The sequence below is a fragment of the Microbacterium sp. Se63.02b genome (assembly GCF_014171575.1).
GTDB lineage: Bacteria > Actinomycetota > Actinomycetes > Actinomycetales > Microbacteriaceae > Microbacterium.
In genome coordinates, this window is record NZ_CP050453.1 from 2,953,015 (window position 1) to 3,062,414 (window position 109,400).

At 67.6% G+C, this 109,400-nt stretch carries 123 protein-coding genes, 5 tRNA genes and 13 pseudogenes (2 of these 141 only partly in view); 71 read left to right on the plus strand and 70 right to left on the minus strand.

The window, feature by feature from the left end; genetic code table 11:
• Positions 1-360: the 3' portion of a response regulator transcription factor gene (locus tag G4G29_RS14470; RefSeq protein ID WP_183150586.1), read on the plus strand. 312 nt of this gene lie to the left of the window's left edge; only the last 360 of its 672 coding nucleotides appear in the window; its start codon lies beyond the left edge, outside the window; it ends in the stop codon at positions 358-360.
• 13 nt (positions 361-373) lie between these two features.
• On the opposite strand, the gene G4G29_RS14475 is transcribed toward G4G29_RS14470, so the two are convergent.
• The 6 genes from G4G29_RS14475 to G4G29_RS14500 form a co-directional block, all read right to left on the minus strand.
• Positions 374-1,327: an aldo/keto reductase gene (locus G4G29_RS14475; protein ID WP_183150587.1), complete on the minus strand. Its 954-nt coding sequence runs from the start codon at positions 1,325-1,327 to the stop codon at positions 374-376.
• 72 nt (positions 1,328-1,399) lie between these two features.
• Positions 1,400-2,221 (minus strand): polyphosphate kinase 2, encoded by an 822-nt coding sequence (ppk2, locus tag G4G29_RS14480; protein WP_183150588.1) that lies wholly within the window; start codon positions 2,219-2,221, stop codon positions 1,400-1,402.
• Positions 2,222-2,436: 215 nt separating this feature from the next.
• On the minus strand, positions 2,437-2,724 hold the full coding sequence (locus G4G29_RS14485; protein ID WP_183150589.1) for a hypothetical protein: 288 nt from the start codon (positions 2,722-2,724) through the stop codon (positions 2,437-2,439).
• Positions 2,725-3,014: 290 nt separating this feature from the next.
• Positions 3,015-4,196 carry a tyrosine-type recombinase/integrase gene (locus tag G4G29_RS14490; protein ID WP_183150590.1) on the minus strand — a complete coding sequence of 394 codons (1,182 nt, stop codon included), beginning with the start codon at positions 4,194-4,196 and terminating at the stop codon, positions 3,015-3,017.
• A gap of 1 nt (position 4,197) precedes the next feature.
• The gene (locus G4G29_RS14495) at positions 4,198-4,638 is read right to left on the minus strand and encodes an ImmA/IrrE family metallo-endopeptidase (RefSeq protein WP_183150591.1); all 441 of its coding nucleotides are present in this window, start codon (positions 4,636-4,638) and stop codon (positions 4,198-4,200) included.
• Positions 4,638-5,060, minus strand: a complete 423-nt coding sequence (locus G4G29_RS14500; protein WP_183150592.1) for a helix-turn-helix transcriptional regulator — start codon at positions 5,058-5,060, stop codon at positions 4,638-4,640. The genes G4G29_RS14495 and G4G29_RS14500 overlap by 1 nt, the downstream gene beginning before the upstream one ends.
• 65 nt (positions 5,061-5,125) lie before the next feature.
• On the opposite strand from G4G29_RS14500, the gene G4G29_RS14505 reads away from it, so the two are divergent.
• The 9 genes from G4G29_RS14505 to G4G29_RS14545 are packed head-to-tail and all read left to right on the plus strand — an operon-like array spanning position 5,126 to position 8,999.
• Entirely contained in the window at positions 5,126-5,374 is a 249-nt protein-coding gene (locus G4G29_RS14505) for a hypothetical protein (RefSeq protein WP_210274179.1), read from the plus strand.
• Positions 5,371-5,559: a helix-turn-helix domain-containing protein gene (locus tag G4G29_RS14510; RefSeq protein WP_183150594.1), complete on the plus strand. Its 189-nt coding sequence runs from the start codon at positions 5,371-5,373 to the stop codon at positions 5,557-5,559. Before G4G29_RS14505 ends, G4G29_RS14510 begins: the two co-directional genes overlap by 4 nt.
• 60 nt (positions 5,560-5,619) lie before the next feature.
• Positions 5,620-5,937: a hypothetical protein gene (locus G4G29_RS14515; protein WP_183150595.1), complete on the plus strand. Its 318-nt coding sequence runs from the start codon at positions 5,620-5,622 to the stop codon at positions 5,935-5,937.
• On the plus strand, positions 5,934-6,173 hold the full coding sequence (locus G4G29_RS14520; protein ID WP_183150596.1) for a hypothetical protein: 240 nt from the start codon (positions 5,934-5,936) through the stop codon (positions 6,171-6,173). Before G4G29_RS14515 ends, G4G29_RS14520 begins: the two co-directional genes overlap by 4 nt.
• Positions 6,170-6,367: a hypothetical protein gene (locus tag G4G29_RS14525; protein ID WP_183150597.1), complete on the plus strand. Its 198-nt coding sequence runs from the start codon at positions 6,170-6,172 to the stop codon at positions 6,365-6,367. Before G4G29_RS14520 ends, G4G29_RS14525 begins: the two co-directional genes overlap by 4 nt.
• Complete coding sequence (locus tag G4G29_RS14530; RefSeq protein WP_183150598.1) at positions 6,354-6,509, plus strand: hypothetical protein; 156 nt, start codon at positions 6,354-6,356, stop codon at positions 6,507-6,509. Before G4G29_RS14525 ends, G4G29_RS14530 begins: the two co-directional genes overlap by 14 nt.
• Complete coding sequence (locus G4G29_RS14535) at positions 6,506-7,444, plus strand: YqaJ viral recombinase family protein (protein ID WP_183150599.1); 939 nt, start codon at positions 6,506-6,508, stop codon at positions 7,442-7,444. Before G4G29_RS14530 ends, G4G29_RS14535 begins: the two co-directional genes overlap by 4 nt.
• Positions 7,441-8,265 (plus strand): recombinase RecT, encoded by an 825-nt coding sequence (locus G4G29_RS14540; RefSeq protein WP_183150600.1) that lies wholly within the window; start codon positions 7,441-7,443, stop codon positions 8,263-8,265. The genes G4G29_RS14535 and G4G29_RS14540 overlap by 4 nt, the downstream gene beginning before the upstream one ends.
• The gene (locus G4G29_RS14545; protein WP_183150601.1) at positions 8,262-8,999 is read left to right on the plus strand and encodes a phage antirepressor KilAC domain-containing protein; all 738 of its coding nucleotides are present in this window, start codon (positions 8,262-8,264) and stop codon (positions 8,997-8,999) included. Before G4G29_RS14540 ends, G4G29_RS14545 begins: the two co-directional genes overlap by 4 nt.
• A 2-nt stretch (positions 9,000-9,001) precedes the next feature.
• On the opposite strand, the gene G4G29_RS14550 is transcribed toward G4G29_RS14545, so the two are convergent.
• Positions 9,002-9,259, minus strand: coding sequence for a hypothetical protein (locus tag G4G29_RS14550; RefSeq protein WP_183150602.1), 258 nt, complete (start codon positions 9,257-9,259; stop codon positions 9,002-9,004).
• 9 nt (positions 9,260-9,268) lie between these two features.
• Positions 9,269-10,021, minus strand: a complete 753-nt coding sequence (locus tag G4G29_RS14555; protein WP_183150603.1) for a hypothetical protein — start codon at positions 10,019-10,021, stop codon at positions 9,269-9,271.
• Between the two features lie 26 nt (positions 10,022-10,047).
• Here G4G29_RS14555 and G4G29_RS14560 point away from each other — a divergent pair, with 26 nt between their 5' ends.
• From G4G29_RS14560 to G4G29_RS14590, 7 genes are all read left to right on the plus strand, one after another.
• Positions 10,048-10,350, plus strand: a complete 303-nt coding sequence (locus G4G29_RS14560; RefSeq protein ID WP_183150604.1) for a hypothetical protein — start codon at positions 10,048-10,050, stop codon at positions 10,348-10,350.
• On the plus strand, positions 10,347-10,604 hold the full coding sequence (locus G4G29_RS14565) for a hypothetical protein (RefSeq protein ID WP_183150605.1): 258 nt from the start codon (positions 10,347-10,349) through the stop codon (positions 10,602-10,604). The genes G4G29_RS14560 and G4G29_RS14565 overlap by 4 nt, the downstream gene beginning before the upstream one ends.
• Before the next feature lie 133 nt (positions 10,605-10,737).
• Entirely contained in the window at positions 10,738-11,133 is a 396-nt protein-coding gene (locus G4G29_RS20715) for a hypothetical protein (protein WP_202045289.1), read from the plus strand.
• Positions 11,111-11,791, plus strand: coding sequence for a hypothetical protein (locus G4G29_RS14575; protein WP_183150606.1), 681 nt, complete (start codon positions 11,111-11,113; stop codon positions 11,789-11,791). The genes G4G29_RS20715 and G4G29_RS14575 overlap by 23 nt, the downstream gene beginning before the upstream one ends.
• Positions 11,791-12,132 carry a hypothetical protein gene (locus tag G4G29_RS14580; protein ID WP_183150607.1) on the plus strand — a complete coding sequence of 114 codons (342 nt, stop codon included), beginning with the start codon at positions 11,791-11,793 and terminating at the stop codon, positions 12,130-12,132. Before G4G29_RS14575 ends, G4G29_RS14580 begins: the two co-directional genes overlap by 1 nt.
• Entirely contained in the window at positions 12,129-12,770 is a 642-nt protein-coding gene (locus tag G4G29_RS14585; RefSeq protein WP_183150608.1) for a hypothetical protein, read from the plus strand. The genes G4G29_RS14580 and G4G29_RS14585 overlap by 4 nt, the downstream gene beginning before the upstream one ends.
• On the plus strand, positions 12,770-13,255 hold the full coding sequence (locus G4G29_RS14590; protein WP_183150609.1) for a single-stranded DNA-binding protein: 486 nt from the start codon (positions 12,770-12,772) through the stop codon (positions 13,253-13,255). Before G4G29_RS14585 ends, G4G29_RS14590 begins: the two co-directional genes overlap by 1 nt.
• 21 nt (positions 13,256-13,276) lie before the next feature.
• Here the strand turns inward: G4G29_RS14590 and G4G29_RS14595 are convergent, their stop codons facing one another.
• Complete coding sequence (locus tag G4G29_RS14595) at positions 13,277-13,969, minus strand: hypothetical protein (protein ID WP_183150610.1); 693 nt, start codon at positions 13,967-13,969, stop codon at positions 13,277-13,279.
• 86 nt (positions 13,970-14,055) lie between these two features.
• Between G4G29_RS14595 and G4G29_RS14600 the strand changes: the two genes are divergently transcribed.
• On the plus strand, positions 14,056-14,664 hold the full coding sequence (locus G4G29_RS14600; RefSeq protein WP_183150611.1) for a hypothetical protein: 609 nt from the start codon (positions 14,056-14,058) through the stop codon (positions 14,662-14,664).
• Between the two features lie 80 nt (positions 14,665-14,744).
• Here G4G29_RS14600 and G4G29_RS14605 read toward each other — a convergent pair whose 3' ends face one another.
• On the minus strand, positions 14,745-15,278 hold the full coding sequence (locus G4G29_RS14605; RefSeq protein WP_210274180.1) for a hypothetical protein: 534 nt from the start codon (positions 15,276-15,278) through the stop codon (positions 14,745-14,747).
• A gap of 52 nt (positions 15,279-15,330) precedes the next feature.
• Here G4G29_RS14605 and G4G29_RS14610 point away from each other — a divergent pair, with 52 nt between their 5' ends.
• A complete protein-coding gene (locus G4G29_RS14610) occupies positions 15,331-15,540 on the plus strand; it encodes a hypothetical protein (RefSeq protein ID WP_183150613.1) in 210 nt (69 codons plus the stop codon).
• A 182-nt stretch (positions 15,541-15,722) separates the two neighbouring features.
• The gene (locus G4G29_RS14615; protein WP_183150614.1) at positions 15,723-16,100 is read left to right on the plus strand and encodes a hypothetical protein; all 378 of its coding nucleotides are present in this window, start codon (positions 15,723-15,725) and stop codon (positions 16,098-16,100) included.
• A 241-nt stretch (positions 16,101-16,341) separates the two neighbouring features.
• Here the strand turns inward: G4G29_RS14615 and G4G29_RS14620 are convergent, their stop codons facing one another.
• The 5 genes from G4G29_RS14620 to G4G29_RS14640 form a co-directional block, all read right to left on the minus strand.
• Positions 16,342-16,905 (minus strand): hypothetical protein, encoded by a 564-nt coding sequence (locus G4G29_RS14620; protein ID WP_183150615.1) that lies wholly within the window; start codon positions 16,903-16,905, stop codon positions 16,342-16,344.
• Between the two features lie 97 nt (positions 16,906-17,002).
• A complete protein-coding gene (locus tag G4G29_RS14625) occupies positions 17,003-17,512 on the minus strand; it encodes a hypothetical protein (RefSeq protein ID WP_183150616.1) in 510 nt (169 codons plus the stop codon).
• An 81-nt stretch (positions 17,513-17,593) separates the two neighbouring features.
• Complete coding sequence (locus G4G29_RS14630; protein WP_183150617.1) at positions 17,594-17,770, minus strand: hypothetical protein; 177 nt, start codon at positions 17,768-17,770, stop codon at positions 17,594-17,596.
• Between the two features lie 82 nt (positions 17,771-17,852).
• On the minus strand, positions 17,853-18,125 hold the full coding sequence (locus G4G29_RS14635) for a hypothetical protein (RefSeq protein WP_183150618.1): 273 nt from the start codon (positions 18,123-18,125) through the stop codon (positions 17,853-17,855).
• Between the two features lie 164 nt (positions 18,126-18,289).
• Positions 18,290-18,577 (minus strand): hypothetical protein, encoded by a 288-nt coding sequence (locus tag G4G29_RS14640; RefSeq protein WP_183150619.1) that lies wholly within the window; start codon positions 18,575-18,577, stop codon positions 18,290-18,292.
• 87 nt (positions 18,578-18,664) lie between these two features.
• On the opposite strand from G4G29_RS14640, the gene G4G29_RS14645 reads away from it, so the two are divergent.
• The 3 genes from G4G29_RS14645 to G4G29_RS14655 are packed head-to-tail and all read left to right on the plus strand — an operon-like array spanning position 18,665 to position 22,086.
• Complete coding sequence (locus tag G4G29_RS14645) at positions 18,665-19,168, plus strand: hypothetical protein (protein ID WP_183150620.1); 504 nt, start codon at positions 18,665-18,667, stop codon at positions 19,166-19,168.
• Positions 19,158-20,474, plus strand: coding sequence for a PBSX family phage terminase large subunit (locus G4G29_RS14650; protein ID WP_183150621.1), 1,317 nt, complete (start codon positions 19,158-19,160; stop codon positions 20,472-20,474). Before G4G29_RS14645 ends, G4G29_RS14650 begins: the two co-directional genes overlap by 11 nt.
• 19 nt (positions 20,475-20,493) lie before the next feature.
• The gene (locus tag G4G29_RS14655) at positions 20,494-22,086 is read left to right on the plus strand and encodes a hypothetical protein (RefSeq protein ID WP_183150622.1); all 1,593 of its coding nucleotides are present in this window, start codon (positions 20,494-20,496) and stop codon (positions 22,084-22,086) included.
• Here the strand turns inward: G4G29_RS14655 and G4G29_RS14660 are convergent.
• Positions 22,054-22,383, minus strand: a complete 330-nt coding sequence (locus G4G29_RS14660) for a GNAT family N-acetyltransferase (protein ID WP_183150623.1) — start codon at positions 22,381-22,383, stop codon at positions 22,054-22,056. The genes G4G29_RS14655 and G4G29_RS14660 overlap by 33 nt on opposite strands.
• Positions 22,384-22,405: 22 nt before the next feature.
• Here G4G29_RS14660 and G4G29_RS14665 point away from each other — a divergent pair, with 22 nt between their 5' ends.
• Positions 22,406-23,587, plus strand: a complete 1,182-nt coding sequence (locus tag G4G29_RS14665; RefSeq protein ID WP_183150624.1) for a phage minor capsid protein — start codon at positions 22,406-22,408, stop codon at positions 23,585-23,587.
• A 110-nt stretch (positions 23,588-23,697) separates the two neighbouring features.
• Here the strand turns inward: G4G29_RS14665 and G4G29_RS14670 are convergent, their stop codons facing one another.
• Positions 23,698-24,120 carry a hypothetical protein gene (locus G4G29_RS14670; RefSeq protein WP_183150625.1) on the minus strand — a complete coding sequence of 141 codons (423 nt, stop codon included), beginning with the start codon at positions 24,118-24,120 and terminating at the stop codon, positions 23,698-23,700.
• A 123-nt stretch (positions 24,121-24,243) separates the two neighbouring features.
• Between G4G29_RS14670 and G4G29_RS14675 the strand changes: the two genes are divergently transcribed.
• The 15 genes from G4G29_RS14675 to G4G29_RS14745 all read left to right on the plus strand — a co-directional run bounded on the left by G4G29_RS14675 (position 24,244) and on the right by G4G29_RS14745 (position 35,597).
• Positions 24,244-24,933 carry a hypothetical protein gene (locus tag G4G29_RS14675; RefSeq protein ID WP_183150626.1) on the plus strand — a complete coding sequence of 230 codons (690 nt, stop codon included), beginning with the start codon at positions 24,244-24,246 and terminating at the stop codon, positions 24,931-24,933.
• A 22-nt stretch (positions 24,934-24,955) separates the two neighbouring features.
• Positions 24,956-25,957 carry a major capsid protein gene (locus tag G4G29_RS14680; RefSeq protein WP_183150627.1) on the plus strand — a complete coding sequence of 334 codons (1,002 nt, stop codon included), beginning with the start codon at positions 24,956-24,958 and terminating at the stop codon, positions 25,955-25,957.
• A gap of 13 nt (positions 25,958-25,970) precedes the next feature.
• Positions 25,971-26,378: a hypothetical protein gene (locus tag G4G29_RS14685; RefSeq protein WP_183150628.1), complete on the plus strand. Its 408-nt coding sequence runs from the start codon at positions 25,971-25,973 to the stop codon at positions 26,376-26,378.
• A 44-nt stretch (positions 26,379-26,422) separates the two neighbouring features.
• Positions 26,423-26,481 (plus strand) — tRNA-OTHER (locus G4G29_RS14690).
• Complete coding sequence (locus G4G29_RS14695) at positions 26,472-26,885, plus strand: hypothetical protein (protein WP_210274181.1); 414 nt, start codon at positions 26,472-26,474, stop codon at positions 26,883-26,885. Before G4G29_RS14690 ends, G4G29_RS14695 begins: the two co-directional genes overlap by 10 nt.
• A 1-nt stretch (position 26,886) precedes the next feature.
• On the plus strand, positions 26,887-27,312 hold the full coding sequence (locus G4G29_RS14700) for a hypothetical protein (protein ID WP_183150630.1): 426 nt from the start codon (positions 26,887-26,889) through the stop codon (positions 27,310-27,312).
• A gap of 8 nt (positions 27,313-27,320) precedes the next feature.
• Complete coding sequence (locus G4G29_RS14705) at positions 27,321-27,668, plus strand: hypothetical protein (RefSeq protein ID WP_183150631.1); 348 nt, start codon at positions 27,321-27,323, stop codon at positions 27,666-27,668.
• Between the two features lie 9 nt (positions 27,669-27,677).
• A complete protein-coding gene (locus G4G29_RS14710; protein ID WP_183150632.1) occupies positions 27,678-28,043 on the plus strand; it encodes a hypothetical protein in 366 nt (121 codons plus the stop codon).
• Between the two features lie 161 nt (positions 28,044-28,204).
• Entirely contained in the window at positions 28,205-28,615 is a 411-nt protein-coding gene (locus G4G29_RS14715) for a hypothetical protein (protein ID WP_183150633.1), read from the plus strand.
• Positions 28,616-28,659: 44 nt separating this feature from the next.
• Positions 28,660-29,409, plus strand: coding sequence for a hypothetical protein (locus G4G29_RS14720; RefSeq protein WP_183150634.1), 750 nt, complete (start codon positions 28,660-28,662; stop codon positions 29,407-29,409).
• Positions 29,410-29,429: 20 nt separating this feature from the next.
• Positions 29,430-29,984, plus strand: coding sequence for a hypothetical protein (locus tag G4G29_RS14725; protein ID WP_183150635.1), 555 nt, complete (start codon positions 29,430-29,432; stop codon positions 29,982-29,984).
• A 198-nt stretch (positions 29,985-30,182) separates the two neighbouring features.
• Positions 30,183-33,155 (plus strand): phage tail tape measure protein, encoded by a 2,973-nt coding sequence (locus G4G29_RS14730; RefSeq protein WP_183150636.1) that lies wholly within the window; start codon positions 30,183-30,185, stop codon positions 33,153-33,155.
• Positions 33,155-33,898, plus strand: a complete 744-nt coding sequence (locus G4G29_RS14735) for a hypothetical protein (protein ID WP_183150637.1) — start codon at positions 33,155-33,157, stop codon at positions 33,896-33,898. The genes G4G29_RS14730 and G4G29_RS14735 overlap by 1 nt, the downstream gene beginning before the upstream one ends.
• Positions 33,899-33,906: 8 nt before the next feature.
• Positions 33,907-34,971, plus strand: a complete 1,065-nt coding sequence (locus G4G29_RS14740) for a hypothetical protein (RefSeq protein WP_183150638.1) — start codon at positions 33,907-33,909, stop codon at positions 34,969-34,971.
• Entirely contained in the window at positions 34,971-35,597 is a 627-nt protein-coding gene (locus G4G29_RS14745; protein WP_183150639.1) for a hypothetical protein, read from the plus strand. The genes G4G29_RS14740 and G4G29_RS14745 overlap by 1 nt, the downstream gene beginning before the upstream one ends.
• Here G4G29_RS14745 and G4G29_RS14750 read toward each other — a convergent pair.
• On the minus strand, positions 35,594-36,010 hold the full coding sequence (locus tag G4G29_RS14750) for a DUF732 domain-containing protein (protein WP_183150640.1): 417 nt from the start codon (positions 36,008-36,010) through the stop codon (positions 35,594-35,596). The two genes, G4G29_RS14745 and G4G29_RS14750, sit on opposite strands and share 4 nt — an antisense overlap.
• Before the next feature lie 194 nt (positions 36,011-36,204).
• Here G4G29_RS14750 and G4G29_RS14755 point away from each other — a divergent pair, with 194 nt between their 5' ends.
• From G4G29_RS14755 to G4G29_RS14785, 7 genes are all read left to right on the plus strand, one after another.
• Positions 36,205-36,993, plus strand: a complete 789-nt coding sequence (locus G4G29_RS14755) for a hypothetical protein (RefSeq protein ID WP_183150641.1) — start codon at positions 36,205-36,207, stop codon at positions 36,991-36,993.
• Complete coding sequence (locus tag G4G29_RS14760; protein WP_183150642.1) at positions 36,993-37,295, plus strand: hypothetical protein; 303 nt, start codon at positions 36,993-36,995, stop codon at positions 37,293-37,295. Before G4G29_RS14755 ends, G4G29_RS14760 begins: the two co-directional genes overlap by 1 nt.
• Entirely contained in the window at positions 37,288-37,689 is a 402-nt protein-coding gene (locus G4G29_RS22440) for a hypothetical protein (protein WP_244632059.1), read from the plus strand. Before G4G29_RS14760 ends, G4G29_RS22440 begins: the two co-directional genes overlap by 8 nt.
• A 265-nt stretch (positions 37,690-37,954) precedes the next feature.
• Positions 37,955-38,395, plus strand: a complete 441-nt coding sequence (locus G4G29_RS14770; RefSeq protein WP_183150643.1) for a hypothetical protein — start codon at positions 37,955-37,957, stop codon at positions 38,393-38,395.
• Entirely contained in the window at positions 38,396-38,839 is a 444-nt protein-coding gene (locus G4G29_RS14775; RefSeq protein WP_183150644.1) for a hypothetical protein, read from the plus strand.
• Positions 38,840-38,844: 5 nt separating this feature from the next.
• A complete protein-coding gene (locus G4G29_RS14780; protein WP_210274182.1) occupies positions 38,845-40,632 on the plus strand; it encodes a sialate O-acetylesterase in 1,788 nt (595 codons plus the stop codon).
• Entirely contained in the window at positions 40,629-40,799 is a 171-nt protein-coding gene (locus G4G29_RS14785) for a hypothetical protein (RefSeq protein ID WP_183150646.1), read from the plus strand. Before G4G29_RS14780 ends, G4G29_RS14785 begins: the two co-directional genes overlap by 4 nt.
• Here G4G29_RS14785 and G4G29_RS14790 read toward each other — a convergent pair.
• From G4G29_RS14790 to G4G29_RS14820, 7 genes are all read right to left on the minus strand, one after another.
• Complete coding sequence (locus G4G29_RS14790) at positions 40,756-41,631, minus strand: hypothetical protein (protein ID WP_183150647.1); 876 nt, start codon at positions 41,629-41,631, stop codon at positions 40,756-40,758. The genes G4G29_RS14785 and G4G29_RS14790 overlap by 44 nt on opposite strands.
• 49 nt (positions 41,632-41,680) lie before the next feature.
• Complete coding sequence (locus tag G4G29_RS14795; protein WP_183150648.1) at positions 41,681-42,091, minus strand: hypothetical protein; 411 nt, start codon at positions 42,089-42,091, stop codon at positions 41,681-41,683.
• A 325-nt stretch (positions 42,092-42,416) separates the two neighbouring features.
• Positions 42,417-43,112: an SOS response-associated peptidase gene (locus tag G4G29_RS14800; protein WP_183150649.1), complete on the minus strand. Its 696-nt coding sequence runs from the start codon at positions 43,110-43,112 to the stop codon at positions 42,417-42,419.
• Between the two features lie 10 nt (positions 43,113-43,122).
• Positions 43,123-43,455, minus strand: coding sequence for a hypothetical protein (locus G4G29_RS14805; protein WP_244632060.1), 333 nt, complete (start codon positions 43,453-43,455; stop codon positions 43,123-43,125).
• A 140-nt stretch (positions 43,456-43,595) separates the two neighbouring features.
• On the minus strand, positions 43,596-43,991 hold the full coding sequence (locus G4G29_RS14810) for a hypothetical protein (protein ID WP_183150650.1): 396 nt from the start codon (positions 43,989-43,991) through the stop codon (positions 43,596-43,598).
• 103 nt (positions 43,992-44,094) lie between these two features.
• Positions 44,095-44,167, minus strand: a tRNA-Thr gene (locus G4G29_RS14815).
• 41 nt (positions 44,168-44,208) lie between these two features.
• Entirely contained in the window at positions 44,209-45,153 is a 945-nt protein-coding gene (locus tag G4G29_RS14820) for a thioredoxin domain-containing protein (RefSeq protein WP_183150651.1), read from the minus strand.
• Between the two features lie 231 nt (positions 45,154-45,384).
• Here G4G29_RS14820 and ugpC point away from each other — a divergent pair, with 231 nt between their 5' ends.
• Positions 45,385-46,488 carry a sn-glycerol-3-phosphate ABC transporter ATP-binding protein UgpC gene (gene ugpC / locus G4G29_RS14825; protein WP_183150652.1) on the plus strand — a complete coding sequence of 368 codons (1,104 nt, stop codon included), beginning with the start codon at positions 45,385-45,387 and terminating at the stop codon, positions 46,486-46,488.
• 81 nt (positions 46,489-46,569) lie between these two features.
• Complete coding sequence (locus G4G29_RS14830) at positions 46,570-47,874, plus strand: DUF4032 domain-containing protein (RefSeq protein ID WP_183150653.1); 1,305 nt, start codon at positions 46,570-46,572, stop codon at positions 47,872-47,874.
• 60 nt (positions 47,875-47,934) lie between these two features.
• On the opposite strand, the gene G4G29_RS14835 is transcribed toward G4G29_RS14830, so the two are convergent.
• The 6 genes and pseudogenes from G4G29_RS14835 to G4G29_RS14870 all read right to left on the minus strand — a co-directional run bounded on the left by G4G29_RS14835 (position 47,935) and on the right by G4G29_RS14870 (position 53,460).
• The gene (locus G4G29_RS14835; RefSeq protein ID WP_183150654.1) at positions 47,935-48,576 is read right to left on the minus strand and encodes an NAD(P)H-binding protein; all 642 of its coding nucleotides are present in this window, start codon (positions 48,574-48,576) and stop codon (positions 47,935-47,937) included.
• 21 nt (positions 48,577-48,597) lie between these two features.
• Positions 48,598-49,605: a 23S rRNA (guanosine(2251)-2'-O)-methyltransferase RlmB gene (rlmB, locus tag G4G29_RS14840; RefSeq protein WP_183150655.1), complete on the minus strand. Its 1,008-nt coding sequence runs from the start codon at positions 49,603-49,605 to the stop codon at positions 48,598-48,600.
• Positions 49,598-51,000 (minus strand): annotated as a pseudogene (cysS, locus tag G4G29_RS14845) (cysteine--tRNA ligase). Before cysS ends, rlmB begins: the two are co-directional and overlap by 8 nt.
• A gap of 70 nt (positions 51,001-51,070) precedes the next feature.
• The gene (locus G4G29_RS14850) at positions 51,071-51,661 is read right to left on the minus strand and encodes a short chain dehydrogenase (protein WP_183150656.1); all 591 of its coding nucleotides are present in this window, start codon (positions 51,659-51,661) and stop codon (positions 51,071-51,073) included.
• 65 nt (positions 51,662-51,726) lie between these two features.
• Positions 51,727-52,906 (minus strand): annotated as a pseudogene (gene ispD, locus G4G29_RS24140) (2-C-methyl-D-erythritol 4-phosphate cytidylyltransferase).
• A 71-nt stretch (positions 52,907-52,977) separates the two neighbouring features.
• Complete coding sequence (locus G4G29_RS14870) at positions 52,978-53,460, minus strand: CarD family transcriptional regulator (RefSeq protein ID WP_017201416.1); 483 nt, start codon at positions 53,458-53,460, stop codon at positions 52,978-52,980.
• Positions 53,461-53,594: 134 nt separating this feature from the next.
• Between G4G29_RS14870 and G4G29_RS14875 the strand changes: the two genes are divergently transcribed.
• Complete coding sequence (locus tag G4G29_RS14875; protein ID WP_183150658.1) at positions 53,595-54,128, plus strand: DNA modification methylase; 534 nt, start codon at positions 53,595-53,597, stop codon at positions 54,126-54,128.
• 58 nt (positions 54,129-54,186) lie between these two features.
• On the opposite strand, the gene G4G29_RS14880 is transcribed toward G4G29_RS14875, so the two are convergent.
• Positions 54,187-54,870 (minus strand): response regulator transcription factor, encoded by a 684-nt coding sequence (locus tag G4G29_RS14880; protein ID WP_183150659.1) that lies wholly within the window; start codon positions 54,868-54,870, stop codon positions 54,187-54,189.
• Positions 54,867-56,080: pseudogene (locus G4G29_RS14885) on the minus strand (ATP-binding protein). Before G4G29_RS14885 ends, G4G29_RS14880 begins: the two are co-directional and overlap by 4 nt.
• A 219-nt stretch (positions 56,081-56,299) precedes the next feature.
• Between G4G29_RS14885 and phoU the strand changes: the two are divergent.
• On the plus strand, positions 56,300-57,010 hold the full coding sequence (gene phoU, locus G4G29_RS14890) for a phosphate signaling complex protein PhoU (protein WP_183150660.1): 711 nt from the start codon (positions 56,300-56,302) through the stop codon (positions 57,008-57,010).
• Between the two features lie 70 nt (positions 57,011-57,080).
• On the opposite strand, the gene G4G29_RS14895 is transcribed toward phoU, so the two are convergent.
• Positions 57,081-57,830, minus strand: coding sequence for a phosphoglyceromutase (locus tag G4G29_RS14895; RefSeq protein ID WP_183150661.1), 750 nt, complete (start codon positions 57,828-57,830; stop codon positions 57,081-57,083).
• A 59-nt stretch (positions 57,831-57,889) separates the two neighbouring features.
• Between G4G29_RS14895 and G4G29_RS14900 the strand changes: the two are divergent.
• Positions 57,890-58,724, plus strand: a pseudogene (locus G4G29_RS14900) (class I SAM-dependent methyltransferase).
• Here the strand turns inward: G4G29_RS14900 and G4G29_RS14905 are convergent.
• From G4G29_RS14905 to G4G29_RS14915, 3 genes are all read right to left on the minus strand, one after another.
• Positions 58,717-59,844, minus strand: coding sequence for a folate-binding protein YgfZ (locus tag G4G29_RS14905; RefSeq protein WP_183150662.1), 1,128 nt, complete (start codon positions 59,842-59,844; stop codon positions 58,717-58,719). The pseudogene G4G29_RS14900 and the gene G4G29_RS14905 sit on opposite strands and share 8 nt — an antisense overlap.
• A gap of 1 nt (position 59,845) precedes the next feature.
• Positions 59,846-60,448, minus strand: a complete 603-nt coding sequence (locus G4G29_RS14910) for an FABP family protein (RefSeq protein ID WP_183150663.1) — start codon at positions 60,446-60,448, stop codon at positions 59,846-59,848.
• Between the two features lie 150 nt (positions 60,449-60,598).
• Positions 60,599-60,889, minus strand: a complete 291-nt coding sequence (locus G4G29_RS14915) for a hypothetical protein (protein WP_183150664.1) — start codon at positions 60,887-60,889, stop codon at positions 60,599-60,601.
• A 73-nt stretch (positions 60,890-60,962) separates the two neighbouring features.
• Between G4G29_RS14915 and G4G29_RS14920 the strand changes: the two genes are divergently transcribed.
• From G4G29_RS14920 to G4G29_RS14955, 8 genes and pseudogenes are all read left to right on the plus strand, one after another.
• Entirely contained in the window at positions 60,963-61,646 is a 684-nt protein-coding gene (locus tag G4G29_RS14920) for a response regulator transcription factor (RefSeq protein WP_183150665.1), read from the plus strand.
• Between the two features lie 52 nt (positions 61,647-61,698).
• Positions 61,699-63,864, plus strand: a complete 2,166-nt coding sequence (locus G4G29_RS14925) for an RNA degradosome polyphosphate kinase (protein WP_183150666.1) — start codon at positions 61,699-61,701, stop codon at positions 63,862-63,864.
• On the plus strand, positions 63,861-64,850 hold the full coding sequence (locus tag G4G29_RS14930) for an NUDIX hydrolase (protein ID WP_183150667.1): 990 nt from the start codon (positions 63,861-63,863) through the stop codon (positions 64,848-64,850). Before G4G29_RS14925 ends, G4G29_RS14930 begins: the two co-directional genes overlap by 4 nt.
• A 150-nt stretch (positions 64,851-65,000) precedes the next feature.
• Positions 65,001-66,107 (plus strand): phosphate ABC transporter substrate-binding protein PstS, encoded by a 1,107-nt coding sequence (pstS, locus tag G4G29_RS14935; protein ID WP_183150668.1) that lies wholly within the window; start codon positions 65,001-65,003, stop codon positions 66,105-66,107.
• Positions 66,108-66,199: 92 nt separating this feature from the next.
• Positions 66,200-67,150, plus strand: a complete 951-nt coding sequence (gene pstC, locus G4G29_RS14940; RefSeq protein WP_183150669.1) for a phosphate ABC transporter permease subunit PstC — start codon at positions 66,200-66,202, stop codon at positions 67,148-67,150.
• Position 67,151: 1 nt separating this feature from the next.
• Positions 67,152-68,255, plus strand: a complete 1,104-nt coding sequence (gene pstA, locus G4G29_RS14945; protein ID WP_183150670.1) for a phosphate ABC transporter permease PstA — start codon at positions 67,152-67,154, stop codon at positions 68,253-68,255.
• A gap of 28 nt (positions 68,256-68,283) precedes the next feature.
• Positions 68,284-69,063 carry a phosphate ABC transporter ATP-binding protein PstB gene (pstB, locus tag G4G29_RS14950; protein ID WP_028503355.1) on the plus strand — a complete coding sequence of 260 codons (780 nt, stop codon included), beginning with the start codon at positions 68,284-68,286 and terminating at the stop codon, positions 69,061-69,063.
• Positions 69,064-69,209: 146 nt separating this feature from the next.
• Positions 69,210-70,252 (plus strand): annotated as a pseudogene (locus tag G4G29_RS14955) (NAD(P)-dependent alcohol dehydrogenase).
• Positions 70,253-70,315: 63 nt separating this feature from the next.
• Here G4G29_RS14955 and G4G29_RS14960 read toward each other — a convergent pair.
• The 5 genes and pseudogenes from G4G29_RS14960 to G4G29_RS14980 all read right to left on the minus strand — a co-directional run bounded on the left by G4G29_RS14960 (position 70,316) and on the right by G4G29_RS14980 (position 75,202).
• Positions 70,316-71,200: an aminodeoxychorismate lyase gene (locus G4G29_RS14960; RefSeq protein WP_183150671.1), complete on the minus strand. Its 885-nt coding sequence runs from the start codon at positions 71,198-71,200 to the stop codon at positions 70,316-70,318.
• Positions 71,201-71,374: 174 nt separating this feature from the next.
• Positions 71,375-72,005: pseudogene (locus G4G29_RS14965) on the minus strand (DNA-directed RNA polymerase subunit beta).
• A 29-nt stretch (positions 72,006-72,034) separates the two neighbouring features.
• The gene (locus tag G4G29_RS14970) at positions 72,035-72,862 is read right to left on the minus strand and encodes an anti-sigma factor (protein WP_183150672.1); all 828 of its coding nucleotides are present in this window, start codon (positions 72,860-72,862) and stop codon (positions 72,035-72,037) included.
• Positions 72,859-73,458, minus strand: coding sequence for an ECF RNA polymerase sigma factor SigK (gene sigK / locus G4G29_RS14975; protein WP_183150673.1), 600 nt, complete (start codon positions 73,456-73,458; stop codon positions 72,859-72,861). Before sigK ends, G4G29_RS14970 begins: the two co-directional genes overlap by 4 nt.
• A 31-nt stretch (positions 73,459-73,489) precedes the next feature.
• Positions 73,490-75,202, minus strand: a complete 1,713-nt coding sequence (locus G4G29_RS14980) for a cytochrome c biogenesis protein DipZ (RefSeq protein WP_183150674.1) — start codon at positions 75,200-75,202, stop codon at positions 73,490-73,492.
• Between the two features lie 164 nt (positions 75,203-75,366).
• Here G4G29_RS14980 and G4G29_RS14985 point away from each other — a divergent pair, with 164 nt between their 5' ends.
• Complete coding sequence (locus tag G4G29_RS14985) at positions 75,367-76,026, plus strand: fasciclin domain-containing protein (protein WP_183150675.1); 660 nt, start codon at positions 75,367-75,369, stop codon at positions 76,024-76,026.
• Between the two features lie 137 nt (positions 76,027-76,163).
• Positions 76,164-76,236, plus strand: a tRNA-Lys gene (locus tag G4G29_RS14990).
• Between the two features lie 28 nt (positions 76,237-76,264).
• Here the strand turns inward: G4G29_RS14990 and G4G29_RS14995 are convergent.
• Entirely contained in the window at positions 76,265-76,723 is a 459-nt protein-coding gene (locus G4G29_RS14995; RefSeq protein ID WP_183150676.1) for a hypothetical protein, read from the minus strand.
• 171 nt (positions 76,724-76,894) lie between these two features.
• Here G4G29_RS14995 and G4G29_RS15000 point away from each other — a divergent pair, with 171 nt between their 5' ends.
• The gene (locus tag G4G29_RS15000; protein ID WP_183150677.1) at positions 76,895-77,440 is read left to right on the plus strand and encodes a type 1 glutamine amidotransferase domain-containing protein; all 546 of its coding nucleotides are present in this window, start codon (positions 76,895-76,897) and stop codon (positions 77,438-77,440) included.
• Between the two features lie 21 nt (positions 77,441-77,461).
• On the opposite strand, the gene G4G29_RS15005 is transcribed toward G4G29_RS15000, so the two are convergent.
• Positions 77,462-77,977: a CGNR zinc finger domain-containing protein gene (locus tag G4G29_RS15005; RefSeq protein WP_183150678.1), complete on the minus strand. Its 516-nt coding sequence runs from the start codon at positions 77,975-77,977 to the stop codon at positions 77,462-77,464.
• A gap of 25 nt (positions 77,978-78,002) precedes the next feature.
• Here G4G29_RS15005 and G4G29_RS15010 point away from each other — a divergent pair, with 25 nt between their 5' ends.
• Complete coding sequence (locus G4G29_RS15010) at positions 78,003-78,218, plus strand: hypothetical protein (protein ID WP_183150679.1); 216 nt, start codon at positions 78,003-78,005, stop codon at positions 78,216-78,218.
• Between the two features lie 63 nt (positions 78,219-78,281).
• Here G4G29_RS15010 and G4G29_RS22450 read toward each other — a convergent pair whose 3' ends face one another.
• The 13 genes and pseudogenes from G4G29_RS22450 to G4G29_RS15070 form a co-directional block, all read right to left on the minus strand.
• Positions 78,282-78,476: a hypothetical protein gene (locus G4G29_RS22450; RefSeq protein WP_244632061.1), complete on the minus strand. Its 195-nt coding sequence runs from the start codon at positions 78,474-78,476 to the stop codon at positions 78,282-78,284.
• 76 nt (positions 78,477-78,552) lie between these two features.
• Positions 78,553-78,753, minus strand: a pseudogene (locus G4G29_RS22455) (DUF1697 domain-containing protein); the annotation flags it as partial.
• 56 nt (positions 78,754-78,809) lie between these two features.
• Positions 78,810-79,391, minus strand: coding sequence for an isochorismatase family protein (locus G4G29_RS15020; RefSeq protein WP_183150680.1), 582 nt, complete (start codon positions 79,389-79,391; stop codon positions 78,810-78,812).
• Between the two features lie 67 nt (positions 79,392-79,458).
• Positions 79,459-79,531, minus strand: a tRNA-Thr gene (locus tag G4G29_RS15025).
• Positions 79,532-79,600: 69 nt separating this feature from the next.
• A complete protein-coding gene (locus G4G29_RS15030; RefSeq protein WP_183150681.1) occupies positions 79,601-81,154 on the minus strand; it encodes an alpha/beta hydrolase in 1,554 nt (517 codons plus the stop codon).
• Positions 81,151-82,308 carry a DNA polymerase III subunit delta' gene (locus G4G29_RS15035; RefSeq protein ID WP_183150682.1) on the minus strand — a complete coding sequence of 386 codons (1,158 nt, stop codon included), beginning with the start codon at positions 82,306-82,308 and terminating at the stop codon, positions 81,151-81,153. The genes G4G29_RS15030 and G4G29_RS15035 overlap by 4 nt, the downstream gene beginning before the upstream one ends.
• A 69-nt stretch (positions 82,309-82,377) precedes the next feature.
• A complete protein-coding gene (tmk, locus tag G4G29_RS15040; protein ID WP_183150683.1) occupies positions 82,378-83,007 on the minus strand; it encodes a dTMP kinase in 630 nt (209 codons plus the stop codon).
• Entirely contained in the window at positions 83,004-85,865 is a 2,862-nt protein-coding gene (topA, locus tag G4G29_RS15045) for a type I DNA topoisomerase (protein WP_183150684.1), read from the minus strand. The genes tmk and topA overlap by 4 nt, the downstream gene beginning before the upstream one ends.
• 79 nt (positions 85,866-85,944) lie before the next feature.
• Complete coding sequence (locus G4G29_RS15050; RefSeq protein WP_345941089.1) at positions 85,945-86,172, minus strand: hypothetical protein; 228 nt, start codon at positions 86,170-86,172, stop codon at positions 85,945-85,947.
• A gap of 97 nt (positions 86,173-86,269) precedes the next feature.
• Positions 86,270-86,641 (minus strand): hypothetical protein, encoded by a 372-nt coding sequence (locus tag G4G29_RS15055; protein ID WP_244632062.1) that lies wholly within the window; start codon positions 86,639-86,641, stop codon positions 86,270-86,272.
• Positions 86,642-86,665: 24 nt separating this feature from the next.
• On the minus strand, positions 86,666-86,863 hold the full coding sequence (locus G4G29_RS15060; RefSeq protein WP_183150685.1) for a DUF4244 domain-containing protein: 198 nt from the start codon (positions 86,861-86,863) through the stop codon (positions 86,666-86,668).
• A gap of 603 nt (positions 86,864-87,466) precedes the next feature.
• Positions 87,467-87,811, minus strand: a pseudogene (locus tag G4G29_RS24145) (pilus assembly protein TadB); the annotation flags it as partial.
• Positions 87,805-88,812: a TadA family conjugal transfer-associated ATPase gene (locus G4G29_RS15070; protein ID WP_183150686.1), complete on the minus strand. Its 1,008-nt coding sequence runs from the start codon at positions 88,810-88,812 to the stop codon at positions 87,805-87,807. The gene G4G29_RS15070 and the pseudogene G4G29_RS24145, both read right to left, overlap by 7 nt.
• Before the next feature lie 401 nt (positions 88,813-89,213).
• Between G4G29_RS15070 and acs the strand changes: the two are divergent.
• Positions 89,214-91,180, plus strand: a pseudogene (gene acs / locus G4G29_RS15075) (acetate--CoA ligase).
• Between the two features lie 87 nt (positions 91,181-91,267).
• Here acs and G4G29_RS15080 read toward each other — a convergent pair.
• Positions 91,268-91,729, minus strand: a complete 462-nt coding sequence (locus tag G4G29_RS15080) for a RidA family protein (protein WP_183150687.1) — start codon at positions 91,727-91,729, stop codon at positions 91,268-91,270.
• Positions 91,726-91,950 carry a hypothetical protein gene (locus G4G29_RS15085; RefSeq protein WP_183150688.1) on the minus strand — a complete coding sequence of 75 codons (225 nt, stop codon included), beginning with the start codon at positions 91,948-91,950 and terminating at the stop codon, positions 91,726-91,728. The genes G4G29_RS15080 and G4G29_RS15085 overlap by 4 nt, the downstream gene beginning before the upstream one ends.
• Positions 91,951-92,060: 110 nt before the next feature.
• Here G4G29_RS15085 and G4G29_RS15090 point away from each other — a divergent pair, with 110 nt between their 5' ends.
• From G4G29_RS15090 to G4G29_RS15115, 7 genes and pseudogenes are all read left to right on the plus strand, one after another.
• Positions 92,061-94,202, plus strand: coding sequence for a transglycosylase domain-containing protein (locus tag G4G29_RS15090; protein ID WP_244632063.1), 2,142 nt, complete (start codon positions 92,061-92,063; stop codon positions 94,200-94,202).
• Positions 94,203-94,210: 8 nt separating this feature from the next.
• The gene (locus tag G4G29_RS22460; protein WP_244632064.1) at positions 94,211-94,597 is read left to right on the plus strand and encodes a PASTA domain-containing protein; all 387 of its coding nucleotides are present in this window, start codon (positions 94,211-94,213) and stop codon (positions 94,595-94,597) included.
• On the plus strand, positions 94,588-95,529 hold the full coding sequence (locus tag G4G29_RS15095; protein WP_183150689.1) for a metallophosphoesterase: 942 nt from the start codon (positions 94,588-94,590) through the stop codon (positions 95,527-95,529). Before G4G29_RS22460 ends, G4G29_RS15095 begins: the two co-directional genes overlap by 10 nt.
• Before the next feature lie 57 nt (positions 95,530-95,586).
• Positions 95,587-95,663 (plus strand) — tRNA-Pro (locus G4G29_RS15100).
• A gap of 66 nt (positions 95,664-95,729) precedes the next feature.
• Complete coding sequence (locus tag G4G29_RS15105; RefSeq protein WP_183150690.1) at positions 95,730-96,206, plus strand: VanZ family protein; 477 nt, start codon at positions 95,730-95,732, stop codon at positions 96,204-96,206.
• Positions 96,203-96,957 (plus strand): annotated as a pseudogene (locus tag G4G29_RS15110) (HAD-IIB family hydrolase). Before G4G29_RS15105 ends, G4G29_RS15110 begins: the two are co-directional and overlap by 4 nt.
• A gap of 49 nt (positions 96,958-97,006) precedes the next feature.
• Entirely contained in the window at positions 97,007-97,849 is an 843-nt protein-coding gene (locus G4G29_RS15115; RefSeq protein ID WP_183150691.1) for a DUF1295 domain-containing protein, read from the plus strand.
• A 27-nt stretch (positions 97,850-97,876) separates the two neighbouring features.
• On the opposite strand, the gene G4G29_RS15120 is transcribed toward G4G29_RS15115, so the two are convergent.
• The 11 genes and pseudogenes from G4G29_RS15120 to G4G29_RS15165 form a co-directional block, all read right to left on the minus strand.
• On the minus strand, positions 97,877-99,136 hold the full coding sequence (locus G4G29_RS15120) for an alpha-hydroxy acid oxidase (protein ID WP_183150692.1): 1,260 nt from the start codon (positions 99,134-99,136) through the stop codon (positions 97,877-97,879).
• A complete protein-coding gene (locus G4G29_RS22465; protein ID WP_244632065.1) occupies positions 99,105-99,566 on the minus strand; it encodes an FCD domain-containing protein in 462 nt (153 codons plus the stop codon). Before G4G29_RS22465 ends, G4G29_RS15120 begins: the two co-directional genes overlap by 32 nt.
• A 157-nt stretch (positions 99,567-99,723) precedes the next feature.
• A pseudogene (locus tag G4G29_RS22470) lies at positions 99,724-99,867 on the minus strand (GntR family transcriptional regulator); the annotation flags it as partial.
• 99 nt (positions 99,868-99,966) lie between these two features.
• Positions 99,967-100,620, minus strand: coding sequence for a thymidine kinase (locus G4G29_RS15130; protein ID WP_183150693.1), 654 nt, complete (start codon positions 100,618-100,620; stop codon positions 99,967-99,969).
• Positions 100,621-100,629: 9 nt separating this feature from the next.
• Positions 100,630-102,060: a malate dehydrogenase (quinone) gene (mqo, locus tag G4G29_RS15135; RefSeq protein WP_244632606.1), complete on the minus strand. Its 1,431-nt coding sequence runs from the start codon at positions 102,058-102,060 to the stop codon at positions 100,630-100,632.
• 104 nt (positions 102,061-102,164) lie between these two features.
• On the minus strand, positions 102,165-103,235 hold the full coding sequence (locus G4G29_RS15140) for an aspartate-semialdehyde dehydrogenase (RefSeq protein ID WP_183150695.1): 1,071 nt from the start codon (positions 103,233-103,235) through the stop codon (positions 102,165-102,167).
• Between the two features lie 240 nt (positions 103,236-103,475).
• On the minus strand, positions 103,476-104,756 hold the full coding sequence (locus G4G29_RS15145; protein ID WP_183150696.1) for an aspartate kinase: 1,281 nt from the start codon (positions 104,754-104,756) through the stop codon (positions 103,476-103,478).
• Positions 104,757-104,793: 37 nt separating this feature from the next.
• Positions 104,794-105,786: an EamA family transporter gene (locus G4G29_RS15150; RefSeq protein WP_244632066.1), complete on the minus strand. Its 993-nt coding sequence runs from the start codon at positions 105,784-105,786 to the stop codon at positions 104,794-104,796.
• Complete coding sequence (recR, locus tag G4G29_RS15155; protein ID WP_183150697.1) at positions 105,783-106,376, minus strand: recombination mediator RecR; 594 nt, start codon at positions 106,374-106,376, stop codon at positions 105,783-105,785. Before recR ends, G4G29_RS15150 begins: the two co-directional genes overlap by 4 nt.
• Positions 106,376-108,662, minus strand: a pseudogene (locus G4G29_RS15160) (DNA polymerase III subunit gamma and tau). Before G4G29_RS15160 ends, recR begins: the two are co-directional and overlap by 1 nt.
• A 45-nt stretch (positions 108,663-108,707) precedes the next feature.
• Positions 108,708-109,400: pseudogene (locus G4G29_RS15165) on the minus strand (glycosyl hydrolase family 65 protein); it runs 1,813 nt beyond the window's last position.

Consider the following 109,400-nt stretch of genomic DNA (forward strand, 5'->3'; position numbering starts at 1 on the left):
CTCCTGAAGGATGCGCAGCGGCACGAGATGATCTCCGCCGTGCGCGCGGTGCACCGCGGGGATGCCGCGCTCTCGCCGCGGATCACCAGGATGCTGCTGGATCACGTGACCCCGCAGCTCGATACCTCTTCCGCGAGCGCCGACACGGAGGAGAGCGCGGCGCTCGCATCGCTCACGGAGCGTGAGCGTGACGTCTTCCTCGCGATCGGACGCGGCCTGACGAATGCCGAGATCGCGCAGACGCTCTACGTGGGAGAGTCGACGGTGAAGACGCACGTCGGTCGTGTGCTGGCGAAGCTCGGGGCCCGCGACCGCATCCACGCGGTGATCCTGGCGCACCGGCTCGGTCTCGCGGGATAGCGACCCTTACGCGTCAGGCGCGGGTGGGAGTCCACTCCGAGACGCGGTCGAGGAGCTGCACCTCGTCGGCGGAGAGTTCGAGGCGGGCTCCGGCGAGCAGGTCGGGCACCTGCTCGACCGTACGCGCACTCGCGATGGGGGCGACGACGGTCGGCTGCGCGCGCAGCCATGCGAGCGACGTCGCGGCGATCGACGCGCCGTGCGCATCACCGATCTCCTCGAGCGCGTCGATGATCCGCAATCCGGCGGGCGTCGCATACTTCGCGGCGCCCTGCGCACGAGGCGAATCCTGACCCGCAGCGTCCGTCGAACGGTACTTCCCGGTCAGGAAGCCGCTCGCCAGCGAGTAGTACGGGATGAGCCCGAGGTCGAATTCCTCGGCGACGGGGATGATCGCGTCCTCGACCTCGTTGCGGTGCACGAGGTTGTAGTGCGGCTGCACGGCGACCGGCACGGCGGCTCCCGTGCGACGCGCGATCTCGACCCACTCCCTGATGCGGTCAGCCGAGTAGTTCGACACGCCGATGTGGCGGACCAGGCCGTCGGCGACCAGCGCGCCGAACGCCGCCACCGTCTCCTCGAGGGGAACGGTCTCGTCGTCGAAGTGGGCGTAGTACAGGTCGATCTCATCGACGCCCAAGCGGAGCAAGGACGCCTCAGCCGCCTTCCGCACCGTTGCTGCGGAGAGTCCGCGGAACTCCGGGTGCTGGCTCACCTTCGTCGCGACGACGACCCCGGACGGCTTGCGCGAGGCGAGCCAGGCGCCGATGATGCGCTCGCTCTCGCCGCCTTCGTTTCCCGGAACCCAGGCGCTGTAGGAGTCCGCCGTGTCGATGAAGTCGCCGCCGCCGTCGATGAAAGCGTCGAGCACCTCGAAAGACGCGTCGCGGTCGGCGGTCCAGCCGAACACGTTGCCGCCGAGGGAAAGAGGGAGAACGTCGAGATCACTGCTGCCGATGCGAGTCATGTCGTTCACAACCGCCGACCCCGGTGTCCGCATTCCCGGATGACGCCCCGTTGCGACGGCCCGCCGCTCGCGTCAGCCCGGTGTCTCACCGTCGTCATACATCTGCGATGGACGGCCGACCAGGCGCGCGTCGGGAGCGTGCGCCACCATCGGGTCCTTCCCCGGATAGTCGAAGCGGGAGAGGACGAACCTCATCGCCTCGAGCCGTGCGCGCTTCTTGTCGTTCGACTTGATGACGATCCACGGGTCGGCCGGAGTGTCGGTGTGGAAGAACATCTCCTCCTTCGCCTTCGTGTAGTCCGCCCATCGGTCGACGCTCGCGAGGTCGGTGGGGCTCAGCTTCCACTGCTTGACGGGGTCTTCACTGCGTCGCGCGAACCGCCGCCGTTGTTCTGCCTCTCCGACCGAGAACCACAGTTTGATGAGACGGATGCCCGACCCGACCAGCATCCGCTCGAACTCTGGAACGGTGTGCATGAACTCGTGATAGTCGTCGGAGGAGCAGTACCCCATGACGCGTTCGACACCTGCGCGGTTGTACCAGGATCGATCCATCAACACCATCTCCCCGCCCGACGGCAGGTGTGCGACATAGCGCTGGAAGTACCACTGCGTCCGCTCGGCGTCGGTCGGCTTGTCGAGCGCGACGACCCGCGCGCCACGCGGGTTCAGGTGCTCCATGAAACGCTTGATCGCGCCCCCCTTGCCCGCGGCGTCGCGCCCTTCGAACAGGATGAGCACGCGTTCGGACGAGTGCTTGACGTGAGCCTGGAGCTTGAGGAGCTCGATCTGCAGCAGCCGCTTCTCGCGCTCATAGGCCGAGCGCGAGAGCTTCTTCGAGTACGGGTATCCGTGCTGCCATTCGGGTCTCGCGGTCGCCGGCGCGCTGCTCATGATGGGCCCTCCCCAGGGTGCTCCGGAACCTCGCACACAGGGGGTGGGCGCAGGTGGCCGGGCGGGGTGGCGGCCACCTGCGCCGTCTCCGACCTGGCGAATCCATCGACCACCAGGAAAACCGACACGTGAGTAACATATCACCTTATAAGGCGATACACAAAAAGGCCGCGGAGATCGGCCTCCTCGACCTGCGGCGCGATGGGATGCCTCAGCTACTGGCGGCCGGCGTCCGTGCCGTGGCGCGCTTCGAAGGCCCGCACGTCTCGCAGGACATGTCGGAGCGTGAACACCTGCGCGATGGCCAACATCACGCTCACCGCACCGATGATCACCCGCATCACATCGAGGTCACGCATTTCCGTCAGCAGCCCGGAACTCAGCCACCAGGCGGCACTCACGGTCCAGAAAACGGCGAGCACGATCGCCCATGTCTTCCGTCGCTGCAGAGCGAGGCGCTGCTGGATCAACGACGGTGTGCGCTCGGCATCGGGCTCACTCATGGCATGGCCCATGCGTCGTCACGAGTCAGCGGCATATCCGAGGTCGCGTGACAGCCGTCGCCGATCTCAGACGAGAGCTGACGCTCTTCGGCCCCGGACTCCCCCACCGATTCGCTCATGCGCAGAGCATAGCTGTGCCCACTCGTGCGAGGACTCAGAGAGCCGACTACGGGACTCGAACCCGTAACCCCCGTTTCCCGGGCAGCATTTCTGGAGACTTACCGTTATCTACGCTGACCTGGGAGTCAGCAGTGTCGTTCTTACGCGCTGATCCTCGTCCTTACCCCGCTCTACTTCTCAATTCGCTGGGTAAGTGCTGGATCGGTCGCGAACTGTTCCAGGATCTCGCGGACGTCCGGTCCCAGGTGTAGCCGCTTGATGTAGTTCTTCCGAGTGACAGTCGAACCCTTCACGTGACCCAGCTGGTCGCCGGCCACATCGTCGCCAGCCACGGTGGCCACCAGGGTCGCTACGGCCTTCCGGAATGTCTTCGGCACGACCCAGTCCTCGTACCCGCTCGCCGCGCGGAAGGTCCTCCACTGGGTGCGGAAATTGTTGGGGCTGCGCAAGGTTCCAGCGGTCGAGTCGAACACGTACTCGCTGGTCGACTCGACGCGGCGGCGCAGCAGCATCTCGACGACGAACTGCGGGAGCCGAAGCGATCGGTTCGACTCCTCGGTCTTCGGATAGGGCTGGCGAACGAGTCCCACCTTCGGCTTGTGCACGGCCGTTCCGGTAACGTGCACCAGCGGAACGTCGAGGTCCAGCTCGAGGTCTTCCCATCGGACAGCGAACAACTCACCGGTGCGGATACCGGTGCCGACGATCATGTCGACGGGATCCGCGAGATCGGTGACACGAGCGCGGCCGCGGGCGTCCCGACCAGCGTCCCACGCGCGCAGCTGCGATCGGACGATGCCGACCGCCTCGACGTCGAGCGTCTCCACGACCGGCTTCTTCCGCGGGATAGTGTCGGCGTCGCGCACAGGGTTCGTAGCCATCGCGCCCTTCCTCACGGCGCGCTGGCAGACACCCGACAACACCACTCGGGTGATTCGCGCGGTCTCCGGCCCCGACGACGCCTGCAGCGCCGTGAGGAAGCGATCCACCGCCTGCACGGTCACCTCGCGGAGTTGCAGGGAACCCATGGCTTTCCTGACGTGCCTCAACTGGCGCCGGTACGTAACACGGCTTCCGTCGGAGAGGTCGCGGTCGTCAAGGTGCTTGTCCCAGTCATCGATGACTCGGTTCAGTCGTGTCTCGGGTGTGAGGTCTTCGTTCGGGAGGCGTGCACGGTCGCGGAGCGCGGCGAGGAGCGCGCGTTCCGCCGCCGCGCCGGTGTGTCCGCCTCGCTCAACTTGCCGCGTGACGCCGTCGTAGTCGCGGAACCGAGCGTAGGCGATCCATGACCCGCCGCGCTGCGCGCGCTTGATTTTCCCCCACGTGCCGAGCACGAGAGGTGGGCGGGCCATCTCAGACCTCGACCTTGTGCACCCACTGGCCCACACCCATCCGAGGCGCGACGTAGGAGGTATCGCCGATCCGGTGGAGGATGCGCTGGAACGCCTTCACCAGCCCCACCGTGACGGCGAGGTCATAGGCCATAGCGGCAATGTGACCGTCCCAGCGCTGCTCAGACTCGCGATAGCCGTCGAGAGTGATTAGGCGCAACGCCGCCCACTCGTCAGCTCGGCGTTCCTGACGCGCGTTGACGGGCCCGAAGCGCGAGGGGACGTCTTCCCAGATCGCGTGCGCCAGCTCGTGCGCGAGCACTGAGCGTTCTTTGCGAAACGTCATTTCGTCGCGCAAACGGATCCGCTTGAGATCGTGCCTGTACTCCCCATCACGGCTCTCCAGCTTGGCGTACTCAACGGTCACTCCGATGGCATCCGCCATCTCCAGAAGTTCTTCCACTACCCCTCGTACCCTTCGTCGGTCTCGTCCTCTCCGGTCCGCTCCGACGCGACGGCGAGCATGTCGTCCTGCGCTCGATCCTGCCGACGAGCTCGGACATTGAGCGCGGTCACGTTCGACGGCGCGGACACACCGGCAATGAACGACCCTGCGTTCAATCCGAGGGCGCTGCAGATTGCGTCGACGTCGGTCAACGTGAACGCCGCTTCATGCCGGAAGCGCATCGCCACGTAGTTGTTCGAGCGGTTGATCCGCCGCGCGAGTTCACGCTTGGAGATGTTCTGCTCCTCGATGACGGCTGCCAGCGCATCCGCAATCTTGCGGGCGAAGGATGACACCTCGGGCTCGGAATCTCTGGGGCTCATGTCGATCACTGTACCGATATAAGTGCAATTTTGTCTATGCGGAAGCGGAATTACCACCTTCCTGAACCTTGATGGGTGCAGATGACTTGACAGTGAACCGAGATAGGTTCACCATGGGAGCCATGACACCCGAACTCCCCCTCCCCCAAAGAGTCGCCGCCGAAGTGCGCGCCGAAATGGGGTGGCAGAAGAAGCCCGTCCGCGAGCTCGCCGAAGTGCTCGACGTGGTCTATCGGGGCGCGAAACAGCGCTACGACGGTGACCGCGAGTATCAACTCGACGAACTCCCCAAGATCGCCGAGTGGCTTGGCGTCTCCGTAAGTCAGCTGACTACCGGCCGCCGCGACCGAGAGCGCCAGGACGCAGCATGAGTGCCGCGGTTCTCGACATCAAGCAGGTGGCAGAGAAGACCGGACTCGCAGTGCAGACGCTATACAACCTGCGTAGCACCGGCGGTGACGGGCCGAAATCGTTCACTCTGCGCGGTCGCGTCCGGTACTACGAGGCCGACGTTGACGCCTGGATCGCTGCCGCCGCGGAGCGCAGCGCTGCCTGACCAAAAAGATTCACCCCCGCGGCAACGGGGGCGAATCACGAAATGAAAGGAGCACCACAGATGCTCACGAAGATCCTACCGGGCGACGTCAAGCCCGTGTCAGCACGCGCCGTGTCGCGCGTCCACCCTCTTCCGGATCTGGGGTCCGGGAAGCCGGCTGGGGCTCCCGGCAAGACCGATCTGGGCACGGCAGGGACCGCTGCCCCGGTCGAGTCGACCGCGGACCCTCGCCCCTACCTCAATCCGAACAACGGAGAGCGCACGGCGTTCCCCCACGCGGTCAGTGAGTACCGACCTCGGTCCCGCAGGCAGATTGCCAGGGACGACGCACGGCATGCGGCCGCTCAGGAGACGTACGACGGCGGTGACGCAGCGTGAGCACCGCGGCTCAGGTCAACATCCTGCCCGACTACCTCAGCGAGGCGAAGCGGATCCGCGAGGACCGGACGCCACTCGATGTCGACCCATTCAAGGGCGCGTTCCTCGCGACCACCTGCCCTGGCTGCGATCACGACGTGAGCGCGTTCGTGGTGGACGGTCCGGATCCCGTGTTCGTGGACCTGGTGTGCCCCCGCCCCTCATGCAGCCACGAGTTCACGGAGGCGATCACTTGATCCTCCTCCGCTGGGTCGCGATCCTCTGGGCGGTCATCTGCCTGGGCGGTCTGTTCTTCGCCCCGCACGGCTGGCCCTCGACCATCCTCGCCGGCATCTTCGCCCCCCTCTTCCTCTTCATCTGCTGGACCTTCGGCGCGTTCGCCAGGTCCGACCCCAACTCTCGAAAGGCAGACCCCGATGTCCGCTCTTGATGCCGCCCGTGAACGACTTTCCGCCGCCCGCTCCGCTGTGATCCGCGCCGAGGCTGCGCTCGACAACGCGACCCGTCGCCGCGATGAGGCCGAAGAGGCCCTGTACCGCGCCGAAGAGGAAGACCTCGGAGGCGTCGCATGAGCTTCACGATCATCGACGTCCAGCCCGACACCGACGAGTGGCTGCGGGAGCGTCGCGGCTCCATCGGCGCGTCGGAGGCCCCCGCAGTCATGAACATGTCGGCGTACGGCAACACCCCGCTCGACGTGTACAAGGCGAAGCAGGGTCTCGACCGGGAGTTCGACCCCGTGCTCGGTTTCATCGGGCACGCGTCCGAACCGATCATGCACGAGTGGGTCGAACGATTCTCCGGCCTCGGCCTTCGCCTTCTCACGGGATTCATGGCACGCAGCGTCGAGCACCCTTTCCTGCACGCGACGTTCGACCGGGTCACTGAGGACGGTGTGAAGGTCCAGATGAAGACGGCGCACCAGTACGCCGGCCACCACTGGGACGAGGGCGTGCCGACCGACATCCGCGTGCAGGTACAGGCCGAGCTCGCAGTGTCTGGTGACCCGCGCGCACTGGTCGTCGTGTGGATCGGTGGGCGTGAGTTCCGCCACTACTGGGAGCCGCGCGATGACCGGTTCATCCGCGACCACCTTCTCCCGACGCTCGGTGCGTTCTGGCACGACAACGTCCTCGCTGGAGTGACGCCGGACCCGTCGACCACCGCCGAGCTGAACGAGATGGACGTCGAGGAGAGGAAGACCATCGAGGTCACGGACACCGCGCTGGAGGCGATCGAACGCCGTGCGGTGCTCCTCTCCGACGCCGAATCGATGGTCGCGGAAGCCGACGCGCTCAAGGTCGCGATCGGCGCGTGGATGGGCGACGCGGACACCGTCACGAAGGACGGCCGCAACGTCCTCACCTTCCGTTACCAGAAGGGCCGCGCCGGGTTCGACCAGAAGTCGTTCCGGGAGGCGTACCCGCAATTGCACAACCAGTTCGTGACCCAGGGGTCCCCGTTCCGCGTGATGCGGACGGTCAAGCAGAAGGAGCAGGCGAAGTGACGAAGGACCTGTCCACGGCCGCTGCGGGGGCAAAGTCCCAGCCGACGATGAAGGACCTCGTCGAGGCGCAGCTTCCCGCGATCGAGCGTCAGCTCGGCGGGGCCATGAACTCGGCCGCGTTCGTCCGGGCCGTCCTCTCCGAGATCGGGAAGTCGCCCGACCTCATGCAGGCCGACCCGAAGACGCTCCTCGGTGGTGTCATGCTCGCCGCGCAGCTCCGGCTCGAGATCGGTTCAGGGCTCGGCGAGTTCTACCTCACCCCGCGGAAGGACCGCGGACGTCAGATCTGCCTCCCGATCATCGGGTACCAGGGCCTCATCAAGCTCGCGCTGCGCTCCGAGTTCGTGATGAACGTGCAGTCGTTCCTCGTCCGCCAGGGTGACCAGTTCTCCTACGGTGCAAACGCGGAGCGCGGCATGTTCTACGACTGGGTGCCGCAGGACTTCGAAGAGACCCGCCCGTGGATCGGTGTCGTCGCAACGGCACGCATGACATCGGGTGGGACGACGTGGGTGTACCTGACCCGCACACAGGTCATGGACCGGCGCCCTTCCTACTGGAACTCCACCCCGTGGAAGACCAACGAGGACGAGATGGTCAAGAAGACCGCCGTCCGCGCGCTCGCGAAGTACCTCCCCAAGTCGACCGACCTGGGCCATGCGCTCGAGGCCGACGAGGCGAAGGTGCAGACCCTCAAGGGACTCGACGAGGTCGAGGTGACCCGCCTCGACGATGAACCGGAGACGGTCGTCGTCCAGGAGCAGAGCCCGCGCGCTCGCACCCCTGAGGAGCAGGCCGAAGACCGGGAGGCACAGCGATGAACGCTCTCGAGGTCTTCAACTACGACGGTGCCGACGTCCGCACGATCCTCATCGACGGCGACCCCTGGTTCTCCGCGGTCGACGTGTGCGCGGCACTGGAAATCGGCAACACGACTCAGGCGATGACCCGTCTCGACGCCGATGAGCGCACCCTCATTTCAAATGAGGGTCGCGATATCAACGTCGTCAGCGAGGCGGGGTTGTTCTCTCTCATCCTCGGGAGCCGGAAGCCCGAGGCGCGCGCGTTCAAGCGCTGGGTGACGCACGAAGTGCTCCCGTCGATCCGCCGCACCGGCTCGTACGTCGTGGAGACGCCCGAGCAGCTGATGTCGCGTGCGCTCGTCACCGCCCAGGGGATCATCGCGTCGAAGGATCAGCAGATCACCGCGCTCGCGCCTCGCGCTGAGGCGTGGGATGAGCTCGCGTCTGCTGAGGGCGACTACTCGGTGGCTGATGCCGCGAAGATACTCGCCCGGGCGGGTGTGAAGACCGGCCCTCAGCGCCTGTTCGACCAGCTCGCCGGCATCCGCTGGATCCACCGTGCTCACGACGGGAAGTGGCGCGCGTACGCGTCCGCCGTCGACAACGGCTACCTGACGGAGAAGCCGCAGTCGCACTACCACCCGCGCACGAGCGAACTCATCCTCGATGCCCCTCAGGTGCGCGTCACGGTCCGCGGCCTCGAGCGGCTACGCCAGCGCCTCGGCGCGATCGAGACAGGTGCCGCAGCGTGATGTCAGAAGTGCTCGTGGAAGAACGCCCAGGAGTCCCATCCGCCGCCGACTGCCGCTACACCCGGGTCGGGGCTCAAGAAGAACGAGTCCCTGCCGTCTTGCTTCAGCGTCGCACGGTACGACGGATTCAGGTCGTAGAGAACCTCGAAAGTGTCGTCGGAGATCCGCGTGATGGTCACGGGGTGACCCGAGGAACCTCCGCTGAAATTCACCGAGTCGCCGATGGTTCGAGGAAGCTCGGGCAGCACGTTTTCGGTCATGCCCGCACTCTATCGCTGCGGCGTCGAGCTGCTCTTATCCGAAGGTCTACGCCGGCGCCGGCGGGGCTTTTGCTTGGGCATTTGATCTATGCAGTCGGTGTCGTCGGCGATCAGATTACGGCGCCGTTTGAGCTTCCCGCTAAATGTCGGCCCGGATATAGACCCGTCTCGCCACTTCCGAATTTCTGCCATCAGGAACTTGCACCTGCGCGCGGTCTTCCAAAACGAAGAGCTCTTGAGTGTGTCCCGGACGAGGCCGTCGATCTGGGCCAGATAAAGCCGGTCCTCTTCGTGGGCCACGAGCATTGCGGCTTGAAGGGACGACTCGAGTACGGCCGTCGAAGGGCGATCGGGGTACGGCGCCTCGTCGGGATGCCCGCTCCAGCGCATGTCGACAGCGTCGACAGCGCTCACCCATTGATCGGCTGCCTCGCCGTAGAGCCCGAGAGCCTCGATCAGGTAAATCAGACGTTCGTCGAGTCGCTTCTGATAGTCGCGCTCGACCTCCCGCTCGGCGTGAGCACGCTCATGATCGCCGCGCGCCGTCTCAGCTTCGACGCCCTGCTTCGCGATCTCGGTCGCCTTGTTCGCGGATCGGTTAGCCGAGATTGCAACCGCGAAGGAAGCCACCGCAGCGAGAAGAGGAACGAGCAACTGAGCAAAGGTCTCGAAAGTTGTTGGACTCGCGTCCTGGATTTCTCCCAGGATGCAGAGAAGCACCCCACTGATCCGGCCCGAATCGTCGGCGATGTCGCAGTTCACAGCCGAATCGTATCGGCAGTGACCCCATGAGCATCATCGGTGATGCGTTCAACGCGTGGCGCGAGTGCCGCGCCGAGTACGACGACACTCTCTACGCGCAGTACGAGGCTGCCGAGGAGGCGACGAACGGCGCGATGCTGAACGCTCGTGGCCGGGAGAAGGGTGTCGACCCGTTCTCGCTGTTCATGGGGAACGAGACGCGCGCTCTCGCGTACGCGTCGGAGGAGCTCGTCGAGCACTGGGCGGCGCACCCGCGGATCACGTTCGCGAAGTTCGAGAAGCAGTGGCAGGCGCAGCGTGAGGCTGAGCTGATCGAGGATGCGGCATGATCGCCACGCTCGAGGCAAACATCGCCCACGCGCTGATCTCAGTCGAGGAGAAGGTGTGGGAGCCGAACCGTGAGGTGACGCTCGAGCGTCTTCGCATCGTTGAGATGATGCACGAGGGCTGGCCGCAGTGTCGCCTGTGCGGTCAGACGGTCAACCGCCTCGACTCCGCCGGCCTCTGCTCGAAGACGTCCCCCGCGCACCAGGAGCGCCGCGGCATCCCTGTCCCGAAGAAGAAGGCGGGGAGCCGATCGTGAAGAACCTGCCACCGGGTGCCGCCCCGGATACCCAGCCCCACGAGCCCCGGATGCCGTGTCGTCCGTCGTGCTGCAAGACCCCGTACATGTGCGCCCGGAACAGGGCGTGTGACTGCCATCGAGAGGAGAAGCGATGACCACCACAGCGATGTTCGAGCAGATCCGCGAGCGCGACGGCGGCTTCTGCCTTCTCGTGCTCCCCGGATGTCTCGGCGAGGGGAACGTGCCACACCACCGCGCGAACCGCGGCTCGGGCGGATCCAAAGTCCTCGACGACCCGCGTGTGCTCGCCCTGGCGTGCTCGATCTGCAACGGGCGCGCGGAGGACGCGAGCGGCATCGTCCGTGCGGATCTCATTCGCCGTGGCCTCCGGGTCGAGAAGGCGGCCACAAACGCGCAGACGCTGCAGCGGTGCATCGATACGCCGGTGGAGTACCTCGACGGCGAGCTGTTCTATCTCGTCTCCGCGACCGAGCGGCGACACATCAGTGAAGGGAGGCCCGACCGTGACGTGGTTCAAGGTCGATGACGGGTTCTGGTCTCACCCGAAGACGGCGACGCTGTCGGATGCGGCGGTGACGCTATGGGTGCGAGCGGGCGCGTATTCGTGTCAGCACCTCACCGACGGCGTGATCAAGCGGCCCGTGCTGCGGCTCGTCGGTACGGCCGAGGCTGCGTCCGAGCTCGTCGAGGTGGGGCTGTGGCTTTCCGAGGCGGACGGGTGGCGTTTCCATGACTGGGCGGAGTATCAGGAGACTTCGGAGGCGGTGAAGAAGCGCCGCGAGGATGCTCGCGATCGGCAGCGGAAGGCGCGGGAGTCACGGGAGCAGAAGCGTTCACGGTCACAGGGTGAGTCACGCGTGACAGACGCCGTGACAGACGGTGTGAGTTCGCAACCCCCGACCCGACCCGACCCGACCCGACCCGACCTCCCCTCTACTGACGTAGAGGGGGCGCGCGAGGCGCCCTCCCCCTTCTGCTCGAAGCATCAGCCCAACGGCCCCGATGGGAAGTCGTGCCGGGCGTGCGGCGACGCCCGCATGGCCTACACGCTCGCCCCGCCGGTGGTGAAGTCCGCGCCGATCCCGTTCACGGTCGTCCCTGGGTCAATCTGCCCAGACGGGAAGCACAGGCTTCTCGGCGACGGCACGTGCATCCGCTGCGAGTACCGGGCGGAGGTGGCGTGATGGATGGCTACCTGCCCGTGAGGGTGAACGTCCCGCTCGACGAGTACCGACGCCTGAATGCGGAGGCGGAGGCACGCGGCATCAGCATCGCAGAGCGGATCGCACAGGTGCTCAGCCCGCCGAAGCATGGCGGGCGCCGCCGGGGCTCGGGTCTGCGGAGCGGCTACACGACCAGCGCCGGTGAGGAGATCGCCGCGGGCCGCCGCTTCAACATGTCGTGGGCCGAGATCGCCCGCCAACTCGGAGTCTCCGACTTCACAGCGAAAGCGTGGGCGGCGAAGTACGAGAACGAAGTCAGAGAACAGAACATGCGCGAACGCGCAGAAAGGAGAGCATCATGAATGCTCAAAAGCTCCGCACCAAGACGAACCGTCTCCGGTACAAGACACGCGACGGCAGTCTCGCCCACCGAGTGCTGACCATGATCGGCGACCGTCACCGCTGGTATGACTGGGGTCACCGGCTGATGATCCTCGTCGGCGACTACCGCACCGGTAGCTACGACGCCCCTCGCGGCCGGGACCTCTGGTACCGCTTCGCAGACGAGAACGAGGCGCACGGCCGCATTATCACCACGCACCACTACGCCGACGTCCGTGCGACCGAAGGTCAGGACGTGTCCTGGCGGATCTTCGACGTGCAGGATGAGGGTGGCACGGTCAAGCTCGGCTTCTGGGGTGAGCGCATCGCTCACTACGGGCTGAGCCGCCGCGAGCTCGCGCTGTTCCGTCGCTGGGACTTCTGGGAGTGCCGCGCCCGGGGCGAGTGGTTCGGCCTTCGGCGGTGGCTGTACTTCAAGGGCCTGCACGCAGCGGTCTACCTCAAGAGGCCCTTCGCCTGCAACGAGGTCCCGCCGAATGGAACGGGCGGCTACTCGCACTGGCACTGCGAGCTCCGCGGCAAGCACGACACGCACCGATTCCGGAACTACACCTGGGCAGACGACGCCAAGCGCGTGCAGTACGAGGGGGTGCGCTGATGGCTGGCGAAACCGTGATCACCGTCGTCGGCAACCTCACTGCCGACCCCGAGCTGCGATATACGCAGAACGGCCTCCCCGTCGCGAACTTCACGATCGCGAGCACCCCGCGGAACTTCGACCGTGCGAAGAACGAGTACGTCGATGGCGAAGCGCTGTTCCTCCGTGCATCCGTGTGGCGCGAGTTCGCCGAGCACGTGGCGGGCTCGCTGACGAAGGGCATGCGCGTCATCGCGCAGGGCCGTCTGCGTCAGCGCTCCTACCAGGACCGCGAGGGCAACCAGCGCACCGCGATCGAGCTGGAGGTCGACGAGATCGGCCCCTCGCTCCGCTACGCGACCGCGCAGGTCACCCGCGCGGTCACTGCTGGCGGGCAAGGCGGGCGCATTAGCCCGACCGCCTCCGAAGAGCAGAGGCAGACGCCCACCGCTCAGATGGACGCGTGGTCAACGGCGGGAGGGTTCGGCGATGACACGCCGTTCTAAGACTCGTAGCTTTCTTCCCCTCTACGACGCTGAGGCCGTGTCTTCAATGTCCGTATCGATGTCCGGGACACCCCGAGCAGGCATTCCTCGCACGATTGCGTCATGGTCCCCGAGGTCCATGAAGTCGATCCATGCCGACGGGCCGGACGGCATGTTGTCGATGAAATCTTTCGTTCGAAGAGCGCCTCGCAACCAGAGCTCAATCGCTGTTGCGAGCCACAGCATCGTGCGATATGTGAAGGAATCCGGCTGGTCTTCTGATCTGTGGACCACTGCATTGATGTACTTCACCACCGGAACATCACGACTCCGCAGGTGGGCGCCGAACGCGTTGACCTCCTGTTCGTACCGTGCATTTGCGCGGTCCATCTCGGCGGTGTCCCGCACTGCGTACGCCCGCCCAATCGCGTTCAATGCCTTGATCAGCTCGGCAGCCTGGGCGCGAAGCGCGGCTTCCTCCGCTCGAACTCGCTCACGGCTGACTGCCCAAAGCGCGATTCCAGCGCTGACCAAGACAGATAGGGACGGCACGAGCACCGCTCCGACAAAGTCGAACGGCATCTCGACGGTCACATTGATTGGCATGCCCCGAACTCTACTGGCAGGTGAACCATGAGCTTCCGGGCGAAGTACAACGGGGTGTGCGGGAACGAATGCAGCGACCGGATCCATGAGGGCGACGAGGTCGAGTACGTCGAGCAGGTTCTCGTCCACGTCGACTGTGCGCCAGCGTCCGAACCGGAGCCCCGTCCCGTCTGCCCCACCTGCTTTATGGAAATCGCACTGAACGGAGCCTGCTCATGCTGAACCAGATCCTCTGCGTCGCCGCCTGGCCCGGTGTCCCGTCGGTGGCACCGTGCAAGGCCTCCGACGTGCACCTGGAGACGTGCGCGAACGACGACTGCCGCGGTTGCTTCCCTCGACAAGCCGAGCGCGGGTTCCTGTGTGCGTCGCATTTCGACCGCGTCGAGCACGCCCTCGCCCGCTGGTCGGAGTTCGCGATCCGTGCCGGCCGCCTCGGCCTGACGAAAGCCGTCCAGCGCGACAACGCCGGTGTCCGCACGACCGCCGAAGGGCACGTGAACCTCACGGGCGTGTATCTCGCATTCGACGAGTGCCGCCGTTTCCTCCGCTCGAGCCCCGACACCGCCGAGATGTGGGTGCAGACCGAGGCGGGCGCCGCCGACGCGATCCAGTTCGCCGCCGCCGCAGAACGCGCCTACCGGTCCCACGAAGTCGAGGAGCGCCCCCACCGCATCCGCCGGGTCCGCTGTCCCGAATGCCAGCAGCAGATGATCTGGCACCCGCCCGCCTGGTACGAGGGCCACGTGACCGTGAAGTGCACGAACGACGAATGCAGGCACGTCCTCAACCAGGACGAATACGAAGAACTGGAGCAGAGCGCGTGATAAGTACGAGCGACGCCCACCCCTCGCTACGGAAAGGCGCATCTGTTACCAGCCGGTCAGGGCTCTTCGACCGACGCGGCTTATTTCGCCAACGGGTGTTCCCAAGGGCCGACCACGTGGTCATCCGTGAGCTTCTTTCGCCAGACGCGCCGAGTTGGCCGGAGAAGCCAATTCCGGGTCAGATAGATCACCTTCGTTTCGTGCCCAGCCTCGATCTCGTCGTCCATCCAAAGTTGAACCGAATGGCCCGGCTCAACGACGAGAGGAAAGCCCGGGTTCGTGGTCCCCGTCAGGGATTCCTTGCCAATAGCCAGCAGCCGGACGTCTTCGCCGCGCGGCTCACCGACACCCACACGAGGCACGGCAAGGGCCTGGCGACCCACGTTAAACAGGGTGAGCATCACGCCTCGGTTATGCCACCCGTCCGACTCGTATTGTTTGACCACATGGAAGTCCACGAGCAGCCGTGGCCCACCCGAGTAGAAGGAGTGAAGCAAGGCAGCCACGGAGACCGCGAGCGCCACGAGACTCAACGCCGACGCGAAGTCGAAAGCCGCAGGCTCGTTCACGAGCTCGACGGGGAAGGGCGTCTGAGTAGTAGCGATTGTCGGCATACCCAGATATTAGGGCCGTCGGGCTGTCTCGCGACGCGAGCAGGGATCGCGAATGACTGAACTGAAGGAGTGGGTCACGGTCAAGGAGGCCGCGTTCCTCGCCGGCCGCGACGTCCGCCAGATCTACCGCTGGATCGACGCAGGGCGCCTCGCCTCCCGCACGAACACCAGCGGCGTCACTATCGTCCTGTCGAAGGCCGTGCAGCGCATCGAGACGGAGGTCAAGCGCGGGCGGCCGAAGGGATCACCTAACAAGCGCTAGACGGCGACCGAGAGTGATCGCGGTAGCGATCGTAAGACTTCGTGCGCAATCTGGCGAATGGCGGCCGGGACAGGACTCGTCTTGGGGGGCTGTCCCGGCACTTGGTCAGTACCCCCCGTCAACCAACCTAGAGAGTTACCACGAGACAACCGGTGATAGGCCTCGTCTACGGATGGGTCAACGTGGGCACCGCCGTCCTGGTTCGCGACCACGAGAACGAGATCCTTGCGGCTGAAGTCCACCCGCAAACCGTCCCGGAAGACCGGCATACTCCACCACTCATCGAACACAAGGAATCGACCGGCGGCCGGCGCCCGGCCCACTCCGAAATTCGTTCGTTGTCTCAGGTTGGTGCGGTGCTTGAAGTCATCCAGGATGGGCACCCAGACCAGCTCCGTGTTCCCCTGGTCGTCAAGAACTGTGACCTGCGCAGCCACGAGGTTGCTCGTCGCTGCGAGATTCGTCTCGATCACCTGTCCGGCAGTATCAAGCCACCGCGTTCGGTCGAGTCGGTCGATCTGATCGAGCAAGGCGTGGCTTTGACCCCTGTTATGCAATAGCACCCGAAGACTCGTCGCCATTGGGCGGGCGTACGACAGCGAGCCTGAGTCGTACCGCCCGGCGTAGTCGCTAAGCAATTGAAGATGCTCTGCGACATGATTCTTCAGGTCGTCGGGAGTCTGCGTAATTCGGGCCACGATCTAATTCTGGGGGAATTGCACCCAGACATGCGGATATTCGTCAAAGCCGTCATGATGGAAACAGCAGGACGACTCTGTCCACAGCACGAAGCCCCGGCCCTCACACGAGGATCATCGGGGCTTCGCCAGTCTCATCCACCCCGGCCTCCGGCGGCAGCGTGCCCACGATGATCAAGCCGGCCGTCACCTCGCGCGCGTTCCACAGGCGAATCGCGCGGCGGACGAAGTACAGGTAGTCCATCGCGTGGAGGCGATCGTCTACGGTAACCCCGGGGTATGCGACAGCATGCAACGCGCTCTCGATCCACGGCCGCAGCTCAGCATCCTCCTTCGTCGTCGAGTACAGCTCCACGTGCGCCAGAGCCTCTGCCCGCGTACGATGCATCTCCTGCTCAACCTCAGCCACAGTCTCCTGCCATACAGCCACGGAATTTCCCGGGTCTTGGAGGTTCGCGAACTGCTCCGCCGCCGATACCGAGCGCATCATCGCCAGTGCAACCTGGGCGCGCTCCTCACGCTCACGCTGATCGACCTCTCGCTGTCGATGCGCCTCGTCCCGCAACGATGCTTCCTCAGCGATCAGCGTCGCCTTGCGGCCATTCGCGTATGCCAGCCAGGCCAGGAAACCGGTGACAACCACGGACCCGAGCGTGATCCACACCATCCACCAATCAGCAGTCATCCCCACAGCATCCCAGACCGCGCTGGTTCCCGCCCAGACCGAAGCCCCGGCCTCACGGGGGACACTGGGGCTTCGATCGTCACAGCGAGATGTGGAAGATGCGCTGGTCGTCTTCAGGGTCAGATTCGCGGCGATACCGGATGGTGAGCTTCTCTGGGGATGGTCCCCAGATCTGCGCCACGTAGAACGTGAAGGTGTCGCCGTACTCGTACCGGCCGTCCTGATGGCTCGACTCAATCGTCAGCAGGTTCGCCGTGGCGTCCGGGGTGACGTCAAACTCACTCACAAGAAGCGCCTCGCCCGACGAGTTCGAGACCCGATACTTCGACTCGCCCACCTCGCCGGCTGACCAATCCTTTGGAGTCATCTCCTCACGCTTGATCCGATTCGCTTCCTCCTGTGCCTCCGCCTGACGGATAAACGCGGTATTCGCCTCACCCGCGAGACGCGCGGACTCATCCCTCGCCTCGCGAGCCTCATCACGCGCGTCGCGAGCATCGCGCAGAGTGTCTGTAGCCGCCCTCGCCTGCACATACGTGAACACCGCACCCGCGAGGGTTGCGCATGCGGCAACGAGCGCGATCCACAATCCAGCTGCTTCCATCCCCACAGCATCTCAGAGCGAAGCCCCGGCACCTCGAGAGGGGACGCCGGGGCTTCGCACATTCGGTCACTTCCCGTCTACGAAGATCCCGCCAGGCTGCTGACCACCGATCACGGCGCGATAGGCATATGCCGCATCCCGAAGCATTGTGGTTCCTGCAACACCACCCCGCTCTGCGGCCTCGTCGGCCAGCTTCTTCACCGAGTCAAGGATCGCGTTCTGCGCCTCCTGCGAACTTGCCATGTGCTCCCGCCCTTCTATTCCCCGAGCCCTGCGCACGGGTAGCGGTCAGCATAGAAGCTGCCGCCGACACTCTGCACTTGCGTCAGAACGCCCCGAGCGGCGGCTCTTCAGAGCGCACCGTCGCCGGACCCACGTACGGTATCGGCCGAGAGATCGCCGCAGCGTCCCGCACAGCCCGCCAGCGCTCTACCGCCCGCTGAGCCGCATCTAACTGCTCGACCACGTCATCGAACGTGCTCGAGTCCTGCGCACCGCGCCCGATCATCTCCGCCAGATACGACGCACACCGCGACGCCTCATGCGACGCGGCATCGAGCCGCTCCTGCGCGAACCGCACCGCAGTCATGTCCGACATGTGATCCTCTCCGTCAGGCGCCCGCGCACGAGACACCCACAGCATCCCAGAACCACAGCGGCCAGGCCAGGCGCCAACCGCGAACGCGTACAGGCTGCGCACGATGAGGTAGCCAGTAAAGGCTCGCGCGTCGAGGACGAACCTGCGCGATGAGCTTGACCGCCCTATTCGTCAGCGCCGCTCTGGTGCTTCGCGACCCCCATCCAAATCTCGAGTGCGAGCCACACGGCCAGCCCCACCGGAACCAGGACCGCTGAATCCCCCAGCGCCCCCGCGACCTCGGCGACAAAGTCCTGCCCGGATATGACCGCAGCGATGAACGCACAAGCCCCCAGAATGACGACACTTCGGAGCCAGACCACTGGAATGTGCAGACGGTCGTACACCGCGAGCGCCCGCCTCTGCTTCCGCGCGGCACTCTCGAGCTCTCGCCGCCACTCCGCGTTCGTCATGCCTGAATCGTAGTGCCGTCCCAACCAGACCGCGTCCGATCGACGCATCCCGCACAGGGCAAGAGGCCCGAGTCGAGGTGAACCACCATGGCGATCTCCGACGACCAGAAGGCCCAAGTCCTCGCACTCCACGCCCAAGGACTCGCACGCAACGAAATCGCCCGCCGCGTCGGCATCAGCGCCGGCTCCGTCACAAACATCTGCCGCGCCGCCGATCGCGACTTTGACCGGTCAGAGACGAAACGGGCGACCGAGGCACGCCAGGTCGATCTCGCTGCTGGTCGTATCCGTCTGGCGAAAAAGATGCTCGCGGCGTCCGAGGCGATGCTGGACGACATCGACGGCGAGTACCTGGTGTACAACTTCGGCGGCAAGGACAACGACTACAACGAGCATCTGCTCGCAGCGGCGCCTGTCGAGGTGAAGCGGAACATCATCACGACTGCCGGCATCACGTTCGACAAGCTCACCCGCATCGTGGAGAAGTCGGACACTGGCCTTGAGCAGGCTGTCGGGGTCCTCGACACTCTCGCCGAGGGATTCCGGACGGCAGCGGACATATACCGAGGCGAGACGCCGAATGAGGCTTGACGAGATCGAGCGGTCGGCATCCCGCGCGCAGATCTTGTCCCTCGTCGATGCGACGAAGTTCAAGCTCGCGCTGTGGTTCGGTGCTGTGTCCTCCGGGAAGACCGTGATCAGCCTGTGGGCGTTCCTGCTCGCTGTTCGCATGGCCCCCCGTACGGGGATCATTGTGATCGTCGGGCGGACGATGACGACCGTTTACCAGAACGTGTTCGTCCTGTTCCAGAACACCGCGATCTTCGGCACGGTCATCGCCTCTCAGATCCACTACACGCCCGGCGCGTCGTCGGCGCGGATCCTGGGCCGCGAGGTCATGGTCATCGGGGCACACAACACCGAGGCCGTGGGCCGCATCCAGGGCTCGACGATTGCTCTCGCGTACGTCGACGAGGCCGCGCTGCTGCCCGAAGCGTTCTGGAACATGCTCGTCTCCCGACTCCGCGTCGAGGGCGCACGTCTCCTCGCGACGATGAACCCCGCATCCCGCAACCATTGGATCCGCAAGAACTGGATCGTCCCCGGCGCCGCGAAGAACCTCGTCAGCTTCCATTTCACCATGAAGGACAACCCGAACCTGCCTGCCGAGTACATCGCCGACATGGAACGGTCCTTCTCCGGAGTGTTCTACGACCGGATGATCAAGGGCGAGTGGACGAACGCCGAGGGCGCCGTCTACCCAATGTGGGATCCCGCCCGTCACGTCATCCGCTTCGACGACATGCCCCGCCTGCGCGATGTCATGGGTATCGGGATGGACTACGGCACGACGAACACGACCGCGGCTCTGATGCTCGGCGTGACCGATGAGACGAAGGTCGACCGGTACGGGCACACAGTCCCCCACTCACGCCTCGTGCTGATGGACGAGTGGCGGTACAACCCGAAGGATCACGGCGACGTCCGCCTCACGGATGCCGCCCTGTCGCAGCGGTTCCGCGAATGGCTCCCGAAGGATCACACACCGTACCCGTTGACCATCGCACCACGGTTCCTCATGCTCGACCCCGCCGCTGCATCCATGCACATGCAGATGCAACAGGACCTCCGAGGTACCGGGCTCTCCCCCTGGCCTGCCGTTAACGATGTCCTCCCGGGCATCAAGACGATCGCGAACCTCCTCGACAACGACGACATGATCGTCACCGATCGCTGCGAGGGCTGGAACGCCGAGGTCACCGAGTACCGGTGGGACGCGAAAGCGACCGACGCCGGCGAGGACGTCGTCGTGAAGGAAGACGACCACTCGCTCGACGGTGGCCGGTACATCACCCACTCGACCGAGAACTACTGGCGGCCCCAGCTCGCCGCCTGATGCAACCGGAAGGGGAGCCATGCCGATCCCCGAACCGAACACCCCCTGGCTTCCCGCTCCGTGGGACTTCGCATACAAGTCGTTCGCGGAGAACGACGCGTGGTACACGGGCGACACCGCCGCCCTCGCGAAGATGTACGGACGTGAGGGCGCGACCCGTTCAACGCATGTCCGCCACGGGCAGCAGATGCATGGTGGTCTCGTCGGTGCCGCGTCCCGCATGTTCTGGGGTCGCCCGGTGCCAGCGAACGAGAACCGTGCACGCCTCCACGTCCCCGCCCCGGCGGACCTCGCCGCGCTCGCATCGAATCTCGTGTTCGCTGAGCCGCCCGAGGTGCGCCTCGAGTCGCCCGGGGAGACGAAGCTCCGCCGCGACGGGAAGGCGCAGACGCGCCTCGACCTGATCGCAAACGGTGACGAAGCGCACGCGACGTTCAACCAGATGGGCGAGCTCAAGTCCGCTCTCGGCGCTGTCGCGCTCGTCACCCGCTGGGACACGGAAGTCGCCGATCACGTCTGGCTGGAGCCGTCCGCGGCCGACGTCATCATTCCCACGTTCCGCATGGGGCGTCTCGTCGAGTGCACGATGTGGTCCGAGTACGTGAAGGGCTCGGTCTACTACCGTCACCTCGAGCACCACGTCGTCGGTGCGATCGAACACGCGCTCTTCGCTGGCTCCGAGAACAACCTCGGCCGCCGCGTGCCGCTGGCCGAGATCCCCGAGACAGAGACGTACGCCGCTCTCGTCGACGCGGACTCCCGCATCCTTACGGGCATTGACCGCCTCACCGCTGTCTACAACAAGAACATGCCGACCGCGGCCTGGCGTAAGAAGGGCGTTCTCGCTTCGACGGGACGCTCCGACTTCGCGCAGCTGCACTCGCTGTTCGACTGGCTCGACGAGACATTCTCCTCGTGGATGCGCGACCTGCGTCTCGGCGCCGGCAAGATCCTCGTCCCCGAGGCAGCCCTCGATGTCGGGCTCATCGGGCAGGGTGCATCGTTCGACTCTGGCCGAGAAGTCTTCGCTGGCCTGAACATGCCTGGCAAGCCGGGCGAGATGGCGTTCGACAAGGTGCAGTTCGATATCCGCGTCGAGGAGCACGAGAAGACGGCGTTCGGCATCTACCGGGAGATCCTCCGCAAGGCCGGGTTCTCCCAGTCGGCGTGGGGCGACTACGCCGGTGAGCGCCAGCAGACCGCGACGGAGGTCGACGCGAAGGACAAGGCGTCTGAGCGCACGCGGGACAAGAAGATCCTGCAGGAGCGGGTCGCGATCTCTCGTGCCGCATCCGTGGCGCTCGAGATCGACGGGCTCGTGTTCCCCGGAAAGGGCGGCGGCCGGTACGACCAGCCATCCGTGATCTTCCCCGACGTGTCACAGGAAGACCCGGAGAAGCTCGCCCGCACCCTGACGCTCCTTGAGACAGCTTCGGCGATCTCGCTCGAGCAGAAGGTGCGACGTGCCAATCCCGATTGGGATGACGACAAGATCGACCCTGAGGTGAAGGCGATCCGCGCCGAGCGTGGGCTGTCCCCCGACCCGGCCACCTTCGACGGCACCGACCCGGCAGCCGAATCAGGGGAGATCGAACTCGACGTCAGTCGTTAGCGCTCGTGCCTTCGCGAAGACTGCATCGGCCTCGCCGTTGACAATGTGCGCTTGCACAGTGCGCGCGCCGACTACCTCGATGGCGTGGACCAGCAATCGAGTCGCGAAGCCCTGACCACGCAGAGCGGGCTGCGTGCTGATGGACCCGACGTAGAGCGTGCGGTCGCGGAACAGATCGCCCTCCAACTCGGATACCTGCTGATCGAGGTTCTCGCCGTCATCGACATACAGAGTCGCGGTGACGTATGCGAGCTCTTCGGCACCCGAGGTGGTCGTGTGTATCTCGATTCGCTCCATACGGAGAGCGTAAGGGGGCATCGTGGCCGCATATGTGCCCGACGTCGACGGAATCCCCGCTGATGAGTTGCTCGAGCTCCTCGGCTGGGAGCTCGCGGAACGGTTCACGGACGCCGAGAACGTGATGCTCGCCGAGATCGCTCGCCGTGCACGCCGCATCATCATGCTGGAGGCTGACGCCCAGGCTGCGGACGTGGTCGCACGGATGCGGATCTCGCAGGAGCTGTCAATTGAGCGGGCGCGCGCGTACCGCGACCTGCAGGGCCTCGCACGCCAGGTGGTCCGCGACCTCCGCGAGCAGGATCTCGCGGAGTGGCTGATCGACATCGCCGCGAAGGAAGGCGAGGCTGCAGCCGCGGCCCGTCTGCAGCTCGCACGCCGCATCCCCGGTCGCGTGTTCCCCGGCTCGTCAGTGCAGGCTGTCGGCGCGCTCACCCTCGACCTATCGTCCCGACTCGAAGCGCTCGAGCAGCGCATCCTCCGCTTCCCGCAAGACGTCTACCAGCGGGTGATCTCCGAGACCGCACCCCGCGTGCTGCTCGGCGCCGAGAACTACGTCCTCAACCAGCGGCAGGCCGTGCAGCGTTTCCTCGACCGCGGCATCACCGGGTTCGTCGACAAGTCCGACCGCCGCTGGACGATCGGCGCGTACGCCGAAATGGCAGGCCGCACCGCAACCGCCCGCGCATGGAACGACGCCGGTGTGTGGCGGATGCAGCAGGCGGGCCAAAACCTTGTCACCGTGCAGGGCGGGTACGACGCGTGCCGGGCGTGCGCGCCGTGGATCGGGAAGATCCTCTCCACCGACGGCAGCACCGGCACGATCGTCCTCCCCCACGCGACGCAGGACCGCGAGGTCACGATCACGATCCACGGCACCGTCGAGGAAGCACGCGCCGCCGGGTGGGGTCACCCCAACTGTCGCGACCGTCTCACCGTCTACCTCCCCGGGCTGTCCGTCCCTCAGGCCGACTTCGAGTACAACGAGGCGGCCGAGAAGGAACGAGCACGGCACCGGGAGCTCGAGCGCGAGGTGCGCGCTGCGAAGCGCCGCGAAGCGACAGCGATGGACGACATCGAGCGCCGGAAGGCCGCCCGCGATGTCACCGACGCTCAGGCCGAGCTACGCGAGTTCGCACGTAGGACCGGCCGGAAGCGCCAGTCCTACCGCGAACAGCTGCACTTCGCCGACGGGCGCTCATAGACCATCCCGGCAGGGGTCAACGCGGCATCGGTTCCATGTGCTGCTCCCCGCGAAGGCTGCTCATCACTGCGTCCACCTTTCGGCGCTAGGCAGACCTGCCCCCGCCGGGATCATCTCGAGAAGAACAGCGTCAGGAACACCGACGCAATGTTGGAAGCCACGATCGACACGATTGCCCAGATGATCGTCGTCTTCTTGCTGTCTCGCTGTCGGCCCTCTGCGCCCTCATCGAGGATCGCCGCGACCGCTTTCGCTTGTCCTTCTGTCAAGCTCGCGAGCTCTTGGTTTTTCGCGGCAGTCGCGGCCGCCGTCTCGGCGATGACTGTCTGAGCCTCCGCCTCAGCAGTTACGTCGGCGGCCATATCGCGCAGGTCTGCTGCCGCGCGCCGAAGTTGATCCAGCTTCTGATCGAGAGTGACCGGCTGCACCGTCGACGGATGCGTCCCGCCGCGCGCTCCGCTGACGAACGCAAACACCGCTACTGCCGCCGAAACCGCGCCCGCGGCTAGCGCGGCCCACCCCGAATAATCCACGAGTTCAACCTAGTGGAGCGCTCGCCCTCATGCCCCGTGCCGTCGTTGGCCCTGCACAGCGACGGCACGGTCTTTCTCCTCACGCGCAGGGCGTCGAGGTCACCGATGAGCAGGAGGCTCACCATGGCAACACCCACGAAGTACCGCCACCCGGTCGCGATCAACCGCGACGGCATGGCGCAGATCGGCCCGACGCAGTTCGAGCTGCGCGGCATCCGCTTCGCCGACGACCCCGCTGGCGCACCGCCCGCCGCAGCGCCCGCGTCCCCGGTCGCACCGGCACCCGCAGCACCCGCCCCCGCCCCCGCGGCCCCCGCCGCCCCCGCCGTGTCTGCACCTGCCCCGGCGGCTCCCGCAGCGCCAGCGCCCGCTCCCGCACCTGTGGCCCCGGTTCAGTACCGCGGAGATCCCGACGAGTACGTGCGCGAGCTGCGAGGCGAGGCGCGCACGCACCGCGAGGCGAAGGAAGCGGCAGAGACACTGGCCGCCGAGCGCGCGCAGGAGAACACCACCCTCGCCGCGGAGCGCGATCAGCTTCGCCGTGAGAACACGGTCATCCTCCGCGCCGGCGAGCTCGGAGCGAAGGCCGCCGCTCTCCTGGACTCGAAGGAGTTCACCACAGCTTTCGCCGCTGTCGACCTCGCGGACCCCGCGGCCGTCGACAAGGCGATCACCGACGCGCTCGAGAGGAACTCGGCGTTCAAGGCAGGACCGTCCCTCCCCGGCACAAGCGGTGGCGGGCATCAAGGCGGCGCTGCACCCACCACCACCCCGACCATCGAAGGCGCCGTGAAAGCGCGCCTCGGTGGCTAGCTCCCCGGAAGGGAGATGAATCATGCCCGTCACCCTCAATGAGGCGAAGAGCAACGCTGTCGAAGACCTCGACGTCGCGGTGATCGACGAGTTCCGCAAGGAGTCCGCGATCCTCGACGAACTGATCTTCGACGACGCGGTGAACCCCGTCGGCGGAGGCGCAACGCTGGACTACGGCTACCGCCGTCTGGCCACGCAGCGCTCCGCAGCGTTCCGCGCCTACAACACCGAGTACACGCCCGAGCACGTCACCACCACGAAGGTCAGCGTCACGCTCGCCCCGCTCGGTGGATCGTTCGAGGTCGACCGTGTCCTCGCCAAGATCGGCCCCGCCGCCAGCGGTTCCGTCGCCCTGAACCTTCGGCAGACCGTGAAGAGCACGGTCACGAAGTTCCAGGACGCCGTGATCAACGGTGACACCGCGGTCGAGGCGAACGGCTTCGACGGTCTCGACAAGGCCCTCACCGGCTCGACGACCGAGATCAACGCCGGAGTCGTCACCGACTGGCGCAGCTTCGCCACGGCGGACTCCCAGCACGCCGCGCTCGACGTCATCGACGAGTTCCTGTCATCCCTCGACGGCGCGCCGACCGTGATCTTCGGCAACGCGAAGGCACTCGCCAAGATCCGCGCGGCCGCCCGCCGCGCAGACATGTACGTCCGTTCCCCGCTCGAGAACCTCGCCGGCCCCAACGGCCGCCCGATCGTTCGCGAGCAGTACGGCGACATCGTCTTCATGGACCCGGGCGCGAAGGCCGGATCCAACGACCCGATCATCCCGATCGAGACCCGCACCGTCGCGACCGTGTCCACCACGGGCCTGACGGACCTCTACGCGGTCCGCATCGGCATGGACGGGTTCCACGGCGTCTCGACCGCGGGCGGCCAGCTCGTGCAGACGTGGCTCCCCGATTTCACCACCGCTGGTGCCGTGAAAAAGGGCGAGGTGGAGCTCGGCCCCGTCGCCGTCGCCCTCAAGTCCACCAAGGCCGCTGCGGTCCTCCGCAACGTCCGAGTCCAGTAAGGAGATCTGGATCATGGCGAAGAAGACCATCAAGACGCCCGTCGAGGGCTTCGACGGGATCGTCGTGGGTGTCGCGTTCAGCAACGGCGTCGGTCACACCGACGACGAGAGCGCGATCTCCTACTTCGAGCGTCACGGCTACGAGGTCGCCGGCCACGTCGACGAGGACGCAGATCGGGAGTACCCGCTCGGCGACCCGTCCGACAAGTGGACGGTGAAGCAGCTCCTCGCATACGCGAAGGACCGCGGCATCACCATCGAGTCCGACGTGAAGACGAAGGACCAGATCTGGGCTGCGATCCAGCCCGGCGGCACCCCCTACAAGGGAGTCACCACCCCCGAGGGAGAGGCGCTCGTCAACGACAGCACCGACCCCAAGGACAAGACCGTCAAGGACCAGGCAGACCTGCCGGTCAAGTGACGTCACCGCTCCCCGCACGGCTCCGGTCGTGCGGGGAGCACCACCGACACGTAGCTCAGCAGGCAGAGCCACGGCGCAGGTTCGAATCCTGCCGTGTCGACCAGCACGAACACACCACCGGCTGAGGAGGCCATCATGCGCATCAACCACCCCCGCCCCCAGCTCGGCCGTCAGCGCGACCTGGGCGTCGAGTTCATCGACGGCGTCGCGATCGTCGAGTCGTTGCACCCCGAGCGTGAGCGTGCGCTGCTGCAGCACGGCTACACGATCACCGCGGACCCCGAGATCGAGGCACCCTTCCAGGAGTCGATCGGCGAGCCCATCGTCGACCTCGAGAAGCTCACCCGCGCCGAGCTACGCGGGATGCTCCCGGAAGATGCGGACGTGCCGGCGAAGGCATCGCACAGCGAGCTCGTCGATCTCGTTGCCGCGCTGCCCGCGGATCCGATTCCGGGCAGCGTCGACAACGGCGACGGCAGCTTCACCATGCCGGCACTCGAGGGCTGACATGCCCCAGCGCGTATACGCCACCCCCACGGACTACACGAAGTATGCCGAGGAGGACTGGGACGGCGACCCCGACGTGCTCGAGAAGCGACTCCGATCGGCTTCCATCGAGGTCGAGAAGCTGACCCGCCTCGCCCGCTACGACGTGGACGACGACGGGTACCCCACCGACGCCGACGGGACCGAGGCTTTCGCTGAGGCGACGTGCGCGATCGTCGAGTACTGGTCGCCCGCCGGCACCGACGACCCGCTCGGCGTCGATGCGTCCGCCGGCGCGGTGAAGATACTCTCGGTCTCCCTCGGCACCACCTCATCGAACAACGACGCCCGCACCGGGCACGACAAGCTCGTCAGCCGCATCGGCGAACGGGCGATCGACATCCTCGCGAACGCGGGCCTCCTCAGGGCGGCCGTCTACCACTCGTAGGAGGACTGATGCCTCGGCTGAGGAAGAAGCACCTCCCGCAGCGGGTGACGGTCACCCCGTTCGTGGGTGATGGCCCCGAGGGCGACATTTGGGGCGACCCGATCCCGAACGTCCCGGCGTACGCGGAGCAGAAGACGTCACTCAAGGTCGACCGCCGTGCGACGTCACCGTCTGCCGGTCAGGAGATCGTGTCCCGCACGACGGTCGTGCTGCTCCCCGAGCACGACTACCCGCCGCGGACCCGCGTCACCGTCTTCGCGGGCACGCCCCGCGAGCGCACGTCTGAGGTCATCGACTCCGCCCTTGGCATGTACAACGCCCGCACCCCGAACCACGTCGAGCTGTACCTCGAGTAGGAGGCCGCCATGGGTGTTCGCGCAGACGTTTCGATGACGAACAACTTCGGCACCGTCACGGAGCAGATCCTGCAGCGGCTCGTCGCCGGTGAGAACAAGGCCGCCGAGCGCGGCGTCGCCCTCGCCGTGGACCTATCCCCCATGGATCAGGGCAACCTGCGCGCCGCGCACCACGTCGAGCCGGCCACGAACCCCACCGAGGGCGCGCAGGTCGTCGTGGACGCCCCCCAGGCGGCCCGTCTGCACGAGCACCCCGAGTATGACTTCTCGACGGACGCGAACCCGAACGCCCAAGGCAAGTGGGTCGAGACGGCGATGGTCGAGAACAAGAGCGAGCTCGGCGCGATCATCGCCAAGGAGGTCCGCGGTGGCTGACAGCGGCGTCCCGATGTGGGACCCAGCCGACGACATCGAGTGCTTCATTCCCATCGACCCCGACCGTATGGGCTCCCCAGAGTGGTTCAACCGCGTGTCCCCTCCCTCGGCGCGCTCTGAGGCGATCTGGGCCGAGACTGCACGCCGCATGGGGGTGTCCGATGGCTGACGCACCGGAGATCATCCTGAATCGCGCGCTCGCGCAGCTCCTCAACGATCGCGGCCTCGCTGTCTACGCGACCACTGGTGTGATTCCGCCTCGCGGCATCCGTCTCGACGGCGTTATGCCGCTCATCGACGAGTTCACCCTCCTCACGCCGCTCCGTCCCATCCCCGACGGCCGAGCCGACATGACCTACCGGACGCAGATCTACACGCGACGGAAGGGCTCAGTCCTCGTCGCTCGCAACTGGGCCGCGGACCTCCGGGCCGTCCTCGACCAGAAGGAATACACGCCCGCGGTTCTTGGCATCTCGTGGGCGTGGGAGTTCTCCGGCGACGACCACGAACCCGACTCGCAAGGCCGCTCCGCCGCGGTCTCGACCTACTACTTCCGCGGGCGCCGCCCGTAGAGCCGCCGGAGCTCCCGGCACCCACCCACCGAAGGAGACGACCCATGGTCGATCACACCCTCTACGACACGACGGTCCCCTCGGCGGGGTCCCTCGCGCTCGCTCACCAGAAGATCCTCCGCATGAAGGTCGCCGGCGTGTTCATCAACGTCGCCGGCGACATCAACAACCTGGCCGGCAACCCGACACCGATCACCGTGCAGCGCGAGGTGTACGGCACGAAGGGCCGCCAGTCGCAGGACATCATCGGCTACAACTTCGCGCCGTCGTTCTCCGTCGAGGGCGTCCGCGACCCGCAGACGAAGCAGCTCGTCGCCGCGCAGGCGTGGCTCGTCGACCTGCTCAACGCGGCCTACGCCGAGGGCGAGGACAACAAGCGCGAGTTCCAGTGGTTCGACGCGCTCGACCCCCGCCTGCCCGCCTTCGAGGGCAAGTTCTCCGTCGCTGTCGCGGACCTCAACACCGGGTACGCCGACAAGGGCGGCTGGACATTCACCCTCACGAACGACGGCGTCGTGGAGCGCATCATCTCCCCGATCACCGGCGACGGCGCAGCGATCCTCGAGTCCGCGTCCCCCGCGGGTCAGGCCCCCGGTGACCTGATCGTCGTCCGCGGCTACAACCTCCTCGGCACCATCTCCGCGACGATCGACGGCATCGAGGTCGACGAGATCCGCCCGGTCGACGACAACGCCGTGGTCATCGCGATCCCGGCCGCGGTCGCCGGTTCCGCGCCGATCATCCTCACGACTGCTGCCGGGGCATCCGAGCCGCTGCCGTACGCCGCGGCCTGACCACAGGAAGCAGGGTTCCTATGGTCACCGCATCAGAGGTCGGCCGCGACCTGCATCTGACCGTGGAGGGTGTCGCACCGTACATCGTGCGGCCCCTCCCCGGTCGGGTCGGCGAGCAGATCACCTCCACCTACCTCCTCGCCGCCGTCGGCCGCGCCACTGCCGAGGAGATGACGGACGCGTTCCGTATGGCCCTCGACGGGGCGGTGAAGGATGGCGACCGGTTTGTGCCTCTCCCCGACGGGGAGCAGCACAACTACAACCGCCTGCAGGACGAGCTCCGCACCGCGGAAGCTGAATCGATCCTCATGCCGGCGTTCCTCTGGCAGACCGTGCTCGGCCTGTCCGGCGTCACCGCGTTCATCGAGGGCGGTGAAGGCGTCGCCGGTGGGGTAAAAGCCCTGTGGGCGCTGACCGCACGTTTGGGAGCCTCTCCCTCGCGGACATCGCCCAGTTCGGCATTGGACGAGCTGACCCGGCTACAGGCCGTTTCCCCGAGTACGTCTTCCCCCCAGGGTGGCGTGAAGCCCGGGAGGCAGCCGCGCGACAGGCAGCCGAAGCAGAGCAACGACTGACGGGTGCCACTGCCCGCGACATCTGGACGCACGCGTTTCCGCAGCTGTACGGCGAAGTCGAACTCGACCTCGCGCAGAACCACCTGATCTCCGACCTGGACCGCGCTCTCGACACGAGGACATGGCATTTCGTTCGCTCTGCCGTGCACCGGCTGATGGACGCCGACGCCTCATGGCTGCGAAGGACGGTGGTTGCGGATGTTCGACGCCGGAGCGATCGTATTCAGCATCAGGGCAGCGGGAGCCCGAGTCTTCGACCAGGATCTCGCGAGTAACGACCGCTCGGTCACGAAGCTCGGACAGTCGTCGAGGACAGCGGCGGACAAGACCGAGGACCTCGGCAAGAAGCAGGACAAGACCAGCGAGTCGACCCGCCGCCAGGCGAAGGCTCAGCAGGATGCCGCGGCGAAGGCGCGCGACCTTGCCGACGCGCAGGACCACGTCGGCAAGGTGCTCGTCACCGCGGGCGCCGCGATCGTCGCCACCACTGCGCTCACCGTGCGCTCCGCGATCCGGTGGGAGTCCGCATGGGCGGGCGTCACGAAGACCGTCGAGGGCACCCCTGAGGTGCTCGCCGAGGTCGAGACGGGCCTCCGTGGGCTCGGCGAAGTGCTGCCCGCATCGCACGACGAGATCGCGGCGGTCGCTGAGGCTGCCGGTCAGCTCGGCGTGAAGACGAAGGACGTCGTCGGCTTCACGCGCACGATGATCGACCTGGGCGAGACGACGAACCTCTCGTCCGACCAGGCCGCGACGTCGCTCGCCCAGTTCATGAACATCATGGGCACCGCGGGCGAGGATGTGGACCGGCTCGGCTCCACGATCGTCGCGCTCGGCAACGACGGTGCCTCTACGGAGGCGGAGATCGTCTCCATGGCGCAACGCATCGCGGGATCCGGCAAGCTCGTCGGTGCCACTGAAGGCGAAGTGCTGGCCCTGTCGAACGCGCTCGCGTCGATGGGTGTCACCGCTGAGCTTGGTGGCGGGGTCGCGTCCCGCATCCTTCAGGATCTGTACTCTGCGGTCGAGACCGGTGGCGACAAGCTCGAGGGTTTCGCCGACGTTGCAGGGATGTCCGCGCAGGAGTTCGCCACCGCGTTCGAGAACGACCCGATCCGCGCCATGGGGGCGTTCGCGACCGGCCTGAACGGTGTGGAAGCGTCCGGCGGCAACGTCGTCCAGACGCTCACCGACCTCGGTTTCAAGTCGACTGAGGAGCAGCGGGTGCTCCTGCAGTTGAAGTCCGCCGGGGACCTGCTCACGGATTCCCTCGACCTGCAGAACACAGCGTGGGACGAGAACTCTGCCCTCACTGACGAAGCCGCGAAGCGGTACGACACGGTCGAGTCGAAGCTCGGCATCATGCGGAACCGCATCAATGACGCCGCGATCGATCTCGGCTCCGTGTTCCTCCCCGCACTCGCTGACGGAGCGGAGGTCGTCGGCGATCTCGCGAGTGGGTTCGCTGCGCTCCCGGCACCGATCCAGCAGGCGATCACGGTGGGCGGGCTCATGGTGGGCGTCATCGCTCTCACCGCGGGTGCAGCCTTCATCGCTGTCCCGAAGGTTGTCGCGTTCCGTGCCGCGCTCGCTCAGCTAAACGTCACCGGTGCGACGGTGCGTTCCACGTTCGGGCGAGCTGCATCGTTCCTCGGGGGCCCGTGGGGCATCGCGATCGTCGCAGCGACCGCTCTGATGACGTCGTACAACCGCGTCATGGAGGAAGGCGTCCCGGCACAAGAAGAGATCACGAACAAGATCATCGGGACCGCCTCCGCGGCGGACAAGCTCGGATCAGCGATCGCGAAGAACAAGTTCTTCCCGCAGGTCGATGAATCAACGATGGGCGTGCTGCGTGACCTGCCGGCACTGTTGGACCAGGGCGCGGAGGCATCCGACAACTGGTTCGTGGGCCTGATGAAGTCCTCCACCGCTTCGGACAACGCGTTCGACGCGCTGGGCCGGTATGGAGAGGCGCTCGCTGGGATCGCTGGCACCGATCTTCCGGCCGCTGCGGACGGATTCCGTCAGCTCGTCGACGAGCAGGACCTCACTGACGAGCAGGCGCAGGAGCTCCTCAACCGGATGCCCGCTCTCCGTGAGGAGTTGCTCCGGCTGGCGAACCAGAACGGGGAGACCGCCGACGAGACCGATCTCCTCAACATGCTGCTCAGCGAGAGCAGCGAGGACTCGCAGTCCGCCGCGGAGGGGTACATCGAGGCCGCCGAGGGTGCCGCGCAGCTCGGCCAGGATCTGGACAAGCTGCTCGACCTCCTCAACGAGGCGAACGGTGTCGGGCAGGACGCGATCACCGCGAACCTGGACTACCGCGACACCCTCGCCGAGGTCGACGAGGCGATCAAGAACGCTCGCGACGGCGTCGAGGGGTACGCGATCGGCCTCGAGGAGACCACGCAGACAGGGCGCGACAACCGGCGCATGCTGGTCGACCTGGCGCAGGACGCATGGGATGCCGCCGAGGCGCAGTTCGCTCTCGATGGGAACACGGAGGCGTACCGGGCGAACCTTGAGAACTCCCGCCAGACGCTCCTCGACCGCATCAACGATCTCGGATTGTCCGGTCAAGCGGCCGAGGACCTCGCAGATCAGATCATGGACATCCCGGACGAGACTGAGTGGAAGGTCATCGCTCAGACCGCCCAGGCGCAGATCGACATCGACAATTTCGTGAACCGGAATGGTCAGAAGACCATCAACGTCTGGCTGAACCCGCAGGTGCAGGCGATGAACGACGCGTTCGCCGGATATCTGAACACGAACGGGTTCAAGAACGCCGACGGAAACGTCGTCCAGTATGCGAACGGTGGCGTGGAGCACCACGTCGCGCAGATCGCGAAGGGCGGCGACGTCCGCATCTGGGCCGAGGACGAGACCGAGGGCGAGTCGTACATCCCTCACGCGATGTCGAAGCGTGCACGATCCGACCAGATCATGCACGAAACCGCGCGGATCCTCGGCGGGACCTACATCCCGGCAGGAGCGCGCGGTTACGCGGCCGGTGCGGTCGTCAGCACAGCGCCGGCACCCGTCCAGGTCATCCTCTCCCCCAAGGGCGGGATCGACATCCTCAAGTACATCGACGTTCAGGTGCAGCAGGCCGGACAGAACGCCGACCAGCGGGTCGCGAACGCATTCGGAGGTGGCCGCTGATGGAAGCCGGAGCGATCGCCCACTTCGAGGGCTTCACAGCCTGGGGTGATGAGTTCCGGGGCGAGGGCTGGCATCTCGTCGACATGAGCGGGTGGACCGAGTCCCCCGATGTCGACCTCGAGATGCTGGCCCGCCCCGGAACCCACGGTGTGTTCTCCCTCCCGGGATACATGCGGGAGCGGAAGGTCGGCCTCGCCGGGTTCCACGTCGCGCAGAATCACATCCTCATGGAGCATGCTTCTGCCGAGTTCCGGGGTCTTCAGTCTCGCGACATCAAGCTCACGATCCAGGACTCGCACGGCACCTGGTCGGTGAACGGGAAGGTGACTCGCGCCATCTACCGTCCTCACGGTTTCGCGCCAGAGGGCACGTGGGAGTTGGAAGTCACGTGCCCGCTCCCGTGGAAGTACGGTGACCCGCACGACTTCCCCGCTGGCGCCCCCGCGGTCACGTGGGGCACCCAGGAGTCCTCACCGGTCCTGATCGTGTCGGGCGCTTCCGCCACCGGGTACACGATCACGGGTCCCGGCGGGCGTCGCATCGTCACTTCGAAAGCTGTGACAGGCGGCGCACCACACACGATCGACCTCGGCAAGGGCGGCCTCTACATCGGCGGCGTCCGGCAACTGCGCGCCCTGACCGTATTCGAACCGTGGCTGGTCCCCACGCGCCCCCCCGGCGTGACCGCCACCGTGAACAACAGCCTCACGCTGATCACCCGCGTCACCGACATCGACCTGTAGGGGGCCCTGTGTTCCGTGCGGTCTCCCTTGACGCCTTCACCGGCGCGCCGATCGACGAACTGCCGGTCTCCTCGTACACGTATGATCGCCTGCTTTCCGCTCGCGGTGACGGCTCGGCAACGTTCCCCCTCGACGGCACGCACACGAAGGCGCAGCTGCGCGACCTTCTGCTGCACATGGCACGCATCATCCGCCTCGAGCGGGACGGTGCCATCGAGTACATGGGGTACGTCAACGGGCGCCCGTACCGGAGCAGCCGCACCGAGATTGGCGTCGAGCTCGTCGACCTGTGGACGCTCGCGAACCGCCGTGGAGCGTGGGACCACAACGCACCGAACATGGAGCGTTGGAGCACGACGATCACGGGCAGTCGAGCGGAGCACGCAGGACTCGCGCTACTGCGCGGGCGTACCGGTCCCGCGCTGCCGGATATGCGCATCCCGGTCACGATTCCCGGGTTCCCCACCGGGACGCAGGTCACCCGGCCGTACTACGGCTACCACCAGGAGAAGGTGGCCGACGTCTGGGACAAGCTCATGGCCGAAGGCCTGGACATCTACCTGCAGCCCCGCATCCTTCCGAACGGCGACGGGGACTGGCTCATGCGAGCCGGTGACGGGTGGGGCTCGGGGGTCCAGCACGAGTTTTTCGTGAACGCACGGGAGTCCGATGTCGCTGACTTCGAGGAGTCGTCGGACGCCTCGAGGGTCACGAACAACGCCCGCAACAACGGTGAGGGCTCTGAGGTCGACATGCTGATCCGGTCGGAGCGGAACACCGCCTCCCCGTACCCGCTCTTGGATCGGATCACCGACCGGCGAACGATCACCGAAGCCTCACAGCTTTCCGCGATTTCCGCCCAGGACCTCGTCACGTACGGGCAACCCACCTTCCAGTGGGACTTGACGGTCCCCGCGTCACACCCGATCGACGTCGGCGACACGGCGTGGATGCACTTCTACGGTGAGCCGTGGATCGCCGACGGCTGGCACGAACGCCGCGCCGTGAAGGTCGCGGGAGGGACCGCATCCAACCGCAAGCGGGTGTCTCTTCAGCCGACGGGAGGAGCCTGATGGGAGTCGTGCACATCGGGCTGAAGATGAGCGGCGACGAGCTCTGGCGCAAGGTCGAGAGCATCGCGCGTGCCACGCTCGCGCGAGCGGCGTTCGGGCGCAGCGGTGCCCGGTTCTACGAGGGCGGCTCAGCTGTCTTCGAAGACGGCGGCGGCATCATCATCCGCAATTCCGGCTACATCATCATCGACGGCGACATCACCGGTGCCGGCGAGTTCGACTGGACCGGCCCCTGGAAGCTGTCCGGACCGGGGCAGGTGACCGCGCCGACGACGGAATGGTCAGGCGACATCGAACTCACTGGCGATTTGAACGTTGTCGACGCGGGCAGGATCAAGGTCGGCTCGTCTCTGGTGCTCAACCCGTCTGGCAACAACGGCCGTGTGGAGTTCGCCAACGGCGCCCAAGTTTTCACGGACGGCTCATCCATCCAGGTGTACCTAGGTAACGGGGTGTGCCAGGTCTCCAACGCGGAGGCGAAACTGCAGGTTGGCGGGACGTCGTTCCGGGTCCAGTCCGGGCAAATCTATGCGAGCGGGATGGACACGATGAATGCGACGGAGGTACCTGGAGGGTTTGTCGGCGCGATCGTGAATTTTAGCGGTCAGATCTTTCGCTTGGTCTAGCCCGCATCGGTGCAGTAAGTCTTCTGAGCCGCGCCTCGAATCGCAACGCTGTCGTAGTACACGCCGGTGGTCGGATGAGGGTCCTCACCTTCAACCACCCTCACGTCCTCCATGGCGACACCAGACTCGAGCTGCTCGCAGGCTTCGTGACCGGCGGCGATGAGCTGTTCGTCTGTGGCGTCAGGGATTTGCGTCTCGGCAAGAAGTTCCTCACGTACGTACGCGAGGAACTTCTCGTCGGCCTCGCTGGCAGTCGAGCTTTCCGACGGAGCCTGCGTCGGAGTCTCTGCGGCGAGCGGCGCGTCACTCTGCGAGGGCTCCGGCGCCGCATCCGATGAGCCACCCGGGGCTCCTGCGCATCCCGTAAGGGAGAGCAGGAGAACGGCGCTTACGAGCGCGATGCGGGTCTTCATCGGTTCCTCCGGATGTAGGTCTCGAGAGCGCGTCGGATGACGTCGCTGATCGTTTCGTCATTCTGCTCGGCGGCAGCCTTCGCAGTATTCCAGAGCTTCTCGGGCACTCGCACCTGTCGCGGAACCATCGGTTGCTTGACCATGCGACAACCGTACACACAAACGTAAATACATACAAGTGCGCGGGAGGTTTCATGGGTAGCTATACGAACGGCCGGTTCCCGCTCACCATGATGGTGAAGCTCGGCGACAAGCACTACCTGCCCGCGGGCACCGCCGCCCGGTGGCGGTGGCTCCAGCGTCAAGCGTGGGAGAAATACCGGGTCTGGCTGATCATCACGCCCGGGTGGAACGCATACCGGCCCTACAACATCCAGGTCGAGTACCGCGAGGACCTCGGGATCTGGGCCGCCGTCCCCGGGTGGTCGTCGCACGGGCTCATCTACCAGGGCCGCTCCTGCGCTGCGATCGACGTCGCCAACTGGGGTGACCTCGGCTGGGCCCGCTTCAAGGCCCTCTGCCGTCTCGCCGGGTTCACCGTCGACTTCGTCAGCCCGCAGGAGCTCTGGCACATCGGCGACTTCAACGACATCTGGGCCGTGCCGGCCTTCGCCGCGACCCCGATCAAGCCCGTACCCGCTCCGGCACCGGAGCCTGAACTGCCGCCCGAGGAGGACGACATGCCCACCGTGATCAAGAACCCGACCTCGAAGGAATGGTCCCTCCTGGACCCGAGCATCGGCCTCGACCTGCCGCAGTTCGTTGCGGGCCAGCAGAACCGCTTCCGCAGCGAGAAGACATCCAAGGGGGTCGTGAACACGTACCGCGGGTTCATGGCCACCACGGACCCGAACATCGGTGACGCGTGGTCGCGGACTCACTGCCGTTTCTACGGGAATGTGCCGCAGGAGCGGCAGCCCACCGACTACCGAATCGCGCAGAACGAGGCCTCCCGCCTCTCCGTCGAGACGCACCGCGCCTGATGCCGGACCTGACCGCGATCGGCGGATGGGTCGTCGCGGTCATCGTCGGGGCTATCGCGGCAGTCGCGTCGCTGTTCCCGAAGAAGGGGTCGCTCGAGCACCAGATGATCGACCAACAGCAGGAGCGCATCGAGACCCTCGAAAAGCGCGTCGACAGCCTAGAACCCGCCCTACTGCGCTACCAGCGCAAAGACCTCGCATGGGAACGCCGAGAAGCCCAGCTCATGAGCGGCGTCGAACGAGGCGAGTACCCACCTTGGCCGGAGAAGACCGGAATCCTCGCGGAGGAGAAGCATGACTGACACCGATGCGCTGCTGAAGGCGTCCGTGCGTGAACGGCGCCGCCTATCGGCGATGTTCACCATCCTCCTCGTCGTCGTCGCTGGCGTCCTCGGCGCGGCGTGGATGCTTGAGCGCTCCCGTGGAGACTCGTGGCGAGATCAGGCGCTGCACTGGCAGGACGAGTACGTGAGCCTCTATGACGAGTTCACCGCCTCGACGGGCGAGGAGCCCGAAGCGCCGGAGCCATCCGCCGTCGCACAGGGCGCGCCCGAAGCAGTGACGGGGAGCCAGGACCGGCGGGAGTCGCCGGCATCCCCGGCCCCGTCGGAGCGCGCGGCCCTGGCCCCTCTTCCGAGCAGGTCCTCGATGGCATCTCACGGTGCTTCTCCGCGGGCACCTGCACCGCGCCGGTAGGTGAGCCCGGCCCTGCGGGAACACCCGGTGCGGACTCATCGGTCCCGGGTCCGACGGGCCCTGCAGGACCGGCGGGTGCCGCGGGCCCGCCTGGCGCGGCGGGACCACAGGGTGCCACCGGAGCGCCCGGCCCCACCTGTCCAGACGGGTTCACCGCCACCCTCGCGTGGATTTCTGTATCCGCGACCGAGACCGACACCCCCCAGCAGCAGCAGGCGATCGTCTGCATGCCTGCGCAGAAGACACCCGAAGGAGAACCCGCATCATGAACACACTCGCCCGATTCCTCACCCCCGAACGGCGACAGTTGATCCAGGCATTCCTGGTCGCTCTCGCCCCGTTGTTCATCATGTTCGGCTACGGCACGGACGGCACCTGGGAACAGGTGCTGATCATCTCCGGTGCGGTGCTCGGCGCTGTCGCCTCGTTCCTGAGCCTGCTCAACGTTCGCGTCGCCGACTGGGCGACACAGGGCTGGGCGATCGTCCGCGCCACCATCTACGGCCTCGGCACTGTCGTGTCCCCGTCCCTGGTACTCCTCGGCTTCTACGATGACGCGACGAACACGCAGATCCTCACCGGCCTGTCGCTCGCCCTCACTGCTCTCTCGGCGGCGATCGCGATCTTCGCCAACGGCCGTCAGCAACTCGTCGTCGCGGAAGCCATGACGCCCGGGACACTGCGCCGCGACCTCAAGGAGGAGTGAATGTCCACGATCACCGGACTGCTGACGGACGCGGGTCTGTCTCCATTTCAGGGACGGTTCCCGCGTCTGAAGTTCCGCCCCGTGAACGCGACGACCGCTGACGCTCACGTCGTCACACGGGAGCCCGTCGACGCGGTGATCAACGACGGCACAGGCGAATTCAGCGTCACGGTCGTCTCATCGGATGAGACGACGCCCCCTACCCGGTACACGGTCACCGCGGACTGGGACAGCGGGCGCGAACTCGACGTCATCCAGGGACTGTATGTCCCGGCGGGCAACTGGAACCTCAGTGACCTGATCCTCGCCACCGCACCTCCGAGCGTGGGGATGGTCATGTACGGGTTCGGTCCTCCCCCGCCCGGCCTGACGAACGTCCTCTACGTCGACATCTCTGGATCAAAGCCGGTGCTCTACGCACCGGAGAACGGTGGGATCGGATGACTGGCATGCTGCCGATCGGCGAGTTCGAGGCTGCGGGAGACCTGACGACCGCGGCGAACATCAACCAGCCGGGCGCCGCATCTCAGGCGGCCGTCGACGCGCGTGTGCAGGGCGTCGCTGCGGACATCATCGCAGGCGACGGCACCGTGAAGGCAGCAGCGGCGGCCGCCGTCACCGCGGATATCGCGACCCGCAGCATCATCGAGTCGAAGCAACTCGGCTTGGAAGACCTGAACGCGGTGACCGCACCAGGTCTGTACGGGCAGGCGACTGCCGCGAACGCGACCCTTGCCCGGAACTACCCGATGGCTGGTGGAACGTGGACGATCGAAGTCGTCAAGGTCAACACCACGGCGACGGCGGTCGTGCAGCGCGCGGCGCGTGTTCTCTCCGGTGAGACGCGAGTCGTTGTGTGGGAGCGTCGTCTCGCTGCGGGCGTTGGTGCATGGGTGCGGGTTGGTTTCTCGCATCTCAGCCTTGCCACCGAGGATCTGAACACAATCACGTCGCCCGGACTGTACGGACAGTCGACCACGGGATCCGCGACCCTCGCTCGGAACTACCCGGTCGCGGGCGGAACAGGCATCCTCACCGTCGAAGCAGTCAACCCGACGGCAACGTTCCTCGTGCAGCGGTATGCCGTTGTGAACACGACGGACGGTGTGAAGTCGATCTGGATGCGCACGGTCCTCACTACCGGTGCGGTCACCTCGTGGGTGCGCATCGACGGTGGCGGCGGCGGCGGGTCCGACGGCGGCGAGTACGTCTCCCGCGTGATCGTTCTCGTCGGCTGCGGCCAGTCGAACATGGAAGGCCGCGGCCGCCCGTTCAGCGCGTTCCTCGACCCGGTCGACAACAGGATCCGCATGTGGGAGTGGGGCTCGTCTTCGCTGACCACAGCGACGGTGCCGCTGTCTTCGCGACAGCAGCAGACCGGCCTCTCCGTGCTCACGGTCATGGCTCGCGAGATCCTCCGCGCAGACCCGCGCGCTCGCGTCGTCATCGTCAACGCGGGTGTCGGCGGCACCGGCCTCGTCACCAAGCCGACCGCCGGCACATGGAACATCAGCGACCCGGAGTCCCTGTACCCGGCAGCGAAGGCCGCCGCGGTCGCAGCGAAGGCCGCCGCGGAGACCCTCTTCGGTGTCCCCGCCGCACAGGTGGTCTGGGCCTGGCATCAGGGCGAAGGCGACGCCGGCACCTCCCGTGCCGCGTACGAGGCCGCACTCGACGCGCTGGTCGCCGACTTCCGGGCGACGATCCCGGATGCGATCGGCCCGATCGTGGGTGGGATGATCCCGGAGTACGTGACGGCGAATGCCACCCTGGCACCCGTCGCGCTCGCGCACCTGGACACGCCCCGGCGTCTCGTGGGATCGGCATACGCGCCGGCCCCGCTCGGCGGCGGCGGATCAGCAGATGTCGGCGACACCGTGCACTTCCACCGCACAGGTGTCGAGCAGCTCGGCAAGCGGATGTACACCGCGATCGAACGGGCAGCGTCGAACCTGGCCGACTCGACACCGCACCAGCCGCTGAACGTCGCCGCGGCGTTCAACTCCGCCGGGAACGTGGACGTCACCTGGACGCCGCCGCTCACCCGAGCGATCGGCTACCTCGTCGAGTACCGACCCAACGGCACCGGCTCCTGGCTCGTCGCCACCCGCGGTGAACCACTCGAACCGGGGCAGACCATCACCGGCCTGTCCGCACCGTTCGTCGACGTGCGCGTCTCCACCGTCGGTGAGAGTGCCACATCAGCACCGGCCGCAACGGTTCGGGTGATCGCATGATGACCGTCGGCGAGATCATCAGCGCCCTCATGGCCTACCCACGCGACGCGCGGGTGAGGCTTGAGGGTGCTGAACTCGACGACGCCGCCATGCTGGTCGAGATTGTGGGGGTAGAGGAGGTCGTTATCCAGATGGATGAGGTGGTTGCGTTGCTCCCGGACGTTTGAGCGCCTCCATCGCCGTAGCCCACCACTCCTCAACTTCGGGTCTCTGTGCTCCCGCGCCCAATAGGTAGTGAGCAACGACGTTGAGGTACGTGGGCACCAGGACAATCAAACAGCGCGCATAAGCATCGCCGGACAGGCCGAATTGGACCAGGTTGAGGCCGTATGCCCCTCCTCCGCGCACTAGGACTTCCGACATCTGGTGGTGCCCCGAGTCTTCGCCGTGGGCGAGCGACGAGAGGAACGAGTACTCGGTGCTGCCGCTGTGCCCTTCGAGTGACCTCATGCGGGCAAAAGCCATATCCACGACATCGATGAATAGACGGCCGAAGCTGATCGCGCGGTCCTTCTTCGATATCCCGAAGGGCGCTGCGGCGGCGAGGAGTTGGTCGTGTGTGGCCTTGGCGCGCGCGAAGTCGTCGGGGTTTTTGATTCTCTCCTTCAGGGCGTTTTCTGAGTTCGCCAGACGGAGCCGCATCCATCGGCTCAGCAGTTCCTCTGCATCATTCGGCTCAATGAGGTACCACGCACGTCCGAGCGATTCGATCGCAGAGCGCACTAGAGAGCCGGCCGCAAACCCGTACACCGGGTCGCCGGCAACCATTGACGCGCCGAGCGCACGAAGGCAGTCAAGTGCAGCGATGATCGAAGCCCCGGCGGAGGCGATCGCATCAGTGATCGCGTTCGGCGCTATCGTGTCCGTAGCGAACCGCTCCTGCCCAGCTGCTATCTGCTGGAATGGTGACCCTGCCGCGAACGGCATCGCGAGGTGCACGCGAAGGTTGGTGTCGTTGGCTTGAGTCAAAAGCCTTTGGCCCGCGTCGCTCCAGTCCATGGTTCAGAAACCTACGCCCTCAGCGCCATCGAATCACGATGACCCCCACCTAGCCTTCGGGCCGGGTGGGGGTCTTTCGCGTTGCCGGGGCGATCGACTCCCTCACCCGGCGCGACTCGCTCCACGCGCCATCTGCGAGCTCGGGTCGATCTGCCACCATTGCATCCACGAGCGGACGAGCCGCATCCACAGTGACGGTGGCGATAGCGATGAGAGCCCTCATCCACATCCGTCCGACATCGTTTCCCATGTGACCGATAACAGAGTGTGCGAGGACTTCAAACGGGAGCTTCGGGACCCCGAGGTGCACCCCGCCCTGCACCTGAGCGAAGAACTTGATGACCTCGAGGACCGACACCGGCCCATCGTCATAGGTGGCCGCCGGTGCACGTAAGAACTCTTTGAGGGATCCCTCGACAGTGGGAACGGCGAAGCTCGATACGTGCGCGAAACCGAGCATGGTACGGCTGTTGGGCGCGACCTCGGGCGCATACGGGGTGAAAAGGAAGCGCGGAGGCGGTAGCTCCAGCCTTCGTCTCGCAACATTGATAATCGCTGACCCATCAACGAGCATTGCGCGAAGGATCCCCGAAATCCCGAGTACTTCGTAGCGGCTGGCCCCAGTTCGGCTTCTTGCCTCAAGGTCAGCGACATGCTGGACCAAGAGCCATTCGCCGACCTCCGTCGAGATATCCCATGGAGCAGACTGCCCAACGTAGAAAGCGTCCTCATGGCCCATACTGGCCAACCTACCCGCGCTTGGAGCCGATGAAGATAGGCAGACCCTATTCTGCGCGTGCGATCAGCGACGCGTCGCTGGCGTCGGCGGTTCGCGAGTTGTTGACCTTCCGGTCGACAATGTGCTCGGTGACCGTGGCGGCGACGTCGGCGGATGTGTGCTCGAGCATGGCGAGGGTCTCGGTCTTGCGATCTCCGGTCAGCTTCTCGGGAGTCAACCATGCGTCCCACGTGTCGGGGGTGAGGAACGCGGGCATCCGGTCGTGGACCTCCCCGCTGGCGTCCCGCGCCTCACGCGTGATGACCACGAAGCACCGGGACTTCTCACCGTTCGCCAGCTCCATCGACCAGGTGAGGCCGGCCGCGGAGAGTAGCCCGTCGCCGTGGAGGAAGTGCGGTGTCTTGTTGCCCTTCTCGCCGGTCCACTCGAAGTAGCCGCGCATCGGGATGATGCAGCGTGCGGCGGAGAACGCCGGAGCCCAGAACCCGGTCGCGAGCTTCTCCATCCGGGCGTTGATGATGGGTGCGCCCTTGGGGCGGTTGGCGGGCTTCTGCCAGTCCCAGCGCACGAGCTCGAGGATGCGGCCCTCGCCGCGGTCGCGCACGATCGGCGCGTCCATGGTCGGCGCGATCGAGTACGCACCGGACCACGACTTCCACCAGTCCTCCGGCTTGCCCCCATCAGCGACGTACTCCCGGATCAGCTCGTCCGTCTTGGCATCGTTCGCGAATCGACCGCACATGGCAGCGACCCTACGCCGGCCCGTCGACATCGGCGAGGGTTACGGCGTTGCCCCAGACCCAGCAGCGGAACGTCTGGTCCTCGGCACGGAACTCGATGCCGGCCGCGAGCGGTGTCGAGCGCACGAGCTTCGCATCGACCCGCACAGCCTCGGGGCCAAACCTGACCCATGCCTTCACGCGGCGCTGGAGAGGGTGCGGGTAGATCGTCAGCGGCTGTCCGCGGATGTCCATCTCACGGTCGGTGAGCGACTGCAGCGGCCCGTGCTTCGCGGCCTCGAGGATCGATCGCGCCTGCGACTGCATGTCGCGGTACGCGGAGAGCGTCGCCCCAGGGTTCCCCATAGCCGGTCATGTCCTTCCTCCGGCCGAGAGGTTCGATTCTATGCGCCGTCCCCGACGTGGATTTCCATAGCCGCCGCGACTGCGATCTCGGCGAGGTAGTCGGCGAGGTCCTCAAGACACTGCTCACGCGTGACCATGGGTCACTCGAAGCTATCGATTCGGACCTTCACGGTTTCCTTCTCGCTGTCGATGACCACGCTGCACTGATAGGTGGAACGGAGCTTGGCGCCGAAGCTGTTTTCGGCGTCCACGGTCCCGGACACCGTCCATGTGCCGCTTCCTGTAGCAGCCGAAACGAACTCAGCGGTTGCGGGAGCCTTGAGCCGCTCCTTGATCGCGTCCTCGCAGTGCCTGATCGCCACAGATGAGTTGTTCACGTCGTAGTCGTCATCATCGCCACTCGCGATTGAGATCCCGATCACCACGGCAAGCAAGACGAGGCACACCGACATCACAACCCAGGCGATCGGGTGAGGCTTCTTCGCACCCGAAGACTGAATGCCCGGCAGATACTCGGTTCCCATGCCCGCGAGCATAGCGCCAGCGGAACCCAGGCGTTTTCGCTGGGTTTCCGCTGGAACCCTTTTGGCGAACTCCGCGTCGGAACACGCGGTCCCTTACTCTCGTAAGGACTCAGAGAGCCGACTACGGGACTCGAACCCGTAACCCCCGTATTACAAGTACGGTGCGCTACCAATTGCGCCAAGTCGGCGGACGCCCCCAGCTTAGCTGGCAGCATCGACGGCGTTCGACCTACGGGGCGGGTGTGGAAGACGCAGAAGGTGTCGGGGTCGGCGTCTCGCGCGAGGCATCACTGGCGACACTGAGCACGAACTGCGAGAACTCCGCCGGGTCGTCCAGCGCCCCGACGTACGCCTCGCCGTTCGCCACGATCATCGGCGCAGCCGAGAGCACGAGGTCGTCCGAACCGGCCAGCGGTCCTTCCAGCGCCCTGGTGGTCGCCTCCTTGGCCCAGCCGACGAAGTCGCCGTCTTCGATGCACGAACGGACGGCCTTGGAATTGTCGACGCCGACGGCGAGGGCGAGATTCGCGAGATCCTCGTCCGAGAGTCCCTCGCTGCCCACTTCGGGCTGGTCGTCGAGCAGGTCATGGTTGAACGCGTAGAACTGCTCGGGCGAGTGCGTCGCCACGCACGCCGCAGCCGCGGCGGAACGGAGGGAGAACTTGGTGCCGTTGGAGCTGGCGGTGAGCAGCGCCACCGGGTGGTAGCTGACCGTGACCGCACCCTCGGTGATCCAGCCCGCGAGCTGGCGGGCGTTGGCGCGCTCGAACTTCCCCGCGTCCGGCGACAGATAGTCCACGTAGACGTGGATGTCGACCTTCTCGGACGTCGTCGGCGTCGGCGCCGGCGTTGCGGTCGCACCGGCATCCGTCGCGTCGGGATCAGGCGTCGAAGGAACCTCCTGCGACGATGCGAAGGCCTCGATGTCGGTGACGACCACGCCGTCCGACTGCATCCCCGTGGGAGTGAGACGAGGCTTGGAGACCTGCGCCGACACCGCAAGCGTCACAGCGGTGCCGATCGCCCCCACCGCCGCGATCGCCACCGCACCGATGATGATCCGTCGCATGAGGCGCGCCCGCGACTGCTGGGCGTGCACTCTCTGGGCCTTCTCCCGCACGGCCTCGCGCGAATTGCGAGGTGTGGGGACGTTCGGCGTTTCGTCGCTCGACATCGTTCCTCTTGTGAGTCTTCAGGGGGTCCGGGTTGGCCCCGACCGCCGCTCGGCGACGATCGCCGCAGCGCGCGGCCGAGTTCGATGCTAGCCAGTCAGGCTGAGAAATACCCAGGTACCGTCGTTCATGCCATACTGATCCCGACCCAATGACGGGTCACGGCGGTTCACTCCGCCGCTTCATCACTACGGATCGTCCGGCACGTACCTGCCGGTGAAGGAGAAACCACAATGGCATCTGTGACTTTCGACGAGGCCACCCGCCTGTACCCCGGCGGCACCCGTCCGGCCGTCGACAAGCTGAACCTCGAGGTCGGAGACGGCGAGTTCCTCGTCCTCGTCGGCCCCTCCGGTTGCGGTAAGTCCACGTCGCTCCGCATGCTCGCCGGCCTCGAAGAGGTCAACGCGGGCCGCATCCTGATCGGCGACCGTGACGTGACCGACGTCCCGCCGAAGGACCGCGACATCGCGATGGTCTTCCAGAACTACGCGCTGTACCCGCACATGACCGTCGCCGAGAACATGGGCTTCGCGCTCAAGATCGCCGGCGTCGGCAAGGAGGAGCGAGCCGCTCGCGTCCTCGAGGCCGCCAAGCTCCTCGACCTCGAGCCCTACCTGACCCGCAAGCCCAAGGCACTCTCGGGCGGCCAGCGTCAGCGCGTCGCCATGGGCCGCGCCATCGTGCGTCAGCCCCAGGTGTTCCTCATGGACGAGCCGCTGTCGAACCTCGACGCCAAGCTCCGCGTGCAGACCCGTACGCAGATCGCTTCGCTGCAGCGTCGACTCGGCGTCACGACCGTCTACGTCACGCACGACCAGACCGAGGCCCTCACCATGGGCGACCGCATCGCGGTCCTCAAGGACGGTCTGCTCCAGCAGGTCGGCTCGCCGCGCGACCTGTACGAGAAGCCGAACAACGTCTTCGTGGCCGGGTTCATCGGCTCGCCCGCGATGAACCTGTTCGCGGCCGACCTTGCCGACGGCGGCATCCGCTTCGGCTCCGAGGTCGTCCCGCTCGACCGCGACACCGTCGGCCGCGCGAACGGCAGCCAGGTCACGGTCGGCGTGCGTCCCGAGGACATCACCGTCGGCCCGGCCGACGGCAAGGGCCTTCCGGTGGTCGTCGACCTGGTCGAGGAGCTCGGCGCCGACGGGTACCTGTACGGCCACACCGAGATCAATGGCAAGCGCAGCGACATCGTCGCCCGCGTCGACGGCCGCAACCACCCGAACGCCGGTGAGACGGTCACGCTCGCGGCGAACCCGGGCCACGTGCACGCGTTCGACATCGAGTCGGGCGACCGCCTGAACGACAAGCCGGTCGTCTCCGCCTGATCGGACACCAGACGCGGCGCAGGCTGACTTCGGTCACCTGCGCCGCGTCTGTTTTCCTTCCCTCCACGACCCGGGAGCGCCATGCAGGATTCGCTGCGGATCACCGCCAGCAAGATCGATCCGGGGCTGCTGTCCCTGCCCTGGTCGACCTCGCTCGCCAAGTGGCCCTCGGAGCACATCGTGTCGCTCCCGAAGGGCCTCTCGCGCCACCTCGTGCGCTTCGCCGATCTGTCCGGCCGCGTGATCGCGGTCAAGGAGACCACGGCGGAGATGGCGCAGCGGGAATACGACATGCTCGGCAACCTCGCTCGCCTCGATGTGCCCTGCGTCGACCGCGTCGCGGTGATCGCCGGACGCACTGACGCCGACGGCGAGCCTCTCCCGGCAGCCCTCGTCACCTCGCACCTGCGCTTCTCGATGCCATACCGGGCTCTGTTCACCCGCGTGCTGCGTCCTGACACCGCGACCAGGCTCGTCGATGCCCTCGCGCTGCTCCTGGTGCGCCTGCACAACGTCGGCTTCTACTGGGGTGATGTCTCCCTCTCGAACACGCTGTTCCGCCGCGATGCGGGCGCGTTCGCCGCCTACCTGGTCGATGCCGAGACCGGCGAGCTGCATGAAGAAGGCCTCACAGACGGGCAGCGCGCCTACGACCTCGACCTGGCACGCACGAACATCGCCGGAGAGATCATGGACCTCGCCGCAGGCGGCCGCCTCGAGCACGGCGTCGACGCCGTCGCGATCGCCGACGGCATCGTCTCCTCGTACCGGTCCCTGTGGGCGGAGCTCACCGCCCAGGAATCGTTCTCGGCCGCCGAGACCTGGCGCATCACGGAACGGGTCGAGCGCCTCAACGCGCTCGGCTTCGACATCGACGAGATGTCGCTGTCGACGACGGCAGACGGTCGAGTCGTGGAGATCCAACCGAAGGTGGTGGACGCAGGTCACCACCAGCGCCGCCTCATCCGGCTGACCGGCCTCGACGTGGAGGAGAACCAGGCGCGGCGGCTGCTCAACGACCTCGACGAGTTCCGCGCCCGATCGACGAAGCAGTGGGCCGACGAGGAGATGTACGCGCACGAATGGCTCACCCGCGTGTTCGAGCCCGTCGTGCGCGCGATCCCGTACGAGCTGCGGGCCAAGCTCGAGCCCGCCGAGGTCTTCCATCAGGTGCTCGAGCACCGGTGGTACCTGTCGCAGGCTCAGGGACGCTCCGTCCCGCTGGCCGAGGTGCTGACGAGCTACATCAACGAGGTGCTGCGCCATCGCCGCGACGAGGCCACCATCATGGGCCCACCGACCGAGACCATGAGCCTGCCCGTCGTCACCGGCGTGACGCCCGTGTCCGACGAGGACGAGGACGTCGACTGGCGCGACCTGGTCTGACCCACGCGGCACGAGGCCGCGCGCTCGACGTCAGCGGGGGCGCCGTCAGACCCTGCGGGGTCAGTAGCCGACGGTGAAACGCTCGCGGTGGTGGTTGCCCTGCTCGATCTCGTCGACCACAGCGACCGCGAAGTCGGCACCGGAGATGAAGGACTTCCCGTCGGCATCACGGACGAGCACGTCGCCGCCGTCCCGGTACTGCCCGGTGCGCTCGCCCTCCGCCCACGGGCCGAACACCTCGGCGGGGTGGATGAAGAACCAGTCGAGTCCGGCATCCGTCGTCTCCAGGAGGGCGAGGGAATCGATACCGACCTGTGCCTCGTGCTTGTACTCCTCGGGGAAGTCCTGGTCGAACAGCCGCGGCCCACCCGGGGCGACGAGGCTGCCACCGGCACCGCCGACCACGCCGAGACGCGTCTCGGTCCCGACGAGCCGGTCGACAACGTTCGACAGAGCTTCGAGCGCACGATCCTCCATGTCACCACGCGGCGAAAGCGCGGAGACCACCGCATCCGCGCCCACGAAGGCATCAGCCAACGGCGCCAGGTCGAGCGCGGACCCCTGCACGTAGGCCGCTCCCGCCACCGGATCGGCCGCCGTCGAACGCGAGATCGCGATCACCGCATGGCCGCGACTCACCGCCTCCGCGACGATGTGACGACCGGCGTAGCCGGTACCTCCGAGTACGACGATGCGAGCCATGGTCTGCCTTTCCTCGAGCCGTTACTTCTTGAGGGCGCGTACCGTCGCCACCTGGTACAGGGCGACGGAGGTGGCGATCCCCGCGTTCAGGGACTCGGTCGCAGCCGAGATCGGGATCGAGACGATCTGGTCACACGTCTCGGTGACGAGCCGCGACAGCCCCTTGCCCTCCGAGCCCACGACGATCACGACAGGGCGGTCGGCGAGCTGCAGGTCGGGGAGCGAGACGTCGCCGTCGCCGTCGAGCCCCAGCACGAAGACACCCTGCTTCTTGAACTCCTTGAGCTGCGTGGTGAGGTTCGTCGCGAGCGCCACCGGGATCCGGGCCGCGGCTCCGGCACTCGTCTTCCACGCGGCGGAGTTCACGCCGGCGGAACGCCGCTGCGGCAGGATGATGCCGTGTCCGCCGAATGCCGCGGTCGACCGGATGATCGCGCCGAGGTTCCGCGGGTCGGTGACCCCGTCGAGCGCCACGAACAACGGCACCTCTCCGTTGTCGATGACCTGCTCCAGGAGGTCCTGCGGATGCGCGTACTCGTACGGCGGCACCTTGACGGCCACTCCCTGGTGCACGCCGTCGAAGCCGGCCATCCGGTCGAGTTCCTGGCGCGTCACCTCGAGCACCGGGATGCCGCGGTGCGTGGCGATCGACAGCATCTCCTTGACGCGGTCGTCCATCTCGACCCGCTGCGCGATGTAGAACGCCGTGGCAGGGATCTTCGCCCGCAGCGCCTCGAGCACCGAGTTGCGCCCGGTCACCGTCTCGGTGTCGGTGGTGTTGTCCTTCGCGCGGGCGGAGCGGTTCGGGTTTCCGCCGGATGTCTGCCTCGTCCCCGGCTTGCCCTTGCCTCCGGACGCGGCATAGCGCTCGGCGGCGGCCTTGCGCTTGCCTGCCGGGTGCCAGGCGCGGTCCTCGGCCTTCGGGGTCGGTCCGCGCCCTTCGAGCGCCTTGCGCCCGAGTCCACCGGTGCCCTTGGTGGGGCCCTTCTTCTTGCCGTTGCTCGCGCCGGGGCGCTGTGGCTTAGCCATCGATACTCCAATGAGTTCCGGCCGGAGTGTCCTCCAGCGTGATTCCTGCGGCGGCGATCGCGTCTCGGATGCGATCCGCCGCCGCCCAGTCCTTGTCAGCGCGTGCCTGCGCGCGCTGGGTGATCATCGTCTGGACGAGGGCGTCCAGAGTGCGGTGTTCAGCGAGGTCTCCCCGCTGGACATGAGTTCGTCGAAGCCGAGGAGCCGGACCATCGCGTCCACCTGGACGAAGGCGGCCCAGGCCGCGTCGTTCGCGCCGGCGTCGATCGCCGTGTTGCCGCGTCGCACCGTCTCATGCAGCACGGCGAGTGCCTGAGGAACGCCGAGATCATCATCCATCGCGACCGCGAACGCCTCGGGGATCTCGCCGATCCGCGTCTCGTCCGGCGCACCGGGCAGCGCACGGCGGACACGGGCGATGAACGTTCCGATGCGCGCGAGAGCCGCCTCTGCCTCGGTCCACGACGATTCGCTGAGGTCGAGGCTCGAACGGTAGTGCGCGGCGGCGAGCGCGTAACGCACCACCAGTGCATCCTGCAGAGCAAGCACGTCGGCGGCCAGCGTGAAGTTGCCGAGCGATTTGGACATCTTCTGTCCGTCGACGGTCACGAGTCCGTTGTGCACCCAGTATCGGGCGAAACCGTCGCCGGCCGCCGTCGACTGCGCGAGCTCGTTCTCGTGGTGCGGAAAGCGCAGGTCGAGTCCGCCGCCGTGGATGTCGAACTCCGCGCCGAGATACCGCTTCGACATGGCGGAGCACTCGATGTGCCACCCGGGACGCCCGGCGCCCCAGGGGGACTGCCAGGTCGCATCCGCCGGCTCATCGGCCTTGGCGCCCTTCCACAGCGCGAAGTCCTGCGGGTTCCGCTTTCCCCGAGGATCCGCGTCCTCCGCCGCCTCCATGTCGTCGAGCGACTGGTGCGTGAGCGCACCGTACTCGGACCAGGAGCGCACATCGAAGTACACATCGCCGGAGCCGTCCGGCGCCGGGTACGCATGACCGCGGTCGATCAGCACTGCGATCAACTCCTGCATCTGCGGGACCGAAGCCGTGGCTCGGGGCTCGTACGTCGGCGGAAGGATGCCGACGGTCGCATAGGCCGCGGTGAACTCCTGCTCCATCCGGTAGGCGAGCGCCCACCACGGCTCGGCGTCCGTCGCATTGGCGAGCACCTTGTCGTCGATGTCGGTGACATTGCGCACGAACGTGACGCGACCGTAGCGGTGCTCGAGCCAGCGCCGCAGCAGATCGAAGCTGAGTGCCGCCCTGACGTGACCGATGTGGGGCCCGGACTGCACCGTGGGTCCGCACACGTACATCGTGATGTTCTCGGGATCGAGAGGCACGAAGTCACGCAACACCGCGGCGCGGGTGTCGTAGAGGCGGAGAGTCACCGCTCAAGCCTACCGGGCGCGGTCTCCGCGAGTCTGGGCGCGCCGAGCGGCCTCATGTCGGCGCGCCGGCTCAGTCGACCGGCAGCACCTCGCCGGTCTGCACCCCGAGGACGCTCTTGGCGTAGGCCATCCCGACCCGGTACGACGAGACCGGCACGAAGCCGGGGAAGGAGGAGTGATACGAGGGTGCGTCCTCGAGCACCGAGGGGCTGACGGCGTTGATGCGGATGCCGCGGGGCAGCTCTGGTGCCGCCCCGAGCACGAACGCCTCGAGAGCGCCGTTGGCGAGGGACGCCGCCGCTCCGGTGGCGATCGGCTCGCGGGCGAGGATGCCGGAGGTGAGCGTGAAGGAGCCGCCATCGCGGACGAAGCGCGTTCCGATGCGGACGACGTCGAGTTGCGAGAGCACCTTGCCCCGGAGCGCGGCCTCGTAGTCGTCGCGGCCGAGTTCGGAGAGCGGTGCGAACGGCACGCTCCCGACGGCGGCGACGACGGCGTCGACGTCCCCGACCTGCTCGAACAGGCGCTCGATGGAGCGGGGGTCGGTCACGTCCACCGAGGGTTGCCCGTTCCGCGAGGCGGCGACGATCTCGTGCCCGTCGAGCGCCGATGCGGCCGCGCGACCGACGTGCCCGCTCGCACCGATGATGAGGATCTTCACTCCGGCTCCTTCCGTCCTGCCCGCGTGATCACGCAACCCATTCGGGTCGTCTTCACGCTATCGCGTCAGACCGGGAAGACGATCGCGACAGCGGTGACGGCGATGCCCTCCGAGCGGCCGGGGAAGCCGAGGCCGTCGGTGGTCGTGGCAGTGATGGACACCGGCGCCCCAGTATCTCTGCGAGGCGGGACTGCGCCTCCGCCCGTCGCGGGCTGAACTTCGGCCGGTTGCCCTGGAACTGGACCGAGACGTTGCCGATCGCGAAGCCCGCTTCGACGAGCCGTTCGCGCGTCCGCGCCAGGAAGACCTCGGCGTGCGCGCCTGCGTATTCGGGGTGAGAGGTGCCGAAATGCTCTCCGATGTCACCGAGTCCCGCGGCGCCCAGCAACGCATCCACGATCGCGTGCGCGACCGCATCGCCGTCGGAGTGCCCCGAGAGCGGCTGCTCCCCCGGCCATTCGAGTCCGGCGAGCCAGAGGTTCCCCTCGCCGCCGAAGGCGTGCACATCGGTGCCGACGCCGACGCGCGGTGCCCCGTGGCGCGGCCGCTCCGGGGCGAGCAGGTGCCTGGCGCGCTCGAGGTCGTCCGGCGTGGTGATCTTGAAGGCGCGCTCCGAGCCGGGGATATGACGCACCGCGTGGCCTGCTGCGGCGAACAGGGCGGCGTCGTCGGTGTACTCGATCCCGGACGCGAGCGCCTCGGCGTAGGCGGCTTCGAGCAGCCGGCGCGGGAATCCCTGAGGCGTCTGCGCCGCGGCGAGCTCAGAGCGGTCGACGGCCGCCACGACGACGCCGTCTGCCACCTTCTTGAGGGTGTCGACGACCGGGAGCACGGGGAGCACGCCGTCGTCGGCGGTGACTGATCGGGCGACCTTGTCGATCTGCGACGGCGGTGTGAGGGCGCGAGCGGCGTCGTGCACGAGCACCGTCTTCACGTCACCCCAGAGTGTTGCGAGTCCCGCCGCGACGGACTGCTGGCGGGTGGCGCCCCCGTGACGACACGACCGAGGTCGCGCCGATCCCCCGCCGCGGCCTCGAGTTCAGCGAGGGCGTCCCCCTCATAGCCGGACGGGGCCACGACGATCACCTGGGCCGGAGCGGCCGCGAAGACGCCGTCGAGCGCATGGCGCAGGATCGTGTGCGCATCGATCCCGACCAGGGCCTTCGGCGCGCCAGCCTCCAGGCGCGTGCCGGAACCGGCGGCGACGACGATGATCGCGATGTCGGGTACGGGAAGCAGAGTCACCGTCTCACGCTACCGCGTGGCGGGAACGCCGAAGGGGCGGATGCCGAAGCATCCGCCCCTTCGCAGAGGACTCAGGAGGCGAGGACCTCGTCGAGCAGTGCGCCCGCCTTGTCCTCGTCGGTCTTCTCGGCCAGCGCGAGCTCGGAGATGAGGATCTGACGAGCCTTCGCCAGCATCCGCTTCTCGCCCGCGGACAGGCCGCGATCCTGATCGCGGCGCCACAGGTCGCGCACGACCTCGCTCACCTTGATGACGTCTCCGGAGGCGAGCTTCTCGAGGTTCGCCTTGTACCGACGAGACCAGTTGGTGGGCTCTTCGGTGAAGGGTGCACGCAGCACCTCGAAGACATGATCGAGACCTTCTTTTCCGATCACGTCGCGAACGCCGACCAGGTCGACATTCTCAGCAGGAACCTCGATGATGAGATCGCCCTGGGTGACGTTGAGCTTCAGATATTTCTTCGCCTCACCCTTGATGATGCGCTCCTTGACCTCGATGATGGTCGCAGCGCCATGGTGGGGATAGACGACGGTTTCGCCAACCTCAAAAAGCATAAAAACGTGTCCTTTCGGCAACCTCAAGGATACCACAGGGGAGATGCGCTAAGGTTCGCGCTCCCCAGGCCGGGAGCGGTCGCGTCTTACCCATAGAATGGATGCGGATATCCCGCCGGACCTCAGGAGGACCCGTGAAATCGCGCCTTGTTGCGTCTGCAGCCCTCAGCGCCATCGTTCTGCTCGGCGCGACGGGGTGCACGTTCATCACCCCGCAGTCGACGAAGACCGAGTACGCGGCGTCCGACGGCGTGAACATCTCGGATGCCGACGGACCCATCGACGTGCGAAACGCTCTCATCATCGCGAACGACGACGGCACGATCGGCAACTTCATCGCCGGGATCGTCAACCCCACCGAGGAGAGCGCCACGCTCACGATCGCGCTCGCGGGCAGCGAGCCGTTCAGCATCACCGTCCCGGGCGGCGGCACCGTGAGCCTCGGCGCCGACGAGGAGCCGTTGCGGATCCTCGACCTCGACACGAAGCCCGGCGCGACCGTCGAGATGCACTTCCAGTCGGGTGACTCCACGGGCGTCAAGGCCGAGGTCCCGGTCCTCGACGGCTCGCTCCCCTACTACTCCGACCTCGTGCCCTCGGAATCGGTGCGCACGTCGACGCCGACGCCGACTCCGACCGACACGGCAGCTCCGGCGCCCGCCGAGTGATCGCTCGCTGACGCAGGCAAGAGGCCGGCACCCCTCGGGGCGCCGGCCTCTTGCGTATTCAGCCCTCGAACCGGTATCCCAGACCGCGCACGGTGACGAGCATCACCGGCTCACCGGGGTTCTCCTCGATGCGTGACCGGATGCGCTTGATGTGCACGTCGAGCGTCTTCGTATCGCCGAAGTAGTCGCTTCCCCACACCCGATCGATGAGCTGACCGCGGGTGAGCACTCGCCCCGAGTTGCGCATCAGGACCTCGAGCAGCTCGAACTCCTTGAGCGGCATGTTGATCTGCGCGCCCGCGACCGAGACCGTGTGCCGGTCGATGTCGAGCGAGACCCGCCCGCCCTCGAGCACGCGCTCGTCGAGCTCGCTGTCGGCCTGCACCACCCTGCGGAGCACCGCACGCATCCGGGCGAGCAGCTCCCGAGAAGAGTACGGCTTCGTGATGTAGTCGTCGGCCCCGAGCTCGAGGCCCACGACGATGTCGACCTCCGAGTCCTTGGCCGTGAGCATGATGATGGGCACGGCGGACGTCGACCGGATCTGCCGACAGACCTCGGTGCCCGGCATCCCCGGCAGCATCAGATCGAGCAGCACGATGTCGGCGCCGCGCTCCCGGAACGCCGTGAGCGCACCGGGGCCGTCCTCTGCGATCTCCACCTCGTACCCTTCGCGTCGCAGCAGATACGCGAGCGGGTCGGCGAGGTCGGGCTCGTCTTCGACGAGAAGGATTCGGGTCATGCTCTCTCTCCGTTTCGAACGCGCGCCGAGGCCTTGGCGGCCTTGCGCGCGCGCTTCTTCTTGCTCTTCTTGCCCGCATCGCCGTACTCGGGGGCGTCGATGCGAGGAAGCCGGACCGTGAAGGTGGACCCGCGCCCCGGCCGGGACCACAGTCGCACCTCACCACCGTGACGCTGTGTGGCGTGCTTGACGATGGACAGTCCCAGCCCCGTGCCGCCGGTACGCCTCGAACGGGCTTCGTCCGCCCGGTAGAAGCGTTCGAAGATCCGCTCGCGATCAGCCTCGGCGATGCCGATGCCCTGGTCGGACACCGCGATCTCGACCACGCCGTCTTCCGCGCGCACCCCCGCCGACGCGGGATCCGCGCGGCGAGTAGACGATGGCGTTGGCTATCAGGTTGCCGACCGCTTCGATCAGGATCTGCGCATCGCCGCGCACCCAGACACCGCGGTCTCCGCCCCTGGCGAGGTCGACGCCCGCGGAATCGGCCTGCACGACGTGCGCCTCGATGGAGGCGGCGATGACCTCGTCGATCGCGACAGGCCCGACCTTCGTCAGGCCGTCCTCCGCCTGGAGGCGGGACAGGCTCATGATGCGTCCCGTCAGCTGGCCGAGACGCCCCGCCTCAGCCGAGATCCGTGCCGCGAAGATCCGCACCTGGGCCGGGTCGTCCGCGGCGGACTCGATGGCCTCGGCGAGCAGACTCACCGCCCCCACCGGCGTCTTCAGCTCGTGGCTCGTGTTGGCCACGAAGTCACGACGCATCTGGTCGAGCCGCTCCTGCTCGGTCACGTCGCGGATGATCAGCAGCACGAAGCGGGAGCCGATGGCGCTGGCGCGGGCGGAGACGAGCCGAGGGTCCAGGCTCAGACCGCCCCGGGTGATCCGCATCGACTCCGTTGCGGTACCGCCGTCGGCCCCTGACCCCGCGGACGAGCTGTCGGAGCTCCGGGTTGTCGAGCGTGGACCCGACGTCGATGCCGAAGCGGCTCGCGGCCTGCGACGCGGCGAGCACGAGTCCGGAGGAGTCGACCCCCGCCGCATCGTCCATGCTGTGCAGCACCTCGGTCATGCCGGCCGGAATCGCCAGCGAAGTCTCCTCCTGCACCCGTGCCCGAGCGCGATAGGCCCACGCCACGAGCAGCGAGAGGCCGACGCCGATGATCAGCCCGATGGCGAGCGAAGACAGCGCGAGCTGCGGCAAGGTCATGTCATAAGCGTAGAGTGCGTTCACCGTCCGTCCGGCGGGTTTCCGCGCCCTGGCGGGAACCGGAGAAGTACTATTCACGTGCTGGGCACCGTTCGTTAACCTTCGAAGCAGACAATCGCTTCGGGCCTGTGCGGGTGCACAGACCTGCTCTCGTGCGGACGACCCGCCGTCTCGTGCTGACGACACAGCCGAGATCCGAATGAAAGGTTGCGCCCCAACATGCGCGAAGTCTTCCACCAGTCCCTCGAGGACCTCCAGTCCCGTCTCGTCGAGATCGCCGACCTCGTCACGGTCTCGATCGACAAGGCGACCAGAGCTTTCGCGACCAGCGACGTCGCCCTCGCCGAGGAGGTCATCGCCGACGACGCGAAGATCGACGAACTGGCCGTCGCTCTCGACGAGCAGGCGATCGAGATCCTCGCCCGCCAGCAGCCGGTCGCCCGCGATCTGCGCATCGTCGTGACGGCGCTCCGGGTGAGCGCCTCGCTCGAGCGCATGGGCGACATGTCGGAGCACATCGCTCAGCTCGCCCGCCTCCGCTTCCCAGAGCGCGCCATCCCCAAGGGCCTCAAGGGCACGTTCGTGAAGATGGGCGAACTCGACGTCGAGGTGGCTCGCACGCTCTCCGAGCTGCTGCGCACGCAGGACCTGCGCTTCGCGGATGCGATCCGCAACGCGGACGACGACGTCGACGAACTGCACGCCACGGTGTTCGAGAAGGTCCTCAGCGACAACTGGAAGGGCGAGGCGACGGCGACCGTCGATGCCACGCTCGCCAGTCGTTACCACGAGCGATTCGCCGACCACGCGGTCGCGGTCGCGAAGAAGGTCGTCTACCTCGCGACCGGCGACTGGGCGGTCGAGGAGGAGGACATCCCCCTCGCCGTGGAGCAGCAGGGACTCGAGCAGCAGGAATTCGGACACGCCTGACGCACACGGCGCGAACGAGGAAGCCCCCGATGCCTTCGCATCGGGGGCTTCCGGCGTTTCCGGAGACGACCTACTTCTTGCCCTGAGCGGCCACGGCGGCGGCACCGGCGGCGGCGGCTTCGGGATCGAGGTAGCGACCGGGACCGGTGGGGATGTTGTTCTCATCCAGTTCGTAGACCAGCGGGATGCCGGTGGGGATGTTGAGCTCGGCGATGGCGTCGTCGCTGATCCCCTCGAGGTGCTTCACGAGACCGCGCAGCGAGTTACCGTGCGCCGTGACGAGGACGGTCTTGCCTGCCTCGAGATCGGGGACGATCGCGCTCTCCCAGTACGGAAGCAGACGATCGATGACGAGCTTGAGCGACTCGGTGCGGGGAACCTCGCCGTCGATGTCCGCGTAACGGACGTCGTTCACCTGGCTGAACTCGCTCTCGTCGTCGAGCACAGGCGGCGGCACGTCGAACGAGCGGCGCCACAGCTGGAACTGCTCCGGGCCGAACTCCTCGAGCGTCTGCGCCTTGTCCTTGCCCTGCAGCGCCCCGTAGTGCCGCTCGTTCAAACGCCAGGAGCGGGTGACGGGGATCCACAGGCGGTCCGCAGCATCCAGGGCGATGTTCGCGGTCTGGATCGCACGACTCAGCAGCGAGGTGTGCAGCACATCGGGGAGGATGCCGGACTCGGCCAGCAGCTCTCCGCCGCGACGTGCCTCCTTCTCACCCTGCTCGTTGAGGCGGACATCCACCCAGCCGGTGAAGAGGTTGAGCTCGTTCCACTCGCTTCGGCCGTGGCGGAGCAGGATGAGGGTACGCGTCGCAGTCATGCCGCCAGTTTATCCGCGCACGGCCCGGTGACCGAGCCGGATGCTGGGAGGATGGAGACATGGCGTCATCTCCCCTCGGTCGGCCGACCCGCGGCACGACGGGGACGAACCGACTGCGGCGCAACGATCGCTGGATCGCGGCGAGCGACGCCCTGCGACGCGTCCGACCCGCTGGTCGTCGACCTCGGCTACGGCGCGAGCGGCGTCACCGTTTTCGAGCTCGCGACTCGACTCGTGCGAGTGCGGGACGACGTCGAGGTGCATGGCCTCGAGATCGACACCGCACGAGTGGCCACCGCCGACGCGCAGTTGGCCGAGGTGCGGGCTGGACGCACGCCGTTCGCGTCAGACCTCCCGGTGTCGTTCGCCCGCGGCGGGTTCGAGGTGCCGCTTCCCGCAGGACGCGAAGCCGCCGTCATCCGCGCCATGAACGTGCTGCGGCAGTACGACGAGCAGGATGTGCCCGATGCCTGGTCCCGCATGGCGGGCAGGCTCGCCCCCGGCGGTCTCCTGTTCGAGGGCACCTGCGACGAGATCGGCCGCGTCTCGAGCTGGATCGACGTCGACGCGCACGCCGTCCCCCTGCGCTTCACGATCTCCCTGCGGCTCGCCGATCTCGAACGGCCGAGCATCGTCGCGGAACGCCTGCCGAAGGCGCTGATCCACCGCAACGTGACCGGAGAGCGGATACACGCCCTGCTCGTCGATCTCGATCGCGAATGGGATCGCGCGGCGCCGCTGTCGACGTTCGGGGCCACTCAGCGGTTCCTCGCAGCGGTGACCGCCCTGCGCGATCAGGGGTGGCCGGTGCGCGGCGGGCGGAGTCGCTGGCGCCTGGGCGAACTCACGCTGCCCTGGGAAGCGGTCGCTCCCGCTCCGTCTGACCTCAGCTGACGCCGGAGCTGCGAGGGTCCGGTGCGGAGGGACGCCGGGAGAGCCGGGTCAGGCGCGGGATGTCCGCTGTGGCTCCCGCATCCGCGGGGACGATGACCTGCTGGGACGCCGCGATGTCGACGCCCTCGGACCGCACTACCAGATCGCCGACCGGTGCGCGCCGCGACAGGATCGCCAGAGCGATGGGGCCGTCCTCGTGGTGACGGGCCACGGAGGTGAGGCGACCCACCTCGTCGTCCCCCGCGAACACCGGGTCACCCGGCTGCGGGAGCACGGCATCGCTCCCGTCGAGATGGAGGGCGGCGAGGCGACGCGGCGGATGCCCGAGGTTGTGCACCTTGGCGACGGTCTCCTGCCCGCGGTAGCACCCCTTGTTCAGATGAACCGCGCTGCGGATCCAGTCCGACTCGTGAGGGAGCGAGCGATCGTCGACCTCGGCGGCCCAGCGCGGACGCCACGCGGCGATCCGCAGCGCCTCCGCGGCGAGGATCCCGGCGAGGGCATCGCGATCGACTGCCGCCGCCAGAGCATCCGCCGACGCAGCGGTCAGCACCGCGACGCGCCAGGCGTAGTCGGCGCCGGGGTGCTCGGCGACCTCGGAGTACTGGTGTCCTCCGACGCTGATCCGCTGCCACGGATCCGCCCACACGAGAGGGACGCCGTTCGGGGCGAACGCGGCTGCGGAGGCCGTCGCTGCGATCGAGCCGGCGTCCAGGAAGCCGACCAGCTCGAGATCGGCGCGGACATCGACCGTCGCCTGCGTACGGAACTTCATGCGGGTCAGCCACGCGGCGAGCGCCTCGGCGTCTCCTGCATCGGCGATGAGCCAGGTCGAGGCCCCATCGTCGAGCACTCCGGCGGCGTGCTCGACGCGTCCCTGCGGATCGAGCACCAACAGCTCGGTGCTCTCACCCGGCGCGAGGCGCCCGACGGCCTGCGAGGTGATCGAGTCGAGCCAGATCAACCGCTCGGGGCCGGCGACCTCGATCACCGTGCGGTCGCCCAGGGGCGCGAGCGCGGCACCCTCGGCGAGACGGCGCTGCTCGCGGAAGGCGTCGCCGAAATGCGCGATCACCTCGCCGTCGGAGATCGCACCGTGCAGGGCGCCGAAACCGCCCACGTCACACCTTCGCCAGTCGCGCCGACGCGTGCGAGCGCAACGGGGTGCCGAGCGCGGCGATGTCCCACGCCCACAGCAGATGCCCGTCGACGAGTCCGTACATCCGCGACGACGCGGTGTGCACCTTCGCCCCCGCACTGCGGACGACGGCATCGGAGCCGATGTCGATGCGGGGGCCGTTGATCTCGCCGATGTACAGCTCCAGAGCGCCGTCGGCGTGCGCGAGGGACACCTCGATCGGGAAGCCGCCGCTCGGCGCGCGCAGTGTCTCGACGTCATCGACCGTGCGTCGCACAGCCGGCGCCGTCGGCGGGAGCAGCGCCGGGCCGGGATCCGCGGCCGTCGCAGGGCGGGCGAGTCGCCAGAAGCCCGTCTCTGCGAGCAGTGCCGTCGCCGGGGCGCCATCCTCGGAGAGGAACGTGGCCGTGCCCGAATAGTTCAGGAAGGGCCCGCCGTCGTGGCTGAAGCTGACGCGGTGCGTGAACTCGCCCTGCAGACGTTCGTCGCCGACGGGGTAGTCGATGACTCCGGTCCCCTCCCACACGCCGATCAACCACGCGAACGGCGCGAGGTCGGCGGGGAGGTCGGTGGGAAGTTCGATCACGATCGCGTCAGCGCTGGCCGCGGAAGAGGTTGCGGAGCACCACTGCCGAGACGAAAACGATAGCGAGGCTCGCGAGGCCCAGCAGGCCGATGAAGAAGATTTCGAGCGCCATGAGGTCCATGCGATCCACCTTACCGCGCCGCGCCGAGGTCAGGTCGGGATCAGCGCGGCGACGCCGAAGCCCACGGAGATGACGCCCATCAGCAGCAGAGCGCCGACGACGCTGCTCGCCACGCGGAAGATGAAGCCCTGCGTTCGCCCGTACCAGAGCTGCACGGCGAAGGACAGCAGCACGACACCGCCGAAGCCGACCAGCATCCACGGGACGCGCCACTCCTCCGGCACGAAGATCCCGATCGCCACGGTCGCGACGAACGCCGCCGCCCACACGACGATCACACCGACGAACGCGTTGCGCGGTGCGAGTGCTGGTTCCGTCATGACACCATTGTTGCGCATCCGCTCCCGGTATCATGGCGGCACGGCGTCGATCCCACGTCGGTGAGGAGTGCGCGTGGCCCTGGTCCTGGTTCTGACCAATGCTCCGCTCTCGGAGCAGGTCCTGCCCGCTCTGGAGCTGCTGAGCCATAAGGCGCGCCAGATTCCGGCTGAGCCTGCGCAACTGGTCAACGCCCCCGACTACGACGTCGTCATGGTCGACGGGCGCCACGACCTGGTCGCGGCGAAGTCGCTCTGCCGTCTTCTGCGCGCGACAGGTCAGGATGCGCCGCTGCTGCTCGTCGTCACAGAGGGAGGCATGAGCGCCCTCTCCGGCGACTGGGGGATCGACGACGTGCTGCTCGTGACCGCGGGGCCCGCCGAGATCGACGCGCGTCTCCGGTTGGCGCTGGCTCGACGCGACGAGGTCGCCGAGCCCGCACGCGTGCAGGCATCCGGCGTCACGATCGACGAGCAGTCCTACTCCGCGAAGCTGCGCGGCAGGCCGTTGGACCTCACGTACAAGGAGTTCCAGCTGCTGCACTTCCTCGCCACCCACCCTTCACGCGTGTTCACGCGGGAGCAGCTGCTGAGCGAGGTCTGGGGCTACGACTACTTCGGCGGCACCCGCACGGTCGACGTGCACGTACGACGGCTCAGGGCGAAGCTCGGCGACCAGGAGCAGATCATCGGCACCGTGCGCAATGTCGGCTACCGCTTCAACGTCAACGAGGACGACAGCGTCGTCGCGGCCCGGTGAGAGGGAGCGCTCGTTCACACGGGCGTCACCTGGCGGTGCTTAGATGTACCCCATGATCGATCCCGCACTCGCCGACGCCGGCCTCGGTGACGCCGAAGACGACGACTTCGACGCCATCGAGTCGCCCGACTCCCAGCTTCCCGACCATCGCTACCTGGATCGCGAGCTGAGCTGGCTCGCGTTCAACCAGCGCGTGCTGGAACTCGCCGAGGATCCGTCGCTGCCCGAGCTCGAGCGGGCGAACTTCCTGGCGATCTTCGCCAGCAACCTCGACGAGTTCTTCATGGTGCGCGTCGCCGGACTCAAGCGACGCATCATGACGGGTCTCGCCGTGCCGACGAACATCGGCCGCTCCCCTGTCGACGCGCTCGCCGACATCTCGCGCGAGGCGCACGCGCTCCAGCTTCGCCACGCCGACGCGTGGAACACCCTCGTGCGCCCCGCCCTCGCCGATTCCGGCATCGAGATCACCGACTGGTCCGAACTCACCGACGAGGAGCGATCCGGGCTGTCCGACTATTTCCAGGCCCAGGTGTTCCCGGTCCTCATGCCACTCGCCGTCGATCCTGCGCACCCGTTCCCGTACATCTCCGGCCTGTCGCTGAACCTCGCGATCCGCATCCGCAACGCCCGCACCGGCCGGCAGGAGTTCGCACGTCTCAAGGTTCCGCCGATGCTCCCCCGCTTCGTGGAGGTTCCCGGTGGCGGCGAGATCAAGCGCTTCCTGCGCCTCGAGGAACTCATCGCGAACCACCTCGGCGACCTGTTCCCGGGCATGGAGGTGCTCGACCACCACGCGTTCCGCCTCACCCGGAACGAAGACGTCGAGATCGAGGAAGACGAGAGCGAGAACCTGATCCAGGCGCTCGAGGCCGAACTGCTGCGTCGCCGCTTCGGTCCGCCGATCCGCCTCGAGATCACCGACGACATGGACGATGTCACGATGGATCTCCTGGTCCGCGAACTCGACATCACCGACCTCGAGGTCTACCGCCTCCCTGGTCCGCTCGACCTCCGAGGCCTGTTCGACCTCTCGCGCATCGACCGCCCCGACCTGCGCTACCCGCCCCATCTGCCCACCACCGCCGTGGCGTTCCAGCCCGCCGGTTCGAGCACGCGCGCCGACATCTTCAAGGCGATCCGCAAGTCGGACGTGCTCGTGCACCACCCGTACGAGTCGTTCACGACCAGCGTGCAGGCGTTCCTCGAGCAGGCTGCACGCGACCCGCACGTGCTCGCGATCAAGCAGACGCTGTACCGCACCTCGGGTGACAGCCCCATCGTGCAGGCTCTGATCGACGCTGCCGAAGCCGGAAAGCAGGTGCTCGCCCTCGTCGAGGTGAAGGCCCGGTTCGACGAGGCCAACAACATCGTGTGGGCGCGCAAGCTCGAGAAGGCCGGCGTGCACGTGGTCTACGGTCTCGTCGGGCTCAAGACGCACTGCAAGCTCGCCCTCGTGATCCGCGAGGAAGACGGGATGCTGCGCCACTACTCACACGTCGGCACCGGCAACTACAACCCCAAGACCAGCCGCATCTACGAAGACTTCGGGCTGTTCACCGCCGACGCACAGGTCGGGAAGGACCTGACGCGACTGTTCAACGAGCTCAGCGGCTACGCGATCGAGAAGAAATTCAAGCGGCTTCTCGTCGCCCCGCTCCACCTCCGCAAGGGACTCATCCGGCAGATCGACGCCGAACGCAAGAACGCGGAGGCCGGGACCCCCGCGCACATCCGCATCAAGGTGAACTCGATGGTCGACGAGGAGATCATCGACGCGCTCTACCGCGCCAGCGCGGCCGGAGTGAAGGTCGACGTCTGGGTCCGCGGCATCTGCAGTCTGCGCACCGACCTGGAGGGCATCAGCGACAACATCACCGTGCGCAGCATCCTCGGCCGGTACCTCGAGCATTCGCGCATCTTCGCCTTCGAGAACGGCGGCGACCCGCAGGTGTACATCGGCAGCGCCGACATGATGCACCGCAACCTCGACCGCCGCGTCGAGGCGCTCGTGCGGGTCACCGACCCCGCTCACCTCAAGGAGCTGCAGACGTTCTTCGACCTGGCCATGGACGCAGGGACCACGTCGTGGCACCTCGGCGCCGGCGGCGTCTGGGAACGCCACGCCGTCGACGCGGAGGGGAAGCCCCTGATCGACCTGCAGGATAAGACCATGGGGTTGATCCAGCGGCGTCGTCGCGCGCGGGCGGTGCGATGACCGGGCGGCAGCTGCAGCTCCCGCCAGACGCCGTCACGACGGCGAAGTGGGCGGAGAAGGCCGTGTACGCCGCGGGTGCCGTGGTCTGGCGCATCGTCGACGGCAAGCTCCGGATCCTCCTCATCCACCGCACGAAGTACCGCGACGTCACGCTGCCCAAGGGCAAGGTCGATCCCGGCGAGATGCTCGCCGAGACGGCCGTGCGCGAGGTGCACGAGGAGACCGGCATCCGGGTCTCGCTCGGCGTTCCGGTCGGTGTGAGTCGGTATCACCTGGCGTCGCAGAAGCAGAAGATCGTGCATTACTGGGCAGCCGAGGCGACGGAAGAGGCGATCCGCGCGTCGACGTTCGTGCCGAACCGCGAGATCGCAGCGGTCGAATGGGTCAGCGTCAAGAAGGCCCGTTCGCGTCTGAGCTACCCCGTGGATCTCGAGATCCTGGACTTCTTCTCGAACCTCGTGGACGACGGCGTGCTCCGCACCTTCCCCGTGATCGCGCTCCGGCATGCGAAGGCGCTCTCGCGATCGAGTTGGGACCGTGCGGATGCGGCGCGACCACTGACCGAGCGCGGACGTACGCAGGCCAAGTCCATCGTCGGACCGCTGCGCGCCTTCGGCGTGCGCAAGATCGTCACCAGCGATGCCGTCCGCTGCGTGGAGACCATCACCCCGCTGGCCAAGGCACTCGCGCGCAAGCCCGTGAAGACCGAGAAGATCAGTCAGGATGCGTGGGAGGACGGCACCGCCGATCTCCGCGCGGTCGTGGGTCGACGCGTACGCTCCGGGAAGCCGGCGGTGCTGTGCAGCCACGGCCCCGTGCTCCCCGGCCTGCTGTCGGAGATCGCTCTGGCCACCGGCACCCTCCACGGGTCCTACCTCGGAAGCGCGGCGGACCTCGAACCCGCCGCCTTCTCTGTCGTGCACCTCTCGGCCACGAATCCCGGCTCCGGCATCATCGCGATCGAGACGCACATCCCCAAGGTCTGACGACCCCCGGATTCTCGCGGGAGCACCCCAGAGAGTCGCTCGTCGTTCACCTGCCGTTCACCTGCTCGGGAGAGTCTCGTTAACCGTCGCCCATAGCGTCACTGTGTGCCCTGCACCGGGCCCCACCCATCCAAGATCGAAGGATCCACAGTGAAGATCTCCCGAATCGCACGAATCGGCGCCATCGGCGCCGTCGCCGCTCTCGCTCTCGCCGGCTGCGCCGCGAACGAAGGCGGCACCGGTTCCACCGAAGCTCCCACCTCCGATGTCGCCGCCGTCAGCGGCTCCCTGGTCGGCGCTGGTGCGTCGTCGCAGCAGGTCGCCATCCAGGCATGGACCGCCGAGTTCCAGAAGACCAACCCCGACGCCCAGGTCGAGTACGACCCGCAGGGTTCGGGCGGCGGCCGTGAGTCGTTCCAGCAGGGCGCGGTCAACTTCGCCGGTTCCGACCGTGCGTTCAAGACCGACGAGATCGCCGCGGGCGGCTTCGGCGCGTGCGTCGACGGCTCCGACCTGATCGAGGTCCCCGCCTACGTGTCCCCGATCGCCATCGTCTTCTCGCTCGACGGCGTGGACGAACTGAACCTCGACGCCGCGACCATCGCGTCGATCTTCGCCGGCAAGATCACCAACTGGAACGACCCGGCGATCGCGAAGGACAACCCCGACGCCACGCTCCCCGACCTCGCCATCACGCCCGTGCACCGCTCGGACAAGTCGGGCACCACCGGCAACTTCACCGACTACCTCGCGCAGACCGCGGGTGACGTGTGGACGGCAGGCAGCGTCGAGGAGTGGCCGGCCGACCTCGGCGGCGAGTCCGCGGAGAAGACGTCCGGCGTCGCCAACGCCGTCAAGGGCGGACAGGGCCTCATCGGCTACATCGACTCCTCGCAGGCCGCGGACTTCTCGGCCGTCAACGTCAAGGTCGGCGACAACTTCGTGCCGCACTCGGCCGAGGGCGCCGCTGCCGCGCTCGACGCCTCGAAGATCGAGGACGGCCGCACCGACGGCGACCTCGCCTTCGCGATCGACCGCACCACGACCGCCGACGGCGCGTACCCGGTGCTGCTCGTCAGCTACCTCATCGGCTGCGCCGAGTACGAGGACGAGAACATCGCCGCGCTGACCAAGGCGTTCTTCACCACGGCGATCAGCGCCGAGGGCCAGGACGTCGCCGCGACCAACGCGGGCAGCGCCCCGATCTCGGACGACCTGCGCACGCAGGCCCAGGCTGCGATCGACCTCATCAAGTGAGTCAGTGACGGTCTCCGGGATGCCATGCGGCATCCCGGAGACCGTCTGCTCGCGTCAGACACCCGATCTCCACTGAGCAGGAAGCAGCTCCCATGACAGCCACGACCTCGCCGGCGTCGACGCGCATCGTCGCGAAGAAGCGCGCCGGCGACCTCTGGTTCTCCGGCACGGCGGTCGCCGCCGGATCCATGATCATGATCACGCTGGCCGCGGTCGCGATCTTCCTCATCGTGCAGTCCATACCGGCATTCACCGCAACGTCGGAAGATGCCTCCCTGCTCAAGACCAACTTCTGGGACTACGTCGGCCCGCTGCTTTTCGGCACCGTCTGGGCCGCGTTCCTCGCGCTGCTTCTCGCGGTGCCGCTGTCGCTCGGGGTCGCGCTCTTCATCACCCACTACGCCCCCCGCCGCCTCGCGCAGGGCCTGGGTTACATCGTCGACCTGCTGGCCGCCGTCCCCTCGGTCGTGTTCGGCCTCTGGGGCATCCTGGTCCTGGCGCCGGCCGTCCAGCCGATCTACGTCTGGCTGAACACGAACGCCTCATGGATCCCGCTCTTCGGCGGTGTCGTCTCACCCACCGGGCGCACGATCCTCACCGCCGCCATGGTGCTCGCGGTCATGGTCGTCCCGATCATCACGGCCATCTGCCGCGAGATCTTCCTGCAGACCCCTCGCCTCCACGAAGAGGCGGCCCTCGCGCTCGGCGCCACCCGCTGGGAGATGGTGCGCATGGCCGTGCTGCCCTTCGGCCGCTCCGGCATCGTCTCCGCCTCCATGCTGGGCCTCGGCCGAGCACTCGGAGAGACCATGGCCGTCGCGATGGTCCTCTCGGTGAGCAAGGCCGTGACCTTCGAACTGCTCACCTCGACGAACCCCTCCACGATCGCAGCGAACATCGCGCTGACGTTCCCCGAGGCCTATCAGGTCAACATCAACATCCTCATCGCGACCGGTCTGATCCTGTTCGTCGTGACGTTCGCGGTGAACGCTCTCGCACGCTGGTTCGTGAACCGCCGCAAGGAATTCTCGGGAGCGAACTGACATGACCGTTACCGCCCCCGAATCGGCCCGCACGGCCAGCGCCGCACCTTCGAGCCTGTCGCTCAGCTCGGGGCACCTCCCCCGCTGGGCACCCTGGGCGCTCCTCGCGGTCTCGCTGCTGATCGGCTTCACGCCGTTCGCCCTGGAATCCCTGGCCAGCGGCACCGACCTCAACATCGCGGGCTCCGTGGTCCTCGGCGCCGTCATCTACCTCGTGCTCATCTACGTGATGTCGCGCATCATCGAGGGCTCCCGGAAGGCGCTCGACCGCCTGGTCACGGGTATCGTCACCTCGGCGTTCGCGATCGCGATGGTGCCCCTCGTCTCGGTCGCCATCACGGTGGTCGCCAACGGCGTCGCCCGCTTCGACGGACTGTTCTTCTCGTCCTCGATGCGCGGCGTCCTCGGCGAGGGCGGAGGCGCCCTGCACGCCATCATCGGCACGCTGCTGGTGACGCTCGCCGCGGCGATCATCTCGATCCCGATCGGCCTGATGACGGCGGTCTACCTGGTCGAGTACGGCAAGGGCGGGCGCATGGCCCGCACCATCACGTTCCTCGTCGACGTGATGACGGGCATCCCGTCGATCGTCGCCGGTCTGTTCGCCTACGCGGTGTTCGCCCTCATCTTCGGCCCTGGCGTCCGCATGGGCATCGCGGGGTCCGTGGCCCTCGCCGTGCTCATGATCCCGGTCGTCGTGCGGTCGACCGAGGAGATGCTGCGCCTCGTCCCGAACGAGCTGCGTGAGGCCTCATACGCCCTCGGTGTGCCGAAGTGGCTCACGATCGTCAAGGTGGTCCTTCCGACCTCGATCGCCGGCATCACGACGGGTGTGATGCTCGCCATCTCCCGCGTGATCGGCGAGACCGCCCCGCTGCTCCTCACGGCCGGCTTCACCGACGCCATGAACTACAACCTCTTCAGCGGCCGCATGCAGACCCTCCCCGTGTTCACGTACTCGCAGTACGCGTACCAGGGCATCCCCGCGGAGGCATACGTGGAGCGGGCATGGGCAGCCGCCCTGACGCTCATCATCATCGTCATGCTGCTCAACCTGATCGCGCGCCTCGTCGCGAAGATCTTCGCCCCCAAGACCGGCCGCTGAGCCCTCACCCGACAAGCAAGGAACAGCAGTGTCCAAGAGCATCGAAGTCAACGACCTGAACGTCTACTACAGCGACTTCCTCGCTGTGGAGGGCGTCTCCCTCGACATCCAGCCGCGCAGCGTCACGGCCTTCATCGGCCCTTCCGGCTGCGGCAAGTCCACGTTCCTGCGCACGCTCAACCGCATGCACGAGGTCATCCCCGGGGCCCGCGTCGAGGGCGAGGTGCTTCTCGACGGCAAGGACCTCTACGGCCCCGGGATCGACCCTGTGCTCGTGCGCCGTCAGGTGGGCATGGTGTTCCAGCGCCCGAACCCGTTCCCGACGATGTCGATCAAGGAGAACGTGCTCGCGGGTGTGAAGCTCAACAACAGCCGCATGTCGAAGAGCGATCAGGACGCCCTGGTCGAGAAGTCGCTCACCGGCGCGAACCTGTGGAACGAGGTCAAGGACCGCCTCGACAAGCCGGGCTCCGGCCTCTCCGGCGGCCAGCAGCAGCGTCTGTGCATCGCTCGCGCCATCGCCGTGTCGCCGCAGGTGCTGCTGATGGACGAGCCCTGCTCTGCCCTCGACCCCATCTCGACCTATGCGATCGAGGAGCTGATCGGCGAGCTCAAGAACGAGTTCACGATCGTGATCGTCACGCACAACATGCAGCAGGCGAGCCGTGTCTCCGACAAGACCGCGTTCTTCAACATCGCCGGCACCGGAAAGCCCGGCAAGCTCATCGAGTACGACGACACGACCAGCATCTTCACGACGCCGAGCGTCCAGGCCACGGAGGACTACGTCTCCGGACGCTTCGGGTGACCACTGTGCCGGAAGCGGCGCCCTTTTCGGCAGCACACGCGGCCGCTGCCCGGCCGGTGCGGATGGCTAGGCTGGATGGAACGCACATGCCGGATCCCTGTCCCTCGCAGCGAGGCGTCGGCCCGGCGCTCTGAGAAGGAGTCACCATGAAGGCTGTCCGGTTCACTGCTTGGAAGACGTTCCCCTCGATCGAGGAGGTGCCGCGACCTGTCCCCGGTCCCGGCGAGGTGCTGCTCAAGATCGCCGGTGCGGGTGCGTGCCACTCCGATGTGGCCGTGTTCGAGCAGTTCGACGAGAGCATGGGCGAGCAGCTCGCTCCGGCCTACACGCTCGGGCACGAGAACTCGGGGTGGATCGAAGAGGTCGGCCCCGGGGTGACCGGCGTGAAGGTGGGGGACGCCTTCCTGTCGTACGGTCCGATCGGCTGCCAGCACTGTCCGGCCTGCTCCCGCGGACAGGACACGTACTGCTACAACGCCGCGACCCAGCCCTACCTCGCCACCGGCCTCGGCCGCGACGGCGGGATGGCCGAGTACATGACGGTTCCGGCGCGCAACCTCGTTCCGCTCGGAGACGCGGACCCCATCACGGCGGCACCGCTCTCCGATGCCGGGCTCACGCCGTACCACGCGATCAAGCTCGCCCTCCCGAAACTGGCCGGTGGCGGGAAGTCCGCCCTGGTGATCGGACTCGGCGGACTCGGGCAGATCGCCGTCCAGATCCTCGCAGCCCTGACGGGCGCCGACATCTACGCCACCGACATGAAGCCCGAGGCGATGGCCGAGGCGCAGAAGTCGGGCGCCATCCCGATCGAGGGCGGCGAGGGACAGGCGGAGCGGATCCGGGAGGCGACGGGGGTCAGGGCGTCGACGCGGTGTTCGACTTCGTCGGCGTGACGCCGACGATCAAACTCGCACAGCAGGTCGTGGCTCGCCGCGGTCGCATCACGGTCGTCGGCGTCGCCGGAGGCCCCACCGACTGGAGCTTCTACACCAACCCGTACGAGGCGGAGCTGACGAACACCTACTGGGGGACGATCGAGGAGCTCTACGAGGTCGTCGACCTGTACCGCAGCGGGAAGATCACGCCGCAGATCAAGACCTACCCGATGAGCCAGGCGCTGGACGCGTACCGCGATCTGCACGACGGAAAGCTCAGCGGACGCGCTGTCGTCACCCCGCACGCGTGAACGCCGCGGGCCGGAGCCGGAAGAGCTCCGGCCCGCTCGGCGAGGTCGCAGAGCGTACGGGCTTCAGTCGCGGGGCGAGAGCAGGTAGGCGTTGAGCTCGTCCGTCAGCGACACGTCCACGGAGAGGGAGGCGCCGTCGATCGCCGTGATCGCCGCGGCGAGGCGCACACTGGATACCAGCCAGGCGGCATCCGCGCGAGGCAGGTCGGACGCGGGGATGCGTTCGTAGTCCGTCTCGAAGCCCTGGGCCGCGAGGTGCTCGTAGACGCTCAGCTGGGTGGTGCCGTGCAGGATGCCGCCGTTCGGCGCCGGGGTCACGAAGCGGTCGCCGAAGCGGAGGATGAGCGATGCGGTCGGCGCCTCGAGCACGAAGCCGTCGCTCGAGAGGAAGATCGCATCGTCGGCGCCGCGGCGGTGGGCCTCCCGCAGAGCGGCCATGTTCACCGCGTAGGACAGCGTCTTGGCGCCCAGCAGCAGCCACGGCGCCCGCTCGGCCGCCCCGAGGTCGTATCCGCGGTCGAGCGTGACCACGCGCACCCCGTTCGCGCGTACCGCCGAGAAGTCGGCGGCGGGCGCAGCCGTCACCCATGCGGTCGGCGTGGGACCGTGCTCGACACCGCGACTAAGGATCAGCTTGATCACGGACTCCCCCGCCCCGAGCTGTGCGGCCGCACGCTCGACAGCCTGCCGCCACTGCATGAGGTTCGGAACGGGCAGATCGCACAGACGGGCGGAGTGCGCGAGGCGCTCCAGGTGCGGAACGACCTCCTGCGCGTGCCCGTCGATGACGCCGATCGACTCGAACACGCCGTCTCCGCGCTGTGTGCTCAGCTCTCCCACGCTCAGCGCGGGCGCTGCCGCATCCACCTGCGTGAAGGTGTCGCCGTAGTCGGAGCGCTGCTCGTCGGCAGCGACGGGATCGATCATGAGTGCGAAGCGCCCGGTCATGGTCCGAGCCTAGAGGGCGGGAATACCTCGGGCCTCATCGCGTTACAATGGAACGGCCGGGCCGCATAACCCCGGGCTCCATTTTTTGCCGCTTCGAGCGGCCTTCCGCCGAGAGGCGTTCTTGCGGCCCGGTCTTTCTCTGTCCGGGCCGCCTCCGCGCCGCGGCGCGACGCCTCAGGCGAGGGCGCCCATGCGCCACAGCACCGCAGCCGCCGTCAGGTCCTGGGCATAGCTGCTCAGTCGAAGAGCGCGTCTGGTCAGCTCGCTGGCACGCGCCGGTTCGGTCTGCTCGTAGTCGTCTGCCGTGTGCGTGGCCCCCGAGGCCTGCACCCGACAGAACGCCCCGGCGCGGTCCAGCGCGACCGCGAAGTCGCCGCGGAACGCCCCGCGCAGAATCGTGTCGATGAGTGCGACGAGTTCGTCCGGGCTCGCCGGTACCGGGGCACCCGCGATCACGACGTCGGCCGAGGGCAGTTCGACCCGCCCGCGGTCGTAGAGCAGTGCTGCGGTGCGAGGGTCGGCGTGGATCGCCAGCTGCAGCACGTACAGACGCCACAGCGCGCCGGGCAGCGTGCGCGACGGCGCCTTCGACCACAACTCGGCGATCTCGTCTATGCCGTGCTCGGCGGTGAAGGCGACGAGACGTTCTGCGCTCGCCCCCGCTCTCGTCTGCGCGCACGCGGGTCAGCAGAGCCGATGCGGTGGCGTGCGCGACCCGCGTCTCCTCGGCGGGATCGTGCGCGCCGACGATGTTCTCGAACGCGGCGGTCGGTCGACGCACAGGGCGGTGGTGCTGCTCGGGCATCCCTCCAGGGTACGCGCGATCGGCGACACTCAGGCCGTGGGGATCACGATCACCGGGTCTGTGGTGGGCTGCCCGGTCGGCGATCCCCCGGCCTGCTCGACGGTCACAGCGATGGCGTCGCCCGCCTGCATATCACCCGCGAGAAGCGCCGTGGCGTCTCCGCCGTCGACGTCGAACACCCCGGCCGAGACGGGAGCGTCTCCGCGCACGAACCAGAGCTCGTAGGTCTCGCCCTCCGCCGGTGTCGGGATGCCGTCTGCGACGAGCACCGCCTTGCCGACCGAGGCCGACCAGTGCGCCGTCGCGGTTCCTCCGTCGTCGAGGGCGACCGTGGCCTGCTCGGCATCTCCCGCCGCCTCGATCTCCTGCAGCGCCACGACGCTCGCTGGACGGTTGAGCTGATCGTTCAGGGCGACCGCGCCGACTCCCACCCCGACCAGGACGGCGAGGCATGCGGCGAGCGCGAACACCGCGCGCACCCACCGCCGCGGTTTCGCCGGCGTCGGGTCGTGCGCGACCTCTGCGGACCCGGCGGACGGCACGTCTTCGGCGGACGGCGCGTCCGGCGAAGTGCGCACCGGGGCGGCGGCATCGCTCCGTCCGGCGTCATCCGGTCCCGCGACCTCGTTCTGCGGCGTCAGGGCGATCTGCGCGAGCAGCGCCGACCGGATGCTCGCGGGAGGATCGACGGTCGCCGTGGTCTCGGCGAGCATGCCTGCCGATGCGGCGTCCGCGTCGACGATCGTCTGCCACTCCGGGTGCTCGAGGAGGGCAGCGCGGAAACGTCGCTCGTCTTCTGCGGTGAGCGTGTGCAGGGCGGCGCCTGCCGCGAGCTCTGCGAAGTCCTTCTCGTTCATGCCGTCACCCCCATCGCCGTGCGCAGTCGGGTGAGCCCGTCTCGCATCCGTGTCTTTATGGTCCCCAGCGGCGCACCCACGAGGGCCGCGATCTCGTTCTGACTGTAACCGCCGTAATACGCCAGGACGAGCGCTTCGCGCTGCACCTCAGGAAGCTCCGAGAGTGCGCCGACGACCTTCTCGCCTTCGATCCCCAATTCCACCTGCTCTGCGACGCTGTCGTGAGCCACGCCGATGTCCTTGAACCCGGCGCGCACATCACGGTCGGCGCTCGACTGCGAAGCCCGCACCCGGTCGACGGCCCGACGATGCGCGATCGTCATGACCCATGCTCGTCCCTGACCTCTGTTCGGAGCGAAGCGGGAAGCGGATTGCCAGATCTCCAGAAAGACCTCCTGAAGCACCTCTTCGCTCTGTGCGCGGTTCACCAGGACGCGGAGGATGAGGCCGAACGCGCGGGGAGAGAGGGCATCGTAGAGATCCGCGAAGGCAGCCTGGTCACCGCCGGCGACGCGCACGAGGAGGTCGCCGACAGCATCCTGCGTCGCGCCGTCCTCCGGGACGTCCATTCCGTCGATGACCATCTCCACAAGCATGCCGTATCTCCTCTCCGTTCCCGCGCAGACGTCACCCGAACGTGAAGGAATAGACCTCGACACCGGGAGGCACATCGAGTGTGAGCGTGCCTTCGGCGATGTCGTCCTGCTTCACGAGTTCGTACGACCGCGGAGTCCCGTCGACCGCCACGGTCTCGGACGAGCCGTCGTCGCGGCGGACCACGATGTCGCCCGACCCGGCCACCACGATCCGCACTTCGGCGGCGTGGTACTCGAGGCTGATCTCTCCCGCGTCCCCCTCCGGCGTCGCATACTGCGTCTCGATGGTCCAGTCGCCGTCCAGCGCGAAGCTGTCCGCCGGCTGATCCTTCGGGAATTCGTACGTGTTCGTGCCCCGGCGGTACTCGCCGTCTCCGCCGTAGTTCACGTCCTTCGAGGAGCCGAGGAACGTCTCCCTGGTGGTCGATCCCACATCCGGGGTGTCATCCTCGACATCGGTGGCCGCCGGCAGCTGCACCCCGGGATCGGCGTCTTTCAGCAACTCCCGGATCATGGACTCGGTTGCGGCGTAGTTGCCCTCACCGAAGGAGATGTGCCGGACGGTGCCCTCCGCGTCGATCAGGTAGTGCGCAGGCCAGTACCGGTTGCGGTAGTTCGTCCACGTCGACAGGTTGTTGTCGAGGGCGACGGGATACTCGATGCCGAAATCGCGTGCCCCGGCCGCCACGTTCCCCGGGTTCTTCTCGAAGGCGTACTCCGGAGAGTGGATGCCGATCACCTGGAGACCCGCATCGCGATAGGTCTCATCCCAGGCGACGACGTGCGGGATCGACCGCTGGCAGTTGATGCACGAGTACGCCCAGAAGTCGATCAGCACCACCTGGCCGCGCAGGTCCTTCAGGTCGAGGGCCTCCCCGTCGGGGGTGTTGAGCCATTCCTGGATGCCCTTGATCGAGGGGGCGGTCCCGCAGGACTCGAGTTCCTCGGCGCCGTTGGTGCACTTGTCGAGGTCCTTGTTCTCCTCGTTCACGAGTCCGCCCAGATCGAGGGCGTCCTGCACCTGTTCGGAATCGGCGATCTGCTCCTGCAGCGGAGCCGTGTAGTCGGGCAGCAGCCGCTGCAGTGCCTGCGGCACGTTGAACACCAGACCGACGGCGAGCGCGATCATGGCGATGCCCGCGGCGATGCGCAGCCCGCGCTCCTTCGACCGGAACGAGCGGATGCGCTCCACGACGCTGCGGCCCGCGAGCGCGAAGATCAGCAGGGGAACGGCGACCCCGATCGCGAACGACACCGTCAGCAGCACGGTTCCGATGCCGATCTGCCCGGTGGACCCTGCGACGATGATGGCGGCCAGCACCGGGCCGGCGCACGGCACGAAGACCGCTCCGAGGGCGAGTCCGACCCCGAAGCCGCTCCCCCGGTTCTTCACCTCGCGCTGGCCGAACCGCTGGAACGGGCGCTCGAGGATGTGCTGGAACCTCGGCACGATGAGACCGACTCCGATGATGACGAGCACCGCGATGCCGACCCATCGGATGATGTCCTGCGGCAGATTCAGCAGCCCGAGGAGCAGGGAGCCACCCAGGGTCACGAGCGTGAAGCTCAGCACGAGGCCCGCGATCACGAAGTACGGTCTGCTCCGCCGTGCCGGCACCACTTCGTCGTCGTACTTCGCGGACTGTGCGCCTCCGGTGAGGAAGATCACGGGAAGCACGGGCAGGATGCACGGCGAGATGCCGGTGATGAGCCCGCCGAGCAGGCCGATGATGATCAGGTCCATGAGGTCCCCACTTCTGTCAGGACCTGTTCGCTCCGGGGGCGTGAACGGATTGGATCCGGGCGCTCCGGAACTTTTCTGAGATTTCTCCCATCCGATCCGGAGGGGGTTCCGAACAGCACTCGACGCCACGGAGAGGCCGTGGCTCAGTTCTGAAGGAGCTCGACATGTTCAGCACCAAGAAGAAGGTCACCGCAGCAGTCACTCTCGGACTGGCGAGCGCGTTCCTGCTCTCCGCCTGTTCGATGGGCAGCGGCAGCACCACGGAGGAGTCCACCGAGCCCAAGGCACCGGAGACGTCGGAGTCGACGCCGATGGAGATGGACCCGGCGGCGAACCTCGTCGGTCCCGGATGCGCCGCGTACGCGGACGCCGTGCCGGACGGCGCAGGATCGATCCAGGGCATGTCCCAGGATCCCGTCGCCGTCGCCGCGTCCAACAACCCGCTGCTGACGACGCTGGTCGCCGCGGTGAGCGGACAGCTCAACCCGGATGTCAACCTCGTCGACACGCTCAACGGCGACGAGTTCACGGTGTTCGCACCCGTGGATGACGCCTTCGCGAAGATCGACCCGGCGACCATCGAGGCGCTCAAGACCGACAGCGCGACGCTCAGCTCGATCCTGACGTACCACGTGGTTCCCGGCCAGATCGAGCCCGCCGACATCGAGGGCATGCACACGACCGTTCAGGGTGCAGACCTCGAGGTCACCGGCAGCGGTGACGAGTGGATGGTCAACGACGCCAACATCGTCTGCGGTGGAGTCCAGACCGCGAACGCGACCGTGTACCTGATCGACACGGTCCTCATGCCCCCGGCTGAGTAAGCACGGGATGGCCGGGAGGAGGACCCGGTAGGCACCCTTCGCGGGGAGCAGGGGGAGGATCCCCCGTGAAGGAGTGGGGCCGTCGGCGGACATGGATCGCTGACGGCCCCTCGTCGTGCGCACTAGACTGGACGCAGGGGCCTCTAGCTCAGTCGGCAGAGCATCGGACTTTTAATCCGCGGGTCGTGGGTTCGAGCCCCACGGGGCCCACCGCACACGCCGCCTCGCGGCGTCCGTCTCAGGATTCGCCGTCGTGCGTGCCCGCGAGGAGCTCATCGCGGATCTCCGCCACACCGCTCGGCAGCGACTCGCCCTCGAGCTCGAACACCGGCGCGTCCGGCGTCCCGCCGATCGCGCACACCGCGACCGTGTCCTGATCGTCCAGCGTCTTCGGGATCACGACGAACCAGAGCGACTTCTCTCCCAGGTACTCGGTCGTCGCCATGTCGCTGAAGTACGTCGCATCCGGTGCGAGCGGCCTGGTCTTGTCCGTGCAGAGCGTGACGAGCTCGGCGCCGGTGAATTCTGCGCCCGTCTCGACAGGGTCGGGCGTCGCGGAAGACGACGACGACGGCGAAGGGGACGGCGACGGCGAGTTCGACGTCTCGACCGGCGTGGGGCTCGGTGCGGGCTCGGGAGCACAGCCCGCGAGCAGGATGAGCGCCGGCAGAAGGACGAGAGCAGGACGAAGACGCATGTCTGGATGCTATCGACCCGGTACCGGTTTCGCGGTCGCGCACTCCGACGCATCGCGGTTCTCCTGTATCACCGCCGTGGCGCAGCGACCACCCCCTTCCGCACCGCGTTCCCCCGCGAGAGAGTCGAAGCGTCCCCGAACGGCGGACGACTCTCGACGAAAGGACGATCCATGACTCTCACCGGCAGCCGCGTGGCATTCCTGGCGACGGACGGATTCGAGGACAGCGAGCTCACCAGCCCGTGGGATGCGGTCACCGCCGAAGGCGCGAGTGCGACGCTGATCGCTCCCGCAGGAGCCGCGATCACCGGCAAGAACGGCCATGAGCAGGCCGTCGATCTGCTCTCCGCCGACACGACGGCCGACCAGTTCGACGCGCTCGTGCTCCCCGGCGGTGTCGTCAACGCCGACCACCTGCGCCTCGACGAGCCGTCGATCGCACTGGCCCGTTCGTTCTTCGAGCAGCACAAGCCCGTCGGCGTCATCTGTCACGGCGCCTGGATCCTGATCGAGGCCGGCGTCGTCGACGGCCGCACCCTCACGAGCTACCCCAGCCTGACCACCGATCTCCGCAATGCGGGCGCGACCTGGGTCGATGAAGAGGTCGTCGTCGATGAGGGCCTGGTCTCGAGCCGCACTCCCGACGATCTGCCCGCCTTCAACGCGAAGCTCGTGGAGGAGATCGGCGAGGGGAAGCACTCCGGCCAGACGGCCTGAGGAGATCGTCCTCTCGGGCGCTCAGCCTCGGGCGCGGTGGCGACGCACGGCAGCACGGTTGGCGCAGCGCACGGAGCAGAAGCGCTGCCGGCCGTTCCGTGTCACGTCGGCGACGACGTTGGTGCACGGAGCGGCCTGGCAGCGCCCGAGCCTGCCCATCCCCCGCGTGACGAGGTGCAGCGAAGTACCGAGGCTGATGATGGCGCGGAGCACGTACGGCAGCGAGGGCACGTCGTCGCGGTAGTGCAGGTGCCAGCCCTCGCCGTCGTGGTTGGTCAGTCGCGGGTATGCGGCGGCGATCGCCAATTGCGCGTTCAACAGCACGGCCCGCGCGTCGGGGTCGGGTTCGTCGACGATGGCGAGCCAGTCGTCGACGACCGCCCTGACCTTCGCGTGATCGTCTGCGGCGGGCGGGAAGGTCTGCGTCATGCCCAGTTCGAGCGTGCGTTGCTCGATCCCCGCGCGGTCGGTCGGCCAGTCGTTGGCCAGAGACGCCGCCAGCAGTACCGCATATTCGCCGTAAGGGTTGAGATGCATAAGACCATTACATCACGCTGGATGCATGAGCTCCCTCGACACGCTCCCGATCCCCCGCGTCCCGCTGACCCCGGAGACGCATGAACACGCGTGGTACACCGAGTCACGGCATCCCACGAGTGACGGCACCGTCCTCTACGTGCGCTGCGGGGAATGCGGCTCCCGCCGCGTCGACCTGCAGGCGCATCCGCACACGCCGCCGGTCGCCGTGAGCGGGGACCTCGGACGCCCGCGCAGCTGACCTCTCGCCTCCACGATCTCGCCGTTGCGCGGCACCCACGATTCGCCGCCGCGCCGCGAGGGTTCACCCGGTCAGGTCGATGAGTCGGCGGGTCGTGCGGAGATTGCGGGCGGTCCCCGCGACGGCGAGAGCGCGATCGAGCACGGTCTTCGTGAGTCTCGTGGAGTGCACGCCACCCTGTCCGTAGTCGATCCACAGGTCGTTCCCGATCAGAGCGAGGCGCTCCGCTGGCCGACGTCGCTGCTCCAGGGCCTCCACCGCGCCCGGCGTCGGAGGCCCCGAGGAACATCGCGTGCACGAACTTCACATCGCCTTCCGGGAACGGCTGCTCGCCCTCGGATGCGACGAGCTGCGCGTTGGTCCGATGGATGACCGGGGTGTCGACGCCGAACTCGCTGTGGATCGCGGCGCGCACGGCTGCGCACGCGGCATCCGGGTGGGCGGGCGTCGCGCAGATGATGTTGCCGCTCGCGATGTAGGTCGAGAGGTCTTCGAGGTCGGTCTCCGCCGCCAGGACCTCCCGGAGGCGCGCCATGGGGACGCTGTTGCGTCCGCTGACGTTCACGGCTCGCAGCAGCAGGACGCTGCGGGTCACGCGTCGGCGCTCTCGACCAGCTCCGCACCGGCATGGACGAGTTCGGCGAGTGCCGCTTCGCTGGGTTCCGGAGCGACGCCCGCGACCAGGTCGGTGAGCACCCGGACGCGCACGCCGTGCGCGATGGCATCGAGTGCCGATGCCCGGACGCAGTGGTCGGTCGCGAGGCCGACGACGTCGGCGCTGAGCACCCCTGCCGCACTCAGGATCGCCCCGACGGTCTCCCCCTCGGGCGTCTCCCCCTCGAACATCGAATACGCCGGCTTGCCCTGGCCCTTGCGGACGTGGTGCGTCACGGCCTCGGTCACCAGCAGCGGATCGTACTCGGCGCCCTCCGTGCCTGCGACACAGTGCACAGGCCAGGTGTCGACGAAGTCAGGCGCCTCCGCGAAGTGGCCTCCGTTGTCACCCTCGGCGTCATGCCAGTCACGAGACGCGATGATCACCTGATACTCCCCGGAATGCGAGGCGAGAAAGGTCGTGATCGCGGCAGCCACGACATCGCCTCCCGCGACGGCGAGGGCGCCGCCCTCGGTGAAGTCGTTCTGCACGTCGACGATGAGAAGCGCTCTGCTCATACGTCGAGGGTACGCCGCACGAGACGGGAAAGGCCCCGTGATGTTCTTCGCATCACGGGGCCTTCGGAGCCGCTTGTCAGAATCGAACTGACGACCTTTTCATTACGAGTGAAATGCTCTGCCGACTGAGCTAAAGCGGCGTGCGACGCGTGAGCGGCGCGATCACCGATATTACCCTGTCTCGCGCCCGCTCGCGAATCGAGCCCGACTCACTCGCAGCGGAGGCCGTCCTCGGGCACCACGTCGTCGAGCAGGAACGCCTCCACGGCGTCGTCCACGCAGGTGTTGCCCTTGTTGTAACCGGTGTGCCCTTCGCCGACGCGAGTGATGAGGACACCCTCCTCCAACTGGTCGGCAAGCGACTCGGACCACTCGTACGGCGTCGCGGGGTCGTTCGTCGTGCCGATCACCAGGATGGGACCAGCGCCCTCAGCGGTGATCTCGCCGCGCGTGCCGGTCGGCGGGTACGGCCACACCTCGCACGAGTCCGGACCGCTCCAGTAGGGGGCGATGGTGGGAGCCCCCTCGGCGATCTTGTCGTCGATAGCGGCTTCGGCTGCCGGGTCGTCTTCCACCGGGTAGTCCATGCAGTTGTACGCGCGGAACGCCTCGGTGGAGTTGTCGATGTAGACGCCGTCCTCACGACCGTTGTAGAAGTCGGCGAGGAAGAAGGCAGAACCCGGGTCGCCCTGGAGCGCCTCGTCGAGCGCCTGCGTGAGGTATCCCCAGTTGTCCTGCGAGTACAGGGCGGCGATGATGCCCGTCATCAACGAGTCGGCTCCCATCAGGCGGCCGTCACCGTTCTTCAGCGGGGTGCGGTCGACGCTCGCCAGCAGAGCCCCGAGGTCGGTCATCGCTTCGTCGACGCTGCCGTTGAACGGGCACTCCCCGGAATCGAGGCAGTCCTGCATGTAGGCCCGCAGTGCGGATTCGAAGCCGAGAGCCTGCGTGGCACCCACCTCGAGCCCGGGGACGGCGGGATCGATCGCACCGTCGAGCACCAGACGACCGGCCTTCTCGGGGTAGAGCTTCGCGTAGGTCGCGCCGAGGAACGTGCCGTACGAGTAGCCGAGGTAGTTCAGCTGCGTGTCGCCGAGGACGGCACGGATCAGATCCATGTCGCGAGCGGCGTTGACCGTCGTGATGTACGGCAGGATGCCGCCGCTGTTCGCATCGCACGCCTCGGCGAAGCCCTTGTGCGCCTCGAGGAGTTCGGCCTCCCACTCCGCCGTGCCACGGGCCGCGGCAGGGATTCCGTAGAGGTACTCGTCCATCTCGGGGGCGTCGTAACAGGTCACGGCGGTGGAGGCGCCGACGCCGCGCGGGTCGAACCCGATCACGTCGTAGTTCTCGATGAGGTCGGCGCCGACCGCGAACGTGAGGTTGTTCTGCACGAGGTCGACGCCACTCGCACCCGGACCGCCCGGGTTGGTCAGCAGCGAACCGACGGGGGTCCCCTGGGCGCGATGCCGGACCACCGACAGGGTGATGTCGCCGGCGCTCGGGTTCTCCCAGTCGAGCGGCGCCGTGACATCCGTGCAGTCGAAACCGGGGCCGCAGTCCGTCCATTCGAGTTCCTGCGAGTAGAAGGGCAGCAGGTCTTCGGACACACCCTCGGTGTCGGGCGCGCTCGTCGTCGACGGACGAGACGTCTGCTCGGGGATCATCGCGTACAGGCACCCGGAGAGCGCGACGGAGGCTGCGGCGATACCGGCGATCACCGCAGCGGCGCGACGGAAGCGGGAAGTCGATCGGTTCGTCACGGTTTCCTCCCGCTCGTGATCGTCACGAGCAAGCTCTCCAGGGCGAGCAGCGGAGCGACGTTGCGCTCCAACGACTGCCGCGTCTCGGCAAGGTGGTCAAGTACGACAAGCGTACGGGTCTCCGACCAGGCGTCTGCGAGACCCTCCAGTTCGGAACGCAGCTCGCTGTTGATCAGATCGTCCCCGCGTCCGAACTGGAGCATGACGACATCACGGAACAGGGACTGCAGGTCGGTGAGCACGCGATCGATGCCGTCTCGCAGGCTACGGGTCGCGCGCTTCTTCTGATCGTCTTCCAGAGCGGACAGTTGCGTGCGCAATGCCGGGGGCACCGCCTGTCCCTCGGCGATCCCGATCGTGCGCAGGAGCGAGGCCCTCTCGTTCGCGTCACGTTCGGCCGTGAGAGACTTCGCATCCTCGGTCGCCGCCTGGATGATCCGCCCGGCGACCTCGACCGCATCGCCGACCCCGCGCACCGCGATGACCGATCTCAGGGTCTCGTCGCGCCGCCGACGAGCGGAGTCGTCGGTCGCGAGTCGCTGCGCCATGCCGATGTGACGTTGAGCGTGGCGAGCGGCCTGTTCGGCGACGTTCTCGTCGACTCCGGTGCGCAGACTGATCAGTCGGGCGACGTCGGTCACGTCGGGCTCGCTCAGACGCAGCGAACGCACCCGCGAGCGGATCGTGGGCAGCAGATCGGCCTCGCTGGGCGCGCACAAGATCCACACTGTCTGCTCGGGCGGCTCTTCCAGCGCCTTCAGCAGCACGTTCGAGGTGCGTTCGACCATGCGGTCGGCATCTTCGACCACGATGACCCGGTAGCGACCAGCCGACGGCGCGAAGTAGGAGCGCTCGACCAGGCTGCGCGCCTCGGCGATCGTGATGATGACCTTGTCGGTGCGCAGAGCCGTGACATCGGGGTGGGTGCCCGCGAGCACCTGACGCATCACGGTTTCATCGTCGGGGTGATCGGCGACGAGGGCTGCGGCGAAAGCATATGCGAGGGTCGAACGACCCGAGCCGGGAGGACCGGTGATCAACCACGCGTGCGAGAGCGCTGCAGGATCGGATGCCGCGGTTCGGAGCGTGTCGACGGCCGCGTCCTGGCCCCACACATCCGCCCACGGGAACGGAGCGGGAACAGTCTGGGGCATGCACTCAGCCTAATCGTGACCACCGACGCGCATGCACGAGCGCCCACGGACCGCAGCCCGCCTCGTATGTCAGCCGAGCAGCGCGGCCACTCGTCCGCGGATCTGCGTGGCGATCTCCTCCGCCGGCGCAGCGGCATCGAGCACGAGGAACCGGTCGGGTTCCGCTGCGGCGAGCGCGAGGTAGGCGTCTCGGACGCGGCCGTGGAACTCCGCCTGCTCGGCCTCCAGCCGGTCGAACGGCTTGTCGGCCGAGTCGAGCCGCGCACGAGCAGCGCCGGGGTCCAGGTCGAGCAGGAGGGTCAGATCCGGGAGTGCGCCTTCGGCCGCCCACAGCGACAGCTCGCGGATCTCGGTCGCATCGAGGATGCGCCCCGCACCCTGATATGCCACGGAGGAGTCGAGGTAGCGATCCTGCAGGACGATCTCGCCCCGGTCGAGCGCCGGCCGCACGACCGTCGCGACATGGTGCGCCCGGTCTGCCGCGTACAGCAACGCCTCCGCGCGCGGCGCGATGTCACCGCGATGGTGCAGCACGATGTCGCGGATCAGGTGCCCGACCTCGGAACCGCCGGGCTCGCGCGTGCGCACCACGGTGCGACCGGTGCCCTCGAGCCATTCGGCGAGCAGATTCGACTGCGTCGTCTTGCCCGACCCGTCTCCGCCCTCGAGCGTGATCCACACCCCGTGACCCGAGGTCACGAGTCCGCCTTCTCTGCGGCCTTCGCCGCAGCGTTCGCGGCCCGAGTCGCCGCCGCCTTCTTCGCCGCCGCCGACCGAGCAGCGGATGTCGCCGCGGTCGTCTTCTTCGCCGCAGGCTTCTTGGCCGCGGGCTTCTTCGCGGTCGTCGTGGTCGCAGCCTTCTTCGCCGGGGCCTTCTTCGCCGGGGCCTTCTTCGCTGCGCCCCGTTTCGGAGCCGGACCCTTCGCCCGCTTGTCCGCGAGCATCTGCACCGCGATCTCGAACGTGATGTCCTCGACCTTCTGCCCGCGCGGGATCGTCACGTTGGTCTCCCCGTCGGTGACGTACGCGCCGAAGCGCCCGTCGCGGATGCGGATCGGCTTGCCGCTGACGGGGTCGGCGTCGAACTCGGCGAGCGCGCTGGACGCGCGTCGCCCTGCCCCGTACTTCGGCTGAGCGTAGATCTCCAGCGCCTGCTCGAGCGTGACGTCGAAGATCTGCGACTCGTTCTCGAGCGAGCGGGAGTCGGTGCCCTTCTTGAGGTACGGTCCGAACCGACCGTTCTGCGCCGTGATCTCGTCGCCGGTCTCCGGGTCGACGCCCACCACGCGCGGCAGACTGAGCAGCTTGAGCGCGGTGTCGAGTTCGATCGTGTCGACCGACATCGAGCGGAACAGCGACGCCGTGCGCGGCTTGGGAGCGGCGTCCTTCTTCTTCGCGCCGCGCTTCGCCTTCGGCGCCTCGACCACCTCACCGGTCGCCTCGTCGACGGCGGCGTCTTCGGACACCGGGTCGTTCTCCTGGACGTACGGTCCGAACCGACCGTCCTTGACCACGACGATCTTCCCGTTCTCGGGGTTCTCGCCCAGCACCCGGTCGCCGGCCACCGGAGCGTCGATGAGCTCCTGCGCCTTCTCGGCGGTCAGCTCGTCGGGGGCGAGATCTTCCGGCACGTTGACGATGCGCGGCTTGGCCTCGGGGTTCTCCGGGTCGGCGACCTCGAGGTAGGGGCCGTACTTGCCGAAGCGAAGCGTGGCCGTGTCGGTGATCGGCGTGGAATTCAGAGCACGTGCGTCGATCTCGCCGAGGTTGTCGACGACCTGACGGAGTCCGACGTGGGAGTCGGAGCCGAAGTAGAACGACTTGAGCCATTCGACGCGGTTCTGCTCGCCGCGAGCGATCGTGTCGAGGTCGTCTTCGAGCGCTGCGGTGAAGTCGTAGTCCACGAGCTCGGCGAAATGCTCCTCGAGCAGTCGGACCACGCTGAACGCGAGCCACGTCGGCACGAGGGCCTGACCGCGCTTGACGGCGTATCCGCGGTCGAGGATGGTCTCGGGGATCGAGGCGAAGGTCGACGGACGCCCGATGCCCTTCTCCTCGAGCACCTTCACGAGGGACGCCTCGGTGTATCGCGGCTTCGGCGTGGTGCGGTGCCCCTTGGCCTCGGCATCCGACACCACGAGCTCGTCGCCGACCGCCACGGCGGGGAGCGACTGGTTCTCCGCAGCATCGGCATCGCTGCGCTTCTCGTCGCGACCTTCTTCGTACGCCTCGAGGAAGCCCTTGAAGGTGTACACGGTTCCCGACGCGGTGAACTCCGCCTTCTTACCCGCGGCATCGACGGCGATCGTCACCGTGGTGGTCTCGTACTTCGCGTCGGACATCTGGCTGGCGACCGTCCGCTTCCAGATGAGGTCGTAGAGGCGCTGCTCGTCACGGTCGAGCTCGGACGACAGCGAGGCCGGTGTGCGGAAGGTGTCACCGGAGGGGCGGATCGCCTCGTGTGCCTCCTGGGCGTTCTTGCTCTTCGACTTGTAGACGCGCGGCTTCAGCGGCACTGCCGCATCGCCGTAGAGGGCCACCGCCTGGCTCCGCGCCGCCTGCACCGCCTGGGTGCTCAGCGACGTGGAGTCGGTACGCATATAGGTGATGTACCCCTTCTCATACAGCCGCTGGGCGACACCCATCGCCTGCTTCGCTCCCATGGAGAGCTTGCGGCCGGCCTCCTGCTGCATCGTGGATGTCGTGAACGGCGCGTACGGGCTGCGGGTGCCCGGCTTGGCCTCGACCTTGGTGACGGTGCCGGCACCGACGGCGTCGATGGCCTCGGCGAGCGCGGTGGCCGCTGCCTCGTCGAGGATGACGACGGCCTTCTTGAGCTTCCCGTCGTCGTCGAAGTCGGTTCCACGGGCGAGCTGACCACCGTCGACGCGGACGAGTCGGATCTTGAACGAGGTGCCCGTCGCCGCCGCTGCGGCGTCGACGTCCCAGTACTCCGCGGACGTGAACGCCATGCGCTCGCGCTCGCGGTCGACGATGAGCCGGGTCGCCGCGGACTGCACACGGCCGGCGGAGATCCCGGTCTTGACCTTGTACCAGAGCACGGGCGACACGTCCCAGCCGTAGAGCCGGTCGAGGATGCGTCGGGTCTCCTGGGCATCGACCAGGTCGTGGTCGAGCTCGCGGGTGTTCCCCACAGCAGCCTGGATCGCGTCCTTCGTGATCTCATGGAAGACCATGCGCTTGACGGGGACCTTGGGCTTGAGCGTCTCGAGCAGATGCCAGGCGATCGCCTCCCCCTCGCGGTCCTCATCAGTGGCGAGCAGGAGTTCGTCCGCACTCTTGAGCGCGCGCTTGAGCTCGGCCACGGTCTTGGTCTTGCGGTCGGAGACGACGTAGTAGGGGTCGAAGCCGTTCTCGATGTCGATCGAGTACTTCCCGTACGCCTGCTTGTCGTCGGCGGGGATGTCCTTCTTGTCGGCGAGATCGCGGATGTGGCCGACGGAGCTGAGCACCTCGTAGCCGTCGCCGAGGTATCCCTGAATAGACCGCATCTTCGTCGGGGACTCGACGATGACGAGCTTCTTGCCTTCAGCCAAGGGGCGTCCTTTCTTCGAAGCACACCATACACACCACTGTGTGGGGTTGTTCACAGTGAGCGAGGTCGCACGGCCGTCATCATCCCTCGGGTGGCCCGGCACGGGCTCGGGAGACGGCTGCGAGACCAGCGTACGCCGCCTGGACCTCCACGGTCGCCACGAAGCCTTCGAGGGTGCAGCCGGTGAGTGCGGCTCCTGCTGCCGTCGCCACCCGCCCCGCGACCGTGCACGGCGCGTCCGTGCCCGGCACGGCGCCGCTCGCGGTATCGGCTGCCGCGAGCGCCGCGGCATCGGCGGCGCCTGCCACCCGCTGCGCGGTGACGCACGCTCCCCGACAGCCGCCAGCCCGAGGGACAGCGCAGCGGCGACCGTGAGGACGCCGGCGGCAAGCGCCGTGCCCGCCATCAGAGGCCGCCGTCGAGCGCACAGCTCGACGCTCGCTGCGGCACCCGGACGAGGCTGCCGATCATCGCCTCTGTGGTCGCGGTGACGCAGACCAGGTCGCCCGAACGGGAGGAGGAGACATGCGCCGCGGGGACCGCCACGTTCACCACCCGTGCGGCAGCCGCGGCCCCTTCACCGCGCCCGAGGAGACGAGCAGCGTCGGCTGATGCGTCTTGAAGGGCGACCTGGCGCGCTGCCGCACTGAGCGCGCCCCGCTCCGAGCAGGAGCGCGAGCACCACCGCGGGTAGCGCGAGCGCGAGTTCGGCAGCGACCGATCCGCGCTCGCGGTCGTCGGGCTCGATGCGCGACAGCGCGCGGCATCGGCGTCCACCGCTGGACCTTCCCCTCGCGCGCATCACGACACCGTCAGAGCTCGCCGCACGAGGTTGGTCAGGATGCCGCGGACCTCGTCGGATCTCATGATCGCGACAAGGAGACCGGCGAAGGCCACAGCAGCCATCGTGGTGATCGCGTACTCGGCGGTCGCTGCGCCGGTGTCGTCGCCGAAGAGTCCTGCCGCACGGCGTCGGTCCAATCGGGGAATGCTCTTCATGATGTTCTTCTTTCTCTGGGATGCCTGCGCATCGGGTGATCTGATGCCGGTCACACCGGCAAGGGTGTCGAGGACAGGACGCTGAGCAGAAGAGGCGCAACGCCGAGCAGCAGGAACGCCGGCAACGTGCACACGCCCAGAGGGATCAACAGCCGCGTCGAGAGTTTCGCCGCACGCAGACGCCCCTGCACTCTGGCGGAGTGGCGGTCTTGTGCGGCGGATGCCCTGAGGAGTTCGGCAGCGGGTACGCCCGCGGCGCGCGACAGATCGAGCACGGTGTCGATCCGATGATCGGCTCCGACGGATGCGGAACTCGGCGACCAGCCGTCGCGCACGGTCGATGGATACCCCGCCCGCGAGCGCCACGGCCATCAGCTCCGCCTGCATGCCCGGGATTCCCGGTGCCGGTCGCGCGCGACGCAGAAGCCGGCCCGTCCACACACGTGCTGCGAGCACGAGGAGGAGCCCGGCGATCACGCAGAGGGCGCCGAGCGGATTCCCGATCACGACCCCGAGGGTGTCGAACCCGAGAGCGAAGCCGAGGACGAGTCCGGCGAAGGGCATCCAGAGCAGCAGTCGTGCGGTCCCCGCGGGCTCGGCGAGGGCGATGCGCACGTCGTCGTCGGCGGCGGAGGCGTCTCGCAACGACTCGGCGATGATCCGGAGAACTTCCGCGAGCGGAGCACCGACCGTCGTCGCGATCTCCCATGCCGCTGCCAGGTCGACCCACGCGCCACCCTCGGCCTCGATCGCCGGCAGAAGGGGGACGCCACGGTCGACCCGATCGACCACGGCAGCGGCGTGCCGGTCTCCGGTTCCGGCGACGTGACGCCAGGCGATCAGCGGCACGGCTCCCGCCTGCAGAAGCACCGCCAACGTCTGCACGGACGCAGCCACGTCAGCACCCCCGCTCGAGCGTTCCCCGCCTCCGCGCAGGCGGATCACCATGGACTCACCTCCTGGATGTCGAGCCGGTCGCCGGTGATCACGAGGCGTCCTGCGTTTCGGATCCGTCGAACTCCGCCCGGAGCGCGGTCGAGGTGGAGCACCACGGTGAAGGCACTGACGCACTGACGCGCGAGTGCGACGGCGTCCATGCCCGCCAGGGCGCCGAGTGCTTCGAGACGAGCGGGAACATCCCGGAGTCCACTGGCGTGCAGCGTGCCCGCCCCTCCGTCATGCCCGGTGTTCAACGCTGTGAGCAGTTCTCGGACCTCTTCGCCTCGGCATTCGCCGACCACCAGCCGATCCGGCCGCATCCGGAGGGATTCCCGCACGAGGCGGGAAAGGGAGATCCCTCCTGCGCCTTCCAAATTGGCCTGACGCGCCTCGAGTGCGACGTGATGCGGATGGCGAGGGCGCAGCTCGGCCACGTCTTCGATGGTGACGATGCGCTCGGTCGGGGGCACCGCCGACAGCAGTGCGGAGAGCAGCGTGGTCTTGCCGGTTCCGGTCCCGCCCGTGATGAGGATGTTCGCCCGCTTCGCGACAAGGTCGAGCAACCACGCCTGCTGGCGCGCTCCGAACGCGCCGAGGGCCGCGAGAGCGTCGAGATCCGCGGCGCGCACCCTGGGGATGCGGATCGACAGAGCGGTTCCCGCGGTCGCGACGGGTGCGAGGACGGCGTGCACGCGGATTCCGGAGTTCAGGCGAACGTCGACGCACGGCGCCTGATCGTCGAGATGGCGGCCGCCGAGGCCGACGAGGGCGACGGCGAGCTCACGGACCTCCCGCTCCGATGCGCGCCAGCCGGCTACGGCTTCGGCCCCATGCCCCCGATCGACGAACAGACCGCATGTTCCGTTGACGAACACGTCGGTGACGGTCTCGTCGATGTGAGCGCGAAGGGGACCGAAGGCGTGATCGAGGCGCAGCGGCTCGCAGGCGGCGTCCGTCGAGAGGGCGACACGCGAGTCTTCCCTGGGCTGGATGACGAAGGAATCTGTCATACCGCGACGCTAGGCGGCGGCGATGAGCCCTGTCTCCAGGCGCTCATCGATGGCTCGAGGACTGTGCACAAGCCGCATCTCCCCACAGCCGGTGCAGGAATTCGGGGCGAGCGGGCGGGCACAGGCGGGAGCGCTCCCAACGGAATGGGCGGCATCTCACGGGGGGAATGAGATGCCGCCCACGGCGGACCACGATTGGGGGAATCGGGCACGCCAAGGCCGGAATGAGATTTCGGCTGTCGTCGAGTGTACGCAAGGCAACCGTCCTGACAAAACCGACGCGACTACCGACTTTCGGCAGTATGCGCTCCCGAGTCACGAGGATAGATTCGCCGTGACCTGGTCGACCACCCCCGCGACCACGCTCGAACGACCCGAATGCCGCAAAGGAGCGCCTGCCGATGAGCAGCCAGATCGACCACCTTCTCGACGAGACCCGGCGGTTCGCGCCATCGGAGGAGTTCGTCGCCCAGACCATCTCGTCGCCCGCACTGTATGAGCGCGCTGCCACTGATCGCGAGACCTTCTGGGGCGAGCAGTCCCGTGAGCTCGTGCACTGGCACAAGCCGTTCACACAGGTCCTCGACTGGACGAACCCGCCGTTCGCCAAGTGGTTCGACGATGGCGAGATCAACGTCGCCTACAACTGCCTCGACCGCCATGTCGAAGCCGGCAACGGCGATCGCGTCGCCCTGCACTGGGAGGGCGAGCCCGGCGACTCCCGCCGTATCACCTACGCGGAGCTCACCGACGAGGTCAAGCGCGTCGCGAACGTGTTGTCCGGACTCGGCATCGGACAGGGCGACCGCGTGGCGATCTATCTGCCGATGATCCCCGAGGCGATCGCCTCGATGCTCGCGGTCGCGCGCCTCGGCGCCATCCACTCGGTCGTCTTCGGCGGGTTCAGCGCCGACAGTCTGCGCTCGCGCATCGACGACGCGGGAGCGAAGCTCGTGATCACCGCCGACGGCGGCTACCGCAAGGGTCGCGTCTCGGCGCTCAAGCCCGCGGTCGACCAGGCGCTGGCCGACCGCGGTGAGGGCGAGCAGCAGACCGTCGAGCACGTCCTGGTCGTCAAGCGCGGCGAGAACGACGTCGACTGGATCGAAGGCCGCGACCTGTGGTGGCACGATGTGGTGCCCGAGGCATCGGCCGAGCACACCGCGCAGGCCTTCCCCGCGGAGAACCCGCTCTTCATCCTCTACACCTCGGGGACCACGGGGAAGCCCAAGGGCATCCTGCACACCTCCGGCGGCTATCTCACCCAGGCCGCGTACTCCCACAAGTACGTGTTCGACCTGCACCCGGAGACCGATGTGTTCTGGTGCACAGCCGACATCGGGTGGATCACCGGCCACAGCTACGTCACGTACGGCCCCCTGGCGAACGGCGCGACCCAGGTCCTCTACGAAGGCACACCGGACACGCCGCACCCCGGACGCTGGTGGGAGATCATCGAGAAGTACAAGGTCTCGATCTTCTACACCGCCCCGACCGCCATCCGCTCGTTCATGAAGATCGGCCGCAGCGTCCCGAAGAAGTTCGACCTGTCATCCTTGCGTCTGCTGGGATCGGTGGGCGAGCCCATCAACCCCGAGGCATGGATGTGGTACCGCGAGGTGATCGGCGCCGGCAAGACCCCGATCGTCGACACCTGGTGGCAGACCGAGACCGGCGCGATCATGGTGTCGGCACTTCCCGGCGTCACCGAGACCAAGCCCGGATCCGCACAGGTCCCCCTCCCCGGCATCTCGATCGACGTCGTCGACGAGCAGGGCGTCGAGGTGGGCAACGGCAACGGCGGACTGCTGGTGATCACCGAGCCGTGGCCGAGCATGCTGCGTGGCATCTGGGGCGATCCGGAGCGCTACCGCGAGACCTATTGGGAGAAGTTCGAGGACCAGGGCTACTACTTCGCCGGCGACGGAGCACGCCTCGACGAGGACGGCGACCTGTGGCTGCTCGGCCGCGTCGACGACGTCATGAACGTCTCAGGGCACCGTCTCTCCACCGCCGAGATCGAGTCGTCGCTGGTAGCGCACGAGGCGACGGCCGAGGCCGCGGTGGTCGGCGCATCCGACGAGACGACCGGCCAGGCCGTCGTCGCCTTCGTCATCATCAAGGAGAGCTACCTCGCAGAACACGAGCCCGCAGGTCTCGCCCAGCAGCTGCGCCTGTGGGTCGGCGAGCAGATCGGCGCCATCGCCCGTCCCCGCGACGTGTACATCGTCGGCGAGCTGCCCAAGACCCGCTCGGGAAGATCATGCGACGTCTGCTGCGCGATGTCGCCGAGGGGCGCGAGGTCGGCGACACCACGACGCTCGCGGACACCGCGGTGATGAGCATCATCTCGGCGCAGGTGAAGTAGGTCCGTCGCCGCAGACGACGAACGCGCCTCCCGACACGGGAGGCGCGTTCGTCGTTCCGCGATCGACACGGATGCCGTCACGGCGCGTCAGGCGAGGATGAAGGTCACCTCGACCTCGACGGGGCTTCCGAGGGGAAGCTCGGCGACTCCGACGGCCGCGCGAGCGTGGCGTCCGGCGTCGCCGAAGATCTCGCCGAGCACCTCGCTCGCACCGTTGACGACGCCGGGCTGACCGATGAATGCGGCAGCGGAGGCGACGAATCCACCGACGCGGAGCACACCGGCGATGCGATCGACGCCACCCGCCGCGTCGGCGGCCGCGGCGGCGAGCGCGTTCAGCGCACAGGTGCGCGCATAGGCCTTGGCGTCTTCCGCCGAGACCTGCGTGCCCACCTTGCCCACAGCAGGCAGCGTGCCGTCGACGAAGGGCAGTTGACCCGAGGTGTAGACCAGCCCGCCGTGGACGACGGCCGGGACGTAGGCCGCGACAGGTGCCGCGACGGCGGGAAGCTCGATGCCGAGCTCGGCGAGCCGGGCGGCGACGCTCACGCCTGCCCTCCCTCGAACTGGCGGGCAGCCTGCTCCGCGGCGGCGAGTCCCGCGTTCGCCGAGGCGTCGGTGGTCACGGGGCGCTTCAGGTAGGCGACGAGCCCTCCCTCGGGGCCCTGCACGACCTGCACCAGCTCCCAGCCCTGCTTGCCCCAGTTGTTGAGGATCGCAGCGGTGTTGTGGATCAGCAGCGGCGTGGTGAGGTACTCCCACGTGGTCATGGCACTCCTGTCGATCGGGGCGCGACACCCTGATCCGGGGCCGGGCTCGTCAAAGGTGGTATTCAGGGAACTCCCCTACGATCAAGCGTATGCCCCAAAAGAATCGCACGGTGAGAGGCGTCCTCGGCGGTCTCGTCGGGCTCGTCGGTCTGAGCGCCGTCGCCGGACTCCTGGTCGCCGCCAGCGTCACCCCCGTCTTGACGATGTCCGGACTCGCCGGCGCCCAGGCGCTCACGCTCTTCGACGAGCTCCCCGAGGTCCTGCAGGTGGACAACCCCATGGAGCAGTCCACGATCTACGCGACCGATCAGGACGGCAAGGACATCGCCCTCGCCTCGTTCTACGAGCAGAACCGCGTCCCCGTCAAGTACGACCAGGTCTCCCCTGTGCTGTACGACGCGATCCTCTCCAGTGAGGACAAGAGCTTCTACAGCCACGGCGGCGTCAACGTGGGCGCCACCATGAAGGCGCTGATCGACAACGTCCGCGGAACCTCCAGTCGCGGCGCGTCGACGATCAGCCAGCAGTTCGTCAAGAACGTCCGCATCCAGGAGTGCGAGCAGAACGTCGACACCACCTCCGACACGTATTCCGAAGAGCTGCAGCAGTGCTGGCGGGATGCGACCGAGGCGACGGGCGCCGACGGCATCGAGCGCAAGCTGCAGGAGATGCGCTACGCCATCCAGATCGAGAAGGACTACTCGAAGAACGACATCCTTCTCGGTTACCTCAACATCGCGAACTTCGGCGGCACCGTCTACGGCATCGAGGCCGCGTCGCGCTACTACTTCTCGACGACGGCGGCGAACCTGACCGTGGCACAGGCCGCGACCCTCGCCGGCATCGTGCAGAACCCGAACACGTACCGGATCGACAAGAAGGAAGGCACCTGGACCAACAAGGAAGGTGTCGCGCAGAACAGCGAGGCCGACGGGTACGCAGGGACGAAGGATCGCCGCGACTACGTGCTCGGCCGGATGCTCGCCGACGGCAAGATCACTCAGGCGCAGTACGACGAGGCCAAGGCCGCTCCGATCACGCCCGCGATCAAGGTTCCGACGCAGGGCTGCGGCGGCGCGGGCCCGAACGCGTACTTCTGCCAGTACGTGAAGTCCATCGTCGAGAACGACGAGGCCTTCGGGGCGACGGAGCAGGATCGACGCGATCTGCTGCGCCGCGGCGGGCTCAAGATCTACACGTCGCTCGACTTCCGCATCCAGAACGACGCCGCCCGCACGATGGGCGAGATCGTCCCCGCGAACTACGACAACAACTACTTCGGCGCCGCCGGGGTCTCGATCGAGGTCGGCACCGGCCGCATCCTCTCGATGACGCAGAACACGCAGTTCGTGGAGACCCCGACCGACGACCTCGCCAAGACGTCCCTCGTCTTCGCGGGTGACCAGTTGCACGGCAATTCCGGCGGCTTCCAAGTCGGATCGGTGTACAAGCTCTTCACCCTGATCGACTGGCTCGAGAAGGGCCATTCCGTCAACGAGGTGCTCAACGGCCGCGTGCAGACCAACCTGAAGATCCCCGTCTGCACCGTTCCGCAGTCGACGAACACCAAGGAGATCGGCAACTTCGGTGGGGGCGGCGGCTCCACGGGGTCGGTCATGAACTTCACGCGCAACTCGCTCAACAGCGGGTACTTCGCCATGGCGTCGAAGCTCGACATCTGCGACATCAACAAGGTCGCCGACCGCATGGGCGTCACACTCGCCAACGGCAAGAAGGTCACCGACGAGAACGTGCCGTACGACGTGCTCGGCCCGAAGAACATCTCGCCGATCGCCATGGCCGGCGCCTACGCCACGGTGGCGAGCGGTGGCACGTACTGCACGCCGCGAGCGATCGACCGCGTCGTCGGCCCCGACGGCAAGGAGCGAGAGCTGCCGGCGGCGGCGTGCACCGAGGGCGTCATCTCCAAGGAGGTCGCGGCGACCGCGGCGTACGCCCTGCAAAGTGTGATGAACGGCGGCACCGGCAACCAGGCGAACCCCTACGACGGCACGCCCCTCATCGGCAAGACCGGAACACACGACCGCTGGTCCACGATGATGATCGAGTCGAGCACGAAGGTCACCACCGCCGTGTGGGCGGGCCGTTGGAAGGGCCAGGCCGACATCTATCAGAAGTGGGCGGGCAACTACCAGCTCAACGCCATGCGGTATCCGCTGGCCAGGGCTGCACAGGCGGCCGCCAACGCCGCGTACGGGGCGACAGGTTCCCCGACGCGGACCGCAACCTGACGCGTCGCGTGGTCACCGAGGTACCGGACGTCGTCGGCATGACGATGGATGAGGCGAGATCGACGCTGGAGAGCCGCGGCTTCTCGGTCACCAACGGCGCGCCCGTCGAGAGCGACAAGCCGACCAACATCGTCGCTGCTCAGGATCCGTCCGGGCAGGCGGCGGGTGGCGCGACCATCACCATCTCGCCGAGCAACGGTCAGGGCACGACCGTGCCGGCGGACCTGGTCGGGAAATCGCCCACCGAGGCGACGGCGGCCCTCCGAAGCGCGGGGTTCACGTCGATCGACATCGACAACTCCTGCAACCCTCCGAGCGCGGTCGTGGCGTCCACGAATCCCCCACCGGGCACGGCGACGAGTAAGACCACCGGCATCACCGTGACGTGTCAGTAGGCACCGGCCGGACGGCGCACCCGGCCCTCATCGCGCTCGGCGCGGTGGGGGCCGTCGGTGCGGCCGCGGCGGTCTGGGGCATCGGCATCGAGCGTTACCTCTTCACGGTGCGCGACGTCACCGCGCCCGCGCTTCCCGCGGGGTCGAGGCCGCTGCGGATCCTGCACCTCTCCGACGCGCACATGGCACCGTGGCAGCACCGCAAGCAGGACTGGCTGGGCTCGCTCGCCGCGCTGAAGCCCGATCTCGTCGTCAACACCGGCGACAACCTCGGGCACGTGAACGGTCTCGACGGCATCCGCCGCGCGTTCGACCCGCTCGCCGGCATCCCCGGCGTGTTCGTGCACGGATCGAACGATGTCACGGCTCCCTCCCCCAGGAACCCTCTGCGGTACTTCCTCGGACCGTCGAAGAAGCATCACGAGCCCGCGCACCTCGACACCGAGGCGATGGACCGCTACTTCGCGGACGAGCTCGGGTGGACCGATCTGAACAACGCTGCAGCGCGGCTCACGATCGCCGGAGCCGCACTCGACCTCTTCGGCGTGAACGACGCGCATCGGGACTGGGACCGCCTCGACGTGCTCCCCGCCGCGATCGCAGCCCTCGGGCAGCGGGAGGCCACGACTCCGATGCTGGGGGTCACGCATGCGCCCTACCAGCGGGTGCTCAACGGATTCACGGACCTCGGCGCGGACGCGATCCTGGGCGGGCACACCCACGGCGGGCAGGTCTGCCTCCCCGGCTACGGCGCCCTCGTGGCGAACTGCGACATCCCGTTGAAGCAGGCGAAGGGGCTCAGCACCTGGACGCACGACGGCCGCTCCGTGCCGCTCAACGTCAGCGCCGGGTGCGGGCACTCCATCTACGCACCTGTCCGTTTCGCCTGCCGCCCCGAGGCGACGCTGCTCACCCTGACCGCACGGAACTGATCGCCCGCCTCGATTCGGCGTGCAGAGCATTTCCCTGTAGACTCGGAGGGTTGCAAACGGGGTGTGGCGCAGCTTGGTAGCGCGCTTCGTTCGGGACGAAGAGGTCGCAGGTTCAAATCCTGTCACCCCGACCAGTGACACCGGAAGGCCGCCCCCAGGGGCGGCCTTCTCTGTATCGGGTTCGCGCACGAAGGGAACGCATGGGCTCTCTGCTCCCCCCGCCGCGCCGTTTCACGCGAGTCTGGGCACTCGTGCTGGCCGTCCCGTTCCTCGCCGGTCTCGCCGCCCTCACGCTCACCCCGTCGCGGATCGAGCAGACGATGCCGAACCTGCTCGACGTGGTCCTTGGCGTGGCCCACCGCCTCGGCTGGTCCTCGCTCGACTTCACACGTCTCGAGATCATCGCGAACATCCTGGTGTTCGTCCCGGTCGGCATCCTGGCGTTCGTGCTGCTCCCCCGGCGCGTCTGGCTGCTCGCCCTGCTGGCGGGCCCCGTGTTGTCCGTCGCGATCGAGACCGCGCAGCGCGTCGCATTGCCGCACCGCGCGGCGACCGTGACGGACGTCCTGGCCAACTCCGCAGGAGCGGTCGCGGGCGTCGCGCTGGCGGTGCTCTGCACAGTCCTGATCGCCCGACGCGACTCACAGGATTCACCTTCTAGGCTGGAGGCATCATGAACGCGCCCGCACTCGTCGCCTTCGACCTCGATGACACGCTCGCCCCCTCGAAGGGTGTGATCGACCCGCGGATCGCCGACCTTCTCCGCGCCCTCCTCCGCACGGTCGACGTCGCCATCATCTCGGGCGGCAACGAGGCGCAGTTCCGTTCGCAGGTCGTCGCACGTCTCGGCGGTGCGGACGCCACAGCTCTCGCACGCCTGCACCTGCTGCCCACCTGCGGCACGCGCTATCTCCGCCACGACGGCACCGACTTCACGTCGGTCTACGCGCACGACCTCAGCGATGACGAGAAGCAGGTCGCGCTGACGGCGCTCCGCGAAGAGGCCGAGCGTCTCGGGCTGTGGGAGGCGGAGCCCTGGGGCGAGATCCTCGAGGACCGCGGCTCGCAAATCACCTTCTCGGCCCTGGGGCAGCGCGCCCCGCGCGAGGCCAAGCACGAGTGGGACCCCACGGGGAGCAAGCGCGGCGCTCTGCGCGACGCCGTCGCCGCCCGCCTTCCTGGACTCGAAGTGCGCTCGGGGGATCCACGTCGATCGACATCACCCAGGCCGGCATCGACAAGGCGTTCGGCATGCGGCAGCTCGCCGCGCACACGGGGATCGCCCTGACCGACATGCTGTTCTACGGCGACCGCCTCGACGAGGGCGGCAACGACTACCCGGTGCTGGCCATCGGGGTGCCGTCTGTGGCGGTGGACGGCTGGGAGGATACGGCCGACAAGCTCGAGGTGCTGCTCCGCACGCTCTGACCTCGCGCCATGTCGCGCCGCGCGCATCGCGGGGCCCTAGCATGGCGTCATGGATGCGCTGCTGATCGTCATCGTCGTCGCCGCGGCCGCGAGCGCCGTGTGCTGGGTCCTGTCCCTGATCACGCGAGACACGTCCTGGGTCGACCGCGCCTGGTCGATCGTGCCCGTCGTCTACGTCTGGATCTTCGTGGTGGGCGCCTTCGCCGACGGCGAGGGTTCCGCCCGCGTGGTGATCATGGGCGTGCTCGCCACGGCCTGGGGGGCGCGCCTGACATTCAACTTCGCGCGCAAGGGCGGCTACACGGGCATGGAGGACTACCGCTGGGCGATCCTGCGCGGCCGCATGCGACCGTGGCAGTTCCAGGTCTTCAACGTGCTGTTCATCATCGTCTATCAGATGACGCTGCTCGTGCTGATCACCCTCCCCGCGATGGTCGCGGCGGAGAACCCCTCCGCCCTCACGGTATGGGACGCGGTGTTCGTGGCCGCGTTCCTGGCGTTCCTGGTCGGTGAGACCGTCGCCGACCAGCAGCAGTGGCGATTCCATCAGCGCAAGAAGCAGGCCGGTGGCACCCTCGAACCCGGGTTCGCGACCACCGGGCTGTTCCGCTACAGCCGACACCCCAACTTCTTCTTCGAACAGGCACAGTGGTGGGCGTTCTACGCGATCGGAGCGACGGCTGCCGTCGCAGGCGGTGCAGGCGTGATCGGCGGTGCGGTGAATCCCACGATCATCGGTCCGGCGCTGCTGACCCTGCTGTTCATCGGTTCGACGATCTTCACCGAATCGATCACGGCGTCGAAGTACCCGGCCTACGCCGAGTATCGCCGGACGACGTCCATGCTGGTGCCGCTGCCACCCCGCACCCCAGCGGTGGCCCCGCAGTCCTGACCACGAGGCCACCGCCGGGTCTCACGCTCAGTGGACGTGAGCCTCGGAGGCCGCGCGTGAGACGGGGACCAGGCGCGTCAGCTGAGTGACGTGACCGGGTTCGAGCTCGGCGAGGGAAGACACGCCCAGCAGGCGCATCGTCCGCTCGATCTCGCTGCGCAGGATCGCGATCGTCCGGTCGACGCCCTGACGACCGCCGGCCATCAGGCCGTAGAGGTAGGCGCGCCCGATCAGCGTGAAGTCCGCCCCGAGCGCGACCGCCGCGACGACGTCTGCGCCGTTCATGATGCCGGTGTCGATCATGACCGTGAAGTCGTCGCCCACCGCCTTGCGGACCTCGGGCAGCAGGTGGAACGGGATGGGGGCGCGGTCGAGCTGGCGGCCGCCGTGGTTCGACAGCACGATGCCGTCGACCCCCTCGTCGCGCAAGCGGACGGAGTCCTCCACGTTCTGCACGCCCTTGATGATGATCTTGCCTGGCCAGATGTCGCGGATGACCGCGAGGTCGTCATAGCTGATCGTCGGGTCCATCGCCGCGTCCAGAAGCTCGCCGACCGTGCCGCCCGTCGTGCTGAGCGAGGCGAACTCCAGCTTCGGCGTCGTGAGGAAGTCGAACCACCACCAGGGGCGCGGGATCGCGTTGATGATCGTGCCGAGCGTGAGCTGCGGCGGGATGCTGAATCCGTTGCGCTTGTCGCGCAGTCGGGCTCCGGCGACGGGCGTGTCGACGGTGAACTGGAGCGTGTCGAAGCCGGCAGCCGCGGCACGACGCGTGAGCTCGTACGAGATCTCACGATCACGCATGACGTAGAGCTGGAACCAGTTGCGTCCGTGCGGGTTGGCGGCCTTCACGCCCTCGATCGACGTGGTGCCGAGGGTGGAGAGGGTGAACGGGATGCCGGCGGCCGCCGCCGCACCGGCTCCGGCGACCTCGCCCTCGGTCTGCATCAGGCGGGTGAAACCCGTCGGCGCGATGCCGAACGGCAACGCCGATGGACCGCCGAGGATCTCCACGCTCGTGTCGACGTCGGGCGCAGGGCGCAGGATCCCCGGGTGGAACTCCACATCCTGGAACGCCTGACGTGCCCGCGTGAGGGAGAGCTCCCCTTCGGCCGCACCGTCGGTGTAGTCGAACGCCGCCTTCGGGGTGCGGCGCTTGGCGATCGTCCGCAGATCGCCGATCGTGAGCGCGGCGTCGAGGCGGCGCTTCCGGCCATCGAGTTCGGGCTTCTTGAACTTCATGAGCTCCAGGAGCTCAGCGGGGTTGGGGAGCTGGCGCTGCACCATGGTCTGCCTCTCGGTTCGGGGATGGGATGTCGCGGGTGAGGCCCGCAGCTGTGTAGTAGCCGGTGATGTGCGTGCGCACGAGGGCCCGAGCGACGTCGACATCGCCGTCATCGATCGCGGACACCAGTGCGCGATGCTCCGCACGCAGGCTCGCTGCCATCGCCTCCCACTCGGGGATCGCGGAGACGCCCGCCTGCACGTACGACTCGATAGAGGACCGCAGCCCGGCCATCATCGCGGCGATGACCGTGTTGCCGCTCGCCTCGGCGAGGGAGAGATGCAGCTGGGCGTCGAGCGCGAGGAACTCCGCCGGCGCGAGTTCCGGGGCGTCCATCGCCTGGAGCAGCTGGTGAGCATGCGCGGTGTCGCGCTGCGGGGCCGCGGCCATCTCGGCGACGACGGCGTCTTCGAGCACAAGACGCGTGCGCACGACATGGTCGAGGGGAAGCCCTTCGCGGCGACCGCAATCGGAGCAGGGCCGACATGCCCCCGGTCGGCGTGGCGATGACGATCGCGCCGGACTGTGGGCCCGACCCGGTCGCGGTGCGGATGAGACCCATGACCTCGAGCACGCGGAATGCCTCACGCACGCTCGATCGGCCGACGCCGAGAGCGGTGGCGAGATCGCGCTCCGAGGGGAGACGGTCACCCGGCCCGAGGCGACCGTCGTGGAGGTCGCGCTCGATGTGCTCGAGCACGAGCTGCCATGCGCGCGTCGGCTGGTCGGCCATGCGTCCTCCTGTGGTCTGACCACAGGGTACCGCGTGTGGTCAGACCACGCAAACGAGCGCACCCCGCAGACGGGATGCGCTCGGACGACGTCGAAGGGGTCAGCCCAGGCGGCCGCCGGACTCCTCGAGGTAACAGGTGCCGCACAGCGACTCGTAGGTGGTCAGCTCCGGCGACGCGGTGCCGACCGCACCCTCGTCGATCGCGACCTGATCGCCGTCGAACACGAACCGTCCGCCGACGACTCGGCCGTTGAACACGGCCTTCCGCCCGCAACGGCAGATCGTCTTGAGCTCCTCCAGCGAGTGCGCGATCGCCAGCAGACGCGCGGACCCGGGGAACGCATGCGTGAGGAAGTCGTTGCGGATGCCGTACGCCATGACCGGGATACCGTCTTCCACGGCGATACGGAAGAGGTCGTCGACCTGGCTCGGCGTGAGGAACTGCGCCTCGTCGATGAGCAGACAGGCCACATCGCTCGGCCTCCCGGGGAGCAGCGCGTCGTCCGACGCATGCTGCAACCGCTGCCGGTGCTCCGCGAACAGCACGCGCGCGTCGTCGCCGGGAGCGATCAGGAAGTCGACAGGGCGGGTGACGCCGAGCCTGCTCTCGATCTCCGACGCGCCCTTGGTGTCGATCGCCGGCTTCGCCAGCAGCACGTGCTGCCCGCGCTCCTCATAGTTGTACGCCGCCTGGAGCAGGGCGGTCGATTTGCCCGAGTTCATCGCGCCGTAGCGGAAGTAAAGCTTCGCCACGGTGCGACCTCAGACGTTGATGCCGAGGGCCGCGGCGGTCGCTTCGGTCGACTCCTCCGCCAGCGCCGCATCATCGTTCAGCTTCTTGCCGAAGGTGGGGATGAGCGCACGAAGCTCGGGCTCCCACCCGGGATACTCCGCCGGGAAGCACTTCTTGAGCAGATCGAGCATGATCGGCACGGCCGTCGATGCACCGGGCGAGGCTCCGAGAAGACCGGCGATCGACCCGTCGGAGGCCGCGACGACCTCGGTGCCGAACTGGAGGATGCCACCCTTCTTCGGGTCCTTCTTCATGACCTGGGCACGTTGTCCCGCGTCGATGAGCGTCCAGTCCTCATCCTTCGCCGTGGGCATGAACGTGCGCAGGCTGTCGACCTTCTTGGCGTGATTCTTCAGCAGCTCGCCGACCAGGTAGGTGATGAGGTCGGGGTTCTTGACGGCGACCTGCAGCATCGGCAGCAGGTTGTGCGCGCGCACCTGCGACACGATGTCGAGCATCGAGCCGTTCTTCAGGAACTTGGGGCTGAACGTCGCGAACGGCCCGAACATGAGCGAGGACTCACCGTCGACGACACGCGTGTCGAGGTGCGGCACCGACATCGGCGGCGCGCCGACCGACGCCTGGGAGTAGACCTTCGCCTTGTGCTGCGCGACGATCTTCGGGTTGCTCGTCTTGAGGAACTGGCCGCCGATAGGGAAGACGCCGTAGCCCTTGATCTCGGGGATGCCGGAGTTCTGCAGCAGCTTGAGGGCCCAGCCACCGGCGCCGACGAACACGAAGCGCGCCCTGACCTCGTTCGGGGTGTGCCCGATGCTGTTGCGGTACTTGACCAGCCAGGTGCCGTCCTTCTGCTTCTTCAGGCTGCGCACCTCGTGGTTCGTGCGCAGCGTGACGCCGGAGTCGGTGAGGTGGTCGAAGAGCTGGTGGGTGAGCGCGCCGAAGTCGACGTCGGTTCCGGCCGGCACCCGGGTCGCGGCGAACGGCTCACCCTTGCGCCGATGCTGCATCAGCAGAGGCGCCCAGGTGTTGATGACGCGGGAGTCCTCGCTGTACTCGATGCCCGCGAACAACGGCTGCTCCTTGAGCACCTCGTAGCGTGCCTTGAGGTAGGCCACGTCTTTCTCGCCGCGCACGAACGTCATGTGCGGGGTGGCGTTGATGAACGTGGACGGCGCGTCGAGCACACCCTTCTCCACCAGCGACGACCAGAACTGACGGCTCTGCTGGAACTGCTCGTTGATCGACACCGCCTTGGCGGGATCGAGCGGGGCATCGCCCTGCTGCGGCATGTAGTTCAGTTCGCACAGGGCGGCGTGACCCGTGCCGGCGTTGTTCCACGGGTTCGAGCTCTCCTGGGCCACATCCGAGAGTCGCTCGAACGCGACGATCTTCCACTCCGGCTGCAGCTCGTGCAGCAGAGTACCCAGGGTGGCGCTCATGATGCCACCGCCGATCAGGACGACATCGACGTTTTCAGTCACCGAACCAGTCTAGTTCGCGGGCGCGCCGCCGCAGACCATGCGACGGCATCGGAACGCGGGACTCAGCTCACCGGCGCGAGACGCTCCGCGAGCACCTCGGCGATCTGCACGGCATTCAGCGCTGCACCCTTGCGGAGGTTGTCGTTGCTGACGAAGAGCACGAGCCCCTTGCCCTCGGGCGCGGACTGATCGGCGCGGATGCGGCCGACGAAGCTCGGGTCCTTGCCTGCGGCCTGCAGCGGCGTCGGCACCTCGTCGAGCATGACGCCGGGCGCCGCGCTCAAGACCTCGCGAGCGCGCTCTGGCGTGATGTCGCGCGCGAACTCGACGTGGATCGAGAGCGAATGGCCGGTGAAGACCGGGACGCGCACGCATGTACCCGCGACACGAAGATCAGGGAGTTCGAGGATCTTGCGGCTCTCGTTGCGGAGCTTCTTCTCCTCGTCGGTCTCGTTGTCGCCGTCGTCGACGAGGTTGCCGGCGAGCGGGATCACGTCGAACGCGATCGGGGCCACGTACTTCTCGGGCTCCGGGAAATCGATCGCGGAGCCGTCGTGCACCAGGCGCAGGGTGTCGCCCTGCGCGAGGACGCCCTCGACCTGACCGAGCAGCTCCTGGGCGCCGGCGAGACCGGAGCCGGACACGGCCTGGTAGGTGGACACGATCAGACGTTCGAGGCCGGCCTCCGCATCGAGCACCTTGAGCACCGGCATCGCGGCCATCGTGGTGCAGTTCGGGTTGGCGATGATGCCCTTGGGTCGATCGTCGATCGCGTGCGGGTTGACCTCGCTGACCACGAGCGGCACCTCGGGGTCCATCCGCCACGCGCTGGAGTTGTCGACGACCACGGCGCCGGCGGCGGCGAAGCGCGGTGCGTAGGCCCGGCTCGCGGTGGCACCGGCGGAGAACAGGGCGATGTCGATGCCCGTGGCATCGGCCGTCTCGACGTCTTCGACGATCACGGTCGCGCCGCCGAACTCGATCGCGGTGCCTGCGGAGCGCGCCGAGGAGAACAGGCGCAGATCGCGGATCGGGAACGACCGCTCGGCGAGAATCTCGCGCATCACGGTGCCCACCTGGCCGGTGGCGCCGACGATGGCGACGGAGAGTCCTGATTCGGAGATGCGGGTCATGATGTTCCTTGGCGTCGTGCGGTACTGCGTACGAGGCTTCGGGCGCGGCGTCGGGATGCGGAAGCTGCGCCTGGCGCCGGTGTCAGGGTTTCGGTGAGTCTATCGCGGTCGGATGCCGGGGAGACGATTCCCGGACTCGAAGTCGATTCGCCGAGCGGAAGACGATCCGCCGAGGGTTTCACAGAATCCCTCGGCGAAACGTCTCTTCCTCGGCGAAGCGTCGGGATCCGACGGGTCGGATCAGCGACCGGTACCGGCGTGGACGGTCGCTTCCGCCTCGCCGTCGAGGCCGTAGGCGGTGTGCACGGTGCGCGCAGCTTCGGTCAGGTCGGTGTCGCGGAGCACCACCGAGATGCGGATCTCCGACGTGGAGATCATCTCGATGTTGATGCCGCCGGCCGACAGCGCCTCGAACAGGGTCGCCGAGACGCCGGAGTGCGTGCGCATCCCCGCACCGACCACCGAGAGCTTGCCGATCTGGTCGTCGTGGATGAGGTTCTGGAAGCCGACCTCGGACTGGTCGCCCGCGAGGGCCTTGAGCGCTGCCGCGGCATCCGCCTTCGGCACGGTGAAGGAGATGTCGGTGCGTCCGGTGGCCGACACGTTCTGCACGATCATGTCGACGTTGGCGCCGGACTTGGCGACGATCTTGAAGATCTCGGCGGCCTTGCCCGGAACGTCCGGCACGCCGGCGACCGTGATCTTGGCCTGGCTGAAATCGGTGGCGACGCCGGCGACGATCGGTTCTTCCATGACTGCTCCCTCGGCTTCGCGAGGGTTCTTCATGCCCTCGCCCAGAACGTACGTGCCCTCGGCCGACGAGAACGTCGACCGAGCGTGAATCAGGACGCCGTGACGGCGTGCGTACTCGACGGCGCGGATGTACAGCACCTTGGCGCCGTTGGCCGCGAGCTCGAGCATCTCCTCGCTCGAGACGTGATCGAGCTTCTGCGCCTTCGGGATGACGCGCGGGTCAGCGGTGAAGATGCCGTCTACATCGCTGTAGATCTCGCACACGTCGGCGTCGAGCGCAGCCGCGAGGGCGACGGCGGTCGTGTCGGAGCCGCCGCGACCGAGCGTGGTGATGTCGCGGGTGTCGCGGTTGAAACCCTGGAATCCGGCGACGATCACGATCGCGCCCTCATCGAGCGCTTCGCGCAGACGGATGGGAGTGACATCGACGATGCGGGCCGCGCCGTGCTGCGAGTCGGTGATCATGCCCGCCTGGCTGCCGGTGAACGACCGCGCCTCGAATCCCATCGAGTGGATCGCCATGGCCAGCAACGCCATCGAGATGCGCTCCCCGCTGGAGAGGAGCATGTCGAGCTCGCGCGGCGCGGGGATGGGCGCGACCTCATTGGCGAGTTCGAGCAGCTCGTCGGTCGTGTCGCCCATGGCGCTGACCGCGACGACGACGTCGTGTCCGGCGCGGCGCGTGTCGACGATGCGCTTGGCGACGCGCTTGATGCTCTCTGCGTCGGCGACCGACGAGCCGCCGTACTTCTGCACGATGAGGGCCACGTTCACTCCCTGGGATGTCGGGCGGATCCGCCCACGCTCATTCTACGGAGCAGGCGTATGCCCCGTTGTGCATGTGACGCATGCGGCCGGTGCCGAGCGGGAGCGCGCGGCGATCAGGGGTGGGAGGGAGAGCCTGGGGGGCGACAGGGCGGAGACGCCCGCCGGTGGCCGCGAACCAGCATCCGATGATGATCAGCGGGAACCCGATGAGCAGCCCCGGAGTCAGGGGTTCGGCGAGCACGATCGCGCCGAGAACGATCGCGACCACCGGGTTGACGTAGGTGAACAGCGGGGCGCGGACCGGCCCCACCTCGCGGATGAGAGCGAAGAACGCCAGGAACGCCACCGCCGTGCAGATCACCGCGAGAGCGAGGAGCGCGACGATGGACGGGAGCGTGGGGAGCTGGTGTTGGGTCAGCGCACCGAACGGCAGGTAGAACACCCCGATCATCAGCAGCGACAGGGTGATGGTGCCCAGCGAGGGAACGTCGTTCAGCTTGCGCGCCACGATGAAAGGGGCGATCGCGTAGAGCACGGCGACCAGCAGAACCTCACCAGCGGCGAGCAGACTGACCTCTCCACCGAAGAGCCCAGGACCCGCCACCACGATCGCGACGCCGATGAACCCGACGAGCAGGCCGATCCCTCGAGCGGGACGGAGGACCCCGCGGTCGCCCCCACCGAGAGCGATCAACGCCGCGAACAGCGGAACGGTCGCCACGAGCAGACCCGTCATCCCGGACGGGAGCGTCATCTCGGCATGGCCGAGCAACAGGAACGGTCCGGCCATCTCCACCGCACCGAAGGCCAGAACCCACGGCCAGTGCTTCAGCGCCGCACGCAGCGCCCCGCTCCGGATCGCGAAGGGCAGCAGCAGGAGTGCCGCGATGAGCGTGCGCCCCGCGACGATCGCCGGTGGCGAGAACGACTCCACAGCGACGCTGATGAACAGATACGGCACGCCCCAGAGCAGGGCCATGGCCCCGAACAGCAGCCAGCCGCGACGCGAGAAGCCCGCGTTCGGGGTCACAGGATGCGCCGGCCCTCGAACGCCCGCCCGAGTGTGACCTCGTCGGCGTACTCGAGGTCGCCGCCGACAGGCAGCCCGGACGCGAGCCGTGACACCGTGATCTGCATCGTGGTCAGCAGACGGCTCAGGTAGCTCGCGGTCGCCTCACCCTCGAGGTTGGGGTTCGTGGCGAGGATCACCTCTTGCACGGTGCCGTCGGCCAGCCGCGTCATGAGCTGGGCGATGCGAAGGTCGTCGGGCCCGATACCCGCGATCGGGCTGATGGCGCCGCCGAGCACGTGATAGAGCCCGCGGAACTCGCGCGTCCGTTCGATGGCCGCGACGTCTTTCGCGTCTTCGACGACACAGATCAGCGCCTGGCTGCGTCGAGGGTCTCGGCAGATCGCGCAGCGCTCCTGTTCGGCGACGTTTCCGCAGATCTCGCAGAACCGCACCCTGGTGCGGATCTCGCTGAGCAGCTCCGCGAGACGCGCGACGTCGAACGTCGGCGTCTGGAGGATGTGGAACGCGATCCGCTGCGCGGACTTGGGACCGATGCCGGGGAGCCGACCGAACTCGTCGATCAGCTCTTGAACGATGCCGTCGTACATCAGGAGAACCTCGTGGGGGGCTCGTAGGGCTCTTCGCGAAGGAACGTCGCGCCGAGCACCTGGCGGATCACGGCCTCCCCGTAGCGCTGGACTCCCCCGACCGAGGGAGCACGATCGACGACGACCGGTGCGGAGGCCGACGCGCGCTGCGCCTGCGGAGCCGCACGCTCGGGAGCCGGCCGAGATGTCAGCGGCGGCTCATACGAGGGGTCGTACGGCGGCTCGTCGTCGAACACCGGCGCCTCGTCGTCTCCGGGGAGCGGGGGCTCGTCGCTGTCGACCGCGCCGTCGGAGGGCGGGACCGGAGCCGACGCCGCCGCCTCGACCTCTTCCGGCTCCTCGTCGACCGGAAGCGGCGACGAGGGAACGGGCGGGCTGCTCGATGCTTCGGCGGGAGCCGTGGGAATGGGTGCCACCGCCCATTCCGTCACCGGGGATGCCGACGCGCCGCGGACTCGCGGGAGGGAGGACCCCGCTGACGCAGGCTCCGATGCAGGAGCGGAATCGGCGGGCGCTGAGGGTCCGGAGGCGGCGGACTGCCGCGGTGCACCTCCGGTCGGCATCGGCGCGGGGAGGTACTTGACCCGCACACCGAGCTCATGTTCGATCGCGGAGCGGAGGTGGTCGGACGGCCCTGATCCCGGTGTCGTGCCCTTGAACTTCGCGACGTCGTGCTGGCTCGTGAACCCGAGGGTCAGCACCTCGGTCTCGGTGACGTAGGCCAGCGGCTGCACAGCGGTCGCCAGCAGCCACGACGTGCGGCTGATGCCCTCGAGGCGCGTGAGCACCGCAGGCCACGACGCGGTGATGCGCTCGAACGTCACCGGCCCCTGGGGGACGCTCGGCTCCGCGACGGGGTCGGGGGTCGGCGTCTCGGAGCGCTCAGCGGGCTGCCCCTGATCCGCAGCAGGGGAGGCCGCAGGAGCGGCAGAAGGTGCCGGAGCGGCGACAGGTGCCGGGCCAGGAGCAGGTGTCGGCGCAGCAGCAGGTGCCGCGTCCGTCGCAGCAGGTGCCGGGACCGCAGCGGGCGCCGGAGCCGGAGCAGCGCCGGCAGCGGATGCCGGAGCAGCCGCTGTCGCAGCAGCGGCGGCAGCACGCGCCGGGGCGGCACCACCGTCGAGCACCGGGGTCGCAACAGCCGGGGTCGCAGCAGCCGGGGCCGCAGCGTCCGATGCCCCGGCGAGCACTCGAGCCACCATGAGCTCGAGGTGCAGGCGCGGGGATGTGGCACCCGACATGTCGTCGAGGGCGGCGCTGACGACATCGGCCGTGCGCGAGAGCCGCGCGGAGCCGAAGGCCTGAGCCTGGCCGCGCATACGCTCGAGGTCGTCTTCGGCGATGCCGCGCAGGACGGCCGAGGCCCCCGCGCCGACGGCGGCGATGACGATGAGGTCGCGCAGGCGCTCGAGCAGGTCGTCGACGAAGCGGCGAGGGTCCTGACCGGTCTGCACGACGCGGTCGATGGCCGGGAAAGCGGAGGCCGCATCTCCCGCGGCGAGCGCGTCGACGATCTCGTCGAGCAGGGCGGCGTGCGTGTACCCGAGGAGGGAGACGGCGCGGGCGTAGCCGACCGTGACGGTCTCGGAACCGGCCGGCGCATCGGAACCGGCGATCAGCTGGTCGAGCAGCGAGAGCGTGTCTCGGGGGATCCTCCCCGGCGCGGACCACGAGCGGCAGCACACCCTGCTCGACGATCACGCCCTCTTCGGCGCACAGCTTGGCGACGTACTCGAGCATCGCGGCAGGCGGCACGAGTCGGAACGGGTAGTGGTGAGTGCGGGAGCGGATCGTGCCGAGAACCTTCTCGGGCTCGGTCGTCGCGAAGATGAACTTGACGTGCTCCGGCGGCTCTTCGACGAGCTTGAGCAGCGCGTTGAACCCCTGCGGGGTGACCATGTGCGCCTCGTCGAGGATGAAGATCTTGAAGCGGTCGCGGCTGGGTGCGAAGGTCGCCCGCTCGCGCAGGTCACGCGCGTCGTCGACGCCGTTGTGGCTGGCCGCATCGATCTCGACAACGTCGAGGGAGCCGCCGCCCGCACGGGAGAGCTCGACACAGCTCGGGCAGGTGCCGCACGGGACGTCGGTCGGGCCCTCGGCGCAGTTCAGGCAGCGCGCGAGGATGCGCGCCGACGTCGTCTTGCCGCAGCCACGGGGGCCGGAGAACAGATAGGCGTGGCCGACCCGGTCGCCGCGCAGCGCCGTCATGAGCGGATCGGTCACCTGCGACTGCCCGATCATCTCGCCGAACGTCTCGGGTCGGTAGCGGCGGTAGAGGGCTGTGGTCACTACAACAGCCTAAGGCGTGCCACCGACCTTCGGCGGGCCGAGCGGTCAGTCGATCGGCTCGATCACCGGGATCGCCGTCGTGATCACGGGGACGGATGCGGACATGCGCGTCCCGTCCTCGCGGCGGGCGTCGGCGAACTGCCGCAGCGTCGGGCGTCCGGGGATGCGCGGGCCCTGGTCGGCGAGCGGCACGACCACCTCATCCTCCTCCGTCGCGAAGTAGGCGGTGTCGCGCACGCTGAACGGCACAGGGGGCCGCTGCGCACCTGCACGCGCAGCTCGTCCTTGGTGACGGTCACCTGGAGCGTCGATCCCTGCCACTGCAGCGGGAACGACAACGACGGCCAGTCCGCAGGAAGCCGAGGGTCGAAGCTCAGGTCGCCCGCGTAGTCGCGCATGCCGCCGAAGCCGCACACCAGCGCGGTCCACACCCCGCCCGCAGAAGCCACGTGCACGCCGTCCGCCGCGTTGTGGTGCAGGTCGTGCAGGTCGACGAACAGCGACTGCTCGAAGTACTTCTGCGCGAGGTCCTGGTAGCCGACCTCGGCGGCGAGGATCGACTGGACGACCGCCGACAGGGTCGAGTCGCCCGTGGTCAGCGGATCGTAGTAGTCGAAGTCCGCCTTCTTCTCCTCGGGCGTGAAGTGGTTGCCCTGCAGGAACAGCGCGAGCACGACATCCGCCTGCTTGAGCACCTGGAAGCGGTAGATGACCAGCGGGTGGAAGTGCAGCAGCAGA

Bases quoted from the DNA above. Each gene is read 5' to 3' on its own strand.
- G4G29_RS14655 (WP_183150622.1), top strand. From the start codon at position 20,494: ATGCCGATCCCCGAACCGAACACCCCCTGGCTTCCCGCTCCGTGGGAC.
- G4G29_RS14660 (WP_183150623.1), bottom strand. From the start codon at position 22,383: ATGGAGCGAATCGAGATACACACGACCACCTCGGGTGCCGAAGAGCTC.
- rlmB (WP_183150655.1), bottom strand. From the start codon at position 49,605: ATGGCTAAGCCACAGCGCCCCGGCGCGAGCAACGGCAAGAAGAAGGGC.
- G4G29_RS14545 (WP_183150601.1), top strand. From the start codon at position 8,262: ATGAACGCTCTCGAGGTCTTCAACTACGACGGTGCCGACGTCCGCACG.
- G4G29_RS14565 (WP_183150605.1), top strand. From the start codon at position 10,347: ATGATCGCCACGCTCGAGGCAAACATCGCCCACGCGCTGATCTCAGTC.
- G4G29_RS14805 (WP_244632060.1), bottom strand. From the start codon at position 43,455: ATGGGGAACCCTGGGGCGACGCTCTCCGCGTACCGCGACATGCAGTCG.
- G4G29_RS15010 (WP_183150679.1), top strand. From the start codon at position 78,003: ATGAGCTCCCTCGACACGCTCCCGATCCCCCGCGTCCCGCTGACCCCG.
- G4G29_RS14630 (WP_183150617.1), bottom strand. From the start codon at position 17,770: ATGGCAAGTTCGCAGGAGGCGCAGAACGCGATCCTTGACTCGGTGAAG.
- G4G29_RS14685 (WP_183150628.1), top strand. From the start codon at position 25,971: ATGGCGAAGAAGACCATCAAGACGCCCGTCGAGGGCTTCGACGGGATC.
- G4G29_RS14985 (WP_183150675.1), top strand. From the start codon at position 75,367: ATGTTCAGCACCAAGAAGAAGGTCACCGCAGCAGTCACTCTCGGACTG.
- G4G29_RS14580 (WP_183150607.1), top strand. From the start codon at position 11,791: ATGGATGGCTACCTGCCCGTGAGGGTGAACGTCCCGCTCGACGAGTAC.
- G4G29_RS14795 (WP_183150648.1), bottom strand. From the start codon at position 42,091: ATGCTCGGTTTCGCGCACGTATCGAGCTTCGCCGTTCCCACTGTCGAG.
- G4G29_RS15035 (WP_183150682.1), bottom strand. From the start codon at position 82,308: ATGCCCCAGACTGTTCCCGCTCCGTTCCCGTGGGCGGATGTGTGGGGC.
- sigK (WP_183150673.1), bottom strand. From the start codon at position 73,458: ATGCTTGTGGAGATGGTCATCGACGGAATGGACGTCCCGGAGGACGGC.
- G4G29_RS22440 (WP_244632059.1), top strand. From the start codon at position 37,288: ATGACTGACACCGATGCGCTGCTGAAGGCGTCCGTGCGTGAACGGCGC.
- G4G29_RS14535 (WP_183150599.1), top strand. From the start codon at position 6,506: ATGAGCTTCACGATCATCGACGTCCAGCCCGACACCGACGAGTGGCTG.
- G4G29_RS15020 (WP_183150680.1), bottom strand. From the start codon at position 79,391: ATGAGCAGAGCGCTTCTCATCGTCGACGTGCAGAACGACTTCACCGAG.
- G4G29_RS14790 (WP_183150647.1), bottom strand. From the start codon at position 41,631: ATGGACTGGAGCGACGCGGGCCAAAGGCTTTTGACTCAAGCCAACGAC.
- G4G29_RS14635 (WP_183150618.1), bottom strand. From the start codon at position 18,125: ATGTCGGACATGACTGCGGTGCGGTTCGCGCAGGAGCGGCTCGATGCC.
- ppk2 (WP_183150588.1), bottom strand. From the start codon at position 2,221: ATGAGCAGCGCGCCGGCGACCGCGAGACCCGAATGGCAGCACGGATAC.
- G4G29_RS14605 (WP_210274180.1), bottom strand. From the start codon at position 15,278: ATGCCGACAATCGCTACTACTCAGACGCCCTTCCCCGTCGAGCTCGTG.
- ugpC (WP_183150652.1), top strand. From the start codon at position 45,385: ATGGCATCTGTGACTTTCGACGAGGCCACCCGCCTGTACCCCGGCGGC.
- G4G29_RS14830 (WP_183150653.1), top strand. From the start codon at position 46,570: ATGCAGGATTCGCTGCGGATCACCGCCAGCAAGATCGATCCGGGGCTG.
- G4G29_RS14645 (WP_183150620.1), top strand. From the start codon at position 18,665: ATGGCGATCTCCGACGACCAGAAGGCCCAAGTCCTCGCACTCCACGCC.
- G4G29_RS14755 (WP_183150641.1), top strand. From the start codon at position 36,205: ATGGGTAGCTATACGAACGGCCGGTTCCCGCTCACCATGATGGTGAAG.
- pstA (WP_183150670.1), top strand. From the start codon at position 67,152: ATGACCGTTACCGCCCCCGAATCGGCCCGCACGGCCAGCGCCGCACCT.
- G4G29_RS14560 (WP_183150604.1), top strand. From the start codon at position 10,048: ATGAGCATCATCGGTGATGCGTTCAACGCGTGGCGCGAGTGCCGCGCC.
- phoU (WP_183150660.1), top strand. From the start codon at position 56,300: ATGCGCGAAGTCTTCCACCAGTCCCTCGAGGACCTCCAGTCCCGTCTC.
- G4G29_RS14880 (WP_183150659.1), bottom strand. From the start codon at position 54,870: ATGACCCGAATCCTTCTCGTCGAAGACGAGCCCGACCTCGCCGACCCG.
- G4G29_RS14960 (WP_183150671.1), bottom strand. From the start codon at position 71,200: ATGACCGGGCGCTTCGCACTCATGATCGATCCCGTCGCTGCCGACGAG.
- G4G29_RS15085 (WP_183150688.1), bottom strand. From the start codon at position 91,950: ATGACCACGTGGGAGTACCTCACCACGCCGCTGCTGATCCACAACACC.
- G4G29_RS14675 (WP_183150626.1), top strand. From the start codon at position 24,244: ATGGCAACACCCACGAAGTACCGCCACCCGGTCGCGATCAACCGCGAC.
- G4G29_RS14610 (WP_183150613.1), top strand. From the start codon at position 15,331: ATGACTGAACTGAAGGAGTGGGTCACGGTCAAGGAGGCCGCGTTCCTC.
- recR (WP_183150697.1), bottom strand. From the start codon at position 106,376: ATGTACGACGGCATCGTTCAAGAGCTGATCGACGAGTTCGGTCGGCTC.
- G4G29_RS15140 (WP_183150695.1), bottom strand. From the start codon at position 103,235: ATGACCCGCATCTCCGAATCAGGACTCTCCGTCGCCATCGTCGGCGCC.
- G4G29_RS15060 (WP_183150685.1), bottom strand. From the start codon at position 86,863: ATGAAGAGCATTCCCCGATTGGACCGACGCCGTGCGGCAGGACTCTTC.
- G4G29_RS14835 (WP_183150654.1), bottom strand. From the start codon at position 48,576: ATGGCTCGCATCGTCGTACTCGGAGGTACCGGCTACGCCGGTCGTCAC.
- G4G29_RS15120 (WP_183150692.1), bottom strand. From the start codon at position 99,136: ATGGTGCAGCGCCAGCTCCCCAACCCCGCTGAGCTCCTGGAGCTCATG.
- G4G29_RS14550 (WP_183150602.1), bottom strand. From the start codon at position 9,259: ATGACCGAAAACGTGCTGCCCGAGCTTCCTCGAACCATCGGCGACTCG.
- G4G29_RS14700 (WP_183150630.1), top strand. From the start codon at position 26,887: ATGCCCCAGCGCGTATACGCCACCCCCACGGACTACACGAAGTATGCC.
- G4G29_RS14490 (WP_183150590.1), bottom strand. From the start codon at position 4,196: ATGGCCCGCCCACCTCTCGTGCTCGGCACGTGGGGGAAAATCAAGCGC.
- G4G29_RS14730 (WP_183150636.1), top strand. From the start codon at position 30,183: ATGTTCGACGCCGGAGCGATCGTATTCAGCATCAGGGCAGCGGGAGCC.
- G4G29_RS14485 (WP_183150589.1), bottom strand. From the start codon at position 2,724: ATGAGTGAGCCCGATGCCGAGCGCACACCGTCGTTGATCCAGCAGCGC.
- G4G29_RS15115 (WP_183150691.1), top strand. From the start codon at position 97,007: ATGGATGCGCTGCTGATCGTCATCGTCGTCGCCGCGGCCGCGAGCGCC.
- G4G29_RS14640 (WP_183150619.1), bottom strand. From the start codon at position 18,577: ATGACGAACGCGGAGTGGCGGCGAGAGCTCGAGAGTGCCGCGCGGAAG.
- G4G29_RS14760 (WP_183150642.1), top strand. From the start codon at position 36,993: ATGCCGGACCTGACCGCGATCGGCGGATGGGTCGTCGCGGTCATCGTC.
- G4G29_RS14710 (WP_183150632.1), top strand. From the start codon at position 27,678: ATGGGTGTTCGCGCAGACGTTTCGATGACGAACAACTTCGGCACCGTC.
- G4G29_RS14620 (WP_183150615.1), bottom strand. From the start codon at position 16,905: ATGGTGTGGATCACGCTCGGGTCCGTGGTTGTCACCGGTTTCCTGGCC.
- G4G29_RS14780 (WP_210274182.1), top strand. From the start codon at position 38,845: ATGCTGCCGATCGGCGAGTTCGAGGCTGCGGGAGACCTGACGACCGCG.
- G4G29_RS14590 (WP_183150609.1), top strand. From the start codon at position 12,770: ATGGCTGGCGAAACCGTGATCACCGTCGTCGGCAACCTCACTGCCGAC.
- G4G29_RS14895 (WP_183150661.1), bottom strand. From the start codon at position 57,830: ATGACTGCGACGCGTACCCTCATCCTGCTCCGCCACGGCCGAAGCGAG.
- G4G29_RS14970 (WP_183150672.1), bottom strand. From the start codon at position 72,862: ATGAACGAGAAGGACTTCGCAGAGCTCGCGGCAGGCGCCGCCCTGCAC.
- G4G29_RS14995 (WP_183150676.1), bottom strand. From the start codon at position 76,723: ATGCGTCTTCGTCCTGCTCTCGTCCTTCTGCCGGCGCTCATCCTGCTC.
- G4G29_RS20715 (WP_202045289.1), top strand. From the start codon at position 10,738: ATGACCACCACAGCGATGTTCGAGCAGATCCGCGAGCGCGACGGCGGC.
- G4G29_RS14715 (WP_183150633.1), top strand. From the start codon at position 28,205: ATGGCTGACGCACCGGAGATCATCCTGAATCGCGCGCTCGCGCAGCTC.
- mqo (WP_244632606.1), bottom strand. From the start codon at position 102,060: ATGAGCGCCACCCTGGGTACTCTGCTGCACGAGCTGCAGCCGGAGTGG.
- G4G29_RS14800 (WP_183150649.1), bottom strand. From the start codon at position 43,112: ATGTGCGGTCGATTCGCGAACGATGCCAAGACGGACGAGCTGATCCGG.
- G4G29_RS14785 (WP_183150646.1), top strand. From the start codon at position 40,629: ATGATGACCGTCGGCGAGATCATCAGCGCCCTCATGGCCTACCCACGC.
- G4G29_RS14680 (WP_183150627.1), top strand. From the start codon at position 24,956: ATGCCCGTCACCCTCAATGAGGCGAAGAGCAACGCTGTCGAAGACCTC.
- G4G29_RS14705 (WP_183150631.1), top strand. From the start codon at position 27,321: ATGCCTCGGCTGAGGAAGAAGCACCTCCCGCAGCGGGTGACGGTCACC.
- G4G29_RS14750 (WP_183150640.1), bottom strand. From the start codon at position 36,010: ATGAAGACCCGCATCGCGCTCGTAAGCGCCGTTCTCCTGCTCTCCCTT.
- G4G29_RS14915 (WP_183150664.1), bottom strand. From the start codon at position 60,889: ATGACGGAACCAGCACTCGCACCGCGCAACGCGTTCGTCGGTGTGATC.
- G4G29_RS15000 (WP_183150677.1), top strand. From the start codon at position 76,895: ATGACTCTCACCGGCAGCCGCGTGGCATTCCTGGCGACGGACGGATTC.
- G4G29_RS14820 (WP_183150651.1), bottom strand. From the start codon at position 45,153: ATGTCGAGCGACGAAACGCCGAACGTCCCCACACCTCGCAATTCGCGC.
- G4G29_RS14505 (WP_210274179.1), top strand. From the start codon at position 5,126: ATGACACCCGAACTCCCCCTCCCCCAAAGAGTCGCCGCCGAAGTGCGC.
- G4G29_RS14930 (WP_183150667.1), top strand. From the start codon at position 63,861: ATGACCGGGCGGCAGCTGCAGCTCCCGCCAGACGCCGTCACGACGGCG.
- G4G29_RS14515 (WP_183150595.1), top strand. From the start codon at position 5,620: ATGCTCACGAAGATCCTACCGGGCGACGTCAAGCCCGTGTCAGCACGC.
- G4G29_RS14530 (WP_183150598.1), top strand. From the start codon at position 6,354: ATGTCCGCTCTTGATGCCGCCCGTGAACGACTTTCCGCCGCCCGCTCC.
- G4G29_RS14510 (WP_183150594.1), top strand. From the start codon at position 5,371: ATGAGTGCCGCGGTTCTCGACATCAAGCAGGTGGCAGAGAAGACCGGA.
- G4G29_RS14475 (WP_183150587.1), bottom strand. From the start codon at position 1,327: ATGACTCGCATCGGCAGCAGTGATCTCGACGTTCTCCCTCTTTCCCTC.
- G4G29_RS14980 (WP_183150674.1), bottom strand. From the start codon at position 75,202: ATGGACCTGATCATCATCGGCCTGCTCGGCGGGCTCATCACCGGCATC.
- G4G29_RS14775 (WP_183150644.1), top strand. From the start codon at position 38,396: ATGTCCACGATCACCGGACTGCTGACGGACGCGGGTCTGTCTCCATTT.
- G4G29_RS15105 (WP_183150690.1), top strand. From the start codon at position 95,730: ATGGGCTCTCTGCTCCCCCCGCCGCGCCGTTTCACGCGAGTCTGGGCA.
- G4G29_RS14600 (WP_183150611.1), top strand. From the start codon at position 14,056: ATGCTGAACCAGATCCTCTGCGTCGCCGCCTGGCCCGGTGTCCCGTCG.
- G4G29_RS15005 (WP_183150678.1), bottom strand. From the start codon at position 77,977: ATGCATCTCAACCCTTACGGCGAATATGCGGTACTGCTGGCGGCGTCT.
- pstC (WP_183150669.1), top strand. From the start codon at position 66,200: ATGACAGCCACGACCTCGCCGGCGTCGACGCGCATCGTCGCGAAGAAG.
- G4G29_RS15070 (WP_183150686.1), bottom strand. From the start codon at position 88,812: ATGACAGATTCCTTCGTCATCCAGCCCAGGGAAGACTCGCGTGTCGCC.
- G4G29_RS14720 (WP_183150634.1), top strand. From the start codon at position 28,660: ATGGTCGATCACACCCTCTACGACACGACGGTCCCCTCGGCGGGGTCC.
- G4G29_RS14745 (WP_183150639.1), top strand. From the start codon at position 34,971: ATGGGAGTCGTGCACATCGGGCTGAAGATGAGCGGCGACGAGCTCTGG.
- G4G29_RS14735 (WP_183150637.1), top strand. From the start codon at position 33,155: ATGGAAGCCGGAGCGATCGCCCACTTCGAGGGCTTCACAGCCTGGGGT.
- G4G29_RS14770 (WP_183150643.1), top strand. From the start codon at position 37,955: ATGAACACACTCGCCCGATTCCTCACCCCCGAACGGCGACAGTTGATC.
- G4G29_RS14725 (WP_183150635.1), top strand. From the start codon at position 29,430: ATGGTCACCGCATCAGAGGTCGGCCGCGACCTGCATCTGACCGTGGAG.
- G4G29_RS14585 (WP_183150608.1), top strand. From the start codon at position 12,129: ATGAATGCTCAAAAGCTCCGCACCAAGACGAACCGTCTCCGGTACAAG.
- G4G29_RS14870 (WP_017201416.1), bottom strand. From the start codon at position 53,460: ATGCTTTTTGAGGTTGGCGAAACCGTCGTCTATCCCCACCATGGCGCT.
- G4G29_RS14810 (WP_183150650.1), bottom strand. From the start codon at position 43,991: ATGCTCGCGGGCATGGGAACCGAGTATCTGCCGGGCATTCAGTCTTCG.
- G4G29_RS14650 (WP_183150621.1), top strand. From the start codon at position 19,158: ATGAGGCTTGACGAGATCGAGCGGTCGGCATCCCGCGCGCAGATCTTG.
- G4G29_RS14925 (WP_183150666.1), top strand. From the start codon at position 61,699: ATGATCGATCCCGCACTCGCCGACGCCGGCCTCGGTGACGCCGAAGAC.